Consider the following 110,455-nt stretch of genomic DNA (forward strand, 5'->3'; position numbering starts at 1 on the left):
GCCAAGCTGGCAACCGGGCGCTACTACATGGCGCGCGAGCTGCCGGCGACGGGCACGCACCTGCGCCGCATCGAGTCCGGCGCGGACCCGGTGATGGAACTGGACGCGGCGCAGTTCTGATCCGAGGGTGGGCAGATTGCCCACCCTGCGAAAGGTCCCGCCATGCCGAAGCGCTTCCGCCTCACTCGCCGATTTCCCGTCGCGATGACGGAGGACAGCTATCGCAGATTGAAGCGGTTCGCGCATGAGGCGGGGCTCGACGAGGGCGAGGCGCTGTCGTTCCTGTTCGAGCATTTCGACAGCGTCACCGACGACGAGGCGCTGTCGCACAGGCTGCGCCTGTTCAACGCCGAGCTCGACGCGCGCAAACGGTGACCAGAATGCCGGAGGATGCGTGACTCATTCGTGGCGAAACGTCGGGGTACGCGCCATAGCGTCGAAGCTGTACCTGGCGGCGCCGTACGGACGCCTCCGGCGGGAGTATTTTGAACGAGAAGAAGGACCGGACATCGGGCCCTTGAATGGCAGCGCGGGCGGCAGCCGGTCCACCCCGCCAGCCGGCCCGGTTCATTCCTGGAACAGCGGCGGGCCGGCGGGGCTTCTCCTCGTGCGGTCATCGGCTCTCCAGCCTGTACCGCCGCGCCAGCTTGGGGGCATCAAGCTTAACGCGAGGTTTACAGAGCAGCGCCCCTGCTTCTTCTCGTCGAAAATACTCCCGCCGGAGGCATCCGACCGCGCCTCCTGGCACACCGCAAAGGACATCGCATGACGATCAAGCTGCACTGCTTCGGTGAATCGGGACATTCCTACAAGGCCGCGCTGGCGCTCGAGATGGCCGGGCTGGAATGGAAGCCCGTCTTCATCGACTTTTTCGAGGGCGAGACCCGAGGCGACGCCTACCGGCGCGATGTCAACGAGATGGGCGAGGCGCCCGTGCTCGTCGATGGCGACACGCGGCTCAGCCAGTCCGCCGTCATCCAGGGTTACCTATCGGAAAAAACCGGCCGGTTCGGCGGGAGGGACGCCGCAGAAGCGCGCGAGATCCTGCGCTGGCAGTTCTGGGACAATCACAAGCTCAGCTCGCAGGCCGGGATGCTGCGCTTCCTGATGAACTTCCTGCCCGAAGAGAAACGCCCGGCGGAGGTGATCGACTTCACGAAGAACAGGCTGACAGCCGCCTACAACGTGCTCGACGCGCATCTCGCGGGCCGCGACTGGATCGTCGGCGAAGCGCCGAGCAACGCCGACCTGACCTGCTGCGGCTATCTCTACTATCCCGAGCCCTTCGGCTTCGACCGGGCCGAGTGGCCCAATATCGACGCCTGGCTCACGCGCCTGTCCGATCAGCCGCGCTGGAAATCCCCCTACGACCTCATGCCCCGCGCCTGGCGCGCGGCCGATTGAAGGAGCCTTCGCATGACCGATGCCTATATCTACGACGCGATCCGCACGCCGCGCGGCAAGGGCCGCAAGGACGGCGCGCTGCACGAGGTGACCTCCGCGCGGCTTTCGGCGCAGGTGCTCGACGGGCTCGCCTCCCGCAACCATCTGGACGGCTACGACGTCGAGGACGTGATCTGGGGCAATGCCACGCAGGTCGGCGAACAGGGCGGGTGCCTGGCGCGCACCGCCGTCCTGGCCTCGATGCTCGACGAGCGCATTCCGGGCCTGTCGATCAACCGCTTCTGCGCCTCCGGCATGGAGGCGGTGAACCTCGCCGCGAACCAGGTGCGGGCCGGCGCCGGCGCCGCCTACATCGCCGGCGGGGTGGAGATGATGGGCCGCGTCGCGATGGGCTCTGACGGCGCCGCCGTGGCGGTCGATCCGTCCGTCGCCATCGACAGCTATTTCGTCCCGCAGGGCATCTCCGCCGACATCATCGCGACGGAATACGGCATCAGCCGCGACGACGCCGACGCCTTCGCCGTCGAAAGCCAGAAACGCGCCGCGAAGGCGTGGGAGGAAGGCCGGTTCGACAAGTCGATCCACACCGTACGCGACGTGAACGGCCTGCCGATCCTCGAGCGTGACGAGTACATGCGGCCCGGCACCGACATGCAGTCGCTCGGCAGCCTCAACCCGTCCTTCAAGGACATGGGCGAGACCATGCCCGGCTTCGACAACGTGGCGATCCTCAAGTACCCGCACCTGGCGAAGATCAACCACATCCACCACGCCGGCAATTCCAGCGGCATCGTCGACGGTGCCGCGGGCGTTCTGGTGGCCTCGAAGGAATGGGGCGAAGCCCATGGCCTGACGCCCCGCGCGCGCATCAAGGCGACCGCGAAGATCGGCACCGATCCGACCATCATGCTCACCGGCCCGGTCCCGGCGACCGAGAAGATCCTGCGCGAGAGCGGCATGTCGATCTCCGACATCGACCTTTTCGAGGTGAACGAGGCATTCTCCTCGGTGGTGCTGCGCTTCATGCAGGCCTTCGACGTCGACCACGGCAAGCTCAACGTGAACGGCGGCGCCATCGCCATGGGCCATCCGCTGGGCGCCTCGGGCGCGATCATCATCGGCACGCTGCTGGACGAGATGGAGCGCACCGACCAGGGCACCGGCCTTGCCACGCTTTGCGTCGCGTCCGGCATGGGCGCCGCCACCATCATCGAGCGCGTGTGAGCGCGCGGAGGGAGACCGAGAGAATGACCGATTTCACCATGGAGAAAGACGCGGGCGGCGTCGCGGTGATCACCTGGGACTGCCCCGGAAAGTCGATGAACGTGCTGTCGATCGAGGCCGGCGGGCACCTCGAGACGCTGATCGAGGACGCGCTGGCCGACGACGCGGTCAAGGGCATCGTGATCACCTCGGCCAAGGACAGCTTCGCGGCGGGCATGGACCTCAACGCCATCGCGGCGATGAAGGACGCCGCCGGCGACAACCCGGCGCAGGGTCTCTTCGACGGCGTCATGGGCCTGCACCGCATGCTGCGCCGGATCGAGCTTGCGGGGATGGACCCCAAGACTCAGAAAGGCGGCAAGCCGATCGCCGCCGCCCTGCCCGGCACCGCGCTCGGCATCGGGCTGGAGCTGCCGCTGGCCTGCCACCGCATCTTCGTCACGCCCGATCCGAAGGCCAGGATCGGCCTGCCCGAGATCATGGTCGGCATCTTCCCCGGCGCCGGCGGCACCACCCGGCTGGTGCGCAAGATGGGCGCTATGGCGGCCTCACCCTTCCTGCTGGAAGGCAAGACGCAGGACCCGGTGCGCGCGCAGAAGGCCGGGCTCGTGGACGAAGTCGTGGCCGACCCGCTCGCCGCGGCGAAGGAATGGGTGCTGAACGCCAAGGACGCAGACCTCGTCAAGCCGTGGGACGCGAAGGGCTACAAGATGCCCGGCGGCGCGCCCTACCACCCGGCGGGCTTCATGACCTTCGTCGGCGCCTCGGCGATGGTTCACGGCAAGACCCAAGGTGTCTATCCCGCCGCCAAGGCTCTGCTCTCTGCGGTCTACGAAGGCGCGCTCGTGCCCTTCGACACCGCGCTCAAGATCGAGGCGCGCTGGTTCACCAACGTGCTGATGAACCCGTCCTCGGGCGCGATGATCCGGTCGCTCTTCATCAACAAGGGCGCTCTGGAGAAGGGCGCGAACCGCCCCGACGTGGCCGACGAGACGGTCAAGCGCGTGGGCGTTCTCGGCGCCGGCATGATGGGCGCGGGCATCTCGCTTGTCGCCGCGCAGGCAGGGATCGAGGTGATGCTGCTCGACCGCGACACCGAGGCGGCGGAAAAGGGCAAGGCCTATACCGCGTCCTACATGGACGAGGGCATCAAGAAGAAGAAGGCGACGGAGGACAAGAAGGAGAAGGTCCTGTCGCTCATCACCCCGACCGATGACGTAGAGGACCTCAAGGGCTGCGACCTGATCGTGGAGGCCGTGTTCGAGGATCCCAAGGTCAAGGCCGAGATGACGCAGAAGGTGGAGGCGGTGCTGGGCGAGGACGCGATCTTCGCCACCAACACCTCGACCCTGCCTATCACGGATCTTGCGAAGGCGTCGAAGCGGCCCGAGCAGTTCATCGGCATTCACTTCTTCTCCCCGGTCGAGAAGATGATGCTGGTGGAGATCATCAAGGGGCGTGACACCGGCGACCGCGCCGTGGCCAAGGCGCTCGATTTCGTGCGGCAGATCAAGAAGACGCCGATCGTGGTGAACGACGCCCGCTTCTTCTACGCCAACCGCTGCATCATCCCCTATATCAATGAGGGGATCCGCATGGTCGGCGAGGGCGTGAACCCGGTGCTGATCGAGAATGCGGCGAAACAGGTCGGCATGCCGCTGGGGCCGCTGCAATTGGTGGACGAGACCTCCATCGACCTCGGGGCGAAGATCGCCCGCGCGACCAAAGCGGCGATGGGCGACGCCTATCCCGACGCGGCCGTGGACGACATCATCTTCTGGATGGAGGGCGAGGGCCGGCTCGGCCGCAAGGCCAATGCGGGCTTTTACGCCTATGACGAGAAGGGCAAGCGCCAGGGCCTCTGGGAGGGTCTCGACGCGAAATTCCCGCGCGCGGAGGACCAGCCGGACCTGATCGAGGTACAGCACCGCCTGCTCTTCGCACAGGCGCTGGAGGCCGTGCGCGCGCTCGAGGAGAACGTCCTGCTCGACATCCGCGAGGGCGATGTCGGCGCGATCCTCGGATGGGGCTTCGCGCCCTGGTCGGGCGGGCCGCTGTCCTGGCTCGACATCCTCGGCGCGCCCTACGCGGCCGAACGCTGCGACCAGCTTGCCGAGGCCCATGGCGACCGCTTCGCCTGCCCCGCGCTCCTGCGCGAGATGGCCGAGAAGGGGCAGAGCTTCTACGGCCGGTTCGGCACGGAAACTGCCGGCGAAGCGGCCTGACAGGGCGGGAGTGGGGGCCAGCCCCCACACCCCCGGAGTATTTGCGCGCCCAAAGAAGCAGGGCGCGCGCCCCGGCTTCTTTGGGCCGCAAATACTCCCGCCGGAGGCGTCCCGCAGGCGCCGCCCGCAAACGGATCAGAAAAGGGAGCCCTGTTCCGGGGCTCTCTTTCTTTGTGCGGGCTTCTTCGGCGCGCTGCCGCCGAGGCGCAGGCGGCCGTCGTGGAACTCGATCTCGAGACCGGAGGCGGCTTCGGCGGCAGGCCGGTTGGTGACCACATGGCCGTCGCCGCGCACGACCGCGTATCCGCGGCGCAGCGTTTCGCGGTAGCCGAGCGTCTCGCGCAGCCGGTCGAGCGCGTCGAGCTTCTGGCGCCGGGCCTGCGTGCCCTCGCGCAGCGCCACGTCGAGCCGGCGCGACAGGGTCGCGAGGCGGTCCTGCTGGTGGGCGATGCGCGCCGCGAAGGGTCGCGGGTCGAGCCGGTCGGCGCGCCGGCCCAGCGCCTCGCGCCGCGCGGCGATCAGCCGAGCAAGCGCGGGATCGGGGCGCGGCGCCAGCGCGGCGATGTTGCGGCGCGCCTCCGCCACGCGGCTGCGCAGGAGCGCGGGCCGCAGCGAGCCCGCGCAATCGGAGAGCGCCACGCGCCGCGTCTGCACCCCGCGCGTCAGGGCCGCCGGAAGCCGGTCGCCGGCGACGTCGAGCCGCTGGCGCGCGGTATCGACCAGCGTTTCGGGCCGCGGCATGGCGCGCGACAGATCGCGCAGGCGCTGGCCGCGCACCTCCAGCCGGTAGCCCGCCGCGCGCGACATGCGCGCGCCCATCTCCGCCGCCCAGGCCATCAGGTCGCGCCGCACCGGCACCGCGATCTCGGCCGCCGCCGTGGGCGTCGGCGCGCGGCGGTCGGCGGCGAAATCGATGAGCGTGGTATCGGTCTCGTGCCCGACCGCAGAGATCAGCGGGATCTCCGAGGCGGCGGCGGCGCGCACAACCGCCTCCTCGTTGAAGCCCCAGAGATCCTCCACCGAGCCGCCGCCGCGCGCGACGATCAGCACGTCGGGCCGGGGCAGCGCGCCACCGCGGCTGAGCGCATTGAACCCGGCGATGGCACGGGCGACCTCGGGCGCGCAGGCCGCGCCCTGCACCGCGACCGGCCAGATCAGCACCTTGCGGGGAAAGCGTTCGCGCAGGCGGTGCAGGATGTCGCGGATCACCGCGCCCGAGGGCGAGGTGACGACGCCGACGATCTCGGGCAGGTAGGGAAGCGGCCGTTTTCGCCCCTCGTCGAAGAGGCCTTCGGCGGCGAGCGCGGCTCGGCGCTTTTCCAGCATCGCCATCAGCGCGCCCTGCCCCGCCGGGCGGATATCCTCGATCACGATCTGGTACTTGGACTGGCCGGGAAAGGTCGTCAGCCGGCCGGTGGCGATGACCTCCAGCCCCTCTTCGGGCTGCGTCTCCTGCCGCGCGGCGACGCCCTTCCACATGACACCGGAAATGACGGAGCGGTCGTCCTTGAGGTCGAGGTAGACATGCCCCGATCGCGGGCGCGAGACGCGCCCGACCTCGCCACGGATGCGCACGTGGCCGAATTCGCCCTCGATCACGCGCTTGACCGCGCCCGAGATCTCGGAGACCGAGAATTCCGGCGTGTTGCCGGGCTCGCTGCCGTCGTCGTCGATCAGGTCCATACTGCCCCTCGCTGTCTCGCCCGGGGCCGACACTAGCGGTCCCTAGCGCGGGAGGGAACGGGGCCTCCATCCCCGCGGACGCTTTTGCGGTGCCCGGGCGCGCCTGTCGCAGCCCGCACTTGTGCGGCGGATGCGGCGCGGCTAGGAGGCGGGCGAACCAGGCAGGGGGCGGCGCATGAACATCCTCATTCTCGGCGGCGGCGGACGCGAGCACGCGCTTGCCTGGGCGGCCTTGCAGAACCCCAAATGCGACAAGCTGATCGTGGCGCCGGGCAATGCCGGGATCGCCGAGATCGCCACCTGCGCCACACTCGACACCGAAGACCCCGGCGCGGTGACGGAATTCGCGGGCGAGCATGCCATCGACCTCGTGATCATCGGCCCCGAGGCTCCGCTGGCCGCCGGCGTGGCGGACCGGCTGCGCGAGGCCGGTCTGCTGGTCTTCGGCCCCTCCGCCGCGGCGGCGCGGCTGGAGGCATCGAAGGCCTTCACCAAGGAGATCTGCGCCGCCGTGGGGGCGCCCACCGCCGCCTACGCCCATTTCACCGACGCCGAAGCGGCGCGGGCGCATGTGCGGGCGGAAGGCGCGCCTATCGTGGTGAAGGCCGACGGGCTCGCCGCCGGCAAGGGCGTGGTCGTGGCCGAGACCGAGGAGGAGGCGCTGGCCGCCATCGACGAGATGTTCGGCGGCGCCTTCGGATCGGCCGGCGCCGAGGTGGTGATCGAGGCGCTTCTGACCGGAGAGGAGGCGTCGTTCTTCGTGCTCGTGGACGGCGAGACCTGCCTGCCCATCGGCACCGCGCAGGACCACAAGCGGATCGGAGAGGGCGACACCGGCCCCAATACCGGCGGCATGGGCGCCTATTCGCCGGCCCCGGTGATGACGTCGGAGGTCGAGGCGCGCGCGCTCGAGGAGATCGTGCGCCCGACGATGGCCGAGATGGCCCGCCGCGGCACGCCCTACCAGGGGGTGCTCTACGTCGGGCTGATGATCGAGGACGGCGCGCCGCGGCTGGTCGAATACAACGCGCGCTTCGGCGATCCCGAGGCGCAGGTGCTGATGATGCGGCTCGGGGCGCAGGCGCTCGACCTCATCCATGCCTGTGCCGAGGGCCGGCTGGACGAGGCGCAGGTGAACTGGGCGGGCGATCACGCGATGACCGTGGTGATGGCCGCCGAGGGCTATCCGGGCGCCTACCGGAAGGGCAGCGTCATCGGCGGACTGGAGGCGCTGCCGGAGGACAGTTTCCGCATGACGTTCCATGCCGGGACGGCGCGCGACGGGCGGCAGGTGGTCGCTGCGGGCGGCCGGGTGCTCAATTGCACCGCGCGCGGCGCGACGCTGGCCGAGGCGCGGGACCGGGCCTACGCGCTGGTCGATGCCGTGGAGTGGCCCGAGGGCGTGTGCCGAAGGGATATCGGCTGGCGCGCGCTGGGATAGACGGCAGGCGGGAGGATGGCGCGCTGCGCCTTCAAGGGAGGCAGCGCAGGTGCCGGGCGCGCGCCGGACCGGGGGCTGGCGCCACACCCTCCGAGGTCATCACTTTATCCCCGCCAAGCCCCTCCAAAATACGAACGGAGCACAAGGGTGACATCGCGCCAGACCGCAGGGACGGTCCGGCGCGCGCCCGGCACCTGCGGTGCTGTTCGGGCGGGTAGGCGCCTGGCTCCTATCGGGCCAGGCAAGCGGCGAAACGACGCTCCCCGCCCCTTCACACCGTCAGAACGGTCGACCCGGTGGTCTTGCGCGCCTCCAGCGCCCGGTGCGCCTCGGCGACCTCCTCCAGCGGGAAGCGCTGGTCGATGCGCAGCTTCACCTCGCCCGCGGCAACCTTGCCCATCAACATCGCCGCCATCTCCTGGCAGGCCGCATGATCGGCGATGTGGGTGAACAGCAGCGGCCGCGTGAGCTTGAGCGAGCCCTTGGCCCCCAGTGTCGCGATCTCGAACGGCGGCACCGGCCCCGAGGCGTTGCCGAATGAGATCATCATGCCCAGCGGCGCGAGGCAGTCGAGAGAGCCCTCGAACGTGTCCGCGCCGACCCCGTCCATCACGGCCGCAACGCCCTTGCCGCCGGTCAGGTCCTGCACCCGCGACACCCAGTCGGCGTCGCGGTAGTCGATGCAGACCTCGGCGCCGTGATCTTCAGCCAGGCGGCACTTCTCCCGCCCGCCGGCGGTGCCGATGAGGCGGATCCCCTCCGACCGCGCCCATTGGCAGGCGATCAGCCCGACACCCCCGGCGGCCGCATGGAACAGCACCGTGTCGCCCGGGCCGAGCGGCGTGGTCCGGTGAAAGAGGTACTGCACCGTCAGGCCCTTCAGCATCATCGCCGCGCCGTCCTCGAAGGCGATCGGCTCGGGCAGCGGGCAGACCTGCGCGGCCGGCATCACCCGCGCCTCGGCATAGGCGCCCGGCGGCACCGCGGCATAGGCGGCGCGGTCGCCCGGCGCGAGGTGCGTCACGCCCTCGCCCACCGCCTCCACAACACCCGCGGCTTCCATGCCCAGCGCGTGCGGCAGGTCCAGCTTGTAGAGGCCCGAGCGCTGGTAGGTGTCGATGTAGTTGAGACCGCAGGCGGCGTGACGGATGCGGATCTCGCCCGGACCGGGTTCTCCCACATCTCGGTCCACGACGCGCAGCACCTCGGGCCCGCCTGTTTCCTTGATGATCACCGTCTTCGCCATGTCCTGTCCTTTCCAAGCGGTGCCCGTAGGGTGGGCGGTCCGCGCACCGGCAGTGCGCGAGTTCGCCCACCGCCCGGTCACACCTTCAGCACGATCTTCCCGATATGGTCCGACGCTTCCATCCGCGCGTGCGCGGCGGCGGCCTCCTCCAGCGGAAACTCCGAATCCATCACCGGCGCGACGATGCCCGCCGACAGCAGCGGCCAGACATCGCGGCGCAGTTCCCCGGCGATGCGCGCCTTGGCCAGGTCGCTTTGTGGGCGGAGGGTGGAGCCGGTGATGGTCAGCCGCCGGGTCATCACCTCCGCGAAGTTCAGGTCCGCCTTCGGCCCCGACAGGAAGGCGATCTGCACCAGCCGTCCCTCGTCGGCGAGCGCCTTGACATTGCGCTTGATGTAGTCGCCGCCGACCATGTCGAGGATCAGGTCCGCGCCGCCCTCCGCACGCAGGACCTCGACGAAATCCTCCTCGCGGTAGTTGATGGCGCGCTCGGCGCCCAGTTCCGTGCAGCGCGCGCATTTGTCGGCCGACCCGGCGGTGGCGAACACGCGGGCGCCGAAATGGCGGGCAAGCTGGATCGCCGTGGTGCCGATACCGGAAGACCCGCCATGGCAAAGGAACCGCTCCCCGGCCTGCAGCCCGCCGCGCTGAAAGACGTTGGACCAGACGGTGAAGAAGGTCTCGGGCAGGCAGGCGGCCTGTTTCAGATCCAGGCCCTCAGGCACCGGCAGGCAATGCGCCGCCGGCGTGACCGCGTATTCGGCGTAGCCGCCGCCGGGCAGAAGCGCGCAGACGGCGTCGCCCACTGCCAGATCGTCCACACCCGGCCCCACGGCCGCGACCTCGCCGGAAGCTTCGAGCCCCGGCAGGTCGCTGGCCTTGAGCGGCGGCGCGTACATGCCCGCGCGCTGGAGCGCGTCCGGGCGGTTCACGCCGGCATAGGCGATCTTGAGCAGGATCTGCCCGTGGCCCGGATGCGGCACATCGCGCTCCGCCGTGCGCAGCACCTCCGGCCCGCCCGGCTCACCGATCTCGATCACCCGCATCATGCTCTCCCGTTCCTGCCGCTGTGACCCGGCAAGATGGGGCGGCGGCGCGGGGGCGTCAATCGAACGGGTGCGCGGCGTGCGTGCCCTGCCGGCTGCCGGGGATGTCGCGGGCATTCCGGGGCGGGCGCACGCGGGTCACCATGCGATTCTGCAGGTCCATCAGCGAGCCCATCAGTGGCAGCTTGCGCACCGCGGCCTTGGCGCTCTCCACCCGCATCACGTCGTCGATGCGGCGGTCGAGGAAGGCCCAGGTCTCCTGCGCGCCGGGCGACTCGTCGCCCAGCCAGTACAGCACGGTGGCCGAGTAGACGCCCGACAGCGTCGCCCGCTTGGTGTACCAGTTGAGATCGTCGGACGTGTCTCCGAGAGCCATCCAGATCGCATCGGCGGTGTTCCACAGGGCCCGCGTGCCATCCGCGGCATAGACCGGCAGCGCGAAGAGCGTCATGCCGCGGCGCACGGCCTCGCGGTCTTCCGAAGCCTCGATGCGCAGACGCACGGCGCGGGCGATCTTGTCGCGCATCCGCAGGCCATCGAGCGATTGCTCGCGCAGACGCGCCGCCATACGCCGGTCGCCCCGGGCATGGAACGCCAGGGCAAGATCCACGGGACCCCGCGGAAAGAGCCCGCGCGCGACGGCGCGGGGCACGTCGGCATCCGCGATGGCGGCTCGGAACGTGGTCTCGGACCAGCCGTCGAAGGGCACGTGCATCAGCGCCGCGTCGATCAGCGCGTCGGTGGGATCGTCGGTGGAAGCATCGGACATCTGGCTCGGTCTCCCTGTCTGGCTCGGGCACTGGACAAGCTAGGAGGCGTTTGCTATATGGCCACCTCCTGCAGTTCCATGCAACTTCAACCCAGAAAGGTGGTGACAACCACATGCAGGTGAGTGTTCGCGACAACAACGTCGATCAGGCGCTCCGCGCCCTGAAGAAGAAGCTCCAGCGCGAAGGCGTCTTCCGCGAAATGAAGCTCCGGCAGCATTTCGAGAAGCCGTCCGAGAAGAAAGCGCGGGAAAAGGCCGAAGCGATCCGCCGTGCGCGCAAGCTGGCGCGCAAGAAGGCACAGCGCGAAGGTCTGCTCTGAGGCAGCACGCTTCCGACACTATTCGGACGAATTGACGACCCCCGAGGCTGCCGCCTTCGGGGGTTTGTCGTTCTCGAGGGTGATGCCGCGTAGCGGCGTATCGGACCCATGTCATCGGAATTTCATGCGGAAACTACCGTTTAACATCAAGCGGTAAGAACGTATGCAATTGAAATTGCCAAGACTTTTGTTGAATTCTGCGCTGCGGCTGCTATTCATCATGTCCGTCGGGGTCCTCGTTTACTGGACCGCAGCCGTCCGACGTTGCCCGAGCCGAAACGCGGCGGGCGTGTAGACCGATCAGTGCCTGACGACGTGGAACCCGGAATCTGGGGCGTCCGCGGTCGGGTAAGCGGCTGTCTGGAGAAAAAGCGTGTCGTTCCGCACCGCCGCAAGGCGCCGGGACGCGTTTGACCGACCGCAGAGCGGTCGCGGGGCCGCCGCGACTGCCCGGGAAAGCTTTGTCCGTGGATCTTCCGCGGCACAGGGAGACATAAGATGACCGAAGCCAAGACAAATTTCGAACTCGAGCTAGAGGATCAGACCTACAGCGAAGATCCTCTGGCCGACCGCGAGACGGACATGTATCGCGCCGAATACGTGATGGCATTCGTAGACAAGTGGGACGAGCTCATCGACTGGCGCGGCCGGGCCGAGAGCGAGGGACAATTCTTCATCGACATCCTGCGCGCGCGCGGGAAGGAAAGCGTGCTCGACGTGGCCGCGGGCACCGGCTTCCATTCCGTCCGGCTGACCGAAGCCGGCTTCAACGTGGTGACCGCCGACGGCTCTGCCGCGATGCTCGCCAAGGCGTTCCAGAACGCCCAGGAGCGTAACATCATCCTCAAGACCGTGCAGGCCGACTGGCGCTGGCTGAACCGCGACATCAACGGCAAGTACGACGCGATCATCTGCCTCGGCAATTCGTTCACGCACCTGCACGAGGAAAAGGACCGCCGCCGCGCGCTGGCCGAATTCTACGCCGCGCTGAAGCATGACGGCATCCTCATCCTCGATCAGCGCAACTACGACGCGATGATCGACCACGGCTATTCGACCAAGCACAAGTTCTACTATTGCGGCGACAAGGTCACGGCAGAGCCCGACCACGTCGACGAAGGCCTGTGCCGGATGCGCTATACCTTCCCGGGCGGCGAGAGCTACACGCTCAACATGTGCCCGATCCGCAAGAACTACATGCGTCGGCTCCTGCAGGAGGCCGGGTTCGCGCGCGTACGCACCTACGGCGACTTCCAGGAAACCTATGCCGAGGACGATCCGGATTTCTTCGTCCATGTCTGCGAGAAGTCGACGATGCACCTAGTGCGCTGGGGCGGCGGCGAGCGCGAGGAAGGCGAGAGCGATGTCCGCGACGTTGCCGAGGATTACTATGACAGCGACGACGCCGACACGTTCTACTCCCTCGTCTGGGGCGGCCAGGACCTGCACGTCGGCTGCTACGACGAGACGCCGGACATCCGCGAGGCGTCCGACGTGACCATCGACCGGATGGTCGAGATGCTGCCCGAGATCAAGCCGGACACGCGCATCCTCGACATCGGCGCGGGCTATGGCGGCGCCATGCGCAAGGTCATCGGCGAGCACGGCGGCACCGCGACCTGCCTCAACATCTCCGAGATCCAGAACGACACCAACCGGCTGCGCAACCGCCAGCAGGGCTTCGTCGAGAAGATCAACGTGATCCACGGCGTGTTCGAGGACATCCCCGAGCCGGCGGCAAGCTACGACATCGTCTGGAGCCAGGACGCGATCCTGCACTCGGATCAGCGCGAGAAGGTGCTGGAGGAAGTCTGGCGCGTGCTGAAGTCGGGCGGCTACTTCATCTTCACCGACCCGCAGCAATCGGACCACGCCGATCCGGCGCAGCTTCAGCCGGTCTATGACCGCCTGCAGCTGACCAATCTCGGCTCCCCGGGCTTCTACCGCCAGGCGGCGGAGAAGATCGGCTTCGAGACGATCGAGCAGCGCGACATGACCAACCAGCTGCGCACCCACTACTTCCGGGTCCGCGAAGAGCTGATGGGCAACTACGACAAGCTGCGCGCCGCGGGCGCCTCGTCGGAATATCTCGACAAGATGTCCTCGGGACTGGAGAACTGGGTGAAGGCGGCCGACGAAGGCAACCTGCACTGGGGCATCCAGCTCTTCCGCAAGCCGGAGTGATCATGGCCGGGCGCGGGGATCACCCCGCGCCCACCCCTTCCGGGCCGGTCAGCAGCCCGGACGGCCGAGAACGAGCGCCCAGTATGGACCGCTCTGCGCGAGGCCGAATTCGCTGACCTCACGGTCCAGCATGTTGCGCCGATGCGGACGCGAGTCTGCCCAGAGCGCCATGGCGTCGTCGACCGAGCCGGCCCCCCAGAGGATATTCTCCGCGATCCGGCAATAGCCGTAGCCGCGTGCGCGGACGCGCGCACCGATCTTGCGCCCGCGCGGCCCGAGATGGGTCATGTCGCCCGTTCGCGCCATGTGCGCCGCCTGCGCCCGGGCCACAGCCTCGAGCGTTGCGGAAGGTCTCAGCGGCGCGCGACCGGCCTCGGAACGATAGGCGTTCAGGTGCCCCTGCCCCTCGATGGCGCTAGCGGAGACCGGCGCAAGAACCAGGGCGGCGGCAAGAACGGCGGATCGAAACGGCATGGAATACACCCTTGGGTTGCGTGACGCCGTCGACCATGTATCCTAGGCGAGCCGGGCCGCCAGCGCGTTCTGTCTCGAAATGATTGTATCGAGGTCCATGGGCAGAAAGATGCCGTCGCGCACCAGCGCCCGACCCTCCACGAAGAGGTGCCGCACCTTCGCCGGCCCGGACAGCAGCAACGCGGCGGGGTCCCAGCTTCCGGCGCTGTCGATTCCGGAGACGTCCCAGAACGCAAGATCCGCCCTGTAGCCCGGCGCGATCACCCCCACGTCATCGCGGCCCAGCACCTCTGCACCGCCGCGCGTGGCGATACGCAGCGCCTCCCGCGCGCTCATCGCCTCGGCGCCGAACCCGACACGCTGAAGCAGCATCGCCATGCGCGCCTCGGCCACGAGGTTGCCCGCGTCGTTTGAGGCCGAGCCATCTACGCCGAGGCCCACGCGCACGCCCGCGTCCCGCATCGCCCTGGCCGGCGCGATGCCCGACCCGAGCCGGCAATTCGAGCAGGGGCAATGGGCGATCCCCGTGCGGCTGCGGGCGAAGAGGTCGATCTCGGCGCCGTCCAGCTTCACGCAATGGGCGTGCCAGACATCCGGGCCGGTCCAGCCCAAGTCCTCGGCGTACTGGCCGGGACGGCAGCCAAAGGTTTCCAGCGAATAGGCGACGTCCTCGTCATTCTCGGCCAAATGCGTATGCAGCATCACGCCCTTGTCACGCGCCAGAAGCGCCGCGTCGCGCATCAGCTCCCGGCTGACCGAAAAGGGCGAACAGGGCGCGACGCCGACCCGCACCATCGCGCCCGGCGCGGGGTCGTGGAACGCGTCGATCACCCGGATGCAATCTTCGAGGATCGCCGCCTCCTCCTCCACCAGCGCGTCGGGCGGCAGGCCGCCCTTGCTCTCGCCGATGGACATGGCGCCGCGGGTGGCGTGGAAGCGCATGCCGATGGCCTCCGCCGCCGCGATCGTATCGTCGAGCCGCGCGCCGTTGGGGTACAGGTAGAGATGATCGGAGGTCAGCGAACATCCCGACAGCGCCAGCTCTGCCAGTCCGGCGAGCGCGGAGACGTGCATCTCCTCCGGCCCGAAGCGCGCCCAGATCGGGTAGAGGGTGCGCAGCCAGCCGAACAACGCAGCATCCTGCGCGCCCGGCACAGCCCGCGTGAGGGTCTGGTAGAGGTGATGGTGGGTGTTCACCAGGCCGGGGGTCACGACGCAGTTCGCGGCGTCCACGATTTCCCCCTCGGTGCGGAGCCCCTGCCCCAGCGCGGCGATGACGCCGCCCCGGATCAGGATGTCGGTATCGGCCGGCTCGCTGCCGGCATCGTCCATGGTGAGCACAATCCGGGCGTTGCGGATCAGGATCTCGGTCATGGGGTCGCCTTTCCGGGCGCCCTTTCGTTGTGGGAAGGCAGCGGCGCGACGGAAAGGGGCAGAAGAACTCGCGACGCCGGCCCAGTTCATAGCGCGGCCGAGTGCGCCTGTCAGCCCGGTTTCACCCGGCCAGCCGCGCCAGTGCGGCCGCGTGCAGCTCCGGCGTCGCGGCGGCGAGCACCTGCCCGCCCTCATTCACCGGCCCGCCCTGCCAATTGGTAACGACGCCGCCCGCCGCCTCGATCACGCCGATCGGCGCCTGGATGTCGTACGCTTGCAATCCCGCCTCTATCACCAGGTCGATCTGGCCGAGCGCGAGCAGAGCGTAGGCGTAGCAGTCGCACCCATAGCGGATAAGCCGCACCTCCGGCGCCACACGGGCGAAGGCCGCGCGCTCAGCCTCCGTGCCGATCTCGGGAAAAGTCGTCATAAGCGTCGCCTCGGCGAGCGTCGTGGTGCCGCGGGCGCGCAAGGAGCCGCCGCCGTGCGGCCCGCTCCAGCGTGCCTCTCCGAGACCGCCAAGAAAGCGTTCGCCGATATAGGGCTGGTCGATGAGACCGAAGCGCACGCCGGCCGCGTCGGACAGCGCGATCAACACGCCCCAGGTCGGTGTGCCCGAGAGAAAGCCGCGCGTCCCGTCGATCGGATCGAGCACCCAGGTCAAGCCCGAGGTGCCGGGGCGCGCTTCCTCTTCCTCACCGAGTATGCCGTCTGCCGGGCGCCGCGCGGCCAGGACCGCGCGCATCGCCGCTTCGGATTCGCGGTCAGCCGCGGTGACCGGATCGAACCCGACCGCCAACTTGTTGTCCACGCCCAGCCCTGCCTGTCGGAAATGCGGCAGGATGGCCGCCCGGGCCGCGTCGGCCAAGGCATGTGCGGTTGCGATGATGTCGGGGATATCGCGTTCTGCGATGGCGCCGCTGTTCATCTCGTCCCCCGTCCGATTGACCGGTTCCGGCTAGACCGGACGGAGACGCGGCGCAAGGTTCGGCGTCAGCCGTCGCGCTTTCAGGCGACGTCCGACAACACGCGCGCCAGCTCGAACAGGCGGCGGCGCTGATGCTCGGGGATGGCGTAGTAGGACCGTACGAGATCGAGCGCTTCCTTGTCGCCAAGGATGTCCCCCGGAACAGTCTCGGCTTCCGGCTCCATCGGCTGGTCGGTGTCGATACCGTTGAAGAAGAACCCGACCGACACATCGAGCGCGTCGGCGATATCCCACAGGCGGGAGGCGCTTACGCGATTGGCACCGGTCTCGTACTTCTGGATCTGCTGGAACTTGATTCCGACCTTCTCGGCCAGCTGCTGCTGGGTCATGCCGACGAGCCAACGGCGGTGCCTGATACGTTTGCCGACATGGACGTCCACGGGATGCGTCATGCGTATTTTCCTTGCGCCAAAATCCATACTTCACGCGCCGGCCCGGAAGCGCCGGAACGAGGCGTTTTGTGTTTACTATCAAGAGCCGAGCACCCCTTCGGCGTGAGACAGGCATACATCAGATCAACGTCACCGAGCAAGAAAAAGCATGCCGACGGCAGCATGTCGATGTTGGCGTGCAAACACCTTCCGCATTGCGTCTTCGGCACTCCAGGCTACGGTGTCGCGCAAGGGAAGCTCCGGATCGCTAATTACTCAGAAACCATGACAAAATTCGGGAGGCCGATGATGTCACAGATGCAGGTCCGCGCCCTGCGCGTGAGCGGCGACAGCGACATGCCGGTTGAAAGTGACGTTGCGTTACCCCTCCCCGGCGAGGGGCAGATCCGGGTCAGGATCGAGGCATGCGGGCTGAACTTCGCGGACCTGCTCATGCTTAACGGCACCTATCAGGACACGCCCGAGCGTCCGTTCACGCTCGGAATGGAGGTCGCGGGCATTGTCGATTCGGCCGGCCCGGGGGCCGGGCATTTCGCGCCCGGCACGCGCGTCGCGGTCTTCGGCGGGCAAGGCGGGCTGGCCGAGGCGGGGATCTTCGACGCGGCCCGCGCGGTGGCGCTGCCCGACGGCATGGACGCGGTCGCCGCCGCCGCCTTCCAGATCGCCTACGGCACCAGCCACGTGGCGCTCGATCACCGCGCGCGGCTCGTACCGGGCGAGACTCTGCTGGTGCTCGGCGCTGCCGGCGGCGTGGGACTGACCGCGGTCGAGATCGGCAAGCGCATGGGCGCCCGCGTCATCGCCTGCGCGCGCGGCGCGGACAAGCTCGAGGTCGCGCGCGCCGCGGGGGCCGATCACCTGATCGACGCCGGGACCGCCGACATCCGCGCGGAGGTGAAGGCGCTCGGCGGCGCGGACGTGGTCTATGACCCCGTGGGCGGCGAGCAGTTCACCGCCGCCCTGCGCGCCTGCCGGCCCGAGGCGCGCATCCTCACCATCGGTTTCGCTTCGGGCGAGGTGCCGCAGATCAAGGCCAATCACCTGCTGGTCAAGAACGTCTCCGTCCTCGGGCTCTACTGGGGCGGATACCTCTCTTTCCGCCCCGAGGTCATCACCCGCAGCCTCGCCACCCTCCTCGGTTGGTACGCCGCCGGAGAAATCCGCCCGCATGTCAGCCACGTGCTGCCCTTCGATCGCGCCAAAGAGGGCCTGGAGCTTCTGCGCACCCGGCAGGCCACCGGCAAGGTCGTGATCCGGATACCGGACTGAGCGTCCCGCTCCGGCACGGTCAGGCCGCAGCCACCGTCGCGGGCAGCGCGCCAAACCCGCGGCGGACCAGATCGGCGAGATCGCAGAACGGCGTGTCCTGGCGCCGCCCGAGATGCAGGTTGATCTTGATCGTGCCGAGATCGGGCAGCGAGTCCCCGGTGTCGATCGGCGCCAGCTGCGGCGGCGCGTGCCCTTCCAGCAAGGCCACGAGCCCGAGGTCGGCCGCCACGGTGGCATAACTGGCCCGGTCGCTCCCGGTCTCGATCACCTGGGTCCAGGGAATGCCGACAGCGTCGAGCCGGTCGATGGCCGCCGGCCGGAAGGCGCAGTTGCGGGTCTGGGCGATCGGCACCGGCCGCTGGCGCCAGGCGGTGCCGCCCGGCGCGCCGTGCCAACGCAGGGGCGTCTCGTGCAGCGTCTCCCCGGCGCTGTCGACTTCCGTGGCGAGCGACAGGTCGATTTCGGCGTCCGCCAGCATTCCGAGAAGCTCGATGGTCGGCGCCGTGAGCAGCTGCACCCGCATCCGCGGATAGGAGGCGTGGAATGTCTGCAGGACCCGCGGCACCACCGGGTAGAGGATGTCCTCGGGCACGCCGAACACGATCTCGCCCTCGAAATTGTCGGCGGTGAGCCGGGCATAGATCTCGTCGTTGAGCGCGATCATCCGCTTGGCATAGCTCAGAAGCTGTTCGCCCGCCGGCGTGAGCGCGATCGTCCGCCCGGACCGGTCGAGAAGATCGAGACCCAGCATCTCTTCAAGCCGCTTGAGCTGCATGGAGACGGCCGATTGCGTCAGATTGAGCATCCGCGCGGCCCGCGTCACGCCGCCCGTCTCGGCGACTGCGGCAAAGGAGCGCAGCGTGGTGATGTCGAGATTTCGCATCGTTCAATTCCCGTGATGGCCGACTTCAGAAACATTCGTTTTCAATATGACCAAGCTGCACGATATCAATCGCCGAAACAGATGCGAAGACCTCGAAACATCACATCTCGTGAAGGAGATCATCATGCTGCGTGCGTTCCGCCTCGCCCTCCCGGGACCCTCCGGGCGCGGTTTTCTGTCCCGGATGCGCCGGATCGGCGCCATCCGCCGCGAACGCGCCGCTTTGGGGCGCCTCGATGACGCACAATTGCACGACATCGGGGTGACACGCGCGGAGGCCACCGCCGAGGCACGTCGCCCCGCCTGGGACGCGCCCGAACGCTGGTATCGCTGAGCCCGCGACACAGCGTTCCCGCCGGCCGGATATGCTTGAAATACGGCCCTCGCCTGCCGATATTCGTAGCAGAGTCCGGGCGCGCGTCCGCGCCCCGGGGAGGGTACACACGGAGGCATGAATGGCTGACTACAACACGGCCCGGGCTGGTATCGGCACGGGCACGCGATCGGCACAGATCGACGAGGGCCTGCGCGCCCACATGAACAAGGTCTACGGCACCATGTCGGTCGGAACGTTCATCACGTTCCTGGCGGCTTGGGCCATTTCGGGTCTGGCGACCACGGCCGATCCCTCGGCCGGCGTCGCGCAGATCTCCTCGGGCCAGTACCTGACCGGTCTCGGCCAGACGCTCTACATGTCGCCGCTGAAATGGCTGATCATGTTCGCGCCGCTGATCTTCGTCTTCGGCTTTTCGGCCGGCATCAACCGCATGTCCGCGGCCACCGCACAGACCGTGTTCTACGTCTTCGCGGCGGTCATGGGCCTGTCGATCAGTTCCATCTTCCTGGTCTTCACCGGCTATTCGATCATCCAGGTCTTCCTCGTGACCTCGATCGCCTTCGCCGGCCTGTCGCTCTGGGGCTACACCACGAAGAAGGACATCTCCGGCTGGGGATCGTTCCTCATCATGGGCGTGATCGGCCTGATCGTCGCGTCGATCATCAACATCTTCCTGGGCTCGCCGGCGATCGCCTTCGCGATCTCGGTACTGGGCGTACTGATCTTCGCCGGTCTGACCGCCTACGACACCCAGCAGATCAAGAACGAGTATCTCGAGCACGCCCAGCACGGCGACAGCGAGTGGCTCGGCAAGTCGGCGATCATGGGCGCGCTGCGTCTCTATCTCGACTTCATCAACATGTTCATGTTCCTTCTGCAACTTCTCGGCAATCGAGAATAAGCGCAGCATGACCTGATCGCACGGACGGGCCGGCCCTTCGGGGCCGGCCTTTTTCGTGCCGGGCCGGAGCTTTGCGGATCAGAGCGGCCGGCGCATCAGCACCGCTGGAAACCCGATCCCGCGCGGCAGTTCGATGCTGATCGGCCCGACCTCCTCGAAGCCCATGGCGCGATAGAACGGCACGGCGGTGAGCGTCGACTGGCAGCGCAGTTCGACCACGCCGGCCCGGGCCGCGTCCCGCATCACGTAGCTGACAAGCGCGCACCCTATTCCCTGGCGCGTGCGCCGGTGATCTGTCACCACGTGACGCAGATGCCCGACGCTGCGGCGCACGCCGCGCGCGTTGCCCTGCGCCGCCTCGGTCCAGCCGCCCGCGCCGACCACCCGGCCCTCGCGCTCTGCCAGGAAGAAAGTACCGGATTCCAGCAGCGCCGGCTGTGCGCGCGAGATGATCGGGATCGACGTCACGTAGACCGATGGCGGATAATCCGGGCGGAGGAGCGCCGGATAGGATCGCTGGAACAGCGCGTCCACGGCCCCGAGATCGTCGGGCGTGGCGGTGCGGATGCTGAGCGCTTCGAGGTCTGACATGACGGATCTCCTCCATCACAGTTCTAGCGCTGAATGGTCGCTCGGGCGAGACAAATGACAAAACCGCCGCGGGATTGCTCCGGCGCGGCGGTTTCGCTGTCCCTCGTCTTACGCGAGGCGGAAGGCTTACTTGATCTTTCCTTCCTTGTATTCGACGTGCTTGCGCGCGACCGGATCGTACTTCTTGATCGTCATCTTTTCGGTCATCGTGCGGGCGTTCTTCTTCGTCACGTAGAAGTGGCCCGTGCCTGCGGTGGAATTCAGGCGGATCTTGATCGTGGTGGGCTTCGCCATCGCTTCGTCTCCTTCGGGCGGCCTCGCGCGCGGGCGCCCGGGCCGTGAAATCTGTCAAAGCCGCCTTCTACCCGGTGCGCCCCGAGAGTCAACCGCTCTTGCGACATTTCCGCAGGCGCCGCTGCGTCCCGGCGAGGAAAGCCCGCAAGGGCTTGAGGAGCTGCGCGCGGAGGGCCTGTAAGCCGGATTCTGTCTGCACCCGCGAAGGGCGGAGATGACCATTCCTCTGGGCCGCCGGTTGCCCGGCGGCTCGAGCTGCCAACCCGGATCTCTCGGGCTGAAGCGGCCCTGCGAGGACAAAGCCCCGCGCGAGATCCCTATTTGGCATTGCTCCCGGTGGGGCTTGCCATGCGGGCGCCGTTGCCGGCCCCCCGGTGGGCTCTTACCCCACCGTTTCACCCTGACCGCGGAAAGCCCGCGGCGGTCTGTTTTCTGTGGCGCTGTCCGTCAGGTTGCCCTGCCCGGGCGTTACCCGGCACCGTCGCTTCAGGGAGTCCGGACTTTCCTCGGACCGATACCGGCCCGCGGCCATCCGGCCCTCCGCGCAGCTTCGCACATATGCGCCGCCGCCGCGGCGGTCAACGCGTGAGCGCCGGGGCCGAGAGCCAGTCCGACAGCGCATCGGTCACCGCGTCAGGCGCCTCGACACTGGGCAGATGCCCCGCCTCGTCGATCACCGTCAGCCCCGCCTGCGCGATCAGTTCGGCCATGAAGCTCTGCCGCTTCACCGGGTAAAGCGTATCGTGCGCCCCGCACAGCACCAGCACCGGCACCTTGCACTTGCGCAGCACCGCCTGCTGGTCCTTGCGCCGCTGCATCGCCCGCACCTGCCTCTGGTAGGCATCCGCCCCGAGATCGCGGGCCATCGCCTTGACCAGCGCTATGTGCCGCACCCGTTCCGGCCCCGGGGCGAGCGCCGAACCCGGCACCTCCTCGGCGATCACGTCGTCGAAGCGCCCGGCGCGCGCGGCAATGATCCGCGGCTCGCGCGCCGCCGCCTCGCCCGGCGTATCCGCCAGCGGCGTGGTCGACATGAGCGCCAGCCGCAGCACCCGGTCGGGCGCGCGGCGCAGGATCTCCATCGCCACCATGCCGCCGTAGCCATGGCCGGCCAGCGCGAACTTCGCGGGCAGGTGCGGCAGCGCCGCGCTCGCCACCTCCTCGATCCGCTCACCGCGGGCGGAGGGCAGCACGGTCACCGGCACGCGCCGCGACAGCACCTCGATCTGCGGCTGGAAAAGGCGCGCATCGCTGACGAGGCCGGGAATGAGCACAAGCGGGTCTGACATGGAACGGTCCAGGGCACGAAGGCGGACCGGATCGGGCCGCGCATCCCGCATCCTTATCAGAGCATGCGGCACGCGAAAGCGCCCCCTGCCCTTGCGCGCGGCGCTCCGCCGTGCTGAAGGCCTGCGGCGATGCAGGTGGGAACGCTGATCCTCGGCGCCGGTGCGGCCGGCATGATGTGCGCGGCGCAGATCGGCAACGACTGCCTGGTGATCGACCATGCCCGCGCACCGGGAGAGAAGATCCGCATCTCGGGCGGCGGCCGCTGCAACTTCACCAATCTCGGCTGCGAGCCCGACCGCTTCCTCGGCGAGAATCCGCATTTCCACAAATCCGCCCTCGCCCGCTACACCCAGTGGGATTTCATCGACCTCGTCTCGCGCCACGGCATCGCCTGGCACGAAAAGACGTTGGGCCAGCTCTTCTGCGACCACAGCGCGCGCGAGATTATCGCCATGCTCCGGGCGGAGATGGGCGCGGCAGACCTCTGGCTCGAGACCGCCTTGCGCGATCTGCGCCACGACGGCACCTTCGTCGCCACACTCGACCGACAGGGCCAAAGGGTGGAGATCCGGGCCAAGCGCCTCGTTGTGGCGACCGGCGGCAAGTCGATCCCGAAGATGGGCGCAAGCGGGCTCGCCTACGACATCGCACGGCAGTTCGGCCACCGGGTGACCGACACCCGCCCCGGGCTCGTGCCGCTTACCTTCCCGGACGGCCGCTTCCGCGCGATATCCGGCGTGTCGGTCCCGTCGGTGGTGCGCGCCGGCGACGCCGCCTTCGAGGAGGCGCTCCTCTTTACCCATCGCGGTCTTTCTGGGCCGTCCGTGCTGCAGGCCTCCTCCTACTGGCGCGAAGGCGCGCCGATCGAGGTGGACCTGTTGCCCGGCTCCGACCTTGCGGGCAGCCTGCGCACGCGGCGCAAGGAGGCCGGCAGGCGCGCCCTCGCCACGGAACTCGCCCGGCATCTTCCCCAGAAGCTCGTTGCGCACCTCGCCGACGAATTCGATCTCTCCGGCCGCCTCGGGGACCTCTCGGACAATCGCATCGACGAGATCGAATTGGCCCTGCGCACCTGGACGCTTCGACCGGCGGGGTCAGAGGGCTACCGCACAGCAGAGGTCACACTGGGTGGCATCGGCACCGAGGGGCTGTCCTCGAAGACGATGGAATCGCGGCACATGCCGGGCCTGCACTTCGTCGGCGAAGCGGTCGACGTCACCGGCTGGCTCGGCGGTTACAATTTTCAGTGGGCCTGGTCGTCCGGCTGGGCGGCCGGGCAGGCGATCGCGGCCGCGGCCTGAGCGACGGCGCGCTTACAACAATTTCGTGAAGCTCGAAGCGCGGCGCATTCCCAATCGTCATTTCGTTGTTACATTCTCGGCCCGTGATTCTCTTCCGGCCCGGTGTGCAATATGTCCCAGCCTGCCGCCACGACCCCTTCGGCCCATCAGCCCCGCACCAGACTGGTGCGCATGTTGCAGGCGGGTGTGCCGCAGAAATCCTTGCGCGATCTGGGCAACCGCCTGCGTTACGGTCGCAATGCACCGCTTTCGGACGAATGCGTCTGGATCGACCCGCGTGAGGCATCGCATGCCTACAAGCGTCCCAAGTCCGGACCGGTCTATTTGCGCCGGCACAGCGGAACCGTGGCCGACGGCGACTGGGATCTCGGCCGCCGCGAGGTCGACCGTATGCCCAAGATTTCGGCCTGCTTCCGTCACTTCGTCGACGGTGAGAGCTGGGAAGAGACCGGCATCATCGACGAGATGCTCGCACGGATCGACAAGCACGGCCTGTTTGACGGCTGCCGCAACCGCGCCGACGTGATCGCGCGGTACGAGGGCATCGACCGGATGTTCGACAATGTCGCCCGCACGCGGCGGCTCGAACCCGTGGCGAGCCGGCCCGAACGATTTCGCCGCGAGCATGGCGGCGTCCTGGTGCATATCGACCGCGACGGCCGTCCGATGCTGGCCGGCAACGGAAATCACCGCTTGGCCATCGCCCGCATCCTGGGGCTGGAGCGGATTCCGGCCCAACTCGGCGCGCTTCACCGCCGCGCGTGGGACGCCGGCGTCATGGAGGAACTGCGCCGACCCGGCTGACACCCGCACCCGGCCTCTGCCCTGTCTGCGCAGGGTAGGCATTCTGCCCCCCGAGCCGCGCGAGGCCCTACGCGCGCCCGCCTTCGGACGACAGCGACAAGGCTTCCACGCCCATGGAGGCCAGCGCCGCCCGCCATTTCTGCCCGTTGGGTGTCCCGAAGACCAGCGCGTGGGTTGCGTCGCAGGCCAGCCAGCCATTTGCCGCGAACTCCGACTCGAGTTGCCCCGGCCCCCAGCCGGCATAGCCCAGGCACATGATGCGGTTCGCCGGCCCCTCGCCGCGGCCGATCTCCTCGAGGATGTCGAGCGTCGCGGTCATGTGAAAGGTGTCCGTCACCTCCAGCGTCGTCACCACAGAGGTATAATCCGGCGAATGCAGCACGAAACCACGCCCGGTCTCCACCGGGCCCCCGAAATGCACGGGCTCGTCGGTCACGTCCTCCACCGCCTCGATGGAGAGCTGGTCCAGCAGCATGCCGAAGTCGATCTCGGGCGTCGGCTTGTTCACGATCAATCCCATCGCTCCGTCGCCCGAATGGGCGCAGACGAACACCACGCTGTTCTGGAACCGCTGGTCGCCCATGCCCGGCATGGCGATCAGCAGTTTTCCGGTGAGATCCGTCTCTGACACGGTCTCGGGCATCGCACCTCCGGTCGGGCTGAACTGTACGGCAGAGCATGACCGCTCCCCCCGGCAGGCGCAAGGGCGGTGCGGCGGCGCGGCATGCCGGCGCCCTGTCGCGGGCAAGACACGGAAATTCCCGCGTCGCCGGAACGTGACTTTTCATTTCCCGCCGGCTCGGCCAATCGTCGTTGCATGATCAGAGTCCTGGCCCTCGCCCTCGCCCTTCTCGCCCCCCTGCCGGCCGCGGCAGAGCGGATTTCCGGCGTGGTGTCGGCAACGCTGCGCCCCGGATGGCGGCAGGCCGACGGAACCCATGTCGCCGCGCTGCATCTCAAGCTCGCCCCGGGCTGGAAGACCTACTGGCGCGCGCCCGGCGATGCCGGCATCCCGCCGGAATTCGACTGGTCCGGCTCGCGCAACCTCGGCTCCGTCGCCGTGACCTGGCCCGTGCCGCGGATCTTCCACCAGTCCGGCATGCGCTCTGTCGGCTACAAGGAAGAGGTCGTGCTGCCGCTCACCGTTCGCTCCACCGGCAGCGGCGACGTGCGCCTGTCGGGAGACGTCCATATCGGCGTGTGCGACGACGTGTGCCTGCCGGCGACGCTGCGGGTCGACGGCGTGCTGCCGTCGTCCGCGGGCACCGTCGATCCGGCCATTGCCGCCGCGCTGGCTGACCGCCCGTTCTCCGGGGCCGAGGCGGGGGTTGGCGCGGTGCGCTGCACCGTCGCCCAAGGCACGGGCGGCGCGCTGACACTTCGGGCAGAGATAGAGATGCCCGAGATCGGAGAGCGCGAGAGCGTGGTGATCGAGACCGCCAACCCCGCCATCTGGGTCGCCGAACCCGACGCCAGCCGCGCCGGCAACCGCCTGATCGCCGAGACCGAGCTGATGCACGTGGACAAACGTGCCTTCGCGGTCGACCGCTCCGGCCTGCGTTTCACGATCCTGGGCGCCGGCAAGGCGGTGGATATCCTCGGCTGCACCGGCTGAGCGAGTCCGGACGGGGCGCACGGGCCCCCGCCTCTCTTCACGCAATTGCAGTATCCGCGCCGCAAGAGGCGCCTGGCCTCCGATACAGGCGGCTCAGGCCGACCGGCGCACCCCGCGGGCACCGCTTGCCCAGTCCCTTGTGGCTTCGCCGAACGCGGCAAAGAGCGGGCGCGACACCGGGTCCTCGGCAGCGCGATACTCGGGGTGCCATTGCACAGCCAGCGTGAAGCCCGGCGCGCCCTCGACGTAGAGCGCCTCTGGCGTGCCGTCCTCGGCCCGGCCGTCGATGACGATGCGGCCGCCGGCGGTCTTGATGCCCTGCCCGTGCAACGTGTTGGTGAGAACCTCGCGCGCGCCCATCAGCCGGTGGAACGGCCCGCCCTCGTTGAAGGTGACGGTGTGCCGCAGCGCAAATTTCTCGGCGATGGTCCCGTCCGGCGGCATGCGGTGGTTCATCCGCCCCGGCAATTCGCGGATCTCGGGATAGAGCGTGCCGCCCATGGCCACGTTGACCTCCTGGAATCCGCGGCAGACCCCCAGAAACGGCTGCCCCCGCTCGATACAGGCCCGCACCAGCGGCAGGACCACCGCGTCGCGGCCCCGGTCGAAGGTGCCATGCGCCTCGGTCGGCTCCTCGCCGTATTCCTCGGGATGCACGTTCGGACGCCCGCCGGGCAGCAGGAAGCCGTCGCAGGTCTCCAGGAGATCGCCAAGCGCCACGTGCCCGGGATCGGCCGGGATCAGCAGCGGCAGCGCGTCCGAAACTTCGGCAACAGCTTCCGACAGCATCGTGCCGCCGGCATGGGCGGGATACTGATCGTTGATCAGGTGTGAATTGGTAACGATGCCGACGACCGGGCGGGCCATGTCTCTCCTCGTGCGGACGCGTCCGTCAAGCTGCGGACAAGTCACATATAATCCCCAGGCCCGCCCGGATAAAGCGTGCTCAGACCTCGGCGGCCAGCCCGGCGGCCTCGATGCCCGCTTTCGCGGCAGCCGCGTCGTTGTCCGACGCATCGCCCGACACGCCGACCGCGCCCAGCACCACGCCCTTGGAATCCTTGACCAGAACGCCGCCCGGCACCGGCACGAGGCCGCCCCCCAACGCGCCGTTGGCGCAGGCGATGAAATAGGCCTGTGCCTCAGCGCGCGCCATCTGTGCGGAGCCGGGCATCCCCAGCATCACCGCGCCGTAGGCCTTGGCCCGCGCGATGTCGAAGCGCCCGGGGCTCGCTCCGTCCTCGCGCTCGAAGGCGATCGGGTTGCCGCCCGCATCCAGGACCACCGCCGCCATCGGCTTCAGCTCCTCCCCGCGCGCGTGTTCGAATGCCTTGCGGATCATCGTCCGCGCCCGTCTCAGCGAAATGACCGCCATGAAGCGCCCTCCTCCTGCTTCTTCTCGTCGAAAATACTCCGGGGGGAGTGCGAGGGGGGCAGCGCCCCTCTCGCTCCCGCACGTGGTCTCAGCCCGCCGCCTTGAGCTCCAGGCGCCGCCGGTGCAGCACCGGCTCGGTATAGCCCGACGGCTGCTCGCGCCCCTGGAAGACCAGGTCGCACGCCGCCTGGAACGCCACACCATCGAAGCCCGGCGCCATCGGCCGGTACGCCGGGTCGTCCGCGTTCTGGCGATCCACCACCTCGGCCATCCGGCGCATGATCTCCATCACCTCCTCGCGGCTGACCACGCCGTGATGCAGCCAGTTGGCGATGTGCTGGGCCGAGATCCGGCAGGTCGCGCGGTCTTCCATCAGGCCGACATCGTTGATGTCCGGCACCTTGGAGCAGCCGACCCCCTGGTCGATCCAGCGCACCACGTAGCCGAGGATGCCCTGCGCGTTGTTCTCCACCTCGCGGGTGATCTGCTCGGGCCGCCACTTGCGGAACGCGGCGAGCGGGATGTCGAGCAGCGCGTCGACATGCGCGCGCCGCCCGCCGGCGCGCAGCTTCTCCTGCACCGCCATCACGTCGACCTGGTGGTAGTGCAGCGCGTGCAGCGTCGCCGCCGTCGGCGACGGCACCCAGGCGGTGTTGGCCCCGGCCTGCGGATGCCCGATCTTGTTCTGCAGCATCGCCGCCATCATGTCGGGCATCGCCCACATGCCCTTGCCGATCTGCGCGCGCCCCGACAGGCCGCATTCCAGCCCGATATCGACGTTGCGGTTCTCGTAGGCGGTGATCCAGGCCTTGTCGCGGATGAAGCTCTTGCGGCTGAACGGCCCCGCCTCCATCGAGGTATGGATCTCGTCGCCGGTGCGGTCGAGAAAGCCGGTATTGATGAAGGCGCAGCGGTGCTTCGCCGCCCGGATGCATTCCTTGAGGTTGACCGAGGTGCGCCGCTCCTCGTCCATGATGCCGAGCTTGACGGTGTAGCGCGGCAGGCCCAGCACCTCCTCGACGAAGGTGAACGTTTCGTCGGCGAGGGCGGTCTCGTCCGGGCCGTGCAGCTTCGGCTTGACGACGTAGACCGAGCCATGGAGCGAATTGCCGCCGTCCCGTTTCAGATCGTGCAGCGCGATGAGCGTGGTGACCATCGCGTCCATCAGCGCCTCGTTGATCTCCGAGCCGTCGCGCAGCAGGATCGCCGGATTGCTCATCAGCGGGCCGACATTGCGCACCAGCATCAGCGTGCGGCCCTTGAGCACGACCTCACCCGTCCCGTCCGGCGCGGTCAGGCGCAGGTCCGGCGCGAGCGCGCGGCTCACCGTCTCACCGCCCTTGTCGAAGCTGGTCGTCAGGTCGCCGCGCATGAGGCCGAGCCAGTTGCGGTAGGCCAGCGCCTTGTCCTCGGCATCGACGCAGGCGACCGAATCCTCGCAATCCATGATCGTGGTGATGGCGCTCTCGATCCGCATGTCCGCCAGCCCGCACTGGTCGCGCGCGCCGATCCGGTGGGTGCGGTCGAAGACCAGCTCCACGTGCAGGCCGTTGTTGCGCAGCACAACCGTCTCGGGCGCCCGGGGATGGCCGGTATAGCCGACGAACTGCGACGGATCGACCAGCGGCATGTCGTCGATCAGGAGCTGGCCGTCATTGACGTGGTAGCGCCGCGCATCGGCATGCGACGTGCCGGCCACCGGCACCGCTTGGTCGAGGAAGACCCGCGCCCGCGCCACGACGCGGGCGCCCCGGCCCTTGTCGTAGCCTCCGGGCGGCGGGGCAGAGCCCATCGCGTCGGTGCCGTAGAACGCATCGTAGAGCGAGCCCCAGCGCGCGTTCGCCGCGTTCAACGCGTAGCGCGCGTTGGTCACCGGAACGACGAGCTGCGGTCCCGGAACGGTGGCGATCTCGGGGTCGATATTGGAGGTGTCGATCTCGAAATCCTCGCCCTCGGGGACGAGATAGCCGATCTCTTCGAGGAAGGCCTTGTAGGCCTCGTGATCGTGCGGCTTGTCGCGGTGCTTCAGGTGCCATTCGTCGATCTGGCCCTGCAGGCGCTCGCGCACTTCCAGAAGCTCGGCGTTGCGCGGACCGAAATCGTGGGCAAGCGACGACAGGCCCCGCCAGAACGTGTCCGCCTCGATGCCGGTGCCGGGCAGCGCCTCGGTCTCGATGAAGTCGAACAGCCGGGGATCGATCTGTAGATCGAATCGGGCGATGCGGTCGGACATGGGGCGCCTCCTCACTCTGCGGTGTTGATCCGCAGATGACACGGGTTTCCGATCGGCAACAAGGGGGGCGGACGCGGCACGCCGCGTCAAGGGAGGCGCGAGGGAAAAAGTGCGGCAGATGGCAGATATCTCGTTCGCCCTGCCGCGCTGGCGGCGAAGCGGTGGGCTGAAGCCCGCCTTACGGCTCTGCCCCTCGGAAACAAGAACGCCCCGGCCAGGGGCCGGGGCGGTCAAGACGTGCGGCGCGTGGCCGGGTCTCAGGCTTCGGCAGCCTCTTCGGCCTCGACGCGCTCGCGGTCGGCCTTGCCCTTCGCTTCGGCGTCGCGGTCGACGAATTCGATGATCGCCATTGGCGCCATGTCGCCGTAGCGGAAGCCGGCCTTCACGATGCGCAGGTAGCCGCCCTGGCGCTCCGCGTAACGCGGGCCCAGAATCTCGAAGAGCTTGGCGACGTGGATATCCTGCTTGAGCTGCGCCGCGGCAAGGCGGCGGGCATGCAGATCACCGCGCTTGGCGAGGGTGACGAGCTTTTCGACGACCGGGCGCAGTTCCTTGGCCTTGGGCAGCGTCGTCTTGATCTGTTCGTGTTCGATGAGCGAGCCGGCCATGTTCGCCCAGAGCGCCTTGCGGTGCTCGTGGGTGCGGTTCAGCTTGCGGTAGCCTTTCGAGTGACGCATTTGGGTACTCCTGAGATTTTGCTTTGTCCGGCGGACGCTTGCGTTTGCGGCCGCTCTCCTTGGGGCGGGGTTGCCCTTGGTGAGGTGATGGTGGGCGGATCGCCCACCCTACACGGCGGCCCGACGGGTGAGCAAGCTGCCCACCCCCGGACCTGCGTGGCTTCAGAACGAGTCTTCCATCTTCTTGGACAGATCCTCGATGTTGTCGGGCGGCCAGTCCTCGACGTCCATGCCGAGATGCAGGCCCATGCCCGAGAGCACTTCCTTGATCTCGTTCAGCGACTTGCGGCCGAAGTTCGGGGTGCGCAGCATCTCCGCCTCGGTCTTCTGGATCAGGTCACCGATATAGACGATATTGTCGTTCTTCAGGCAGTTGGCCGAACGCACCGACAGTTCCAGCTCGTCGACCTTCTTGAGAAGGAGCGGGTTGAACTCCAGCCCGTCGTCGCCGTCGTCGCGGCTCGCGCTCTCCGGTTCGTCGAAGTTGACGAAGATCGACAGCTGGTCCTGAAGGATGCGCGCTGCATAGGCCACGGCGTCCTCGGGCGTGACCGCGCCGTTGGTCTCCACCTTCATGGTCAGCTTGTCGTAGTCCAGCACCTGGCCCTCGCGGGTGGGCTGCACGTCGTAGGCGACCTTCTTGACCGGCGAATAGATTGCGTCGATCGGGATCATGCCGATCGGCGCGTCCTCGGGCTTGTTCTTGTCGGCCGAGACATAGCCCTTGCCGGTGTTCACGGTCAGTTCCATGAACAGGTCGGCGCCGTCGTCGAGGTGGCAGATCACGTGATCCTTGTTGAGGATCTCGATGCCGTTCGATTCCGAGATATCGCCGGCGGTCACGACGCCCGGCCCCTTGGCCGAGATCGACAACCGCTTCGGCCCCTCGACCTCCATGCGGAGCGAGACGCCCTTGAGGTTCAGCACGATGTCTGTCACGTCTTCGCGGACGCCGGCGACGGACGAAAACTCGTGCAGGACGTTGTCGATCTGCACGGAGGTGATCGCCGCACCCTGGAGCGACGACAGCAGAACGCGGCGCAGCGCGTTGCCCAGCGTCAGGCCGAAGCCCCGTTCCAGCGGTTCGGCCACACAGGTCGCCATCCGCGTGGGATCGTTGCCGGGCTTGATCTCGAGCTGCGTGGGCTTGATCAGCTCGGCCCAATTCTTATGGATCATGTAAGACCTCCATTCCTGTCCCGGCCCCATGTCCGAAAGGCCGTGGACGCCCGAGGTGAAAGCGGCAGCGCGGGGCCGCGCATCCATGCACGGCCCCGGCTTGAAATCGGTTTCGGATCAGACCCGGCGACGCTTGGGCGGGCGGCAGCCGTTGTGCGAGATCGGGGTGACATCGCGGATCGCGGTGATGTTGAAGCCGACCGCAGCGAGCGCGCGCAGCGCCGATTCGCGGCCCGAACCGGGGCCCTGCACCTCGACCTCGAGCGTCTTCATGCCATGCTCCTGCGCCTTCTTGCCGGCATCCTCGGCGGCGAGCTGCGCGGCATAGGGCGTCGATTTGCGCGAGCCCTTGAAGCCCATCGTGCCGGCCGACGACCAGGAGATCGCATTGCCCTGCACGTCCGAGATCAGGATCTTGGTGTTGTTGAAGCTGGAGTTCACATGCGCGACGCCAGCTGCAATGTTCTTGGAGACCTTCTTCTTGGTGCCTCCGCGACGGGGATCACGTGCCATTTGCCTGTCTCTCCCTTACTTCTTCTTGCCAGCGATCGGCTTTGCCGGGCCCTTGCGGGTGCGGGCATTCGTGTGCGTGCGCTGACCGCGCACGGGGAGATTGCGGCGATGGCGCAGGCCGCGGTAGCAGCCAAGGTCCATCAGGCGCTTGATGTTGACCTGGTTCTCGCGGCGCAGGTCGCCCTCGACGGTGTAGTTGGCGTCGATGTGCTCGCGCATGGCGACGACTTCGGCGTCGCTGAGCTCGTTGACGCGGCGTGCCTGGTCGATGCTGACCGCTTCGCAGATGTCGCGGGCGGCGGACGGACCGATGCCGTGGATATAGGTCAGCGCGACGGGAACGCGCTTCGCGGTGGGGATGTTGACGCCGGCAATGCGTGCCAAGTGGGTATTCCTCTTCGTTGCGGTTCCGTAGCTCCAGAACCTTTTTTCACAACATATGGCCCTTGGGCGGAGACGCCCTCGGACCCTAGGTCGATCAGGTGATCTGCGGCGCGCCGGTGGCACCGCAAACGCGATTCTCCGGTAGAGATGGCGGTGGGTAGTCGGATTCACCCCGGGCGTCAAGTGTGCACGAAACAGCTTGCGCGGGACCTTGCCCCGCGTCAGCCAGAGGAGGGCCTCGGCGCCGCCTGCCGGCGGTTCGGCGGGTCCCTGGCTCAGCTTGTGCTCTTCGCGCGCATCCAGGCGACGAACAGACCGACGGCGCCCACGAGGGCGATGAAATAGCCCACCGGTGCGAGCCATTCGGGAAACACGCCGGGCGCGTCGGCATTGTCGATCGGAGCGCCGGCGAGGATCGGCTGGAGCGCGACCACGGCGATCCCGATCAGCAGGACGGCGGCAAAGGCGATCATTGTACGCATCACGAGGCTCCGGATCTCACACCCGGATCAACGCCTCGGTTGCGGTTTGGTTCACGCCTTCGCGGTCAACCGCCCAGCTGGGTCTCGAGCGCCTTCTGCACCTCGTCGATATCGGCGAGGCCGTCGACGCGGGCGTACTTGCCCTTCACGTAGTAATAGCCGACCAGCGGAGAGGTCTGCTTGTAATACTCGATCAGGCGCTTCTTGAGGCTCTCGGCGTTGTCGTCTGCGCGGCGCTTGAACTCCGTGCCGCCACAGACAGCGCACTGGCCGTCCACCGGGATCGGCTTGGAGATGTCGTTGTAGACCTCGCCGCAATTGGCGCAGGTCGACCGGGCGGTGATGCGCTCTACCAGCGCGTCGTCGTCGACGCGCAGCTCGATCACGTGATCCAGCGGCTGGCCCATCTCCGCCAGCAGCTCTTCCAGCGCATCGGCCTGCTTGAGCGTGCGCGGAAAGCCGTCGAAGATGAAGCCGGCGGCGTTCTCGGTCTGCAGCTTCTCGCGGATCAGGCCGATGACGACATCGTCGGTGACGAGATCGCCGCGCGCCATGATCGCCGCGACCTTCTCGCCCATCTCCGAGCCGCTGTCCTTCGCCTCGCGCAGCATGTCCCCGGTGGAGAGCTGTTTCATCCCGCGCGCCTCTTCCAGTCGGCGCGCCTGCGTTCCCTTGCCGGCCCCCGGGGGCCCCAGAAGTATGATGTTCATCGCCGAGCCGGCCCCCCCTTCTTGCGCCCTTTCCCCTTGCCGCGCAGTTGCGACTTCTGGATCAGGCCTTCGTACTGATGTGCCAGCAGATGGCTCTGGACCTGCTGGATCGTGTCCATGGTCACGCTCACCACGATCAGCACCGACGTGCCGCCGAAATAGAACGGAATGGCGAACTGGTTGCGCAGGATCTCGGGCAGAAGGCAGACCGCCGCGAGGTAGGCCGACCCCAGCACCAGCACGCGGTTCACAACGTATTCAAGATACTCCGAGGTGCGCTTGCCCGGCCGGATACCCGGTACGAAGCCGTTCTGGTTCTTGAGGTTGTCGGCCACGTCGTCCGGCTTGAACGACACGTTGAACGTGTAGAAGTAGGCGAAGAACACGATCATTGCCGCGAAGAACAGCAGGTAGAGCGGCTGGCCCGGACCGAAATAGGCCAGGATCGTCGACATGACCGGCCCCGTCGATCCCTCGCCCGAGAAGGTCGAGATCGTCGTCGGCAGCAGCAGCAGCGAGGAGGCGAAGATCGCCGGGATCACGCCCGCCGGGTTCACCTTGACCGGCAGATGGCTGTTCTGCGCCTCGGTCATCTTCATGCCGACCTGGCGGCGCGGGTACTGGATGGTGATCTTCCGGAGCGCCCGCTCCATGAACACCACAAACATGATCACCGCGACGATCATCACGATCACGCCGATGATCACCGCCGGGCTGATCGCGCCGGAGCGGCCGGAGGCGAAGAACTGCGCCAGCGCCGCCGGAACCTCGGCGATGATGCCCACGAAGATGATCAGCGAGATACCGTTGCCGACGCCGCGCTGGGTGATCTGCTCGCCAAGCCACATCAGGAACATGGTGCCGCCGACCAGCGTGATGACGGTGGAGGCACGGAAGAACCAGCCCGGATCGGTCACGAGATCCCCGGCTTCCAACGACACGGCAAGCCCGTAGGCCTGGAAGGTCGCCAGCAGCACGGTGCCGTAGCGGGTGTACTGGTTGATCTTCTTGCGGCCCTGCTCGCCTTCTTTCTTGAGCTGTTCGAGCTTCGGCACCATCGAGGCCAGAAGCTGCACGATGATCGATGCCGAGATGTAGGGCATGATGCCGAGGGCGAAGATGCCCATGCGCCCCAGGGCGCCGCCGGTGAACATCGTCAGGATGCCGCCGATCCCCGCCGCCGCGCCTTCCATGAAGTCGCGCAGGGCCACGCCGTCGATCCCCGGAACGGGAATGAACGTGCCGAGCCGGAAGATGCACAGCAGCGCCAGCGTGTAGATGATGCGGTTGCGGAGGTCGGTGGCCTTGCCGAGCGCCGCCCAGCTCGTGTTGGCGGCCATCTGTTCGACTGCGGATGCCATGGAGCGCCCTTCTTGTTCAGACGAACGCCGCCCCGATCCGTTTTCGGGCTCGGGGCGGCGCCGGAAAACTCGTGGGGAGATGTAGAGGGCGGCGCCGCCGCCCACAACTCCTTATTCGGCCGCTTGAGCGCCCGTGAGCTTGAGCGACCCGCCGGCCTTCTCGACCGCCTCGACCGCCGATTTCGACGCGCCGGTCACTTCGAGGTTCACCGGCTTCGCCAGCTCGCCCTTGGCAAGGACGCGCACGCCGTCGAGCTTGCGGCGCACGAGACCCGACTGCACCAGCACCTCTTCGGTGACCGGGGCACCGGCGTCGATCTTGCCGGCCTCGACGAACTTGGCGATCATGCCGAGGTTCACGATGGCGTAGGACTTGCGGTTGGGCTTGTTGAAGCCGCGCTTGGGCAGACGCTGGTAGAGCGGCATCTGGCCACCCTCGTAGCCGTTGATGGCCACACCCGAGCGGGACTTCTGACCCTTGATGCCGCGACCGCCCATCTTGCCCTTGCCGGAGCCGGGGCCGCGCGCGATGCGCTTGGGTTTCTTCGCGGCGCCGGGATTGTCGCGCAGTTCGTTCAGTTTCATGTCGCTTCTCCTTGCCGGATGCGGGCCCCGAAGCGAGATGGGCCGCCCACGGCGTTCGTGTGAGTGTGATCGAGGGTCCCCGGACGGGACCACCGGGGGCGTATAGACCCGGCCCGCCCCGCGATCAAGGGCGAGTTCGCCGTGCCGCGGGGCCGATCAGGGCCGGGATCGCTCAGACCGCCACGGGCGCGCGGATCGCCGGGTCGGGATCGTAGCCCTCGAACGCGAAATCGTCGTAGCGGAAATCGAAGATGTCGCGCACATCGCGCGTGAGACGAAGGGTTGGCAGCGGCTTGGGGGTCCGCGACAGCTGCAGCTTCACCTGCTCCATGTGGTTGTCGTAGATATGCGCGTCCCCCATCGTATGCACGAAATCGCCGGCCTCGTAGCCGGTGACATGCGCCAGCATCGACTGCAAAAGCGCATAGGACGCGATGTTGAACGGCACGCCGAGGAACATGTCCGCCGAGCGCTGGTAGAGCTGCAGATGAAGCCGACCGTTCAGCACGCGCACCTGCCACATCGTGTGGCACGGCGGCAGCGCCATGTCGGGCACGTCGGCCGGGTTCCAGGCGGACACGATAAGCCTGCGGCTGTCGGGCGTTTTGCGGATCGCCTCCACCAGCCCGGCGATCTGGTCGATGTGCCGCGCGAAGAAGAGCGGCCGCCCCCCCTCCGTCCGCCCCGAGGGTTCGAGCGCGGGGAACGCCCGCCACTGGCGCCCGTAGACCGGGCCGAGATCGCCGTGCTCGTCGGCCCATTCGTCCCAGATTCTGACGCCGTTGTCCTTGAGATAGCGGATGTTGGTGTCACCCGACAGGAACCACAGCAGCTCGTGCACGATGGAGCGCAGGTGCAGCTTCTTGGTCGTCACCAGCGGGAAGCCGTCGGCAAGCCGGTAGCGCGATTGCAGGCCGAACGCGGACAAGGTGCCGGTGCCGGTGCGGTCGGTGGACGGCTCGCCCGTCTCGAGGATCGTCCGCAAAGCGTCGTGATATTGCTGCATGTCCCTGCCCTGTCGTTCCCGGTCGCACGCGCCCGCCGCGGCGGGCCTGCGACGCCCTGTCCACCAGATGAGTCGACCCCCACCATATCTTGACCAAGCCCGGAGCGAAAACCGCTATATGGAGTGTAGGCAAATCCGCCGCACCTTCCGGGTTTTTCCGGCACCGTCCCCGGCGCGTAGATTGACTTGTGCCCGTATGTCGCGACAATCGCCGAAAAAATACAGATACGGGCACAATCGAGGCAGTGACACCATGACGCGCATCGTGGCGATGATTTTTGCGCTGGCGCTTCTGAGCGCGTGCGGCGCCGAAGGCAATGACGGCGACAACCCGCTGGACCCGGAGCCCGGGGAATCGGACGGCGAGGGTGACGGTGGCGGCGGTGACGACGGCGAGGACGGCGGCGACGACGAGACCCCGATCGAGAGCGACCGCGAGCTGCCCCCCGGCACCGCGCAGCCGACGCCCGAAACCTCGATCGTGCGCTACGAGCCGCAGAACGGCGAAGGCGGCGGCTATGCCCGCAACATCCGCTACAACAGGGCCGACGACACGTTCGAGGTCGACAACCTCGCCTTCGACGGGGACAACGTCTACCAGCGCGGCGGGCAGCCCTCCTCGCAGAACTCGGTCGGCCAGCTCGGCCCGTTCGCGGTCTACGAATCCGACGTGAACGCGGTCGACCCGGTGACCGGCAACGTGGTCGACAACCTCGCCTACCGGGCGATCTACGGGGTCTCGAACAGCGGTCAGACGGAATTCGCCATCGTCCGCTCGGGCGACTATGCCGATTACGGCTTCGGCGGCTTCGTGTACCAGCGCAATTCGCGCGACGCGAACGGCGACGCGACCTCCCTGATCCTGCCGACCGAAGGCGATGCCGCCTACGAGGGCGACTATGCCGGCACCCGCATCTTCCAAGGAGCGGGCGGGCTCGAATACGTCAGCGGCGACGCGGCGATGCAGATCGACTTCAAGGATTTCAACGACAACCGCGCCGGCGTGCAGCTGCGGATCACAAACCGGCGGCTCTTCGACATCGACGGCAACGACATCACCGACGAGTACATCGCCGCGTTGCAGGAGAGCAATCCGAACCTCAACGTGCCGCGCGATGCCGAGGGTAACGCCGTCCTGCCCGAGATCCTGCCGACGATCGCGCCCGACGTGGCCGACCGGAACGGCGAGATCGTGCAGGAGGTGTTCGCCAATCTCGAGATGAACGACGGCACCGTCGCGACCGCAGCAGAGGGCCAGTATTACGCGATCATGTCCGGCGAGAATGCCGAGGAGATCGTCGGCGTGATGGTCGTCGACGGCACCGACCCGCGGCGCGATGTCTCGTTCCGCGAAACCGGCGGCTTCATCGTCTACCGGCAATGACCGAGGCCGGCGCGGCAGGTACGCGCCCCCGCCGATGGCGCCGGGCGCTGGTGGCGACGCTGACCCTTTTGGCCGGCGCGGCGGCGGCGCAGGACTCGCTCTCGCCCGACCAGATGCGCGTCCTGGCCGGGCGTGCCGCGGCCGCGGGCGAGGCGCAGCTGGCGCGCGAGGCGGCGCAGGCGCTGCTCGCCCGCGATCCCGGCGACACGCAGGCGCTGCTGGCGCTGTCGCGGGCCGAGCGGGACATGCAGGATTTCGACGCAGCGCGGGATGCGGCGCGCGCCGCCTGGCGCGAGGCTGGCACCGAGGACGAACGCTATGCCGCGGCGCTGGCGATGGCGCAGGCGCACTCCTCGGCCGGGGCGCGGACACGCTCCCAGCTCTGGCTGCGCCGCGCGATGCAGGTCGCCCCGGGCGAGGCGCAACGCGCCCAGGCGGAGCGCGATTTCCGCTACGTGCGGATGCGCAACCCCTGGTCGACGCGGCTGACCTTCGCGCTGACGCCGTCGTCGAACGTCAACGGCGGCACCACCTCGGACCGCTTCGATCTCTTCATCGATCAGGGGTCGAACTTCTACTACTATTTCCCCGACTCGGTCCCCCGGAACGCCACCCGCGCCCTGTCGGGGCTCGAGATCCTCACCGGTGTGTCGACCTCACTGCGGCTCGGCCAGAGCGAGACGACACGCAGCTTCCTCGATTTCGGACTGACGCATCGGACCTACGCTCTGTCGCCGGATGCCAGGGACATCGCGCCAGACGTCGAGGGCAGCGATTTCGCCCGCACCACCCTGTCGGCCGGGCTGCGCCACGACATGACGACGGCGTCGAAGCGGCTCGGCCTCAGCTTCGGCGCCAACGTGCAGCACGACTGGTATGCCGGCGAGGATCTGTCACGCACCTGGACCCTGTCGACGTCGGCCCGCTACGCGCTGACGCCGAAGCTGATGGCGCAGGTGGGGCTATCGGGCGACCACGAGGAAGGCTTCGACGCGCGCTCGGACGTGAACGGCTGGCGGGCCTCTCTCGGCGCGGTGCGGGTGCTGGAGGGCGGCCACCGGCTCAGCCTCGCCGTCGCGCACCGCGAGACCGACAGCGATGCCGGCACGCTCGACTACACCGAGCGTGAGGCGAAGGTGGCGCTGAATTTCGGCCGCCCGGTCTTCGGCACGGACCTGTCCTTGGGCCTGAGCGCGGCCGAGCGCGAGCACGACGAACACCTCTATTCCCTCGACGGGCGCCGGGACCACCGCTTCGGCGCCTGGGCGACGGTGACGTTCGACCGGTTCGACTATTACGGCTTCGTGCCCGACGTGACGTTCAAGACGAACCGGACGGAGTCCGATCTCGGACTCTACGACAGCGAGGAATTCGGCGTCTCGGTGGGGATCCGGTCGAAGTTCTGAGCTCGCCTCTCGGGCCGACCGGCGCCGGGACCGGGGCGCCTTGTCCGACCATACATGCGCTAGACAAGCGGGCGCGCACACCTACCCTACGGTCGCAATCCACCCCAACGATTGAGGGACCGCATGTCGATCGAATATCTCCACACCATGGTCCGCGTGAAGGATCTCGACAAGTCCATCGCCTTCTACGAGATGCTCGGCCTGAAGGAACGTCGCCGCATGGACAACGACAAGGGCCGCTTCACGCTGGTCTTCATGTGCCCGCCGGGCCAGGAGGACGGCCACAACGACGTGGAGCTGACCTACAACTGGGACGGCGACGACCAGCTGCCCGACGACAGCCGTCATTTCGGCCACCTCGCCTACCGCGTCGATGACCTTTACGGCCTGTGCCAGAAGCTGATGGACAACGGCGTGACCATCAACCGGCCGCCGCGCGACGGGCACATGGCCTTCGTCCGCTCGCCCGACAACGTGTCGGTTGAGCTTCTGCAGAAAGGCGACGCGCTGGAGCCGCGGGAACCCTGGGCCAGCATGGAAAACACCGGGCATTGGTAAGGCGGGGCGCCCTCGCCGCGCTCTGCGCCCTGGTCTGCGCCGTCCCGGCGGCGGCGCAGACGGAGAGCTGCCGGCTGGCGCTCCTGCTCGCGCTCGACGTGTCCTCGTCCGTGGACGACGCCGAATACGTGCTCCAGCGCGACGGGCTCGCCGCGGCGCTGGACGATCCCGACATTCGGGCGGCCCTGCTGCTCGGCCCCGGCACGGTGGCGCTGTCGGCCTATGAATGGAGCGGGCGGCGCCAGTCGGCGCTGGTGGTGGACTGGACCACGATAGGCCGCGAGGCCGACATCGACGCGGTGGTCGCGCGCCTGCGCGGCACGCCGCGCAGCCAGACCCGGTTTCCGACCGCGATGGGCTTCGCTCTCGGCTACGGGGCGACGCATCTGGCGCGGGGGCCCGACTGCACCCGCCGGGTGATCGACGTGTCGGGTGACGGCGTGACCAATGACGGCTTCGGTCCTGGCCTGGCCTACCAGCACTTCCCGTTTCAGGGCGTGACGGTCAACGGCCTCGCCGTGCTCGGCGCGGACCCGGAGGTCGATGCCTATTACCACGAGGTCGTGCGTCATGGCCCCGGCGCCTTCGTGGAATATGCCGACGGCTACGAAGGCTTCCGGCGGGCGATGACCCGCAAGCTCTTGCGCGAGATCGGGGGCTTCGTGGTCGGTGCGCGGGCGCGCCCGCATCCCGAAGCTGGCTGAGCGCGGCTCAGCGCAGGCGCGGCGGCCGGTCGGGATCGCTGCCCGGCGCACCGGGTGCGCTCGCCGGCGCGGTCTCGGGCTCAGGCAGGTCGAAGCGCAGGGCCACGCGCGCCAGGCGCGCTGCAAGCGGGTCGAACGTGTCGAGAAACGCGACATCGAGCGCGCCGGCCTCGAGCCCCGAGAACACCAGCGCCTCGTTCACCGCGCGGGCCAGCGTGGGCTGCGCCGCCGCCGCCGCGCCGGTGATGGCCAGAAGATGCCCGCGCGAGCCGTCCTCGTAGCCGACCGCGGCGAGGTAGGCATGCCGGGCGAGCCCCGCGGCGCGCGCGAGCTTGGCGTCGAGCGCCGAGAGCAGGGCCTCGGGCAGTCCATTCGGCGCCTCGACGCTCTCGGGTCGCGCCAGCGCCTCGTCCGGGGCGTGCGACAGGATCCCGTCCAACCAGCCGATCGCCTCCGGCGAGACCAGCGCGGAATGGTCCGGGTCGTCCAGATTGAGCGCGATGCCCACCCCCTGCCCGGCCAGCATCCCCGTCAGCGTCCGCCCCGGCAACGCAGCATAGGGGGCCGGCGCCCCTGCGAAAGCGGCCAACGACTCCTCGCGCTCGAAGCAGAGCACGAAGCGTCCGTCCTCGGTGTCGAAGACTTCGGGTGCGAGGCTGTCCCCCTCCGCCTCATCGCCGAGCATCAGACAAAGCTCCGTTTCGGCAAGGCGCGCGTAGAAGGCCATGCGCAGGGTGTCGTCCTCCGGCTCGGCCTCCATCGCCGCGCGGGCGGCGTCGAGCGGGGTCTGGTCGGACATCGCGCTTCCCTCCGGCTGTGGCACCGGGGAAGGCTCAACTTTCTTGCCACATTTTGCAAGGGGTTGCCGGAAAAGTACGCGCACACGAGGTATTTGTGCATGACGCAGGATATAGAGACGCTCAAGGATTCCATCCGGGGCTGCCGGATCTGCGCGGATCGATTTGCGGCCACGAAGACCGCGCACGCACCGCGCCCCTGCGTGTGGTTCGACGCAGGCGCGCGGGTCCTGGTCTGCGGGCAGGCGCCGGGCCTGCGGGTGCACGAGGCCGGCAAACCGTTCTTCGACCGCTCCGGCGACCGGCTGCGCGACTGGATGGGCGTGTCGGAGGAGGTGTTCTACGACACTTCGCGCGTCGCCGTCCTGCCGACCGCGTTTTGTTTTCCCGGCTACGACGCCAAGGGATCGGACCTGCCGCCCCCGCCAATCTGCTGGGAAACCTGGCACGCCCGCGCGCTGGAGGCGATCGGCCCGGTCCGGGTGCGCCTTCTGATCGGCGGCTATTCATTCCGCCGACACCTGAACGACAAGCGCCCCGTGCGCGAGGTGGTGATGGACTGGCGGCGCCAGGCGCCGGGCACCTTCGTTCTGCCGCACCCGTCCTGGCGCAACACCGCGTTCCTGCGCCGCAATCCGTGGTTCGAGGCCGAGGTCCTGCCGGAACTCAAGCTTGCCGTCGCCGCCGCGCTGTCGGAGTGACCCCGCCGAAATTCCCGCATTCTGTGAGAACACAAGGCGAACGGCGCTTTATCTCGCACCGCTTCGGCGCTATCTTCGCGCCATGAGCAGTTTCGACGACATGGACGCCTTCGAGGCCGCGTCGCTTTCGGCGCGGGCAATGCAGGCGCGACCCGCCCCGTATCTCGACGGTCTCAACCCCGCCCAACGCGAGGCGGTGGAAACGCTCGACGGGCCGGTCCTGATGCTCGCCGGCGCCGGCACCGGCAAGACCAAGGCTCTGACCGCGCGGATCGTGCACCTTCTGAACCAGGGCAAGGCGCGGCCGAACGAGATCCTTGCCGTGACCTTCACCAACAAGGCCGCGCGCGAGATGAAGAACCGCGTGGGCCAGATGCTCGGCCAGACAATCGAGGGGATGCCGTGGCTCGGCACCTTCCACGCGATCTGCGTGAAGCTTCTGCGCCGGCACGCCGAGCTTGTGGGCCTCAAGTCGAACTTCACCATACTCGACACCGACGACCAGCTTCGGCTTCTGAAACAGCTCGTCCAGGCGTCGAACATCGACGACAAGCGCTGGCCGCCGCGGCAGCTGGCCAACATCATCGACGGCTGGAAGAACCGCGCGATCACGCCCGCGAAGGTGCCCGCCGCCGAGGCCGGCGCCTACAACCACGAAGGCCCGCGCCTCTACGCCGAATACCAGGCGCGCCTGAAGGAGCTGAACGCCGTCGATTTCGGCGACCTGCTTCTGCACGTCGTGACGATCTTCCAGACCCACGAGGACGTGCTGGCGCAGTACCAGCGCTGGTTCCGCTACATCCTCGTGGACGAGTATCAGGACACCAACGTCGCGCAGTACATGTGGCTGCGCCTGCTGGCCGGCGGGCACAGGAACATCTGCTGCGTCGGCGACGACGACCAGTCGATCTACGGCTGGCGCGGCGCCGAGGTCGGCAACATCCTGCGGTTCGAGAAGGACTTTCCCGGCGCCCACGTGGTGCGGCTGGAACAGAACTACCGCTCGACGCCGCATATCCTCGCCGCCGCGTCCTCGGTCATCGCGGGAAACGCGGGCCGGCTGGGCAAGACCCTCTGGACCGAGGCCGAGGCCGGCGAGAAGGTCCGCCTGATCGGCCACTGGGACGGCGACGAGGAAGCCCGCTGGGTCGGCGAGGAACTGGAGGCGATGCAGCAGGGCACGCGCGGGATGCGGCCCTTCAGCCTCGACGATTGCGCGATACTCGTGCGCGCCTCGCATCAGATGCGCGCCTTCGAGGACCGGTTCCTGACCATCGGCCTGCCCTACCGCGTGATCGGCGGCCCCCGCTTCTACGAGCGGATGGAGATCCGCGACGCGATGGCCTATTTCCGGCTGGTCGTGTCGGCCGAGGACGATCTGGCGTTCGAGCGTATCGTGAACACGCCCAAGCGGGGCCTCGGCGACAAGGCGCAGCAGACGATCCAGCGCACCGCGCGCGACCGGGGCGTGTCGCTGGTGGAAGGTGCGCGCATCGCCGTGGCCGAAGAGGCGATCCGCGGCAAGGGCGGCGCGGCGCTGCGGGTGCTGGTGGACGATCTCGACCGCTGGGGGCGGCTTGTCGGCAATGCCGAGCTCACGCATATGGAGCTGGCCGAGCAGATCCTCGACGAATCCGGCTACACGGCGATGTGGCAGAACGACAAGACGCCCGAGGCGCCGGGCCGGCTGGAGAACCTCAAGGAACTGGTCAAGGCGCTGGAAGGGTTCGAGAACCTGCAGGGCTTTCTCGAGCATGTCAGCCTCGTGATGGACAACGAAAGCGACGACGGCGGCGCCAAGGTGTCGATCATGACGCTGCACGCCGCCAAGGGGCTGGAGTTTCCGGCGGTGTTCCTGCCGGGCTGGGAGGACGGGCTCTTCCCCTCGCAGCGCTCCATGGACGAATCCGGCGTGAAGGGCCTCGAGGAGGAACGCCGGCTCGCCTATGTGGGCATCACGCGGGCCGAGGAAGTGTGCACCATCTCCTTTGCGGGCAACCGCCGGGTCTTCGGGCAATGGCAGAGCCAGATGCCCTCGCGCTTCATCGACGAGCTGGCCGAGGCGCATGTGGAGGTGCTGACGCCGCCGGGCCTTTATGGCGGCGGCTACGGCGCGGCCGGTATGGCGGCGAGCGCCTCGCCCGACATCATGGCGCGGCAGCAATCGAACATCGACGACCGGGCGCAAAGGGCCGACGTCTACAATTCGCCGGGCTGGAAGCGATTGCAGTCGCGGTCGGGCGAACGGCCGATGAGCCAGCCGCGCGAGACGCGCAACCAGGTGATCGACATGACCGCCGTCGCCGCCTACGAGATCGGCGAGCGGGTCTTCCACCAGAAATTCGGCTACGGCGCGGTCACCGGCATAGAGGGCGACAAGGTCGAGGTCGCCTTCGAGAAGGCGGGCACCAAGAAGGTGGTGTCGCGCTTCATCTGCGCCGCCGACGACGTACCGTTCTGACGCGGCGATGGGCAGATTGCCCGCCCTGCCGGCGCCCCGCCCCGCTCAGTCGTCGAGGCTGCCGTGAATGGCGATCTGCGACAGGTCCGCCTCGGCCGCGTCGATGGCGCGGAACGCTTCGCGGACCCCGCCCTCCGTCAGTTCCCGCGACACGGTCAGCAGCGTGTTCGGCGCGAAATCCTCGCAGAGTTCCGCCATGTCGTCGATCTCGCCCGCCGCCACGTCGCGGGCGGCCTCGCGGCTCGGCGCGCCGTAGATGTCGACGAAGTGCTGCGCCAACTGCTCCACCAGGCGCTCGCGCTCCGCCGGCTCGCAGACCGTGACGGCGACGAAGGTGACGCGACCGAAGGTCTCGGCCCCGAGCCAACCGTTGGCGAAGGCCTGTCGCGCCTTGCCGGCAAGATCGCCCTCGGTCCAGTTGGAGAACTCGAATCCGCCCGCGATACACCATTCGCCGGTCCGCGCCGGCTTGGCGAAGACCCGCGTGTCGCTTTCGTCGAAATGGATCGCCCGGGCGAGCTTCATCGCACCTCCAGCAGTTCGGTAAGCGGCAGCGCCTCGGTGGCGCCCGCCTCGGTCTTCAGCAGGAGCCCGAGCCGTTCGTCCAGGCCCAGGAATGTGCCCGTGCGGCCGGCCACCTCGATCGGCTCGCCCATGCCGCGGGCGAGGCCCGACCATTCGCGGTGGAGCGGCGCGACGCCGTCCTCCTCCCAGCCGTGTATCCAGAGAAGTGCGTGACGCGCCCAGGACTCGGTGAGGTCCATCGGCGTGAGATCGCCGCAACCTTCGGCATGGAGCGCGGTCTCCTCGGGGGCCTCGCCGCCGTCGCCCACCGGCCGGAAGCGCAGCTCCGCCCCGAGGACGAGCCAGTCGGGTGCCGCGCCGGGCGACGTTTCCGGCACCGCCGCGCGCACGCGGCCGCAGCGCCCGCCATTGACGTAGACGGTGCCGTCCCAGCCCAGATGCACCGGCAGCTCCGCAGGGCCGAGCGCGCCCAGCGCGTTCTGCAGCGCCACACCGGCGAGCGGCAGCATCACCGCGCTGTCCTCGATCGGCACCTCGGGCACCAGCACCAGCGAGACGGCGAGGTCCGCCGCCGACGGATCGTACAGGACGAGCCCCGCCTCCGCGCCGGTGGCGGCGGCGCGGATCGCGGCATCGAAGGGCGGCTCGGGCACCGCCCTGCCATCGAGCATCGGGGGGAAGCTTGGCTCGAAACTCATGCCTGCCCCGCTTCGACCAGCCGCCGGGCGATGTCGCGGAAGGCCGTCGCCTGCGGGCTGTCGGGTTTCGACACAACGATCGGCGCGCCGCCGTCCGAGCTCGTGCGGATGTCGAGGTGCAGCGGGATTTCGGCAAGAAGCGGCACGCCCATCGACTCCGCCTCCGCCGCGACGCCGCCATGACCGAAGATGTGCTCCTCGTGACCGCAATTGGAGCAGATATGCGTCGACATGTTCTCGATCAGCCCGTAGATCGGCGTGCCGAGTTTCTCGAACATGTTCATGCCCTTGCGCGCATCGAGCAGCGCCACGTCCTGCGGCGTTGAGACCACGAGCGCGCCGTCCAGCGCGTATTTCTGCGCCAGCGTCATCGCCACGTCGCCGGTGCCCGGCGGCAGGTCGACGATCAGCACGTCGAGCGCCCCCCACTGGACCTGGCCCATCATCTGCTGCAGCGCACCCATCAGCATCGGCCCGCGCCAGACGACCGCCTCGCGTTCGTTGGTCATCAGGCCGATCGACATCATGGTGACGCCGTGGTTGCGCAGCGGCAGGATGGTCTTGCCGTCCGGGCTGGCCGGCCGGCCCGACACGCCCAGCATCCGCGGCTGCGAGGGGCCGTAGACGTCCGCATCGAGAAGCCCGACGCGCCGGCCTTCGGCCGCGAGGGCGCAGGCCAGGTTGACCGAGACGGTGGACTTGCCGACGCCGCCCTTGCCCGAGGCGACGGCGATGATCCGGTCGATGCCGGCCACCTTCTGCGGCCCTTGCGGCTGCTGCGCGGCCTTCTGCGCCTTCAGGTCCGGCGGCGGCTTCGGCGCGGAATGCGCGGTCAGCACCGCCGACACCGTCTCCACCCCATCCAGCGCCTTGACCGCCGCCTCGCAGGCGTCGCGCACGGGGTTGTAGGTTTCGGCCTTGGCCGGGTCGATCTCGAGCACGAAACGCACGGTTCCGCCCTCGACGTTGAGCGCACGGATGATCCCGGCGGCGACCACGTCGCTCCCCGAGACCGGGTCCGAGATATCCTTGAGCGCGGTCAGTACCGCATCGCGAGTCAGAGCCACACTCACCCCTTGATCGTGCCGGTGACAACGTGCTCGACGTCGAGCCCCTCGACCGTCACGACGGCCTTGGCGTTGTAGACCTTGCCCTCGGGACCGCCTGCCTCGCGCACCGCTTCCTCGATCGCCTGCTGGGAGGTGACCCCAAGCTGCTTGAGGAACTTGCGCATGGACATATTGAAGTCGTCGCTCATCTCGGCCCTCCTTCGGGTGCCAGTCTGTGAAGCATTGACGGGTGTAGGACACCCCCCATAGGCTTGCAAGTCACGACCGGGGAGGAGAGTTCCGATGCGCCGGGCGATGATCCTCGCGGCCGCGCTCTCTTGCGGGTCGGCCGGGGCACAGGAAGACAGCGACAGGCGCTTCCGGCTCGCGGTGCCCGAGGCCCTGGTCGACAGCGGACTGATCGACTACCTCGCGCCGCGATTTTCGCTAAAGACGGCAACGCAGGTGGTGCGCGTGGCGCCGGGCGCGGCGGCCGACGCGCGCTTCGGCGCCGAGGGCGCGGTGGTGTTCGAGGGGCCCGAGCGGGCCTGGCATCTCGACACCGGCGACGATCCCGACGCGGCCGCCTTCGCGGACTGGCTGCGCTCGGACATCGGGCGGCGCACGGTAGAGAGCTACGAGGTCGCCGGCCGCACCCCGTTCTCGGCCGAGACGCGACCCGCGAAGGCCGAGACCGGCCCGGTGCCCGATGGGGATGCGTCCGAAGGTGCTACGCTCGCAAAGCTGCATTGCGGGCGCTGCCACGTGGTCGACGACGCGGACCGGATGGGCGCCATCGGCTCCACCCCGTCCTTCTCGGTCCTGCGGACCTTCCCGGACTGGGCGGAGCGGTTTGCCGCGTTCTACGCGCTCAACCCGCATCCCGCCTTTACGCAGATCGACGAGGTCACCGCACCCTTCGCCGCGCACCAGCCCTCCCCCATCGTGCCGCTGGAGATGACCCTGGACGAGCTCGACGACATCGTCGCCTATGTGGGCGCGATCCCGCCCGCCGACCTCGGAGCGCCGATCGAGGCGCGCTGAGGCGCCGCGCCTCAGTGGTCGCGACGCTTCGACGGGCCGGTGTCGAGGTAATCCTGCGTGGTGCGCGGGCGCGGCCGCTCGCCTGCGGCGAAGGGGTTGTTGCTGGCGTGGTACTGCGCCCGCACGCGGCAATCGTCGCACATGCGGATCATCCGGGCGGCGCCCTCGCTGGCGAACATCTCATGCTTGCCGGCAAGCTGCGCCACGATCCTGTCGATGGTCGACTGCACCCCGAAGAGCGCGCCGCATTCGATGCAGGCCGCCGGCTCCTCCTCGTGCAGGACCTGCTGCGACAGCGCCTCGGGCGCGAGATTCATGCGCGGCTCCAGCGTGATCGCGTTCTCCGGGCAGGCCGAGGCGCAAATGCCGCATTGCAGGCAGGCATCCTCCTGGAACAGCAGCTGCGGCCGGTCCGGGTTGTCGCCAAGCGCCCCCGACGGGCAGAGCGACACGCAGGCCAGGCACAGCGTGCAGGCATCCGTGTCGCACAGCACCGCGCCGTAGGGCGCGCCCTCGGGCAGGTTCACCACGCCGCCACCCGGTTGGAGCGTCTGCGCCGCGAGCCGCGCCACCTGCCGGCGGGTGCCGAGCGACAGCGACGGCTCCGCCACCGCCTCTGCCTTGTCGGCCTCGTAGAGCGCCTCTTCCAGCGCGTCGGGATCTGCAGAGTCGAGAAGGCGCACCTTCTCGGCCCCCGCCAGCGCGTTGGCGAGCGCCGCCTCGCCCTCGGGTGTCGGCCGTTCAGTCCGGGGCGAGAGCAGGATGTCGACGCCCGCGAAGCCGGCCGAGAGCGCGGCCAGCGCCTCTGCATGGCCAAAGGCGGCGATGGCATCCTCTTCGAACGGGATCACGTCCGCGGGCAGGCCGCGGCCGAACCGCGCCGAGAGGCGGATCATCTCGCCGCCATGCGCGGCGTCGTGCACCAGCAGGCGCGGCGCCGACCCGCCCGCCTTGCGGAAGGTGCGCGCCAGCGTCTCGAGCCGCCGGAACACCGCCGAGGGCGGCGGCATGTCGTAGGTGATCGCGCCCGAGGGGCAGAGCGAAGCGCAGGCGCCGCAGCCGGCGCAGATCATCGGATCCACGCGGACGTGGTCGCCGTCCGGCGCGATCGCCCCCGTGGGGCAGATGTCGAGGCACTTGGTACAGCCGGTCTGCCGCGCCCGCGAATGGGCGCAGAGCGCCGGTTCGGTGCGCAGGTAGAGCGGTTTCTCGAACGTGCCGATCATCTCGCGCGCGGCGGCGCAGGTCTCGGCCAGCGCGCCGGGGCGGCGCGGATCGGCGCGCAGGTAGCCCTCGCGCTTCTCGGGGGCCGGAAAGAGCGCCGTGCCGCCCGTGACGTCAACGATCACGTCGCACTGGGAGCGCGCGCCGTCCTGTGCCTGCGAGAACCCGAAGGCGCCGCGCCCGCCCGGCACGAGTTCCTGGAAGGCGTCGATGCGCAGTTCGAACCCGCCGAGCGCGCCGGCGGCGCGGGCCAGCCGTCCGCGCACGATGTCGAAACGGCGGTCGGCCGGCGGATCCTCCGCGTCAGTCTGCAGCACCGTGACGGCGAGCGCATCGCAAAGCCGCGCGGCGGCCTCGAACGCCGCCTCGCCCGGCCCGACCACGAGGCAGGTGCCCTCCGACACGACGTCGAGCGTGCGCGGCGCCTGCTGCGCCACCAGCGCCTCTGCCGCAAGCGCGGCCTGTTTCGCGCCGGCGCCCGCGCCGTCCGCCGTCCAGCCCGCGCGGTCGCGCAGGTCGACGCGCGGCGGGGCGTCGATGCCGAGTTCCTCGGCCAGCATGTCGAAGAAGGCGCCCTCCTGCCCGCAGGCGACCAGCGCCTCGCCGTCGCCGATCTCGCGCGCGGCGGCCGCGGCCTCGGCCATGCACAGGGCGGTGTGCACTCGGGTGGCCTCCAGCCCCGTCGCCGCGGCGATCGCGGCAGGGTCGAGCGACTGGCTGCCGAGGCAGTCGCACAGAAGGATGCGTTTGGGCATGTGGAGCCTCCCCCGGGGATGCGTCGCAGAGCCCGGCCGGGCGGCCGGCACGTCGCGAAGACCCGGTTCACGATATACGGAATTGCTCGCAGATTCGTAGCGGCTGCGCTTGCCTGCCGCAAGGTGCGCTCGCTAAGGTGATCAAATATCAGGAACCGGCTTGCGGAGGACACCTTGCCCGACACAGTTCGCGCCGCGGACACCCGCCGCAGCACCTCCATGCCGGTCGGCGTTGTGGTCCGACGCCAGCCCGGCGTGACCCGGTGGGCGGCGTGGTCCTGGCGGCCGGTCGCGATCCTTCCGGGCGCGGAGGCGGCCGACTGGCAGATCCTGCGCGAGGACGGCGAAGCGACGGAGTATCACGCCGCGACCGTTCCCCTGACGCTCTACCGCGGAGAGACGGAGGCCTATCGCGTCGCGCTCTCGGATACCAAGCCGTGCGTCTACGTCATCCTGCGCGCGGCGGCGCGGGGCGCCACGATGCCGTGGTCGGTGCATCTCGTCACCGCCTCCCCGCACGAGGCCGCGCTGTTCGAGACGAGCGGCGAGGAAATCGTCGAGAAGGTGCCGATGCCGCAGGGTGTCGCCGCCTGGGTCGGCACCTGGGTCGCCTCCCACCACGTCGAGGAGCCGTTCGTGAAGCGCCAGCGCACCGGTTGGACGGAGCGCCGGCAAGACGGCATCGGCGATCCGCGCATCGCGCAGGCCAGCGACGTCTACCGCGCGCCGACCGGGCCGCGCGGAGAGGGGGGCACATGAAGGGCAATTTCTGGTCCCGCCGCCGCGCCGCCGTCGCCGCCGAAGAGGCCGCCGAGGCCCGCGCCGAGGAGGATCGCGCCACCGAGGCGCGCGCCGAGGCGGTCGCCGAGAAGACCGACGAGGAGATCCTGGCCGAGTTCGGCCTGCCGGACCCGGACGACCTGCGCCCCGGGGACCGCGTCGTCGGCTTCATGCGCCGCGAGATCCCCGAACGGCTGCGCCGCCGGGCGCTGCGCAAGCTCTGGGGTTCGAACCCGGTGCTGGCCTGCGTCGACGGGCTGAACGACTACGACGACGACTACACCAACGCCGTCACCGACGCCCCGGGGGTGAAGACCGCCTACCAGGTCGGGCGCGGCCTGCGCGCCCATGTGGAGGCGCTCGCGAAGGACGCCGGGCCCGCCGATCCGCAGCCGGGTCAGAGTGTCGCGGAGGGCGACGATTTACCGGAAGAAATACCGGACACGGAAGAACTCGCAGAGGAATGCAGCGATACACAAGAGGCCAGCCATGCCGCGCCTGCATCTACGACCAAAGTGGCAGTAGGTTCGGAAGGCTCTGAGGGGACACAACAATATGACGAGGCGCGGCCCCTGCCCCCAAGGCGCATGCGGTTCCGCTTCGATCAGGGGATGGAATGACACACGCCGCCACACACCACGAGGTGAGCGCCGAGGACAGGCTTCGCGCCGACCTCTACAATTACCTGGGCCTGATGCTCGCGCGTCCGCCCGAGGCATCGCTTCTGGACCAGACCGCCACGCTCGAGGGGGACGACGACACCGATCTCGGCCGCGCCATCGCGGCACTTGCGGCGCGGGCGGCCGAGACTGACGAGATATCGGCGCGGCGCGAGTTCAACGCGCTCTTCATCGGCCTCGGCCGGGGGGAGCTTCTGCCCTACGCGAGCTATTACCTCACCGGGTTTCTGAACGAGAAGCCGCTGGCGACGCTGCGCCGCGACATGCGCGCCCGCGCCATCGCCCGCGCGCCCAACGTGTTCGAACCCGAGGACAACATCGCCACGCTGCTGGAGGTGATGGGCGGGTTGATCGTCGGCCGCTTCGGCGTGCCGGCCTCGCTCGACGATCAGCGCACCTTCTTCAACCGGCACGTGGCCCCCTGGGCGGGCCACTTCTTCGCCGATCTCGAAAAGGCCAAGGGCGCCGACCTCTACGCACCGCTCGGCACCGCCGGCCGCGCCTTTGTCGAGATCGAGCGCGAGGCATTCCGACTGACGCCCGGCTAAGCCCGGCACGTGCGGGCCGGTCGGCCCGCGAAGACGACCTGCGGCAGGGCCGCCGCGGGACACGCAGCCACCCCGGAGACCGCGCCAGAGGCGCCCCGGGCAAGCGACGAAAGGGAGGATGACCCATGTCCGACACCGACAAGGCCGATACCGGCCGCCGCAGCTTCCTCAAACTTGCCGGCACCGCCGCGCCTGCGGCGCTCGCCGCCGCCGCCGTGTCGGGCACCGAGACCGAGGCCGCCGAAGCAGCCGGGCCGCACAAGGGCCTCGCCGATACCGCGCATACCCGCGCCTATTACGACACCGCCCGCTTCTGAGCGGCGGCGCCGCACCCCGATAAGGGCCAGGGGCGCGCGCCGCCCCGGCAGCCAAGCCCCCGCCGCCACCGGCGTCCGCAGGGGTCAGCCATGGAGGGAACCATGCTTCGCAAGAAATCCAACGGTGTCGCCCGTCGCACCCGGCCCGCGGGCCTTCTGTCCGAGGTGGCCGGCAGCGCCGTCGACCGCCGCGCCTTCCTGCGCGGCTCCGGCCTTGCCGTCGGCGGGCTTGCCGCCATCGCCGCCACGGGCGGATCGGTGACGAAGGCCACCGCCCAGACCGCCGCGCAGGGCGCGGTCGAGACGGTCAAATCGGTCTGCACCCACTGCTCCGTCGGCTGCACGGTCATCGCAGAGGTGCAGGACGGCGTGTGGACCGGCCAGGAGCCCGGCTGGGACAGCCCGTTCAACCTCGGTGCCCATTGCGCCAAGGGCGCGTCGGTGCGCGAGCACACGCACGGGGAGCGGCGCCTCAAGTACCCGATGAAGAAGGAAGGCGGCGAGTGGGTCCGCATCTCCTGGGAGCAGGCGATCGACGAGATCGGCGACCGGATGATGTCGATCCGCGAGGAAAGCGGCCCGGATTCGGTCTACTGGCTCGGCTCCGCGAAGCACAACAACGAACAGGCGTATCTCTTCCGCAAGTTCGCCGCCTACTGGGGCACCAACAACGTCGACCACCAGGCGCGGATCTGCCATTCGACCACTGTTGCGGGCGTTGCGAACACATGGGGCTACGGCGCCATGACGAACTCCTACAACGACATCCACAATTCCCGCGCGATCTTCGTGATCGGCGGCAACCCGGCCGAGGCGCACCCGGTGTCGCTGCTGCACCTTCTCAAGGCGAAGGAGCAGAACAACGCGCCGCTGATCGTGTGCGACCCGCGTTTCACGCGTACCGCCGCACATGCGGACGAATACGTGCGCTTCCGCCCGGGCACGGACGTGGCGCTCGTCTGGGGCATCCTGTGGCACATCTTCGAGAATGGCTGGGAGGACCAGGAGTTCATCCGCACCCGCGTCTGGGGCATGGACGAGATCCGCGAAGAGGTCGCCCGCTGGACCCCCGAAGAGGTCGAGCGCGTGACCGGCACGCCCGGATCGCAGCTTGAGCGGGTGGCGCGCACGCTGGCCAACAACCGCCCCGGCACGGTGATCTGGTGCATGGGCGGCACCCAGCACACCAACGGCAACAACAACACCCGCGCCTACTGCATCCTGCAGCTCGCGCTCGGCAACATGGGCGCCGCGGGCGGCGGCACCAACATCTTCCGCGGCCACGACAACGTGCAGGGCGCGACCGACCTTGGCGTTCTGGCCGACACGCTGCCGGGCTATTACGGTCTGTCGGAAGGCGCCTATTCGCACTGGGCGCGCGTCTGGGAAGAGGATCTCGACTGGCTCAAGGGCCGCTTCAGCCAGGAGACCGCCTCGGACGGCGGCAAAGACAACGTGCCGATGATGAACGTCACCGGCATCCCGGTGTCGCGCTGGATCGACGGCGTGCTGGAGGACGCGGAGAACATCGCGCAGCCCAACAAGACCCGCGCGATGGTGTTCTGGGGTCATGCGCCGAACTCGCAGACCCGCCTGCCCGAGATGAAGACGGCGATGGAGGCGCTCGACCTGCTGGTCGTGGTGGACCCCTACCCGACCGTGACGGCGGTGATGCAGGACCGCACCGACGGGCTCTACCTTCTGCCCGCCGCGACGCAGTTCGAGACCTACGGCTCCGTGACCGCGTCGAACCGGTCGCTGCAATGGCGCGAGAAGGTCGTCGACCCGATCTTCGAATCGAAGACCGACCACACGATCATGAAGCTCTTCGCCGACAAGTTCGGCTTCACCGACCGGCTCTTCCGGAACATCGAGGTGAACGGCGACGAGCCGCTGATCGAGGACATCACCCGCGAGTTCAACCGCGGCATGTGGACCATCGGCTATACCGGCCAGTCGCCGGAGCGGATGCGCACGCACATGCAGAACCAGCACACCTTCGACCGCACCACGCTCAAGGCCATGGGCGGTCCGGCGGACGGCGATTATTACGGCCTGCCGTGGCCGAGCTGGGGCACCCCCGAGATGAACCATCCCGGCTCTCCGAACCTTTACGACATCTCCAAGCCGGTGTCGGACGGCGGCATGGGCTTCCGCGCCCGCTTCGGCGTGGAGCGTGACGGCGACAACCTTCTGGCCGAAGGTGTCGCGCCGGTCGGCTCGGAGATCGAGGACGGCTATCCCGAGTTCACCATGCAGATGCTCGTCGATCTCGGATGGGACGGCGACCTCACCGACGAAGAGCGCGGCGTGATCGAGCGGATTGCCGGCTACGAGGGCGAACGCCCAGACGGATCGAGCCAGTCCGGTCAGCCGAACGACCAGCAGAACGCATCGAACAATTCGTCCAACAGCGACGACGTGGGCGAGCAGTCGCAATCCGGCCCGGTGCAGTCCGACTACAACAACGCCGTCGGCGGCGTGAACTGGAAGACCGACCTTTCGGGCGGCATCCAGCGGGTCGCCATCGCCCATGGCTGCGCGCCCTACGGCAACGCCAAGGCCCGCGCCGTGGTCTGGACCTTCCCCGACCCGGTGCCGATCCACCGCGAGCCGCTCTACACGCCGCGCTACGATCTCGTGGCCGACTACCCGACCTACGAGGACAAGAAGTTCTGGCGCCTGCCGACCATGTACCGCTCGATCCAGGAGACGGATTTCAGCGGCGACTACCCGATCACGCTGACCTCCGGCCGGCTGGTCGAGTACGAGGGCGGCGGCGACGAGACGCGGTCGAACCCGTGGCTCGCCGAGCTGCAGCAGGACATGTTCGTGGAGATCAACACCCGCGACGCCAACAACCTCGGCATCCGCGACGGGTCGATGGTCTGGGTCGAGGGCCCCGAGGGCGGGCGCGTGCGCGTCATGGCCATGGTCACCGAGCGCGTGGGCGAAGGCGTGGCCTTCATGCCCTTCCACTTCGGCGGCTTCTGGCAGGGCGAGGATCTGCGATCCAAGTACCCGGAAGGTGCCGATCCCTATGTCCTGGGCGAGAGCTGCAACACAGCGCAGACCTACGGTTACGACAGCGTCACCCAGATGCAGGAAACCAAGGCCACCCTCTGCAAGATCGTGGCAGCGTAAGGAGTTAGATCAATGGCACGAGCGAAGTTTCTCTGCGACGCCGAACGCTGCATCGAGTGCAACGCCTGCGTCACAGCCTGCAAGAACGAGCACGAGGTCCCCTGGGGCATCAACCGCCGCCGCGTGGTGACGATCCAGGACGGCCAGCCGGGCGAGCGGTCGATCTCGGTCGCCTGCATGCACTGCTCGGACGCGCCCTGCATGGCCGTCTGCCCGGTGGATTGCTTCTACCAGACCTCGGACGGCGTGGTCCTGCACTCCAAGGACCTGTGCATCGGCTGCGGCTACTGCTTCTACGCCTGCCCGTTCGGCGCGCCGCAATACCCGCAGGCCGGAAATTTCGGCAGCCGCGGCAAGATGGACAAATGCACCTTCTGCGCCGGCGGACCCGAGGACGACATGTCGCAGGCGGAGTTCCAGAAATACGGCCGCAACCGCATCGCCGAAGGAAAATTGCCGATCTGCGCCGAGATGTGCTCCACCAAGGCTCTGCTGGCAGGCGACGGCGACATTGTCGCAAACGTCTACCGCGAACGCGTGGTCGCCCGCGGCTTCGGCTCCGGTGCATGGGGCTGGGGGACGGCGTACGACCAGAAAGGCGGATGACCTCGGTACGCTATCTGGTATAATGATCGGATTGCCCGTCCCGCGACGATTGTAGCGGGGCGGCTTTCTGTAATTCTGGCTCGAGCACGGGCCGGCATATCGCGTCAGTCGCTCACCATCGGTCCCGCCGGGCCGAGCGCCCGACCGGCCCGACATGTGGAAGGCATAAGTGAGGGAATATGAGTGACCCGATGCGCACCGAATGGATCCGACCGGTACTTGAGGACATCCGGGATTTCCTGCGGGAGTGCGAACACCCCGAGATGGCGCATGACATCGACAAGTTGATCGAACGTTACAAACACACGCTGGACACACGGAGCGCCAACGAGGATGCGCTGCCGGGCAACGCCATTCCACTCGATCTCTACAGGCCCAGACGCTGATCATGACAACACCGTCCTGGAAGGTCGACAGGCAGGACGGCGCCACCGCGCCGACCGCCTCGCCGGTCCATGCCGGGCTCATCAACCGGCAGGCCTGGGCCGTCCGCTGGGAAGACCGCAAGCAGAGCACAGATCTGGCCCGCGAGGTGCTCAGCCTGCGCCTGCCGCAGGGCAGACAGGGGCCGAGCGTCGGACTCGCCTGCCGCACGCTGGCCTGGCAGGCGCAATGGAGCGGTGAACTCGACGAGGCCGCCGACTTCGCCGCCGAAGCGCTGGAGATCCTGAAGGACGCGCCGCGCATGAGCGTCGCGGTCGGCGACGTTCAGGCGGTCTTTGCCAACATCTATTACGCGCGCAGCCGGCGCGACCTTGCACGCGCATCGATCGAGGCGGGATTCGAGGCGATCGGCGCGGACGAGGCGGTGGCCACCCGGATCGACCTGCTGTGCGCGCAGGCCGCGGTCCTGCGCCAGGGCCGGCACATGAAACCGGCAGCGGAGACGCTGCTCAAGGCCATGTCGATCGCGGAGGGCCCGGAGGTCGCGCGCGTGCACCACGATCTGGCGCGGCTGTTCGAGGCCGACCAGGCCTTCGAAGAGGCGATGAGCCATGCCATGCGCGCTGTATCGGGCGCCCGGGCGCATTCTAACCGCGTGATCCTGCCCTATGCGCTGGAGGTTCTGGGCGCCTGCCACCGGGTGCGCGGCGCGCATGACCGCGCGCGCACCTATCTCGCGGAGGGCCGTGCCATCGCCGAGGCGGACGGCGACCGCCGCGTGCTCTGCCAGGTGCTGCGCCAGATCGCGCTGCTGGAAGCCGACGGTGGGCAGATGCAGGCCGCGCTGCGCGCCGCCGACCGCGGACTGATGATCGCCCGCGAGATGACGCATCCCCTTCTCGAGCGGCAGTTTCTACGACTAATCGCCGAGTCCTACGAGGCGCTTGGCGACACCGATGCAGCTTTGCATGCCTACAAAAGACTCTATCATTTACTCGAAGCCGACTACGAATAACCGGCAGCCGATCGGCCCGGCCGATCACAGCCACCTGGAGGGTCCGAACATGTTGCGCGCGCTTGTCCTGCTTGCACTTCTTGCCTTGGCGCCGACCGCGCCCGCCCTTGCGCAGGCGGTCGATGCGCCCGGCAGCGTGGAGCCTGCTACCGAAGGCAGCACCCCGACACTCGAGGACATCCTGCGCCGCCAGGAGGGCCAGCAGGTCGACCAGGAGGGCCGCCGCGCGATGACCGGCGAAGGCGTTGCCCCGGGCGCATCCGACGACCCGCTCGGCACGCTCGGCGGATCGTCCGACGCCGACCTCTGGCGCGCCTTCCGCTTCGACAACCGCGAAATCACCACCCAGGCCCGCGGCCCGGCCGCCGATGTCATCATGCAGGACCGCGGCATGCAGTGGCTGCAATGGCGCGAGGGGCCGCTGATCACCTGGGGCGGATGGCTGCTGCTGGGCACGATCGCTCTTCTGGCGTTGTTCTACCTGGTCAAGGGCCGCATCCGCATCGACGGGCAGAAGACCGGCCGCCGCATCCTGCGCTTCACCGGGTGGGAACGCTTCGGCCACTGGCTGCTGGCGAGTTCGTTCATCCTGCTCGGCATCACCGGGCTCCTGACGCTGATGGGGCGCAAGTTTCTGATCCCCGCCTTCGGGCACGAGGCGTTCGCGACCCTCGCCATCGCGTCGAAGTGGATCCACAACAACGTCTCCTGGGCGTTCATGCTGGCGCTCGTGTGGATCTTCGTCGCCTGGGTCTGGCACAACATCCCCGACAAGACCGACGCCAAGTGGATCGCCAAGGGCGGCGGCCTGCTGGTGAAGGGGCACCCGCCGGCCAAGAAGTTCAACGCGGGCCAGAAGATGATCTTCTGGTCGGTGGTGATCCTCGGCGCGTCGATCTCCGCTTCGGGTCTGTCGCTGCTCTTCCCGTTCGAGTTGCCGATGTTCGCGCCCACGTTCGAGAAGATCAACGCGCTCGGCGTGCCCGGGTGGTTCGGCTTCGATCCGCTGCCGGTCGCGCTGTCGCCCCACGCGGAGATGCAGTATGCGCAGCTTTGGCACGCCATCGTCGGCTTCGTCCTCATGGCCATCGTGCTGGCGCATATCTACATCGGCTCGATCGGGATGGAGGGCGCCTGGGACGCCATGGGCAAGGGCGACGTGGAAGAGCAATGGGCCGCTGAGCACCATTCCATCTGGTACGAGGAGAAGCGCCAGGAGGGTGAGGTCGCGCCCAAGGGTGCGACACCGGCGGAGTGATGCGGCCGCTCGGCATCGCGCTCGCCGCAGCGCTCTGCGGTCCGGCCGCCGCGGAGACGCTGACCGGCCACGGCGGCCCCGTCATGGGCATCGACGTCGATGCGGGCGGCCAGGTCGCGACGGCGAGCTTCGACAACTCGGTCGGCCTCTGGCAGGAGGGCGAACCCCACTGGCTGGAGGCCCACGAGGCGGCGGTGAACGTGGTGCGCTTCGCCGGCGACGACACTCTCCTGTCGGGCGCCGACGATTTCGACGTGATCCGCTGGAACCTGCCGGAGGGCACGGTCGAGCGGTTGAGCGGCCACCAGGGCAAGGTCATGGGACTCTCGGCCGCCGGCGACATCATCGCTTCGGCCAGCTGGGACGGAACCGTGCGGCTCTGGTCCGGGGGGAAGGCCCGCGTGCTGACCGGCCATGACGGGCCGGTGAACGACGTGACATTCGCGGAAGGCGGCGCGCGGCTCCTGTCCGCTTCGGCCGACGGGACGGTGCGCGTCTGGGACGTGGCCGAGGGCACCGAGATCCGTACATTGGTGAACCACGGCTTCGGCATCAACGAGATCGTGCTCGACGAAGCGGCAGGCTGGCTCGCCTACGGCGCCGTGGACGGCGCCACCCGCATCGTCTCGCCCGAGACCGGGGAGGAGATCGCCGACCTCTCCGCCGGGCGCCGGCCGATCCTCGCGCTCGCCGCCACCCCGGACGGGGAGGCGCTGGCGGTGGGCGACGGCGAGGGCTTCATCCTCGTCGCCGGCACCGCCGACTGGTCCGTCGCGCACGATTTCCGCGCCACGCAGCACGGGCCGATCTGGGCGCTCGCCTTCGCGCCGGACGGGGGCACGCTCTATGCCGCCGGGCTCGACAAGGCCGTCCACACCTGGCCGCTCGCCGCGCTCGGGGAGGCCGAAGCAATGCCGACCGGGAACGAAAGCTTCCTGCGCGCGCCCGAAACCATGTCCAACGGCGAACGACAGTTCCAGCGCAAGTGCTCCATCTGCCACACGCTGACCGGCGACGGCGGCCGCCGCGCCGGCCCGCCGCTGGCCGGGCTCTTCGGGCGCGAGGCGGGCGGCGTGCCGGGCTACCGCTATTCCGATGCGCTCGAGGACAGCCGCCTCCTCTGGACCGCGGAGACCATTGACGCGCTCTTCGATGTCGGGCCGGACCATTACCTGCCGGGCACCAAGATGCCGATGCAGCGGATCGCCCGGCCCGAGGACCGCGCCGACCTCGTGGACTTTCTGGCCCGCGCCACCGCGACCGACACGCCCCCCAAGGAGACCGACGAATGAAAGCGATGCTTCTGGCCTTTGCCGCGACCGCGGTGATCACCGTGGGCGCCTGGTATACCCTCACCCATATCGTCGACTGGAGCGCGGCCGACCGCGCCGCCAGCGGCGAGGCGGTGCGCCTCGGCGGGTCCGGCCCCGACGACGAGGACGAATGACCGCACCGGACGGGCTGACCGGGCGCGTGCTGGAGGCGCTCGGCCTCTCCCCGTCGGGCATCGAGGTCGCGGGCGACGGCGCCCTGCCCTCCGCCTTCCGGACGACAGACCTCCTGGCGGCGTCGCAGGCGGCGCTCGGCGCGGCGCTGCGGGACCTTGTCGGCGGAACGGCCCCGGTGCGCGTGGACCAGCGGCTCGCCTCGCTCTGGGCGGCGCGGTCGATCCAGCCCGAGGGCTGGGCGCTGCCGCCGGTCTGGGACCCTCTCGCCGGCGATTACGCCACGCGCGGCGGCGGCTGGATCCGCCTGCACACCAACGCGCCGCATCACCGCGACGCCGCGCTGCGCGCTCTTGGCGTCGCGGCCGAACGGAACGCGGTGGCCGGCGCCGTCGCCGACTGGGACGCCGACGCGCTGGAGACCGCGGTCGTGGCCGAAGGCGGCGCCGCGGCCGCGATGCGCAGCGCGGCGGAATGGGCCGCCCACCCGCAGGGCGCCGCCGTGACGGCCGAGCCGCTCGTCGCCTTCGAGGGCGCGGCGCACCCACCGCCGACGCTCGGCCCGGAGGCGCGCCCGCTGGCCGGTCTCAAGGTGCTGGACCTCACGCGCGTGCTCGCCGGGCCGGTGGGCACCCGAGCGCTGGCCGGTTACGGGGCGCGCGTGCTGCGCATCGACCCGCCCGGGTTCGACGAGGCGAACGTCGTGCCGGACGTCACGCTCGGCAAGGCCTGCGCACGGCTCGACTTGGCCACCACCGAAGACCGCGCCTTGTTCGAGCGGCGCCTGGCCGAGGCGGACCTCCTGGTGCACGGCTACCGGCCCGGCGCGCTGGACGGGCTCGGCTACGGGGCCGAGACGCGCGCCGCGCTGAACCCCGCTCTGCGCGAGGTCACGCTCTGCGCCTATGGCTGGACCGGGCCCTGGACCGGGCGGCGCGGCTTCGATTCGCTCGTGCAGATGAGCAGCGGCATCGCCGAGGCGGGCATGGGCTGGGCCGGCGCCGACAGGCCCACGCCGCTGCCGGTACAAGCTCTCGACCACGCGACCGGCTACCTGATCGCTGCGGCGGCGCTGAAGCTGCTGAACGGCCGGGCGCGGGTCGCGCGGCTGTCGCTGGCCCGGACGGCGGAGCAGTTGAAGGCCCACCGGCAGGACGACCCCGGCACGCTCGGCACGGCGCCGGAGCCGGGCGACCTCGCAAGCGCTCAGGAGTACACGGCCTGGGGCCCGGCGCGGCGCCTGCGTCCGGCGCTCGAGATGGACGGGATACCGATGCGCTGGTCGCGCCCGGCGGAACCCCTCGGCGCATCCGCGCCCGACTGGCCGAACGCCGCCTGACGGCCCGGTTCGTCAGGTGTTGAAGAGAAAGTGCAGAACGTCGCCGTCCTTCACCCGGTAGGCCTTGCCCTCCGCGCGCATCTTGCCCGCGTCCTTGGCCCCCTGCTCGCCGCCCAGTTCCACGAAATCGTCGTAGGCGATGGTCTCGGCCCGGATGAAGCCCTTCTCGAAATCGCCGTGGATCACGCCCGCCGCCTGCGGCGCCAGCGTGCCTATCGGGATCGTCCAGGCGCGCGCTTCCTTGGGACCGACGGTGAAGTAGGTCTCGAGGCGCAGCAGCCCGTAGCCCGCCTTGATCAGCCGGTCGAGCCCCGCCTCCTTCAGGCCGAGCTCCTCCAGGAACATCTCCGCCGCTTCGGCGTCGAGCTGGCTGATTTCCTCCTCGATCTTGGCGGAAATGACCACATGCGCATTGCCCTGCTCCGCCGCCATCGCCGCGACGCGCTCGGATTGCGCGTTACCCGTGGCCGCCTCGTCCTCGGGCACGTTGCACACGTAAAGCACTGGTTTCTGCGTCAGAAGTTGCAGCATCCGCCAGGCCTTGAGGTCGTCCTCGGCCACCTCGACGGTACGAACCGGCCGGCCGTCCTCCAGCGCGGCGAGCGCATCCTTCAGAAGGCGCTCGTGCTGCACCGCCTCCTTGTCGCCGCCGCGCACCTTGCGGACGATGTTCTGCAGCCGCTTCTCGATCGACTCCATGTCGGCGATCATCAGCTCGGTCTCGATGGTCTCGGCGTCCGCGACCGGATCGACGCGGCCCTCGACATGCGTGACGTCGCCATCCTCGAAACAGCGCAGGACATGGGCGATGGCATCCACCTCGCGGATATTGGCGAGGAACTGGTTGCCGAGCCCCTCGCCCTTAGAGGCGCCCTTCACCAGCCCGGCGATATCCACGAAGGTCAGGCGGGTCGGAATGACCGAGCGCGACTTGGCGATCTCGGCCAGCGTGTCGAGGCGGCGGTCGGGGACCGCGACCTCGCCGACGTTGGGCTCGATGGTGCAGAACGGAAAGTTCGCCGCCTGCGCCGCGGCGGTCCGGGTCAGCGCGTTGAAGAGCGTCGATTTGCCCACGTTCGGCAAGCCGACGATGCCCATGCGAAAGCCCATGATCCGTTCTCCACGCCTCGTGTGATGTATCGGCGCGTGTCTAGGCGCGCCGCGCGGCACGTGCAAGCGGGACGGCGCGCCCCCGCCAGACCACCCGGCCCGATGCCGCAGCGCTCGCATGACCGCCCGCCGGCCCCTTCCGCGCCGCCCGCATATTCATCTGCCCGAAAATATCCCGGGGGAGTCGCCGCAGGCGACGGGGGCAGAGCCCCCTCTTCCCTCCTCCACCCGCGTCAGGCGGCTCGGACCGTACCCACCAGCCCCGGCACGATCTGCCGCCAGAACCGCAGCAGCAGCATCACCGCCGCCGCGCTGAGGCCAACCACCAGCCCGAACCACACGCCCGGCCCGCCCCAACCGAACACGAAGCCGCAGACCCACGCAGCCGGCATACCGACGCCCCAATAGGCCAAAGCCGCCATGAGCATCGGAACGCGCGTATCCTGAACCCCGCGCAAGAGTCCCAGCGCCACCACCTGCGCGCCGTCCACCAGCTGAAACAGTGCCGCGACTGCGAGAAGCACGACGCCCGAAGCCACGATCTCCGCCCGGTCGGGGTCGGCAGGGTCGAGGAAGGCGCCCACCAGCGGCTCGGGCAGGCCGAGAAGCAGCGCGACGGTCAGGAGCGACGCCACCGCCGACATCGCCAGCACCGTCCAGGCACCGCGCGCCAGGTGCGCCGCGTCGCGGCGGCCGAAGGCGTTGCCTGCCCGCACCGTCGCCGCGTTCGACAGGCCGACATGGATCATGAACGCCGCCGTGGCGAGCTGCACCGCGATCCCGTGCGCGGCCAGCGGCACGGTTCCCAACCAGCCCATCATGAGCGCCGAGGCCGCGAAGAGCCCGATCTCCGACAGGTTGGTCAGGCCGATCGGCCAGCCCAGGCGGAAGACCTCGAAGAACATCTCCCAGTCGGCGCGCCAGAACCGGGCGAAGAGATCGTGCTCGGGCAGTTTCGCCTTGGCATAGACGACGACTCCGACCAGGCTCACCCCGTGCGTCAGGACCGAAGCGATGGCGGCGCCGCGGATGCCGAGCTCGGGCATCCCCAGATTGCCGAAGATCAGCACGTAGTTGAACGCGACGTTCAGCACCGCCGCGAGGCAGGTGATCCAGAACACGATCCGCGTGTGCTCGAGCCCGGCGAGGTAGCTCTTGAGCACCAGCACGCCCAGCGCCGGCGCCATGCCCCAGAGCGCGATGCGCAGGTAGACCTGCGCGTTCGCGGCCACGCTCTCGGCCTGCCCCAGCGCGCGCAGCAGCGGGTCGGAGAACCACAGGAGCGGCCCGGCCGCGAGGCAGAAGAGCAGCGACAGCCAGAGGCCCATGCGCGTCGCGCGCCGGATCCGCATCTGGTCGTCCTGCGCGGCGTAGCTTGCGACCATCGGCATCACCGCCCAGGCCACCCCCGCGCCCAGCAGGAACAGCGTGATGAAGGCGGTATGCGCGAGCGTCAGCGCCGCAAGTTCTTCCGCCCCGTACCAGCCGATCATCACCGTGTCGGTCAGCCCGATGGCGAACTGCGCCAGGTGCCCGCCGACAAGCGGCAGGCCCAGCGTCAGCACCGCGCGGACGTGCTGGGGATAGGGCATCTGGGCGGACATGGCCGCGCTCTACGCTGCGCCTCTTTCGGCGGCAAGACGGCTCAGACCGCCCGCAAAAGAAGCTGCAGCGCCAGGAGAGCGACGATACTCCCCGCCATCGCCTCGATTCCCGCCAGAATCCGCGCAGCGCCGGGGCCGGCCGCGATTCGCGCAACGGCGCCTTCGCGGAAGGCGACGGCGGCGATGGCAACGCCCACGGTGATCGCGGCGGTGCCCAGCCCCATCGCGAAGGTCGCGAGGATGCCGGCGCCGGCGATCTCCATGCGCCAGGTCAGGATCAGCAGGAACAGCGCGCCGGTGCAGGGCCGGATCGCCACCGCCGCAATCAGCGCCGCCGCCTCCCGGAGCGAGCCGACGCGCGCCGCCTCTTCGGCGGTCGGCGCGTGGCGGTGGCCGCAGGAGGGGCAGACACCGTCGTCGTGATGGTGGTGATCGGCATGGTCGTCGTGCGCATGGCCGGCATCGTGATCGTGCCCGTGACGGTCGCCGGCCGCATCCGCCGCGCGATGGACGTGCCCATGCTCGTGCGCGGAGGCATGAGGGTGGACGTGGCCGCCGGCATGCGCGCCCGCCGCGACCGGCGCGACGGCAAAGCGCGGCGAAAGCGCCAGTAACCGCCGCAAGCCCCTGACCAGAAGGTAGAGTCCGATCAGCCCGATGGCGATGTAGCTTGCCGGGGCGAACCAGCGCTCGGCGGCGGCGGTCATCTCCGTCCGGCCCCAGCCCAGGAGCCACAGGCCGCCATAGACCAGCGCAACTGCCGCCGCCGCCTGCGCCAGGCTGGACGCGAGCGCCAGGCCCGACAGTTTCAGGAGCGCCACGCGGCGCCCGACCCCGTAGCCGCCGATCAGCACCTTGCCGTGGCCCGGCCCCGCGGCGTGAAAGACCCCGTAGGTGAAGGCCAGACCGCAGAGCGCCGCCAACGCCCCCGGCTCGCCTGCGCGCAGGCTGCGCAGCGCGCCGGCCATGGCCCTCTGCGCCTCGGCCTGCCCGGACGCGGCCCGCGCGGCCACCAGATCCGCGCCGCCGAATCCCCAGAGCCAGACCGCGAGCGCCGCCACGGCGGCCGACAGGATCAGGAGGAGTGCGCGCATGTCAGCGTGATGTCGTCGGCGTAGTGGATGCCGAGCTCGAGCACCTCGAACTGGTCCTCGCTGTAATCGGTGAGCGCCTCCGCAAGGGCTTCCTCGCCCGCGTCGGGATCGGGGGGCGTGACATCCGCGCGGCACGCTCCGTCGACCCTGACCTCGTCCAGCGTGTAGGCGACGTAGTAGGTCGGATCGTATTGCCGGAAGGTCGCACCCTCTGCCGGAGCGTCCGGCACGGTGCGTGTGTGGGTGGAGACGATCTTGCCGTCAACCACGTCGATCCCGGTGGAGACGGGACGCCCCAGCGCCACCTTCTCTCCGTCGGCGTGAAGGTAGAGATCGCCCTCGAACCCTTCCGGCCAGACCTCGAAGTCGAAGCCCATCAGCTCCGCCTTCTCGGCCTCCGTCAGCACACCGTCGGCATCGGCGTCGAGTCCCATGTCCTCCAGGATCAGGAGAGTGAAGAATTCGTCGTAGGTCCAGGTCATCTCGGTGCCGGTGATCCGGCCGTCCTCGTCCACCTTTATCGTCAGCTCGGTGTCGACGAAGACATGAGGATGCGCGGCGAGCGGGAGCGGAAGAGCGGCGCAGAGCGCGATGAGTGCGGGTCGGATCATGTTCTCCGGATACAGCGGAGCGGCGGGGTCTGACAAGATCGCCGGTGAGCGGACGACCGCTTGCGGCGGGTCCGCGCGCGCACCGAAACGAAGATGCGCGAGCCGGTTTCTTCCCTCGAAATCAATCCCTTGCGCACGACGACAGGACTCCGCGGCCGTGCCGCGGCGGAGCCGATCACGCGGAGTTCAGCGGACCGAGCCCCGAGGCGGTCACGGCCGCTCCATCCCCAGCGCGTCGCGCCAGGAATGTTTCGGCGCGAAGCCGAGAAGGCGCCGCGCCTTTTCGATGTCGTAGAACGTTTCCCATTCGCCCATCTCGCGGCGGCGCCGCACGCCGGGATAGAAGCGCTCCGCCACTTCGGCCGACGGGATGCCGACCGAACTGTCGGGGTTGGCGACGTTGAACACCTCGTAACCCAGACCGTCGCTGTTCAGGCAGCATTCCACCATGTGCCCCAGGTCGCGGGCGTCGATATAGGCAAAGATATTGCGGCGCCGCATCTCGGGGTGCTGCAGGTATGTGGGGAAGTCGGTGGCGTATTCGTGCGGTTCGATCACGTTGTTGATGCGCAGCCCGTAGATGTCGACGCCGCTGCGCGCCTGGAAGCTGCGCGCCGTGACCTCGTTGGCGACCTTCGACATGGCGTAGCTGTCGTGCGGGATCGTCGGATGCGCCTCGTCCACCGGGATGTAGTCCGGCGCCTTGTCGCCGGGGGCGAAGCAGATGCCGTAGGTCGTCTCGGACGAGGCGAAGATCACCTTGCGGATGCCCAGTTTCACCGCCGCCTCGATCACGTTGTAGGTCGACAGAACGTTTGTGCGGTAGGTCTCCCCGTCCGGGGCGATGAGGATGCGCGGCAGGGCGGCGAAATGCACGACCGCGTCGAAGCGGTCGCGGGCGGCGGGATCGTCGAGCTCACCGATATTGCCGAGCTGGGTGAGCGCGCCCCAGACCTGCCCGCTGTCGGTCAGATCGACGCGCAGGTCGTCGACGCCGGTCTCGCCGAGGGGATGCAGATCGGCGTTGACGATGGTGTGCCCGAGATCGCGGAGGTACGGCACGACATGGCGGCCGGCCTTGCCGGTGCCGCCGGTGAAGAGGATGCGCATGAGAACGTCTCCCTGGAGTTACCAGCAGGCGCGGTAGACCTGCAGCGCCGGCCCCGCCTCGGGCGCCGTCACCGAGGCGCCCGAGGACAGGCTGAAGGTCACCGGGTCGGACGCGGCCGCGAGCACCTGGCGCGAGGGATCGTTCGGCGCGACCGAGCCGACCCAGAGCCCGCCGGAGCCGTCGTCGTCCGCCTGCCCGGTCATGGAGACCGTCGCCTGCAACCCGCCTGCGGCGATGGTCAGCACCTCGCCGGTCCCGGGGCGCGCGGGCGCGTCGTAGGTCCAGGCGACAACGCGGGCACCGGCCGGCGTGGCGCGGCAGGCGACCGAGACCTCCGCCCGTCCGCCCACCGGGCCGAAGGCCGCCGAGACCGGATCGCTCTGGACGGTCCAACCGTAGCCCTGGGTCGGGGCGGGTCCGTCCGCGCCCGGGCCCATGCCGGTATCGCAGGCGGCAAGAAGGAGGGCGGCGGGCAGGACGAGAAGCGGGGCGGATTTCATTCGGTCGATGTCCTTCGGGTTCTGTCGCGTTGCACGCCAGCATAGCGCCCCACGCGGCGCTGCACAGGGGGGCGAGCGGCGATGCGGCAGCGCGGCGCGCAATCGCCATTGATTTCCGCGCCCGGCGCTGGCACGTCGATCGGCGACATTTGAGGGAGGGATCGTCCATGACGCGGATCGACAGGCGCTTCGCGGCGCTGAAGGCCGAGGGCCGCAAGGCGTTCGTGGCCTACATCATGGCCGGCGATCCGGACGTGGAACGCTCTCTCGCGGTGATGAAGGGCCTGCCGGAGGCCGGCGTCGACGTGATCGAGCTGGGCGTGCCCTTCACCGATCCGATGGCCGACGGCCCGACGATCCAGGCGGCGGGCCAGCGGGCGCTCGCCGGGCACATGACGCTCGACAAGACGCTGGAGATGGTGCGCGACTTCCGCGCCGGGGACGCGGAGACGCCGATCGTGCTGATGGGGTACTACAACCCGATCTATTCGCGCGGCGTGGACCGTTTCCTCGCCGAGGCGCAGGCGGCCGGGATCGACGGGCTGATCGTCGTCGACCTGCCCCCCGAGGAGGATGACGAGCTGTGCATCCCGGCGCAGAAGGCCGGGATCGACTTCATCCGCCTCGCCACGCCGACGACGGACGACAAGCGCCTGCCGAAGGTGCTCGAGAACACGTCGGGCTTCGTCTACTATGTGTCGATCACCGGGATCACCGGCGCCGCGGCGGCCGAGGCGACCGAGGTCGGCCCGGAAGTGTCGCGCATCAAGGCGAAGACCGACCTGCCGGTGATCGTCGGCTTCGGCATCCGCACCCCCGAGAGCGCGCGCGACATCGCCGGCATCGCGGATGGCTGCGTCGTCGGGTCGGCCATCGTCTCCGAGATCGCGGCGGAGAAACCGGTCGACGAGGTGCTGCGCTTCGTCAGGGGCCTCGCCGACGGGGCGCACTCGGCCTGAGCCGCGGGTGGGCGAATCGCCCACCCTACCAGCGGCGGCGCCCAGAGGACCGGCCTGAAGGCGGCGGGACAGCGCCGGTCCGTGGGTTGGCGCTCGGTACCTTCAAGGTCGGCGCTTTATGGAAGCCAATCCCCTCCGCAATCCGAACGGTGCACGAGGGTGACAAAGCGCCGACCCGCGGGGACGGGCCGGCGCTGGCCCGGCGCCTTCGGCTTGACTTCGGGCCGAGTTGCGCGGGGCTCGGCGGCCAGCTTGCCCGCGGCCTTCGCGCCAAGCCTTCGGCTTACCCTCCCCTCCCATAACCTTGCGCCCCGGCCCTTCGGGCTCTATCTCCCGCCCCGCGGGCGTTAGCCCGTGCGCCCGCGCCGACCTTATGGCCCGACAGCGAGATGCACAGGAGCCGCACCATGCCCGAGACGCCCTATTACCTCATCGACAAGGCGCGCCTCCTGCCGAATCTCGAGAAGATCGCCTGGCTGCGCGAGAACTCCGGCGCCAAGTCGCTGCTGGCGCTGAAATGCTTCGCGACCTGGGGCGTGTTCGACCTGATGCGCGAGTACATGGACGGCACCACCTCCTCCTCGCTCTTCGAGGTCAAGCTCGGCGCGGAGGAGTTCGGCGGCGAAACGCACGCCTATTGCGTCGCCTGGGCCGACCACGAGATCGACGAGGTCATCCGCGTCTCGGACAAGGTGATCTTCAACACAGCCAACCAGCTGCGGCGCTTCGACAGCCAGAGCGCGAACCACACGCGCGGGCTGCGCGTGAACCCCGGCGTGTCGACCTCGGATTTCGACCTCGCCGATCCGGCGCGGCCGTTCTCGCGCCTCGGAGAACACGCGCCCGAGGATATCGAGCCGGTCAAGGACATGATCTCGGGCTTCATGTTCCACAACAATTGCGAGAACGCGAGCTTCGAGCGCTTCGACGCCATGCTCGGCATGATCGAGCAGCGCTTCGGGCACCTCATCCGGCAGATGGACTGGATCAGCCTCGGCGGCGGCATCCACTTCACCGGCGAGGACTATCCGCTCGACAAGCTGGCCGAACGGCTCAAGCGCTTCGGCGGGCAGAACGAGGTGCAGGTCTACCTCGAACCCGGCGAAGCGGCGATCACCAACTCGACGACGCTCGAAGTCACGGTGCTCGACACGCTGTTCAACGGCAAGAACCTCGCCATCGTGGACTCGTCGGTCGAGGCGCACATGCTCGACCTTCTGATCTACCGCGAAAGCGGCCATGTCGCCCCGAACGAGGGGCCCGAGGAATGGATGATCTGCGGCAAGTCCTGCCTGGCCGGCGACATCTTCGGCGAGTTCCGCTTCCCCGAGGCGCTGAGGCCCGGCGACCGGCTGTCGCTTCAGGACGCGGGCGGTTACACGATGGTCAAGAAGAACTGGTTCAACGGCGTCAAGATGCCGGCCATCGCCATCCGCGAGACCGACGGGACGGAGCGCCTCGTGCGCGATTTCGGCTACGACGATTTCAAGGCGGCGCTCGGCTGAGAGCGCCCGAAACCCACCCTGTAGACCAAGGGGGTCCCTCTCCTCATGAAAAAGAACGTCCTGATCATCGGCGCCGGCGGCGTCGCCCAGGTGGTCGCGCACAAATGCGCGCAGAACAACGACATCCTAGGCGATCTGCACATCGCCTCGCGCACGAAGTCGAAATGCGACGCCATCGTCGAAAGCGTGCACGAGAAGAAGGCCATGAAGCAGGACGGCGTGTTCGAGACCCATCAGCTCGACGCGACGAAGCCCGACGATGTGGCCGATCTGATCCGCAAGACAGGCTGCGAGATCGTCATCAACGTCGGTACCGCCTTCGTGAACATGCACGTCCTCGACGGGTGCCTCGCGACCGGCGCGGCCTATATCGACACCGCGATCCACGAAGAGCCCGACAAGATCTGCGAAACCCCGCCGTGGTACGCCAACTACGAGTGGAAGAAGAAGGACGCCTGCACGGAAAAGGGCGTGACCGCGATCCTCGGCGCAGGCTTCGATCCGGGCGTCGTCAACGCCTTCGCGCGGTTTGCCATCGACGAATACATGGACGAGGTGAAATCCATCGACATCGTCGACGTGAACGCCGGCAGCCACGGCAAGTATTTCGCCACGAACTTCGACCCCGAGATCAACTTCCGCGAATTCACCGGCGTCGTCTACTACTGGGAGGACGGCCAGTGGAAGGAAAAGCAGATGTTCGAGACCGGCCACGAATGGGATCTGCCGGTCGTGGGCAAGCAGATGGCCTACCAGTCCGGCCATGACGAGGTGCATTCGCTGGCCACCAACTACCCGCAGGCCGACGTGCGGTTCTGGATGGGCTTCGGTGAGCATTACATCAACGTCTTCACGGTGCTGAAGAACATCGGGCTTCTGTCCGAACACCCCGTCAAGCTGGCCGAGGGCCAGGAGGTGGTGCCGCTGAAGGTGGTGAAGGCCTGCCTGCCCGATCCGTCGAGCCTTGCGCCGAACTATACCGGCAAGACCTGCATAGGCGACCTGGTGAAGGGCACCAGGGACGGCAAGGACACGGAGGTCTTCGTCTACAACGTGGCCGACCACAAGGACGCCTATACCGAGGTCGGATCGCAGGGCATCTCCTACACCGCCGGCGTGCCGCCGGTCGCCGCGGCGATCCTGATCGCCGAAGGCGACTGGGACGCCGGCACCATGAAGAACGTGGAGGAAATGGACCCCAAGCCGTTCTTCACCGTGCTCGACCGGATCGGCCTGCCGACCCGCGTGTCGTTCGAGGGCAAGGACACGGCCTGGAACGCCTGAGCGACCGCGCGGCCCCGGGCGAGCGCAGCCGGGGCCGCGCCGGCGGGCAAATCGGCCCGTCCTCCGAGAAAACACATCCAGCGACAGGGGCAACGTTGCCGGACCGGCCGCCGCTTGCTAGTGCTTCGGCACCGGTTCGGAGGAGTCTGTCATGCCTGTCATAACCGAGATCGAGGATCTCAAGCGCATCTACCGGCGCCGCGTGCCGAAGATGTTCTACGACTACTGCGAATCCGGCAGCTGGACCGAGCAGACCTTCCGCGAGAATTCCTCGGATTTCGACAAGCTCTACCTGCGCCAGCGCGTCGCCAAGAACCTGACCGACCGCAGCACCGCCAGCACCATGCTTGGCAAGGACGTCTCGATGCCGGTGGCGCTCGCCCCGGTGGGCATGACCGGAATGCAGAACGCCGACGGCGAGATCAAGGCGGCCAAGGCGGCCGAAGCCTTCGGTGTGCCCTACACGCTGTCGACCATGTCGATCTGTTCGATCGAGGATGTCGCCGCGAACACCTCGAAACCGTTCTGGCTGCAGGTCTACACACTCAACGACGACGATTACATGCAGCGCCTCTTCGACCGGGCGAAGGCGGCCGAATGCTCTGCGGCGGTGATCACGGTCGATCTGCAGCTCCTCGGACAGCGCCACAAGGACCTCAAGAACGGTCTCTCTGCGCCGCCGAAGCCGACGCTTCGCAACATGGTGGACCTGTCGACGAAGTGGGGCTGGGGCCTGGAAATGCTTCAGACCAAGCGGCGCCAGTTCGGCAACATCGTGGGCCACGTCTCGGGCATCAACGATCCTTCCTCGCTGATCGCCTGGACCCATGCCAAGTTCGACCAGTCGCTCGACTGGGACCGCATCCGGACCTTCCGCGACATGTGGAACGGCCCCCTGATCATCAAGGGCATCATGGAACCCGAGGATGCCCGGCAGGCGGTGAACGTGGGCGCCGACGCGATCATCGTGTCGAACCACGGCGGCCGGCAGCTCGACGGGGCGCTGTCCTCGATCCGCGCGCTCGGCCCGGTGCTGGAAGCTGTGGGCGACAAGGTCGAGGTGCATCTCGATTCGGGCATCCGGTCGGGCCAGGATGTGCTGAAGGCGCTGGCGATGGGCGCGCACGGCGTGCATATCGGCCGCGCCTACATCTACGGGCTGGGCGCGATGGGTCAGGCGGGCGTGACCAAGGCGCTCGAGGTCATCCGCAACGAACTCGACATCTCCATGGCACTGTGCGGAAAGCGGCACGTGACCGACGTGGACCGCGAGATCCTGCTGGTGCCCGAGGGCTTCTCGGGCCGGTGGGAGGATTCGCTACGGAACGGCTGACGACGTGTGCGGGCGAGGCCCGAGAGAGCTCTGCCCCCCGCGCCTGCGGCGACCCCCGGGGGCTATCCGGCAAGAAGAAGACAGGGGGGGCGCGCACCGGACCGGACGTGCATTGCCCGGCGGCAGGCGCGACCCCGGCGGTCACGACGGAGCAGCGCCGGGCGCGCGTTTGCGGTTGAACCTTCCCCCGCGCGGGGAGTAAGCCCGTTCTGCCCTCACCCGCCCCGTGTCGGGCGGACCAATCGCGGACCCGACCTGCCCTGTGAAACGCCTTGCCGCCCCCTTGCTGATCGGCCTTGTCGGCGCCGCCATCCTGGTCGCGCTCGGCACCTGGCAGGTGCAGCGGCTGACCTGGAAACAGGGCATCCTGCATCAGATCGACAGCACCATCTCGGCCGACCCGGTGCCGCTGCCCGCGAGCCCGACCGAGGCCGCGCACGAATACCGGCCGGTGGCGCTTTCGGGCAGCATCGGGCCCGGTGAGCTGCACGTTCTCGTCAGTCGCAAGCGGCTCGGCGCCGGCTACCGGATCGTGGCGCCATTCACCACCGAGGACGGCCGCCGCCTGCTGCTCGACCGCGGCTTCGTGCCCAATGACGCCAAGGACGCGCCGCGCCGGATCGGCGAGACCTCGGTGCGCGCGAACCTGCTGTGGCCCGACGAGCGCGGCGGCTTCACTCCCGAGAACGACGAAGGCGGCAACACCTGGTTCTCCCGCGACCTAGGCGCCATGTCCGAGGCTCTGGGCACCGAGCCGCTGCTGGCCGTTGTGCGGCAGGAGACACCCGCCGCGCCGGGAGTGGAACCCCTGCCGGTGTCCACCCAGGGCATTCCGAACAATCACCTGCAATACGCCATCACCTGGTTCGCGCTGGCCGTGGTCTGGATCCTGATGACCCTGGTCTGGATCCGCCGCCGGGCCTGGCGCATGCCCAGCGAGGACCCCGCTCCATGAACTACGTCTCGACACGGGGCCGCGCCCCCGCCCTTTCGTTCGAGGACACGATGCTGTCGGGCCTCGCCCGCGACGGCGGGCTCTACGTGCCCGAGACGGTGCCGCAGATGCCCGCCGCCGAGATCCGGGCGCTGCATGGTCTGAGCTACGAGGAAACCGCGTTCCGGGTGATGCGGCCCTTCGTGGGGGACACCTTCAGCGACGGGACCTTCGGCGATCTGATTGAAAAGGCCTATGCCGGCTTCGGCCACGGCGCGCGCGCGCCGATGGTTGAGCTCGCGCCCGGCCATTTCCTGCTGGAACTGTTCCACGGACCCACGCTGGCGTTCAAGGACTTCGCGATGCAGCTGATCGGCCAGCTCTTCGAGGAGGCCCTGACGCGCCGCGGCGAGCGGGTGACCATCGTCGGCGCGACCTCGGGCGACACCGGCTCGGCGGCGATCGAAGCATTCCGCGGGCTCGATGCAGTGGATGTGTTCATCCTCTACCCGCACGGGCGGGTGTCGGAGGTGCAGCGCCGGCAGATGACCACCCCGTCCGAGGCCAACGTGCACGCCGTCGCCATCGACGGGCATTTCGACGACGCGCAGGCCCGGCTGAAGGACATGTTCGCCGACGACACCTTCCGCGACGGGGTGCGGCTGGCGGCGGTGAATTCCATCAACTGGGCGCGGGTGCTGGCGCAGGTGGTCTACTACTTCTCGGCGGCGGTGTCGCTGGGGGCGCCCGACCGCAAGGTCAGCTTTACCGTGCCCACCGGCAATTTCGGCGACATCTTCGCCGGCTCCATCGCGAAGTCCATGGGCCTGCCGATCGAGCGGCTGGTGATCGCCACCAACCAGAACGACATCCTCGACCGCGCAATGCGCTCGGGCGATTACCGCACCGAGGGGGTCGCGCCGTCGATCTCTCCATCCATGGACATCCAGGTGTCGTCGAACTTCGAACGCGCGCTCTTCGACGCCTACGGGCGCGACGGCGCTGCGGTGGCGCAGCTCATGGACGAGCTGAAATCCGGCGGCGGCTTCCATGTCAGCCAGGGCGCGCTGGAGGCGCTGCGCGAGCGCTTCGACAGCGGCCGCGCCTCCGAGGAGGAGACCTCGGCCGCGATTGCGCGCGCCCATGCCGAGATGGGCGAGCTCATTTGCCCCCACACCGCAATCGGCGTGAAGGTGGCCGAAGAGCAGCGCGACCCGGCGGTGCCGATGGTCACGCTGGCCACCGCCCATCCCGCGAAATTCCCCGACGCCGTCGAGGCCGCGACCGGCATCCGCCCCGCCCTGCCCGAGCGCATGGCCAACCTCTTCGACCTCGAGGAGCGGATCACCCGCGCGCCCAACGATCTGTCGGCCCTTCAAGACCTCATCCAGGAGCGTATCCGCACTTGACCCTACAGACCACGACCCTGTCCAACGGCTTCCGCGTCGTCACCGAATACATGCCGGGGCTCAGCTCCGCCGCGCTCGGCATCTGGGTGTCGGCCGGCGGCCGGCACGAGCGCCCCGAACAGAACGGCGTGGCGCATTTCCTCGAACACATGGCGTTCAAGGGCACCGCGAGCCGGTCGGCCCTGCGCATCGCCGAGGAGATCGAGGATGTCGGCGGCTACATCAACGCCTACACAAGCCGCGAGGTCACCGCCTATTACGCCCGCGTGCTGGCGGCCGATACCGGCCTCGCGCTCGACGTGATCGCCGACATCCTGCGCAACCCGCTGTTCGATGCCAGGGAGATCGAGACCGAGCGGCACGTGATCCTGCAGGAGATCGGCCAGGCGCTCGACACGCCCGACGACATCATCTTCGACTGGCTGCAGGAGAAGTGCTATCCCGAGCAGCCGATCGGCCGGACGATCCTGGGCGAGACGGAGCGCGTCACGGGCTTCGGCCGCGCCGACCTCGCCGCCTTCGTGGAAGAGCATTACGGCCCCGATCAGCTTATCCTGTCGGCTGCCGGCGCGGTCGATCACGACCGCATCGTCGCGCAGGCAGAGGCGCTGTTCGGCGATATGGTCCCGCGCGGTGCGGCGATCGCCGATCCCGCGCGCTTCCATGGCGGCGAGGTGCGACGCGACAAGACGCTGGAGCAGGCGCATCTCGCGCTCGCCTTCGAGGCGCCGGGCTACCGCGAGCCGGAGTTCTACACCGGGCAGATCTACTCCATGGCGCTCGGCGGCGGCATGTCCTCGCGCCTGTTCCAGGAGATCCGCGAGAACCGGGGCCTGTGCTACACGATCTTTGCCCAGACCGGGGCCTATGCCGACACCGGCACGACGACGATCTATGCCGGCACCAGCGGCGAGGAGATCGGCGCGCTGACCGAGATCACCATCGACGAGATGAAGCGCGCCGCCGAGGATCTGAGCAGCGAAGAGGTCGCCCGCGCCCGCGCGCAGATGAAGGCCGGACTGCTGATGGGGCTGGAAAGCCCCTCGGCCCGCGCCGAGCGCGCCGCGCGCATGGTGCAGATCTGGGGCAAGGTGCCGTCGATCGAGGATACCGTGGCACGGATCGACGCGGTCTCCGACGCCGACGTCCGCGCCTTCGCCGAGAAGACCGCGAGCGAGGCGCGCGCGGCGCTCGCGCTTTACGGGCCGGTGTCGGGTGCGCCCGACCTCGCATCGCTGAACGCGCGCCGGGTCGCGTGATGATCGGCCTGCGTCGGCGGTTCCGGATCGAGACGGAGCGTCTCACCCTGCGCCCGCCGATGCATGCCGATTACGTCGCCTGGAGCCGCCTGCGCGCCGACAGCGAGACGTTCCTGAAGCCCTGGGAGCCGACCTGGGCCAGCGACCACCTCAGCCGCAAGGCCTTCACCAACCGCGTCTACTGGGCCGGCCGGTCGATCGCCGCCGGCACGGCCGTGCCGATCTTCCTGATCCGCCGCGACGATTCGCAGCTCATGGGGGCGCTCACGCTCGACAACATTCGCCGCGGCCCGGCGCAGTCGGGGACCATGGGCTACTGGATCGGCCAGCCCTTCGCGCGCCAGGGCTACATGCGCGAGGCGATCGAGGCGATGGTGCACCAGGCCTTCGAGCGCATGGACATCAGCCGCGTGGAGGCGGCCTGCCTGCCCGAGAACGTCGCTTCGCGCGGGCTGCTGGAGCGGTCCGGGTTCAAGTACGAGGGCGTGGCGCAGAGCTACCTGCAGATCAACGGGCGCTGGCGGACGCATGTGCTCTATGCCGCGCTGCGCATGGACCGGCGCGGGCGCACGCAGGTGGGCTGAACCGGCGGGGCTATTCGGCTGCCGGACGGCGCCGGTGGTGGGAACGGGAGCGGGGGCCAGCCCCCGCACCCCCGGAGTATTTTCCGGCCCAAAGAAGCGGGGCGGCGAGGCGCTGCGGCGGCGTTTCGGGCACGAAGGGCCGCGCGGGCGGGGCGGAAGCGGGTCACACGCGGTTGTGATGGCGTCCCGGCGCGGCGGGCTTGTTAGCCTGCCGGCAAGGAGGCCCGCCCATGATCCGCATCGCCCTTGCCGCTCTTGCCCTGACGCTCGCCCTTCCCGCCACTGCGCAGGAGACGCGGCAGCCGAGTCATTGCATCGCCGTCGCCGACGCCGCGCCCGGCATCCGCTATCTGCACAAGGCCAGTTGGCAGGCTCCGATCGAGGAATACGCCGTGCGCATCCGCTATATCGGCCACGCCTCGTTCCTTATCCGCACCGAGGGCGGGCTGAACGCGGTGACCGACTTCACCGGGTTCATCGGCATGACCGAGATGATCCCCGACGTGGTCACCATGAACCATGCCCATTCCTCGCACTGGACGCCGAACCCGGACCCGGCGATTCCGCACGTGCTGCGCGGCTGGGGCGCGGAGTTCGGGGCCGGCATCGACCATTACGTCGACCTCGGCGAGATGCTGGTGCGCAACGTCTCCACCGATATCCGTTCGGGCTATGGCGAGCGCGAGGAGAGCGGCAATTCGATCTTCGTGTTCGAGACCGCGGGTCTGTGCATCGCCCATCTGGGCCACCTGCACCACGAGCCGAACGACGAGCAATACGCCGCGCTCGGCCGCGCAGACGTGCTGATGGTGCCGGTGGACGGCGGCTACACCATGTCGCGCGAGGCGATGATCCGGGTGGTCGAACGGCTGAAATCGTCCATCGTCATCCCGATGCACTGGTTCTCGGGCTACGCGCTGGAGGATTTCCTGGACGGCGTGTCCGAGCGCTGGGCGATCGAACGGACCGGCACGTCGAGCATCGACGTCTCGCTCGCCACCCTGCCCTCGCGCCGCACGGTGATGGTGCTGGAGCCCGAGCGGCTGAGCGACGACTAGGCCGCCGGTTTGGCAACCGCACGCGGGGAGGATAGGTCAGGGGCGACGCCCGCGACCGGAGCCTGCCCCATGTCCCTTGTTCCCGCCGATTCCGCCTTCCTCGATGCGCTCGCCGCGCAGTTGCCGCCGGACACGTTGCGCGCCGCCGAGCCGCGCCACCTTGAGGAGCCGCGCGGGCGCTGGCAGGGCCACGCGGCCGCCATCGCCCTGCCCCGCAGTGCCGAGGAGGTCGCGACGATCGTCCGCGCCTGCAGCGAAGCGCGCGTCGCGCTCCTGCCCTATGGCGGCGGCACGGGCCTGGTCGGCGGGCAGCTCGTGCCAAAGGACGGCGGCGCGGCGCCGCTGCTGATCTCGCTCGAACGGATGCGTGCGATCCGCGCCGTCCATCCCGAGGAAAACGTGCTGATCGCCGAGGCCGGCGCGATCCTGACGGAGGTACAGGACGCGGCGGCGGAGGCCGGGCGGCTGTTTCCGCTGTCGCTGGCCTCCGAAGGGTCCGCGCGGATCGGCGGGCTGCTGGCGACGAATGCCGGAGGGGTGAATGTGCTGCGCTACGGCAATGCACGCGACCTCTGCCTCGGGCTGGAGGCGGTGCTGCCCTCGGGCGAGGTCTGGCATGGCCTGAGGCGGCTGCGAAAGGACAATACCGGATACGATCTGCGCAACCTGCTGATCGGGGCGGAGGGCACGCTGGGGGTGATCACGGCGGCGAGCCTGCGGCTCTTCGCGCGTCCGGCCGCCACGGGCACCGCGCTTCTGGTGGTAGAGGATCCGGCCGCCGCCTTGTCGCTGCTGGCGCGGGCCCGCGACCGGATGGGCGAGGCCGTGAGCGCCTTCGAGATCATGTCGCGCACCGGCTACGATTTCCTCGCAGAGACGCTCCCGGAGGTGCGCCAGCCCTTCGACACCAAGCCCGAGTGGAGCGTGCTGATCGAGGTCGGCCTGCCGCAGGGGCTCGACCCGGCCACGGCGCTGGAGGAGCTTTTCGCCGAGGCGTTGGAGGCGGGACTCGTCTCCGACGGGCTTATCGCGCAATCGGACGCGCAGGCGCAGGATTTCTGGCAGGTGCGCGAGCGTATTCCCGAGGCGAACCGGATGATCGGGGCGGTATCCTCGCACGACATCTCCGTCCCGCTGGGGGCGATCCCGGAGTTCATTCCCGAGGGCATCGCGCGGCTGAAGCGGATCGGGGAGTTCCGGGTCAACTGCTTCGGCCATGTCGGGGACGGCAACCTGCACTACAACGTCTTTCCCGCCCCGGGCCGCAGCCGCGCCGACCACGACGCCGAACGCGACGACATCAAGCGGGTCCTGCATGACCTCGTGCACGAGATGGGCGGGTCGGTCAGCGCCGAGCACGGGATCGGCCGCCTCAAGGTCGACGACCTCGAACGCTACCAGGACCCTGCGAAACTGGCGGCGATGCGCGCGATCAAGGACGCGCTCGACCCTGGGGGGATCATGAACCCCGGTGCGGTGCTGCGGGCGCGCTGAGCCTCAGAGCCCGTGGAACACGCAGCCGTCCGACAGGAACATCGGCGGCGTCTTGCACAGCCCGCGGGCGGTCTCGAACGCGGCGAGCACCTTGGGCACGTAATCGCGCGTCTCGGCGTAGGGCGGCACGCCGTTGTTGGGCGCGATGGAATTCTCGCCGGCATTGTAACCCGCGAGGACAAGGATCGGATCGCCGTCGAACTTCTTCATCAGGAAGTCCAGGAAGGCGATGCCGCCGCGGATATTTTGCCCGGCATCGAAGCTGTCCGCCACGCCGAAGCGGTCGGCGGTGGCGGGCATGAGCTGCATCAGCCCCTGCGCGCCGGCACCGCTTTCGGCCTTCGCCCGGCCGCCCGATTCGATCGCCATCACCGCGAGGGCCAGCGCCGGCGACACCTCGGTGCCGATGGTCGCAGCGAGGATGTCGCGACCGTGGGCGCGGGCCATGTCCTGCAGGGCCTGAAGGCGTGGGGTCGCCACCCCGGAGCCCGCCGGCGCCTTCTTCAGCTCCCTCAGCGCAGGCTCCAGCCGTCCCGGCCCGGCCCCGTCGAGCCCGACGCCCACCGCGTCCCAGAACCAGCCGTAGCGGCCGGTGCCGTCGGGGCGCCTGGGGGTCACGGCCGCCGCCGTCGCCACGCTCTTTGCCGGTGCCTTCGGCTCGGCGATGACGGGCGGCGGCAGGACCGCCGGATTGGACCGCGGCGCGATCTGCACGGTGATACGCTTGGACGCGCCGGCCTTGGGGGGCGAGACGCGCTTGAAGGTGAAGTCCGCCACCGCCGGGGCGGGAACGGACATGCAAAGCACGACCGCGAGGGCCGCCAGGGTGGATCCGGTGCGCATGGGCTGCTCTGCCTCGTGTCGCTGGACGGTTCTGGACCGCTTTCGCCGCATCTTGCCCGAGGGCGTGCCGCATATGAACCCCACGGGCCGCGAGGCCGCCATCATGGTGGCAAGCTTGCCGCAAACATCCGGCCCGACCGGCCCCCGAGCAGCTTTGAAAATTCGATTGAAGATTAATTATTATTTATTTCAATGCCTTGAAGCGGATCAGGGCAAAAAAGCCGTCAACTGCAAAAAGGACCCGGCTCAGCCAAAATGGTGCCCCATTTCACCGGCTAATTGACGACATGCCGCGACGGAGCGGGGAGATGAGAGACCCCAACGAAGCGCCGGAACCGGTTGAAAGCGAAGAGCAAGATTTCACACGGAGAAAGACGATGATCAAGTTTCTGAACAACTTCCGCAAGGATGAAGCCGGCGCAGTGACCGTTGACTGGGTCGTTCTGACCGCAGCCATCGTGGGCCTCGCCATCGCGGCCTATTCCACGATCGAAGGCAATGCGACCGCACTGGTCGATGGCGCCGGCGCGGCTATGACCGGCGGCACCGAGACCAACTACGGCGGGATCACCGCAGTCACCACGCCGGAGTAATATCCGCCTCGCATTCAAACGGGGGCGCCATCGGCGCCCCCTTTCGTACCAGTGCCGCAAGGCCCGCGCTTCCGATCTGCCCCTGCAGTCGGACGTTTTGCCCGAGGCTCAGGGGTGCACGCGCACAAAGTCCGGCGCAGTTTGATGATGTGACCTGGCGAGGCGATGCGGATGACGCGCTCTCTTCAACTCTTCCTGGCCAACGAGGACGGCGTCGTCACGGTCGAATGGGTCGTACTCGTCGCCGGTGTTGCAACGCTCGCGATTCTGACGGTCCTCGGCATCCGCGCAAGCGCCGTGGACACTGCCGACGTCGCGATCTGGAACGGCATCTCGCAGCTGATCGACTGACCCGGGCGATCAACCGGCAACGCGCACGGGGCGGAAAATCCACTCCCCGCAGCCCTCTCGCCGCAATCCGGCCACAGTATCGATCAGCGCCGGAAAAACGGCGCCGCGGCGCCATTCTTTCGACTCCTTCCGCGCCCATACCCGAGGGATCGGCCCGACCGGCCCGCCACACCGAGGAGGTGCATCCATGCGAATGATTTTCGGACTCGTCCTGGTCGCCGGCCTCGGCCTTGCCGGCTTTGCCGTCTACATGGCCCAGAACTACATCGGCGCCTACGAAGCCGCCCTCGCCGCGGAACGCCGGAAGAACGCCGAGACCGTATCCCTGCCCACCGCCGACATCTGGGTCGCCAACCGCGTGATCCGATACGGTGAGCCGATCGCCGAGGACGATGTGCGCCTCGCCCGCTGGCCGGCAGAGTCCCTGCCCGACGGGTTCTTCGACAAGGAGGCGACGATCGCCGGCGCCGGCATCCGTCCGCGCGTCGCGCTGCGCCAGATCGAGAAGAACGAGGCGCTGATGAAGATCAAGGTCAGCGAACCGGGCGGCGAGGCGAGCCTGACCACCCGGCTCGACCGCGGCCAGCGCGCCTTTGCCATCAAGGTCGACGTCGCCTCCGGTGTCTCGGGCTTCCTGCGGCCCGGCGATCGTGTCGACATCTACTGGACCGGACGCGGCGAAAGCTCCGGCGCCCAGCAGACCCGGGGCGACGTGACTAAGCTGATCGAAACCGGGATCGAGCTGATCGCCATCGACCAGACCGCCACAGTGGACGATTCCACCACGAGCGCGATCATCGCCCGCACCGTGACCGTCGCGGCGAGTCCCCAGCAGGTCGCCGCGCTGGCCCAGGCGCAATCGACCGGCAACCTGTCGCTGTCGCTGATGGCGCCGGACGACGACACCATCGCCGAGGCGATCGAGGTCGACCAGCGCGCCCTGCTCGGGATCGAGGCGACCACCGCCACCAAGACCAAGGCGCCCGAGGTCTGCACCATCCGCACCCGCCGCGGCTCCGAGGTGGTGGAAATCCCGATCCCCTGCACGAACTGACACCGTTTCAATGACTTGCAGGAAGGCGCCCCACGGGGCGCTTTTTTCATTTAAAACCGCAAAATCCCGTCTGTTGCCGCTTGTCCACATAAATACCGCCCGCAAACCCTTTGATTCTTGCAATGATTCTGTTTGTCCCGCACTCTCCCGCAAAATGCGGGCGGCAAGACCTGCATCTGAGGCGTGATCGGAAAGGCAGGTCACATGAACATCGACAGGATCCTGAAGGCGGCCCTGATGGGGCTGGCCCTCGCCGCTGCGCCCTTGGCGGTGCCGGCGCCGGAGGCTCAGAGCCTGCGGGTGGTGCAGGGCAGCGTCGGCCGCACGCTCAACGTGCCGATGAACCGCGCCGTCGTGGTCGAAAGCGAAACCGCCTTTGCCGAGCTGTCCATCGCCAATCCCGCCATCGCCGACATCTCGTCGCTCTCCGACCGCACGATCTACGTTCTCGGCAAGGCGCCCGGCACCACGACGCTGACCATCCTCGACGAGAACGGCCGGCTGATCTCCAATGTCGACGTGCGCGTCGCCGCGGACGTCACCGAGTTCAAGGAACGCCTGCGCCAGATCCTTCCGGGCGAAGAGATCGAGGTGCGCACCGCCAATGACGGCATAGTGCTGTCGGGCACGGTCTCCTCGGTGCAGAAGCTCGACCGCGCGCTTGAACTGGCACAGCGCTACGCACCGGAACGGGTGTCGAACCTGATGACCGTGGGCGGCGTGCAGCAAGTGATGCTGAAGGTCCGGTTCGCGGAGATGCAGCGCTCCGTCTCCAAGGCGCTGCGCTCCTCCCTTTCGATCATCGGCAGCGGATTCGGCGGCGATCTCGGCGTGCGCGCAGGAACCGGAAACCAGGTCGGCAACACGTCGGTGGGGGCCGCAACACCAGGCGGCGACGCGCAGGGGGCCTCTCTCCTCGGCTTCGACGTCGGCGGGCTCGAGGTCGGCATCCTTCTCGAAGCCCTCGAGTCCAAGGGCGTCGTGAGAACCCTCGCGGAACCGAACCTCACCGCCCTGTCGGGGCAGGAGGCACGTTTCCTGGCCGGCGGCGAATACCCCATCCCCGTCGCGCAGGAAGAGGGCGCGATCTCTGTCGAGTTCAAGCCGTTCGGGATCGAGCTCGACTTCGTGCCGCGCGTGGTCGACGGCGACCTGATCAATCTCGAACTCAAGACCGCGGTGTCGGCCATCGATCCCGCGAACGGCATCCAGATCGACGCCTTCTCCATCGACGCGTTCTCGCGCCGCGAGGCGGCGACGACGGTGGAGTTGCGAGACGGCGAAAGCTTTGCCATCGCGGGGCTTCTGCAGGACGATTTCAGCGATCTCAACGGCCAGGTGCCGTGGCTCGGCGACGTGCCGGTCCTGGGCGCCCTCTTCCGCAGCGCCGAATACCAGCGCAGCCAGACCGAGCTGGTAATCATCATCACCCCGCACCTCGTCACGCCCACCCGCGGCGAGGCGATGGCCCTGCCAACCGACCGCATCCGCCCGCCGACGGAGAAGGACCTGTTCCTCTACGGCCGCGTCACCGACGGCACGCGCCGCCCCAGACAGGGCGCCGCGGGCGAGGTTGCGCGGCAGGACTTCAACGGCTCTTATGGCTACGTGATGGATTGACGATGGCGAGGGGGCACAGCATGCGCGGATTTATCATTACCGCCGGGTGCCTCGCCGGGCTGTCCGCCTGCGGCGACGCCGGCCGCGACCCCGTCTATACGCAGTTCCACCGCGAGACCGGCGCGCTGATCGACACCGGCGCCTTCGGCGAGGCCACCCGGGCGAACATGGCCCGGATGAGCGGCGAGGCGCACTACACCTACGACCTCGCGCAGCGCTTCGCCACCGAGGTGATGACCACCGTCAACTTCGCCTTCAATTCGGCGCAGCTCGATGCCGGCGCGCGCGACACGCTGCGCGAACAGGCGCACTGGATCCGTCAGTTTCCCGAGGTCCGATTCCGGGTCTACGGGCACACCGACCTCGTCGGCTCGGACAGCTACAACAAGGCGCTCGGCCTGAAACGCGCGCAGGCGGTGGTCGCCTATCTCGGCCAGCAGGGTGTAAGCCTGTCGCGACTCGAAGCCGTGGTCAGCGAGGGCGAGACCCAACCGCTGATCGTCACCGAGGGGCGCGAACGGCGCAATCGCCGCACGGTGACCGAGGTGTCCGGCTTCGTGCAAGGCCATCCCACCGTCCTCGACGGCAAGTACGCCCAGGTCATCTACCGCGACTACGTGCGCAGCGCGCAGCCGGCAACGACGCTCGCCTCGGGCGATGTCAGCACGATCGGCAGCGGCGGCGGCGGCGGCTGATCGCCCCTGACCAGGCGGCTACCCCCTCCGGACCGTACCTGCGCATCGTACAATCACGATAATTTCGTCCAAATGTTGCCCCCATTCAGGGGCAAGCATCGGGCATGGACGCATGGCCTGCCGAGTTTCCAGAAAGCGGAGACCCGGCCGCCACGCGCCCTGCCCCGCCGCGCGCCACGCCGCCGGCCCGCCCGCTCCCGCAGGCGGCAAGAGAACACGAAGGATGTGAGGCACATGACGCTCAGCACAGCCCAGACTGCCGAGTTCGCTCCGGTCCGCGCCTGCACGGTCAGCCGCGACGTTCAGCTGTTCGACCTGCTGATCGAGGACATGGAGCAGATCCTCGGTGAAGCCTGGGGCGATCTCGGCCTCGCCGAGGCGCTGACCTTCCTTGGCCAGACCGAGGCGGCATCGCTGGAGTTCATCGCGCTGGCCATCGACGACACCGACGAAGAGGATATCGACAGGCTCGACGCGCTGATCGCCGCCGCCAAGCGGCGCGGCATCAAGGTGGTGCTGATCGCCGAGGACGTAACGCCGGCGGCGCTGCACCGGCTGCTCAGGAACGGCGCCGACGAATTCGTGCCCTATCCCCTTCCGGAGGGCGAACTTGCCGCCGCGGTCGAACGGCTGCACCGGCCCGAACCTTCCGTGCTCGCGCAGCCGCAGGACGGGCCCGCGGTGCAATTGACCCAGGGCGGCGACGGCGTACTGGTCGCCGTTCAGGGCATGGCCGGCGGCGTCGGCGCGACGACCTTCGCCGTCAACCTGGCCTGGGAACTCGCCACGGTCGTCAAGGACAGGGAAAAGGCGCCGCGCGTCTGCCTTCTGGATCTCGGCCTGCAATTCGGATCGGCCGCGACGTATCTGGACCTGCCGCGCAAGGAACCGGTGCTGGAGGTCCTGTCGGACATCGACGCGCTCGACGCGGAGACCTTCGCCCAGGCACTCGTCAATTTCGACGACCGCATGCAGGTGCTCACCGCTCCGCCCGACCTCGTCCCGCTCGACCTCGTCGGGCCGGCGGAGGTGCAGAAGCTCATCGATCTCGCCTGCGAGCATTTCGACTTCGTCGTCGTCGATCTGCCGAACGCGGTGGTGCAATGGTCGGAAACCGTGCTGACCACCGCGCAGGTCTACTTCGCGCTGGTCGAACTCGACATGCGCTCGGCCCAGAACACGCTGCGGCTGAAGCGCGCGCTGCAATCGGAGGACCTGCCCTTCGAGAAACTGCGCTTCGTGCTGAACCGGGCGCCGAAATTCACCGACCTGCAAGGCAAGAGCCGCGCCAAGCGCATGGCCGAAAGCCTCGGCATCTCGCTCGACCTGCATCTGCCCGACGGCGGGCGCGTGGTGTCGCAGGCCTGCGATCACGGCCTGCCGCTGGCCAGCCAAGCCGCAAAGAACCCGCTGCGGCGCGAGATCGCAAAGCTCGCGCAATCGCTCTACGCCGTCGGCCAATCCGACGCCGACGCCGCCTGAGGGGATAGGACAGGATGTTTTCGCGCTACAAGAAGACCAAGGACAGCGGCGGGGCGGTCGCTGTAGCCACCACCCCAGACCCGAACGCAGCCCCCCAGGACGGGGCGAAACCCGTCTCCGTGCGCCGCCCCACCCCGGTGCGAGAGGCCCGCGCCGCCCCGCAGGAGCGCGAGAAGAAACGCCGCGAGCGCCTTCAGGACATCAAGCTCGAACTGCACCGGGCGCTTCTGGACAACCTCAACCTCGCCGCGCTCGACACCGCGACGGAGGCGGACCTGCGCGCCGAAATCCAAGCCATCGCGCAGGAGACGTTGCAGGAAAAGGCCATCGTCCTCAATCGCGAGGAACGCCAGACGCTCAACCAGGAGCTCTACGACGAGGTCAAGGGCCTCGGCCCGCTCGAGCCGCTGTTGAAGGACGACAGCGTCTCGGACATCCTGGTGAACGGTCCGCAGCAGATCTTCATCGAACAGAACGGCAAGCTTCTGCTCTCGGACGTGACGTTCAAGGACGAACGCCATCTGATGCGGATCATCGACAAGATTGTCTCCGCAGTCGGCCGGCGCGTCGACGAGTCGAACCCCTACGTGGACGCCCGCCTCGCCGACGGCTCGCGCTTCAACGCGATGGTCCCGCCGATCGCGGTCGACGGCTCGCTCGTGTCGATCCGGAAGTTCAAGAAGGACAAGCTCGGCATCGACGACCTCGTCCGCTTCGGCGCCTTTTCCGAGGAAATGGCCGTCTACCTCCAGGCCGCCGTCGCCTGCCGGCTGAACGTCATCGTCTCGGGCGGTACGGGTTCGGGCAAGACGACCACGCTCAACGCCCTGTCTTCGTTCATCGACGACAGCGAACGTATCCTGACGATCGAGGACACCGCGGAACTCCAGCTCCAGCAGTCCCATGTCGGTCGTATGGAAAGCCGCCCGCCCAACGTCGAGGGCAAGGGCGCCGTCACCCCGCGCGACTGCCTCAAGAACGCGCTCAGGATGCGCCCCGATCGCATCATCGTGGGCGAGACGCGCGGTGAGGAAGTCATCGACATGCTGCAGGCCATGAACACCGGCCACGACGGGTCGATGACGACGATCCACGCCAACTCCGCCCGGGACGGCATCTCGCGCCTCGAGAACATGATCGCCATGGCCGGGATCGAGATGCCGCTGAAGGCGATGCGCTCCCAGATCTCCAGCGCCGTCAACCTCCTGGTGCAGGCCTCGCGCCTGCAGGACGGATCGCGCCGAATGACCTCGATCACCGAGATCACCGGCATGGAGGGCGAGGTGATCTCCATGCAGGAGATCTTCCGCTTCCAGCGCGTCGGCCTGACGCCCGAGAACAAGATCCTCGGCCATTTCACTGCCACCGGCGTGCGCAGCCACTATTCCGAGCGCTTCAAGATGTGGGGCTACGATCTGCCGCCCTCGATCTACGAACCATTCCGCGGGGACTGAGGCCATGAGCGTCGAATTCATCATCTACGGGCTGATCTTCATCGCCGTGCTCGGCCTGGTCGAGGGCATCTACCTCGTCACCTTCGGCAAGTCGATCAGCCTCAATTCCAAGGTCAACCGGCGGCTCGAGATGCTCGATCGCGGCAGCCGCCGCGACGAGGTTCTGGCCACGCTCCGCAAGGAGCTCGACCAGCATCTCGATAGCCGGTCGATCCCGCTCTATTCGCTGCTGTCGGACCGGGCGCAGAAGGCCGCGATCGCCTTCACGCCGAAACAGCTCATCCTGCTGATGGTCGCGGTCAGCGGCCTCGCTTTCGTCGGGCTGACCGTCGGCACGGAGGCGTCGCTGGGCGTGCGCGTGCTCATGGGTGTCGCCTTCGGGGTCGGCGGCGTTTACACGTGGCTCAACCACAAGGCCAACAAGCGCCTCGCGATGATCGAGGAACAGCTGCCCGACGCGGTGGAGCTGATGGTGCGCAGCTTGCGGGTCGGCCACCCCTTCTCCTCGGCCATTTCCATCGTCTCCAAGGAGATCAAGGACCCGCTGGCGACGGAATTCGGCATCATCTCCGACGAAGCCGCCTATGGCCGCGACATGGGCGAGGCGCTCAAGCACATGGCCGAGCGGCTCGACATGCAGGACCTTCGCTTCCTCGCCGTCGCGGTGACGATCCAGCAGCAATCTGGCGGCAACCTGGCCGAGATCCTCGAGGGCCTCGCCAAGGTGATCCGCGCGCGCTTCCGTCTCTTCCGCAAGGTCAAGGCGATCACGGCAGAGGCGAAGTGGTCGGGCAAGTTCCTGTCGGGCTTCCCCCTGGCCGCCTTGGCGCTCATCCAGCTGACCAAGCCGGATTACTACGACGACGTTCTGGACCACCCCTGGTTCATCCCGTGCTGCTTCATTGTCGCCATCATGCTGGTGGTGAACCTTTTCGTGATGCGCATGCTCACCAACATCAAGGTCTGAGAGGCCGCCGGACATGCTCGACCAAATCAATACCCAGATCGTCGACCTTCTCGGCCCGGCCGGTCCGCTGATCGTCGTCGGCGGCCTTGCCTTCGTGTTGCTGCTGGCCTGCATCCCGATGATGCTCTCGGCCAAGCCAGACCCGCTGGACAAGCTGGCCAGCGACAGCCGCAACCGGCTGGAGGCGGAAACGCGGCAGGTGCTGCGCGAGACAGCCAAGAACGACAAGCTCAACAAGTACGCCCAGTTCCTCGAACCCCAGGACGTCAAGGAATACAGCGACATCAAGCTGACACTGTTGCAGGCGGGCTATCGCGGCAAGGAGGCTGTGCGGCTCTACTACTTCCTGCAATTCGCGCTCGGCCTGGGACTGCTGGCCTGCGGACTGGCCTATTACCTGCTGTTCATGGGTCCCGACGCCACGCCCAAGCAGATGGCAATGTACATCCTCGGCCCCGGCTTCGTCGGCTACTACGCTCCGAAATACTGGGTCACCAAACGCGTGCAGGAGCGCCAGCAGACGATCCAGGACGGCTTTCCCGACGCGCTCGACATGATGCTGGTCTGCGTCGAGGCCGGACAGTCCATGGATCAGGCCATCGTGCGCATCTCGAAGGAGCTTCGACCGTCCTATCCGCCGCTCGCCGAGGAATTCCAGCTCGTCAGCTACGAGATGAAGGCCGGCAAGGACAAAGCGGCGGTGCTCAACGACATGTCCGAACGCTGCGGCGTGCAGGACGTGTCCTCCTTTGTCACCGTGCTGAACCAGTCGGCCTCCTTCGGCACCTCTGTCGCCGACGCGCTGCGGGTCTATGCCTCGGAAATGCGTGACAAGCGCGTGATGCGCGCCGAGGAAAAGGCAAACAAGTTGCCAACCAAGATGACATTGACCACGATGATGTTCACGGTGCCGCCGCTGCTGATCATCCTGGTCGGCCCCTCGGCGGTGGGCATCACGGAGATGGGCAATATGGGCAACTGACCGCGTGCGCATGGCACCGACCCTGTCGCTGCTGATCGGACTGGCCGCCTGTTCACCGGGCGGCTTTTCCGAATCCGGCGACCGGCTGTTCGCCCCCACCGCCGACCCGCGCGGGCAGGCCGTGGACGGCCTCCTCGTCGGCCACCGCCTGATGGACGCCAACGAACACGAGCTGGCGCTCGAGGCCTATATCCGTGCCGCCGGGCGGCAGGGACTGACCGGAGAGGTGCTGTCGGGCATCGGCTCGGCCAATCTCGCGCTCGGCCGTCTGAACCAGGCCGAGCGGCAACTGCGCCGTGCGGTGAAGACCGACGCGGCCAACCCGGAGGTCTGGAACAACCTCGGCGTGGTGCTGATCGAGCGCGGCAAGACCTCCGAAGCTTCCGAAATCTTCCGGCGGGCCTACGCACTCGACAATGGCGAAAGTGACGCAATCCGCGACAATCTTCGGCTGGCGCTCGAAAAGCTGGACAAGTCCCGATATGCTTCCGGCGAGGCAGACGACTTCAGGCTCGTGCGGCGCGGTACAGGGGAATACCTCATCCGCAACGCGAGATAGCGGGCCCCGAGCAGCAGCGAAGGACGCAGGAATATGCGCCACCCCATCCTTGCCGCCCTCTGCATCGCAGGGGCGACCGGCCTGTCGGGATGCGAAACGCTCCCCTTCGGTCAGAATTCCGCAGACGAAACGGTGGAACGGGCCTTCCAGGGCGTGAACGCGGTCGACGGCGCGAACCTCAACGAGGTCATGCTGCAATCGGCCGACCCCGAGGAAGCTGTGCGCTACTTTCAGCGCTCCACCGCGCAGGAACCGGGGCGCATCGACTACCAGCGCGGGCTCGCCCGAAGCCTCGTGCGCTCCAAGCGTATCACCGAGGGCGTCGCGGCCTGGGAAAAGGTGTCCGGGCATCCGGACGCGACCGAGGCCGACCGGGTGGAACTGGCTGACGCGTTGATCCGCGGCGGCGAGTGGGAGCGCGCCGAAGCGGCGCTTGGCGCGATCCCCCCGACGCATGAGACCTTCAAGCGCTACCGGCTCGAGGCGATGATCGCCGACTACAACGAGCAATGGGACAAGGCCGACAGCTTCTACGAAATCGCCGTGGGCCTGACCACCACGCCGGCGAGCGTGATGAACAACTGGGGCTATTCCAAGCTGACCCGCGGCGCCCATTCCGAGGCCGAGCGCCTGTTCACCGAGGCGATCCAGCGCGACGGCAGCCTCTTCACGGCAAAGAACAACCTGATGCTGGCCCGGTCGGCCCAGGGCAATTACGCCCTGCCGCCGATCTCCATGACGCAGACCGAACGGGCGGAGCTTCTGCACACGCTGGGACTCGCCGCGATCAAGCGCGGCGACGTGGCCATCGGCAAGGGGCTGCTGGAGGACGCGCTGGAGACCCATCCGCAACATTTCGAGGCCGCATCGCGCGCGCTCGACGCGCTGGGATCGACCGCGACCAACTGACCGGGCCGCCGCCCGCCCGCAAGGGAGAGTTCCGCAATGGACATCACCGCCGCCTCGGCGCTCTGGTTCCTGCCCTTCGTGGCGCCGATCTGCCTGTGGGTCTGCTACACCGACATGAAGTGGATGAAGATCACCAACCGCACGGTCGCCGTGCTGGCGGCGGTCTTCGCACTGGTGGGGCTCGTCGCCCTGCCCCTCGACGTCTACCTCTGGCGCTGGACGCATCTCCTGGCGGTGCTGGTGGCCGGCGTGGCGCTGCACGCGGGCGGCGCGTTCGGCGCCGGGGACGCGAAGTTCGCCGCCGCTGCCGCGCCCTTCATCCATCTCGGCGATCTGCGCCTGTTGCTCGTGCTCTTCGTCGCGACGCTGCTGGCGGCCTTCGTGGCCCATCGCGGCGCGCGGGCCATCGGCCTCAACCGGCTCGCTCCGGACTGGGTCAGCTGGACCAGCGGGTCGCGCTTTCCCATGGGCCTCGCGCTCGGCGGGACGCTGACGCTCTACCTCGCGTTCGGGATCGCCTTCGGACGCTGAGCCTCAGGCGACGTTGCTGGTGACGCTGAGCCGGTAGTCGTGAAAGGCCCGCTCCCGCAGTGGCCGGAGCGCCTTGCGGCCGTCGGACGAGAGCATCGCCTCCACCCTGCCGCGATCGGGAAACTCCAGGACGAGGACGGAGGGCGGCGGATGCCCCTCGCCCTCCCCATGCACGGTGCGGATCGAGAACCGGGTGACCACGCGTCCTCCGGCCCTGTCGACGAGCCGCTGCGCCGCCTCCAGATATTCCGCGAGAGCCTGTGGATCGTCCTCATTCACGCTGAAGACAGAGATTACCTTGACCGACATCGCCCTTGTCCTCGAATCAAACGGGCAGGAGCGCTGCCACGCCCCCGCGAGGGACGCGGCGCGCCCCGTCCTGTCCGTCATCGCGCGGGCGGTCAGACGCCCAACCTCTCCAGCAGGGCCGAAAGCGTCGCGCGCTCAGCATTCGTCTTGCCGGCATGGCGCGCGCGAAACAGCGTCGCCTGGCTGCGCAGCACCGGTTCCTCGTCCAGCACCTTGAGGTGGTTGGCGCGCAGCGTCTCCCCGGTCGAGGTGATGTCCGCGATCGCCTCGGCGGTCAGGTTGGCCACCGTGCCTTCGGTCGCCCCCTGGCTGTCGACCAGTCGGTAATCGGCCACGCCGCCCCGGCGCAGGTAGTCGCGCACCAGCCTGTGATACTTCGTGGCGATCCGCAGCCGCTGGCCGTGCCGTGCGCGGAACGCAGCGGCTGCGGCATCGAGATCGTCGAGCGTGTCGACATCGACCCAGGCCTGCGGCACCGCGACGATCAGGTCCGCGTGCCCGAAGCCGAGCACGGCCAGTTCCTCCACCGTCTGTTCCCACTGGACGAGATGTTCGCGCACGAGGTCCGTGCCTGTCACGCCGAGATGGATGCGCCCCGCCGCCAGCTCGCGCGGGATCTCTCCGGCCGACAGCAGCACCAGCGACACGCCGTCGATCCCCTCCACCGCGCCGGCGTATTCCCGCTCCGACCCCGTGCGCGAGAGGGTCACGCCGCGCGCCGCGAACCAGTCGAAGGTCTTTTCCATCAGCCGGCCCTTGGAGGGCACGCCAAGCTTCACGCTCATGCCCCTTCCTCCCCGATGGCCAGGAGAAGATCGGGCCGGATCACCCCGCCCACCGCCGGAATGCGGGCGCCGCCGCCCAGCCGCGCGGTCAGCGCATCGTAGCGCCCGCCGGTCGCCACAGGCGGCAGGTCCGCCCGTACCGTAGAGGCGAAGCCGAAGACGAACCCGTCGTAATATTCCATCGAGGTGCGCCCGTAGGCGGCTTCGAAGCCCAGCGCATCGACGTCCACGCCGCGCGCGGCCAGGGCGTCGCAGCGCCGCGCGAGCCGCTCCACCGCCGGGCCGATCGACGGCAGGTCGATGGCCAGATCGCGCAGCCGCTCCAGCGCGAAGGGGCAGGTCTCCGACACCTTCAGCAGCGCGTCGAGATGCGCCACCTCCTCGGCCGAGATTGGCGGCTCGGCGGCATCCTCGTGCAGCGCGACGATGCGCTCCCGGATCTCGTCCTCGCCGCGCAGCCCGATCAGCGGCGCCGCCCCCGCCAGCGGATCGGCCGAGGCCAGCAGCGCCGTGCGCGTCGGCGGCACCGGCGTTCGGCCCGCGAAGCGCTCGATCAGCGCCCGGAACCGGCGCGGCCGCCAGAGATGACGCAGCAGCGCCGCGCGTCGCCGCTCCGACGTGCGCAGCCCGGTCACGGCGGCGGTCAGCACGCCGATATCGCCGGTCGCCGCGCGCACCGGGTAATCCTTCAGAAGATCGGCAAAAAGCGCGAAGACCTCTGCGTCCGCCGCCTCCGGATCGGCCCGGTCGAAGACCTCGTAGCCGGCCTGGATATATTCCGAGGCACGCTCGGGATGCTCTTCCTGCCGGCGGAACACCTCTCCGGTGTAGCAATAGCGCGCCGGCTCCGCGCCGCCCCGCATGTGCCGCTCCACCACCGGGACGGTGAAGTCGGGACGCAGCATCAGCTCGCCGCGCGCCGGGTCCTGGGTGACGTAGGCGCGCGCGCGGATCTCCTCGCCGTAAAGGTCGAGCAACGTCTCGGCGGGTTGCAGGATGGCGCAATCGACGGGCATCGCGCCCGCCGCCTCGTACCGCGCGCAGAGCGCCGCGGCGAGGTCGCGCGCCGGGCCATGGGTCATTTGCGCACTCCGGCCAGGATCTCCTGCACCCGCGCGACAAGCTCGCCGCGCGGCGCCTCGAACTGGCTGGGCCGTTCCTTCCATTCCTCGAGCGTCGCGTTCTCGGCGATCTCGGCCCCGAGGATCAGGTCCTTGATCTGCACCACGCCGCGCTCGAACTCCTCGGACCCGGCGATCACGGCGGCCGGCGATCCGCGTCGGTCGGCATATTTGAGCTGGTTGCCGAAGTTCTTGGGATTGCCGAGATAGACCTCCGCCCGGATGCCGGCCTGCCGCAGCTCCGCCACCATCTTCTGGTACTCGGCCATCTTCGCGCGGTCCATCACCGTCACCACGACCGGCCCTTCGGCCTGCCCGCCGACGCGCCCGGTCGCGCGCAGCGCCGCAAGCAGCCGGTCGACCCCGATCGACACGCCCGTCGCCGGCACCGCCTGCCCGGTGAAGCGCTTGACGAGATCGTCGTAGCGCCCGCCCCCGGCGACCGATCCGAACTGCCGCGGCCGCCCCTTCTCATCGGTGATCTCGAAGGTCAGCTCGGCCTCGAACACCGGGCCGGTGTAATAGCCGAGGCCGCGGACCACGGAGGGGTCGATGACGATACGGTCCGGGCCGTAGCCCTGGGCCGCGAGGAGATCCGCGATCTCGCCCAGCTCGTCCACGCCCTCCGCGCCCATGGCAGAGCTGCCGACCGCCGCACGGAGGTTCGCGAGCGTCGCCGCGCTGTCGTCGCCTTTCGATGTCAGGAACGCCACCACCGGTTCGGCCTGATCCGACGCCAGCCCCACCCCGTCGATATAGGCCCCCGACGCATCGAGCCGCCCCTTGCCCAGAAGCTCCCGCACACCCGCCTCGCCGACCTTGTCGAACTTGTCGATGGTGCGCAGGACCGCGTCCTTCTGCGCCTCGTCCTCAAGGCCCATCGCCTCCAGCACGCCGTTCAGAACCTTCCGGTTGTTCACCCGGATGAGGTAGTCGCCGCGCGGGATCCCGACCTCTTCCAGCACATCGGCGAGCATCGCGCAGATCTCCGCGTCGGCGGCCACCGACGGCGCCCCCACCGTATCCGCATCGCATTGATAGAACTGCCGGAACCGCCCCGGCCCCGGCTTCTCGTTGCGCCACACCGGGCCCATCGCGAAGCGCCGATAGGGCGTCGGAAGCTCGTTGCGGTGCTGCGCGTAGACGCGCGCCAGCGGCGCGGTCAGGTCGTAACGCAGCGCCAGCCAGTCGCCGCGGCCCTCCTCGTCGGCCTCCTGCCAGGCGAAGACGCCCTCGTTCGGCCGGTCGACATCGGGCAGGAACTTGCCCAGCGCCTCCACCGTCTCGACGGCGGAGCTTTCCAGCGCCTCGAAACCGTAGCGATGGTAGACCCCGGCGATCGCGTCCAGCATCGCGGCGCGCTCGGTCACCTCGGCGCCGAAATAGTCGCGGAAGCCCTTCGGCGTCTCCGCCTTGGGCCGGGGCTGTTTCTTGACCTTCGCCATGGGGCCGGATCCGTCCTGAGAACTTGCGCCGCCCCTCTAGCCCCTCCGCCCACGGGGGGCAAGCCGCGCCCATTGCGCCGCGCGCCCGATGCGCCTAAGCGCGAGGACATGACCGACACCGAACGCCTCGAATCCTACCTCGCCGACCTCGCCCGCCAGGTGGAGGACCTCTCCGACACCGTCGCGCGCCAGGACGCCGAGATCGCGCGCCTCACCGCCCGCGTGCAGATGCTGCTCACCCGCGAGGCCGAGCGCGAGGCCACCGGCACCGGCGCCCATCTCTACGGAAACGAGACCCCGCCGCACTACTAGGCCCCAAACCGGCCCCCGAAGCGCCCGACCCCTGGTTTCATCTGTCCATAAATATCCCGGGGGTGTGGGGGCAGCGCCCCCACGCAGCTCCCCGCCGACGCTGCCGCTCAGAATTCCTCGACCGCCAGCACCCCGCCGAGCGACTTCACCGCGCCCTTGATCTCCGGCGTGACCGGGAACTCCTCCTCGAGGTCCATCTCCACCTCGCCCGGAAGCCCCGCGTCGTTGAGACACAGCTTCACCGGCCCGCGCCCGGCCTTCGGAAGCTGGTCGGACGCCCGCGACAGGACCGACGCGATATGCGGGATCGCGCCGGTATCCTCCACGAAGATCCGCAGGCCCGCCGTTCCGGCATCTGCCACGACAGTGTCCACCGGCGCCACCGACCGGCCGAGAAGCTTCAACTGGTCGGCCTCCATCGTCGCCTCAACCGTCACCATCACCTTGGAGCCGGTATCGAGGAACTCGCGGCTCTTCTCCAGCGTCTCGGAAAACAGCGTCACCTCGAAGGCGCCCGTCGGGTCCGACAGCTGCGCAAAGGCAAAGCGGTTGCCGCGCGCCGACTTGCGTTCCTGCCGGCCGGCGACGACGCCGGCCATCTTGGCGACCAGCGGCGCGCCCTCGGCCTTGCGCGTGACCTCGTCGAGCGTCAGCACCTGCTTGCGCTTCAGTGCCCCCATGTAATCGTCGAGAGGGTGACCCGAGAGGTAGAAGCCGACCGCCTTGAACTCCTCCGACAGCCGCTCGGCCGGCAGCCAGTCGTTCACCGGCGCCAGCCGCGGCTCCGGCAGGTCGTCGCCGGCCTCGCCGAACAGCGACACCTGGCTGGAATTCTTCTGCTCGTGAATCGCGGCGGAATACTGCACCAGCGCATCGAGGCTCTCGAACACCCGCCGGCGGTTGCGGTCGAGCACGTCGAAGGCGCCGGCGCGCGCCATCATCTCCAGCGGCCGCTTGCCGACGCGCTTGAGATCGACGCGACGGGCGAAATCGAAGAGCGTGGTGAAGGGCTGCTCCTCCGCCGTCGCCGGCGTCCTCGCGCCGCCCTGCGAAGACGCCCGCGAGGGCGGATGAGCGCCCCGCCCTTCCACCACCAGCCGCATCGCGTCGAGCCCGACATTCTTCAGCGCGCCCAGCGCGTAGACGAGCTTGCCGTCCACCACGTCGAAGGTCTCGCGCGAGCGGTTCACGCACGGCGCCACCCACGGCAGCTCCAGCCCCTTCTTCACCTCCTCGAAATAGACGCCCAGCTTGTCGGTGAGATGGATATCGCAGTTCATCACCCCGGCCATGAACTCCACCGGGTGGTTCGCCTTGAGCCACGCGGTCTGGTAGCTGACCACCGCGTAGGCCGCTGCGTGCGACTTGTTGAAGCCGTAATTGGCGAACTTGTCGAGAAGGTTCCAGACCTCCAGCGCCTTGTCGTCGTCCACGCCGTTCTTCTTGGCGCCCTCGATGAATTTCGGCCGCTCGGCGTCCATCGCCTCCTGGATCTTCTTGCCCATCGCGCGGCGCAGAAGGTCCGCGCCGCCGAGGCTGTATCCGGCCATCTCCTGCGCGATCTGCATCACCTGTTCCTGGTAGACGATGATGCCCTGCGTCTCGTCGAGGATGTGATCGATCGACGGATGGATGCCCGCCCGCTCGCGCAGCCCGTTCTTGACCTCGCAATAGACCGGGATGTTCTCCATCGGCCCCGGCCGGTAGAGCGCCACCAGCGCGACGATGTCCTCGATGCAGGTCGGCTTCATGCGCTTGAGCGCATCCATCATGCCGCTGGATTCAACCTGGAACACCGCGACCGTCTTGGCGCGTGTGTAGAGCGAATAGGTCACCGCGTCGTCGAGCGGGATCTGCCCGATATCGTTCTCCGCCCCCGCGAAGGGTTCGTAGATCGTCGTGCCGTCGGCGGCGACGTGCAGATCGCGCCCCGACTTGTGGATGAGGTCCACCGCGTTCTGGATCACCGTCAGCGTCTTCAGGCCGAGAAAGTCGAACTTCACCAGGCCCGCCTGCTCCACCCATTTCATGTTGAACTGGGTCGCCGGCATGTCCGACCGCGGATCCTGGTAGAGCGGCACCAGCGCATCCAGCGGCCGGTCGCCGATCACCACCCCCGCCGCGTGGGTGGAGGCGTTCCGCAAGAGCCCCTCGACCTGCTGGCCGTAGGTCAGAAGCCTGTCGACGACCTCCTCGCTGCGGGCTTCCTCGCGCAGGCGCGGCTCGTCCTTCAGCGCCTTCTCGATCGATACCGGCTTCACGCCCTCGACCGGGATCATCTTCGACAGCCGGTCGACCTGCCCGTAGGGCATCTGCAGCACGCGTCCCACATCGCGCACCGCCGCCTTGGACAGAAGCGCGCCGAAGGTGATGATCTGGCCCACCTTGTCGCGGCCGTACTTGTCCTGGACGTAGCGGATCACCTCTTCGCGGCGGTCCATGCAGAAGTCGATGTCGAAGTCGGGCATCGACACCCGCTCGGGGTTGAGGAACCGTTCGAACAGCAGCGAATAGCGCAGCGGATCGAGGTCGGTGATGGTCAGCGCGTAAGCCACGAGGGAGCCCGCGCCCGACCCCCTTCCCGGCCCGACCGGGATGTCGTGTTCCTTGCCCCACTTGATGAAGTCGGCGACGATCAGGAAGTAGCCGGGAAAGCCCATCCCCTCGATGATGCCGAGCTCGAAATCGAGCCGCGCCTGGTACTCCTCCACGCTCACCGCATGCGGGATCACCGCCAGGCGCTTCTGCAGGCCCTCGTTGGCCTGTCGGCGCAGCTCGTCGACCTCGTCGTCGGCGAAACGCGGCAGGATCGGCGCGCGCTTTTCGGCCATGAAGGCGCAGCGCCGGGCGATTTCCACGGTGTTCTCGATCGCCTCGGGCAGGTCGGCAAACAGCGTCGCCATCTCCTGCGGTGTCTTGAAGTAGTGCTGCGGCGTCAGGCGGCGGCGCGGCTCCTGCTGGTCGACATAGGCGCCGTCGGCGATGCAGATCAGCGCGTCGTGCGCCTCGTACATCTCCGATTTCGGGAAGTAGACGTCGTTCGTGGCGACAAGCGGGATGTCCATGTCATAGGCCATCTCCACGAAGCCGCGCTCGGTCAGCCGCTCGGCCTCGGGCGCGCCGCCGTCGCCGGGATGGCGCTGCAGCTCGACATAGAGCCGGTCTCCGAACGCCGCGTGCAGCCGCCGCATCAGCGCCTCGGCCGGGCCGCGCCCACCTTGGCGCAGCAGCCGGCCCACGGGGCCGTCCGGGCCGCCGCTCAGGCAGATCAGGCCCTCGGCATGGCTCTCCAGCTCTTCGGGTGTGACATGCGCAAGCTCGCCGTCCCCGCGCAGGTAGAGGCAGGTGTTGAGCTTCATCAGGTTCTCGTAGCCCCGCTCGCTCTGCGCCAGCAGGACGACTGGCGCCGGGCGGCGCGGCCGCTCTCCGGGCTGGGGCTGAACGAAGCGCAGGTCGACCTGGCAGCCGACGATGGGCTGGATGCCCGCGCCCGACGCCGTGACGGAGAATTCCAGCGCGGCGAAGAGGTTGTTGGTGTCGGTCACGGCGACCGCGGGCATGTCCATCGCCTCGCACAGGCCCGGCAGCTTCTTCAGCCGCACGGCCCCTTCGAGGAGCGAGTACTCGGTATGGACGCGAAGATGGATGAATCGGGGGGATGCGCTCATGATGCCACGATATGTGGTATGCGCGCGCCGCGAAAGAGCCTGCTCGGGAGGCGGAACGCGATGCCGCAGAGATGCGTTTGTGTAGTGCACACCACCGGCGGGGATATATTGTCATGGGACGTATCATTGGAATCGTGATCGCAGTCGCGATCGTCGTCGCGCTGCTGATCTATTTCGGCTTCATCCAGATCAGCCCCGAGGGCGAAGCCGCGCTTGAGGACGCACAAGACAATGTCGGCGAGGCGGTCGAGAACACCGGCGAAGCCATCCAGGATGAGAACACGGACGGAAACTGATCCACCGATCGGCCGACGGGGTGAAGGCGCGCCGGGACGGCACTTTTTCCTTGCCAACCCGGCGAACACGCTTCTAGCCTTCGCATCTGAGCTTCACCGGCCCGCGCCTTCTACGCCGCATCGAGGGCGCGCGGGACCACGGTCGATCTGTAACGCGGCGGGTCATCTTGCATGGATATCGACTTTCTTCTGAACGGAGAGAGGGTCGAGCTGCGGGGCGTGGGCGCCACGACCACGCTGCTGGACTGGCTGCGCGAGGCGCGCGGCCTCACCGGCACGAAGGAAGGCTGCAACGAAGGCGATTGCGGCGCCTGTTCGGTCATGGTCACCGATGCGGACGGGGCACGGGCGCTCAACGCCTGCATCCTGTTCCTGCCGCAGCTTCACGGCAAGGCGGTGCGCACCGTGGAGGGGATCGCCGGACCGGACGGCGCGCTGCACCCGGTGCAGGACGCGATGATCGCCCGCCACGGCAGCCAGTGCGGCTTCTGCACGCCGGGCTTCATCGTGACGATGGCGGTCGCGCATCTCAACGACGACCGGCGGCACGACGACGCGCTGGCCGGGAACCTCTGCCGCTGCACCGGCTACGCGCCGATCGTTCGCGCCGCGGAGGACGCCGCAGCGGCTCGGGTGCCGGCCTGGATGCACGACGATGCGGTGTCCGCCGCGGCGATTGACGACACCGCGGCCGGTCTGCGGGATCGCCCACCCTACCTGTTGACGCCCGGCCCCGGCTGGGAGGCCCCCGAAACGCTGGACTCGCTTCTGGAGAGCACGGCCGCGCGCCCCGAGGCGACGTTGATCGCCGGCGCCACCGATGTGGGGCTCTGGGTCACGAAGGGGCTTCAGGACCTCGGCGAGGCAATCTTCCTCGGCCGCTGCCGCGAGTTGCAGGAGATCACCGTTGAGGACGACACGATCCGCATCGGCGCGGGCGTGACCATGGACCGGGTGCACCGGCTGATGGCCGGCCACCACCCGTCCTACGCGGAGATGATCCGCCGCTACGGCGGCGGTCAGGTGCGCGCGGCTGCGACGATCGGCGGCAACATCGCCAACGGCTCGCCCATCGGGGACAACCCGCCGCCGCTGATCGCGCTCGGCGCGACGCTGCATCTGGCCCATGCGGCGGGGCGGCGCGAGATGCCGCTGGAGGACTTCTTCCTCGAATACGGCCGGCAGGACCTGCGCCCCGGCGAGATCGTGGAGGCGGTGTCGCTACCCGCCCAGGCGCCGCGCATGAAGGTCTGGAAGATCTCCAAGCGCTTCGACCAGGACATCTCGGCCATCTGCGGCGCCTTCGACATCTCGGTCGCGGACGGGCGCGTCACGGCCACGCGCATCGCCTTCGGCGGCATGGCCGGCGTGCCGAAGCGCGCCGAAGCGGTGGAGCGCGCGCTGATCGGGCAGCGCTGGTCCGGGGACGCGATCGCGGCGGCCTGGGACGCCTTCGCCGCGGATTTCCAGCCGCTGAGCGACATGCGCGCCTCGTCCGACTACCGCTTGATGATCGCGCGCAACCTCCTGGCCCGGTACCTCTTGGAGGACCTCGGCGCAGAAACCGACGTTCTGAAGGTGGCGCCATGAGCGTGTCCAAGCCCCTGCCCCACGACGCCGCGCGGCTGCACGTCACCGGCGCCGCGCGCTACGTCGACGATGTCCCCGCACCGCGGGACTGCCTGTCGCTCGCCTTCGGCCTTTCGCCCATCGCGGCGGGGCGGATCGTGTCGCTCGATCTTGCCCCGGTGCGCGCGGCGCCCGGCGTGGTGACGGTGCTGGAAGCCTCCGACCTGCCATTTGCCAACGACGTCTCGCCCTCGATCCACGACGAACCGCTGCTCTCGGGGCATTCGGTGCACTATCTCGGCCAGCCAGTTTTCCTCGTGGTGGCGACCTCGCACCTCGCGGCACGGAAGGCGGCGCGGCTGGCGAAGATGGAAACGGAGCGGCGCGACGCGCTCCTGACCCTCGAAGAGGCGCTGGAAGCCGACAGCCGTTTCGAGGAAGGCCCGCGGATCTGGCAGAAGGGCGACGCGGGCGAGGCCATCGACGGTGCCGCGCATGTCGTCGAGGGCTCCATCGCCATCGGCGGGCAGGAACATTTCTACCTCGAGGGCCAGGCGGCGCTGGCGCTGCCGCAGGAGGGCGGCGACATGGTCGTTCACGCCTCGACCCAGCACCCGACGGAAATCCAGCACAAGGTCGCCGATGCGCTCGGCCTGCCGATGCATGGCGTGCGCGTGGAGACGCGGCGCATGGGCGGCGGCTTCGGCGGCAAGGAGAGCCAGGGCAACGCGCTCGCCGTCGCCTGCGCGGTGGCGGCGCGGGCGACCGGGCGGCCCTGCCGCATGCGCTACGACCGCGACGACGACATGACGATCACCGGAAAGCGGCACGACCTGCGCATCGACTACCGCGCCGGCTTCGACGCGGACGGCCGGATCGCCGGCGTGGAGTTCGAGCATTACATGCGCTGCGGCTGGGCGCAGGACCTGTCGCTGCCGGTCGCCGACCGGGCGATGCTGCATTCCGACAACGCCTATCACCTGCCCGCCGCGCGGATCGAGAGCCACCGGCTGAAGACCAACACCCAGAGCGCCACCGCCTTCCGCGGCTTCGGCGGCCCGCAGGGGATGCTGGGGATCGAGCGGGTGATGGACCACGCCGCGCACGTGCTGGGGATCGACGCGCTGGAACTGCGGCGGCGGAATTACTACGCGGAGATGGAGGGAGGGGGGCTGTCCGCCCCCCGCGCGCCGGAGGCACGCCCCCCCGAGAGTATTTCGGACGAGAAGAAGCAGGGGGACGGTGCCCCTGTCGGGACGGAAGCGCGGGACGGGCCCGACCTGCCGGAGGATCCCTCGGTCGACGTGGCCTCGCGCGGGGCACTTGGCACGGTGCCGCAGGGTTGCGGCGCGCCGGCACCTGAGGGCGCGCAGACCACGCCCTACGGCATGGCAGTCGAGGATTTCGTGCTGGGCGGGCTTACCGGGCAACTGGCAGAGAGCTGCAGTTACGCGGCGCGACGCCGGGCGGTGACGGAGTGGAACGCAGCGAACCCGATCCTGAAGCGGGGGCTGGCGCTGACGCCGGTGAAGTTCGGGATCTCGTTCACGCTCACGCATCTCAACCAGGCCGGGGCGCTGGTGCATGTCTACCAGGACGGCTCCATCGCGATGAACCATGGCGGCACGGAGATGGGACAGGGCCTGTTCCAGAAGGTCGCGCAGGTGGCCGCCGACCGGTTCGGGGTGGACGTCTGCGCGGTCAAGATCACCGCCACCGATACTGGCAAGGTGCCGAACACCTCGGCCACGGCTGCATCGTCGGGGTCGGACCTCAACGGCATGGCGGTGAAGGCGGCCTGCGACACGATCCGGGACCGCATGGCGGCGCATCTGGCGAAGCGGTATCAGGCCGCGCCTGAGGCGGTTCGTTTCGCGGAGGGCCGGGTGGAGGTCGGCGGCGAGAGCCTCGATTTCGCGCAGGCCGTGAAGCTCTGCTACGAGGGGCGCGTGTCGCTGTCGTCGACCGGCTACTATCGGACCCCGAAGCTCGACTGGGACCGGATCCGGGGCCAGGGACGGCCGTTCTTCTACTTCGCCTACGGGGCGGCCTGCACGGAGGTCGTGGTCGACACGCTGACCGGCGAGTACCGGATGCTGCGCACCGACATCCTGCACGATGCGGGCGCCTCGCTGAACCCGGCCATCGACATCGGCCAGATCGAGGGCGGCTTCGTGCAGGGCGCCGGCTGGCTGACCACCGAGGAGCTGGTTTGGGACGACGACGGCCGATTGCGCACGCACGCGCCGTCGACCTACAAGATCCCCGCCGCCTCGGACGCGCCGCGCGTGTTCAACGTGGCGCTCTGGGACGGGGCGAACCGGGAGGACACGATCTACCGCTCCAAGGCGGTGGGCGAGCCGCCGCTGATGCTGGGGATCTCGGCCTTCATGGCGCTCTCGGACGCGGTCGCGGCCTGCGGGCCGGGCTATCCCGCGCTCGACGCACCGGCGACGCCCGAGCGTGTGCTGACGGCGATCCAGACGGTGCGCGATGGGTTTTGACACCGCCGCCCTGCGGGAGGCCGTGGCGCGACACGGGCGGGTGGCCCGCGTGGTGGTCGCCGAGGTGCATGGATCGGCCCCGCGCGAGGTCGGCGCGGCGATGCTGGTCTGGGACGGCGGACAGGCGGGCACCATCGGCGGCGGCGCGCTGGAATTCGAAGCCGCGCGGGAGGCGTTCGGCCGCGAGGGTCTGCGGCGCTACCCGCTCGGCCCGGCGCTCGGCCAGTGCTGCGGAGGAGCGGTGACGCTGCTGACGGAGGTCTACGACGCGGGCCGCGCGGCGGCGCTCGACGGGCCGGTGATCGCGCGCGGGCCGGGCGAGGCGCCGCTTGCGGTGCGGCGCATCCTCGGCGCGGCGCGGGCGCGCGGCGAGATGCCGGCGCCGCGGCTGATTCGGGACTGGTTCGTGGAGCCGGGGGCGGAGCACGCCGTGCCGCTGTGGATCTGGGGCGCGGGGCATGTCGGGCGGGCGCTCATCGGCGCGCTGGCCCCCTTGCCGGAATTCGAGCTGACCTGGGTGGACACCGCGCCGGAGCGCTTTCCCGACGCGCCCGCCGCCCGCTGCCTGCCGGTGGCCGAGCCGGCCCGCGCCGTCGCCACGGCACCGCAAGAGGCCTGGCACCTGGTGCTGACCTACAGCCACGAGATCGACCTGGCGATCTGCCATGCGCTGCTGTCCCGCGGCTTCGGCTTTGCCGGGCTGATCGGGTCGGACACCAAGTGGGCGCGGTTCCGGTCGCGGCTGGCCGCGCTCGGCCATGCCGACGCCCATATCGCGCGCATCTGCTGCCCGATTGGGCAGAAATCGCTTGGCAAGCACCCGCAGGCCATTGCGCTCGGCGTCGCCGCCGATCTACTGGGCAGAAAACACCACAGGGACGGTGCGCGTTGGACGAGCCACTCCTCAGCCTCCGGGGCCTGACCAAGGCCTATCCCGGCGTCGTTGCCAACGACGACGTGTCCTTCGATATCGGGCACGGCGAGATCCACGCGCTTCTGGGCGAAAACGGCGCGGGCAAGTCGACGCTGGTCAAGATGATCTACGGGCTCGTGCAGCCCGATGCCGGCGAGATGGCGCTGCGCGGGGCGCCGTTCGCCCCGGCCGAGCCCTCCGCCGCCCGGCGCGCGGGTGTGGCGATGGTGTTCCAGCACTTCTCGCTCTTTGATGCGCTGCCGGTGGCCGAGAACGTCGCGCTGGGGATGGAGACGCCGCCGAAGACCCGCGACCTCGCCCGGCAGATCCGCGACGTGTCCGAGGAATACGGCTTGCCGCTCGATCCCTACCGCACGGTCGGCACGCTTTCGGCCGGGGAGCGCCAGCGGGTCGAGATCGTGCGCTGCCTGCTGCAGGAGCCGCAGCTTCTGATCATGGACGAGCCGACGTCGGTGCTGACGCCGCAGGAGGTGGAGATCCTGTTCGCCACGCTGCGCAAGCTGAAGTCCGAGGGGCGGTCGATCCTCTACATCTCGCACAAGCTGGACGAGATCCGGGCGCTCTGCGACACCGCGACGATCCTGCGGCTTGGCAAGCGCGTGGCCACCTGCACGCCGACCGAGACCTCCGCGCGCGAGCTGGCGGAGATGATGGTGGGATCGAGCTTCGCCGCGCCCGAACCGCGCGGCACCGCGCCGGGGGAAGTCGCGCTCGAGGTCGCGGGACTGAGCCTTTCGGCGCCCGGCGCCTTCGGCACGCCCCTGCGCGATGTCGGGTTCGAGCTCAGCCGGGGCGAGGTGCTGGGGATCGGCGGGGTCGCCGGGAACGGACAGGACGAGCTTCTGTCGGCGCTCTCGGGCGAGCGGCTGGCGCCGCGCGGAACGATCTTCCTCATGGGACAGGACGTGAGCCGGCGCAGGCCGGTGGCGCGTCGGGACGCGGGGCTTCTGTCGGCGCCCGAGGAACGGCTCGGCCACGCCGCCGCGCCGGACATGAGCCTGACCGAGAACGGCGTGCTGACCGCGGCGCGGCGCGAGCGTATCGTCCGGCGCGGCTTCATCGACTGGGCGCGAGCGAAGGGCTTTGCCGAGAAGGTCATCGAGAGATTCGACGTGCGCACCCCCGGCCCCGGCACGGCGGCGCGGGCGCTCTCGGGCGGCAACCTGCAGAAATTCGTCATCGGGCGCGAGATCCTGCAGCGGCCCGAGGTACTGGTGGTGAACCAGCCGACCTGGGGCGTCGATGCGGCCGCGGCGGCGGCGATCCGGCAGGCGCTCCTTGACCTCGCCGCGGAGGGCGCGGCGATCCTGGTGATCAGCCAGGACCTCGACGAGCTGATGCAGATCTCCGACCGTTTCGCGGCGCTGAACGAAGGGCGGCTGTCGCCGGCGCGGCCGGTCGCGGGGCTGACGATGGAACGCATCGGCCTGATGATGGGCGGGGCGCACGACATGGAGGTGGCGCATGGAACGGCCTGACCGCGCGCCTGTGGCGGCGCCGGATGTGAGTATTTGGAACGAGAAGAAGCAGGGGCGCGGTCTTCTGCGGCTGCCGCGGCGCGCAGCAGCGGGGGCCCTTGAAGGTCCCCTGGCTTCTTCTCGTCAAAAATACTCGAAATCCGCGGCTGCCGCCCGCGCTACCGGCCGGAGGACGGGCGCATGATCGCGCTGGAGCGCCGCCGCCAGCCCTCGCGGGTGTGGACCTGGGCCGCGCCGCTCGCCGCGGTGGTGCTGACGATGATCCTCGGCGGGGCGATGTTCGCCGCACTCGGGGTGGCGCCGCTGGAGGCGATCAGGACGATCTTCTGGGATCCGCTCTTCAATCCGCAATTCGCCTCCTATTCGCGGCCGCAGCTTCTGGTGAAGGCGGGGCCGCTGATCCTCATCGCCATCGGCCTGTCGCTGGGCTTTCGCGCCGGGATCTGGAACATCGGCGCCGAGGGGCAGTACATCATGGGCGCGATCTGCGGCGCCGGCGCGGGGCTGGCCTTCTATCCCGCCTCGTCGGTGCTGATCTTCCCGATGATGGTGCTGGCCGGGGCGCTCGGCGGCTGGGCCTGGGCGATGATCCCGGCGATCCTGAAGACCCGCTTCGGCACCAACGAGATCCTGGTGTCGCTGATGCTGGTCTACGTGGCCGAGTCGATCCTCGCCTCGGTGTCCTCGGGCCTGTTGCGCAATCCCGACGGCATGGGCTTTCCCGGCTCGCGCAACCTGCGCGAATGGGGGTCGGCCGCGAACAACGAGTTGATCGCCGATACCGGCATGCATTGGGGCGTGGTCGCCGCCTTCGTCGCGGTGATCCTGACCTACGTGCTGCTCACGCGGCACATCCAGGGCTTCAACATCCGCCTGTCGGGCGAGGCGCCGCGCGCGGCGCGCTTTTCCGGCGTCAGCCCGGCGCGGGTGGTGATCTTCTGCCTCGGCACCGCCGGGGCGCTCGCCGGGCTCGCCGGGTTCTTCGAGGTCAGCGGACCGGCCGGGCAGATCTCCATCGACTTCAACTCGGGCTACGGCTTCACCGCGATCATCGTCGCTTTCCTCGGCCGGCTGCATCCGGTGGGCATCCTGCTCGCCGGCCTTCTGATGGCGCTGACCTATATCGGCGGAGAGCTGGCGCAGCTCATGCTTGGGGTGCCGGGCGCGTCGATCCAGCTTTTCCAGGGGATGCTGCTGTTCTGCCTTCTGGGCGTCGACGTGTTCACCAATTACCGCCTGCGCCTGAGCCGGGGAGAGACGGCATGATCCTCGCCAGCCGCCAGGGCCGCGCGCTCGTCGTCTTCCTGCTTGTCGCCACGCTCTCGGCGGCGATCCCGGGCTATGGCATCGCCTTCGCCGCGATGGTCTTCGGGGCGCCCTTCATCGGGCTGCCCGCCCTGGCGGTGCTCTACGCGCTGGCCTGGTGGCTCGACCGGCGGCGCGGCACGCTGGATCTGCGCGCGGCGATCCTCGGCCTGATCGCGGGCGGCTTTATCGCCTTCCTCTTCTGGGCCGCCTCGTTCGATCCCTCGGGAGGGCCGCGGTGATGGAGAGCATCAATCCGATCCTGCTGATCGCCAGCATCATGGTCTCGGCCACGCCGATCCTGCTGGCTGCCATCGGCGAGACGGTGGTGGAGCGATCGGGCGTTCTGAACCTCGGCGTCGAGGGGATGATGATTACCGGCGCCGTCGTCGGCTTCGCCGTCGCCGTGAACAGCGGCAGCCCCGGCGCGGGCTTTGCCGCCGCGGCGCTCGCCTCGGCGGTGCTGTCGCTGAGCTTCGGCGTTCTCACGCAGCTACTGCTGTCGAACCAGGTGGCGACGGGGCTGGGGCTGACGCTGGTCGGGCTGGGTCTCTCGGCGCTGATCGGCAAGCCCTACGAGGGGATGAAGTCCCCCACCCTGCCCAAGCTCGACCTCGGCCCGTTGTCGGACCTGCCGATCCTCGGCCGGATCCTCTTTTCGCACGACATCATGGTCTACCTGTCGATCGCGCTCGTCGCCGCGGTCTGGGCGGTGCTGAAATTCACCCGCGCCGGCCTGATCCTGCGCGCGGTGGGCGAGAACCACGACGCCGCCCACGCGCTCGGCTACAAGGTGGTGCGCATCCGCCTGATGGCGATCTTCTTCGGCGGCGCCTGCGCCGGGCTCGGCGGCGCCTACCTGAGCCTCGTGCGCGTGCCGCAATGGACCGAGGGGATGACGGCCGGCGCCGGCTGGATCGCGCTGGCCATCGTGGTCTTCGCGTCCTGGCGGCCGTGGCGGGTGCTGATCGGCGCCTACCTCTTCGGCGGGGTGACGGTGCTGCAGCTCAACCTGCAGGCCGCGGGCGCGGACGTGCCGGTCGCGATCCTGTCGGCCTCGCCCTACCTCGTGACGATCCTGGTGCTGGTGATCATCTCTGCCCGCGGGGTGCACGGCGCGCCCGGCTCGCTCGGCCGGCCCTTTCACCCGGGCCTTTAGTCCGGGGCCGAGCCTCTTCGCTGGGCTCGCCCGAGGCGTCGCCCTTGGAATCGTTGCCTTTCCGGCCGTCGAGCGCATGTGGGCCTTGCGCAGTGCCATCGAACCCGACGATGATCGGGCCCGAACGACCAAGACCTCAGGGGAGACGACACATGAACCGCAGAACCTTGCTCGCGAGCGCCGCGATCCTCGCCGCCGCGCCGGCCTTCGCCCAGGACGATCCCGTCAAGGCGGGCTTCATCTATGTCGGACCGATCGGCGACGGCGGCTGGACCTACGAGCACAACCAGGCCCGCCTCGCGGTCGAGGAGCATTTCGGCGACGCCGTCGAGACGGTGTACCAGGAGAGCGTCCCCGAGGGCGCCGACGCGGTGCGCGCGATCACCCAGATGGCGCTGTCGGGCGCCGACATCATCTTCACCACCTCGTTCGGCTACATGGATCCGACGATGGAAGTGGCCGCCAAGTTCCCGGACGTGAAGTTCGAACACGCCACCGGCTACAAGACCGCCGACAACGTCTCCACCTACTCGGCGCGCTTCTACGAAGGCCGCGCCATCCAGGGCCACATCGCCGGCTCGATGACCGAAACGAACAAGATCGGCTACATCGCGTCTTTCCCGATCCCCGAGGTCATCCGCGGCATCAACTCCGCCTACCTCCACGCCAGCAAGGTGAACCCCGATGTCGAGTTCTCCGTTGTCTGGGCCTACACTTGGTTCGACCCCGCGAAAGAGGCCGACGCCGCCCGCGCGCTGATCGAGAACGGCAACGACGTGATCCTGCAGCACACGGATTCCACCGCGCCGCAAGCGGCCGCTCAGGAGGCCGGCGACGTCATCACCTTCGGTCAGGCCTCCGACATGGCCGAGTACAAGCCGCAGCCGCGGGTGTCCTCGATCATCGACGACTGGGCGCCCTACTACATCGATCGCGTCCAGGCGGTGATCGACGGCACCTGGGAAAGCCAGCAGGTCTGGCACGGCATCGACGAGGGCATGGTCGAGATCGGAGAGATCACCGACGCCGTTCCCGAAGAGGTGCGCGAGGAAGCTCTCGCACTCAAGGAAGAGATCGCCAGCGGCGAATATCACCCGTTCACCGGACCCATCAACCGGCAGGACGGCTCGGCCTGGCTCGCCGAGGGCGAGACCGCCGACGACGGCACGCTTCTCGGCATGGATTTCTATGTCGAGGGTCTGACCGGCGAGATCCCGAACTGAACCCTAGGCGGCGAGGGCGGATTCATCCGCCGCCCTCGTCGCCAAGGCGCGCCGCGCACCGCAGCTTCGCCCCCGCGCTCGGCACCGCACCGCCCGCAGGCCGCGCCAGGAGCAGCGTCTCACGCCGCGGGAAAAGCGCGCCCCTCCCCTCATCTGGCCGACCGGGCCACGGGGAGCGCGAGCGGGGGCACGCTCGCTCGGCGCGGTCAAGAAGGCGTGCCGCGGCAGGACGAAAAAAAGGCCGGGCACAAAGCCCGGCCAAGTCCAACAGGGAGGTTCGGCACGCGATGTCCCGCACGTGCCAACGGGCTCTGACAGGAACACGGATACCCGCAGCAGGTTCCCGGCGTCCGGTCAGAAATCCAGGACATCAGGACATCAGACGGTAGCCCCCGGATTCGGTCACCAGAAGCCGCGCGTTGGACGGGTCCGGCTCGATCTTCTGGCGCAGCCGGTAGATGTGCGTCTCCAGCGTGTGCGTCGTCACGCCGGCATTGTAACCCCATACCTCGTGCAGGAGCACGTCGCGCGCCACAACGCCCTCCGGCGCGCGGTAGAGGAACTTGAGGATGTTGGTCTCCTTCTCCGTCAGGCGGATCTTCTTGTCCGCCTCGTCCACGAGAAGCTTCATCGCCGGCCGGAACGTGTAGGGTCCGAGCTGGAACACCGCGTCCTCGGATTGCTCGTGCTGGCGCAGCTGCGCACGGATCCGCGCCAGCAGCACCGGGAACTTGAAAGGCTTGGTCACGTAGTCGTTCGCCCCGGCATCGAGCCCCAGGATCGTGTCGGCGTCGCTGTCGTGCCCCGTCAGCATCAGGATCGGCGCCTTCACCCCCTGCTTGCGCATCAACCGGCAGACCTCGCGGCCGTCATTGTCCGGCAGCCCCACGTCGAGGATGATCAGGTCGAAGAGCTGCTCCTTCACGCGCGCCATGGCGACAGCGCCGCTTTCCGCCTCGAAGACCTCGAAGTCCTCGGTCAGAACGAGCTGTTCGGCGAGCGCCTCGCGCAGGTCGTCGTCGTCGTCGACGAGAAGAATGTTCTTCAGCTGGGCCATCTTGCGGTCCTCCGTCATT

General features: G+C 68.6%; 110 protein-coding genes and 1 other RNA gene (1 of these 111 only partly in view). 66 read left to right on the forward strand and 45 right to left on the reverse strand.

The annotated features are described in order from the left end of the window. From F3H57_RS00840 to F3H57_RS00860, 5 genes are all read left to right on the forward strand, one after another. On the forward strand, window positions 1-120 hold the 3' end of the coding sequence (locus tag F3H57_RS00840; protein ID WP_149753979.1) for an acyl-CoA dehydrogenase. It extends 1,662 nt beyond the left edge of the window; only the last 120 of its 1,782 coding nucleotides appear in the window; its start codon lies off the left edge, out of view; the stop codon is at window positions 118-120. A gap of 42 nt (window positions 121-162) precedes the next feature. Further along, window positions 163-375, forward strand: a complete 213-nt coding sequence (locus F3H57_RS00845; RefSeq protein WP_149753980.1) for a hypothetical protein — start codon at window positions 163-165, stop codon at window positions 373-375. A 390-nt stretch (window positions 376-765) separates the two neighbouring features. Next, the gene (locus F3H57_RS00850; protein WP_149753981.1) at window positions 766-1,404 is read left to right on the forward strand and encodes a glutathione S-transferase family protein; all 639 of its coding nucleotides are present in this window, start codon (window positions 766-768) and stop codon (window positions 1,402-1,404) included. 12 nt (window positions 1,405-1,416) lie between these two features. Next, entirely contained in the window at window positions 1,417-2,628 is a 1,212-nt protein-coding gene (locus tag F3H57_RS00855; protein WP_149753982.1) for an acetyl-CoA C-acetyltransferase, read from the forward strand. Window positions 2,629-2,651: 23 nt separating this feature from the next. Further along, window positions 2,652-4,853: a 3-hydroxyacyl-CoA dehydrogenase NAD-binding domain-containing protein gene (locus F3H57_RS00860; protein WP_149753983.1), complete on the forward strand. Its 2,202-nt coding sequence runs from the start codon at window positions 2,652-2,654 to the stop codon at window positions 4,851-4,853. Between the two features lie 135 nt (window positions 4,854-4,988). Here F3H57_RS00860 and xseA read toward each other — a convergent pair whose 3' ends face one another. Further along, window positions 4,989-6,536, reverse strand: coding sequence for an exodeoxyribonuclease VII large subunit (gene xseA, locus F3H57_RS00865; RefSeq protein WP_149753984.1), 1,548 nt, complete (start codon window positions 6,534-6,536; stop codon window positions 4,989-4,991). A gap of 175 nt (window positions 6,537-6,711) precedes the next feature. On the opposite strand from xseA, the gene purD reads away from it, so the two are divergent. Further along, on the forward strand, window positions 6,712-7,977 hold the full coding sequence (purD, locus tag F3H57_RS00870; RefSeq protein ID WP_149753985.1) for a phosphoribosylamine--glycine ligase: 1,266 nt from the start codon (window positions 6,712-6,714) through the stop codon (window positions 7,975-7,977). A gap of 271 nt (window positions 7,978-8,248) precedes the next feature. On the opposite strand, the gene F3H57_RS00875 is transcribed toward purD, so the two are convergent. The 3 genes from F3H57_RS00875 to F3H57_RS00885 form a co-directional block, all read right to left on the reverse strand. Beyond that, the gene (locus F3H57_RS00875) at window positions 8,249-9,223 is read right to left on the reverse strand and encodes a quinone oxidoreductase family protein (RefSeq protein ID WP_149753986.1); all 975 of its coding nucleotides are present in this window, start codon (window positions 9,221-9,223) and stop codon (window positions 8,249-8,251) included. A gap of 77 nt (window positions 9,224-9,300) precedes the next feature. Continuing rightward, complete coding sequence (locus tag F3H57_RS00880) at window positions 9,301-10,272, reverse strand: NAD(P)H-quinone oxidoreductase (RefSeq protein ID WP_149753987.1); 972 nt, start codon at window positions 10,270-10,272, stop codon at window positions 9,301-9,303. Between the two features lie 55 nt (window positions 10,273-10,327). Then, window positions 10,328-11,038 carry a COQ9 family protein gene (locus tag F3H57_RS00885; protein WP_149753988.1) on the reverse strand — a complete coding sequence of 237 codons (711 nt, stop codon included), beginning with the start codon at window positions 11,036-11,038 and terminating at the stop codon, window positions 10,328-10,330. 113 nt (window positions 11,039-11,151) lie between these two features. Between F3H57_RS00885 and rpsU the strand changes: the two genes are divergently transcribed. Together rpsU and F3H57_RS00895 are read left to right on the forward strand one after the other, a co-directional pair. Beyond that, the gene (rpsU, locus tag F3H57_RS00890; protein ID WP_007818122.1) at window positions 11,152-11,358 is read left to right on the forward strand and encodes a 30S ribosomal protein S21; all 207 of its coding nucleotides are present in this window, start codon (window positions 11,152-11,154) and stop codon (window positions 11,356-11,358) included. A 498-nt stretch (window positions 11,359-11,856) separates the two neighbouring features. Further along, window positions 11,857-13,542 carry a glycine/sarcosine N-methyltransferase gene (locus F3H57_RS00895; protein ID WP_149753989.1) on the forward strand — a complete coding sequence of 562 codons (1,686 nt, stop codon included), beginning with the start codon at window positions 11,857-11,859 and terminating at the stop codon, window positions 13,540-13,542. Between the two features lie 48 nt (window positions 13,543-13,590). On the opposite strand, the gene F3H57_RS00900 is transcribed toward F3H57_RS00895, so the two are convergent. From F3H57_RS00900 to F3H57_RS00915, 4 genes are all read right to left on the reverse strand, one after another. Next, entirely contained in the window at window positions 13,591-14,016 is a 426-nt protein-coding gene (locus tag F3H57_RS00900; RefSeq protein ID WP_149753990.1) for a CAP domain-containing protein, read from the reverse strand. A gap of 42 nt (window positions 14,017-14,058) precedes the next feature. Continuing rightward, the gene (locus F3H57_RS00905) at window positions 14,059-15,390 is read right to left on the reverse strand and encodes an 8-oxoguanine deaminase (RefSeq protein ID WP_149753991.1); all 1,332 of its coding nucleotides are present in this window, start codon (window positions 15,388-15,390) and stop codon (window positions 14,059-14,061) included. A gap of 121 nt (window positions 15,391-15,511) precedes the next feature. After that, a complete protein-coding gene (locus tag F3H57_RS00910) occupies window positions 15,512-16,318 on the reverse strand; it encodes an inositol monophosphatase family protein (RefSeq protein WP_149753992.1) in 807 nt (268 codons plus the stop codon). Window positions 16,319-16,398: 80 nt separating this feature from the next. Next, window positions 16,399-16,770 (reverse strand): helix-turn-helix domain-containing protein, encoded by a 372-nt coding sequence (locus tag F3H57_RS00915; protein WP_149753993.1) that lies wholly within the window; start codon window positions 16,768-16,770, stop codon window positions 16,399-16,401. Window positions 16,771-17,106: 336 nt separating this feature from the next. Between F3H57_RS00915 and F3H57_RS00920 the strand changes: the two genes are divergently transcribed. Beyond that, window positions 17,107-18,039, forward strand: a complete 933-nt coding sequence (locus F3H57_RS00920; RefSeq protein WP_223162926.1) for an NADPH:quinone oxidoreductase family protein — start codon at window positions 17,107-17,109, stop codon at window positions 18,037-18,039. A 19-nt stretch (window positions 18,040-18,058) separates the two neighbouring features. Here the strand turns inward: F3H57_RS00920 and F3H57_RS00925 are convergent, their stop codons facing one another. After that, complete coding sequence (locus F3H57_RS00925; RefSeq protein WP_149753995.1) at window positions 18,059-18,922, reverse strand: LysR family transcriptional regulator; 864 nt, start codon at window positions 18,920-18,922, stop codon at window positions 18,059-18,061. Between the two features lie 124 nt (window positions 18,923-19,046). Between F3H57_RS00925 and F3H57_RS00930 the strand changes: the two genes are divergently transcribed. Beyond that, window positions 19,047-19,256: a DUF1127 domain-containing protein gene (locus F3H57_RS00930; RefSeq protein WP_149753996.1), complete on the forward strand. Its 210-nt coding sequence runs from the start codon at window positions 19,047-19,049 to the stop codon at window positions 19,254-19,256. A gap of 121 nt (window positions 19,257-19,377) precedes the next feature. Beyond that, window positions 19,378-20,160, forward strand: coding sequence for a Bax inhibitor-1/YccA family protein (locus F3H57_RS00935; RefSeq protein WP_149753997.1), 783 nt, complete (start codon window positions 19,378-19,380; stop codon window positions 20,158-20,160). A 78-nt stretch (window positions 20,161-20,238) separates the two neighbouring features. On the opposite strand, the gene F3H57_RS00940 is transcribed toward F3H57_RS00935, so the two are convergent. The 4 genes from F3H57_RS00940 to F3H57_RS00955 all read right to left on the reverse strand — a co-directional run bounded on the left by F3H57_RS00940 (window position 20,239) and on the right by F3H57_RS00955 (window position 22,334). Next, a complete protein-coding gene (locus F3H57_RS00940) occupies window positions 20,239-20,751 on the reverse strand; it encodes a GNAT family N-acetyltransferase (RefSeq protein ID WP_149753998.1) in 513 nt (170 codons plus the stop codon). A 126-nt stretch (window positions 20,752-20,877) separates the two neighbouring features. Beyond that, window positions 20,878-21,045 (reverse strand): 50S ribosomal protein L33, encoded by a 168-nt coding sequence (gene rpmG, locus F3H57_RS00945; protein WP_149753999.1) that lies wholly within the window; start codon window positions 21,043-21,045, stop codon window positions 20,878-20,880. A 162-nt stretch (window positions 21,046-21,207) separates the two neighbouring features. Beyond that, window positions 21,208-21,589, reverse strand: an RNA gene (gene rnpB / locus F3H57_RS00950) — RNase P RNA component class A. Window positions 21,590-21,623: 34 nt separating this feature from the next. Continuing rightward, the gene (locus F3H57_RS00955) at window positions 21,624-22,334 is read right to left on the reverse strand and encodes an alpha/beta fold hydrolase (RefSeq protein WP_149754000.1); all 711 of its coding nucleotides are present in this window, start codon (window positions 22,332-22,334) and stop codon (window positions 21,624-21,626) included. A 129-nt stretch (window positions 22,335-22,463) separates the two neighbouring features. Between F3H57_RS00955 and F3H57_RS00960 the strand changes: the two genes are divergently transcribed. After that, window positions 22,464-23,636, forward strand: a complete 1,173-nt coding sequence (locus F3H57_RS00960; RefSeq protein WP_149754001.1) for a BaiN/RdsA family NAD(P)/FAD-dependent oxidoreductase — start codon at window positions 22,464-22,466, stop codon at window positions 23,634-23,636. Between the two features lie 111 nt (window positions 23,637-23,747). Continuing rightward, window positions 23,748-24,440: a hypothetical protein gene (locus F3H57_RS00965; protein ID WP_223162892.1), complete on the forward strand. Its 693-nt coding sequence runs from the start codon at window positions 23,748-23,750 to the stop codon at window positions 24,438-24,440. A 67-nt stretch (window positions 24,441-24,507) separates the two neighbouring features. Here F3H57_RS00965 and F3H57_RS00970 read toward each other — a convergent pair whose 3' ends face one another. Beyond that, window positions 24,508-25,083 (reverse strand): YqgE/AlgH family protein, encoded by a 576-nt coding sequence (locus F3H57_RS00970; RefSeq protein WP_149754002.1) that lies wholly within the window; start codon window positions 25,081-25,083, stop codon window positions 24,508-24,510. Between the two features lie 174 nt (window positions 25,084-25,257). On the opposite strand from F3H57_RS00970, the gene F3H57_RS00975 reads away from it, so the two are divergent. Further along, on the forward strand, window positions 25,258-26,055 hold the full coding sequence (locus F3H57_RS00975; RefSeq protein ID WP_149754003.1) for a protein-disulfide reductase DsbD domain-containing protein: 798 nt from the start codon (window positions 25,258-25,260) through the stop codon (window positions 26,053-26,055). 93 nt (window positions 26,056-26,148) lie between these two features. Here F3H57_RS00975 and F3H57_RS00980 read toward each other — a convergent pair whose 3' ends face one another. The 12 genes from F3H57_RS00980 to F3H57_RS01035 form a co-directional block, all read right to left on the reverse strand. Further along, entirely contained in the window at window positions 26,149-26,922 is a 774-nt protein-coding gene (locus F3H57_RS00980) for a gamma-glutamyl-gamma-aminobutyrate hydrolase family protein (protein WP_149754004.1), read from the reverse strand. Window positions 26,923-27,001: 79 nt separating this feature from the next. Continuing rightward, window positions 27,002-27,430, reverse strand: coding sequence for a GlcG/HbpS family heme-binding protein (locus F3H57_RS00985; RefSeq protein ID WP_149754005.1), 429 nt, complete (start codon window positions 27,428-27,430; stop codon window positions 27,002-27,004). 88 nt (window positions 27,431-27,518) lie between these two features. Further along, the gene (locus F3H57_RS00990; RefSeq protein WP_149754006.1) at window positions 27,519-29,663 is read right to left on the reverse strand and encodes a malate synthase G; all 2,145 of its coding nucleotides are present in this window, start codon (window positions 29,661-29,663) and stop codon (window positions 27,519-27,521) included. 257 nt (window positions 29,664-29,920) lie between these two features. Then, window positions 29,921-30,340, reverse strand: a complete 420-nt coding sequence (gene rplQ / locus F3H57_RS00995; protein WP_149754007.1) for a 50S ribosomal protein L17 — start codon at window positions 30,338-30,340, stop codon at window positions 29,921-29,923. A 162-nt stretch (window positions 30,341-30,502) separates the two neighbouring features. Continuing rightward, window positions 30,503-31,519 (reverse strand): DNA-directed RNA polymerase subunit alpha, encoded by a 1,017-nt coding sequence (locus F3H57_RS01000; RefSeq protein ID WP_149754008.1) that lies wholly within the window; start codon window positions 31,517-31,519, stop codon window positions 30,503-30,505. 117 nt (window positions 31,520-31,636) lie between these two features. Then, window positions 31,637-32,032: a 30S ribosomal protein S11 gene (gene rpsK, locus F3H57_RS01005; RefSeq protein WP_149754009.1), complete on the reverse strand. Its 396-nt coding sequence runs from the start codon at window positions 32,030-32,032 to the stop codon at window positions 31,637-31,639. A gap of 15 nt (window positions 32,033-32,047) precedes the next feature. Further along, window positions 32,048-32,416 carry a 30S ribosomal protein S13 gene (gene rpsM, locus F3H57_RS01010; RefSeq protein WP_149754010.1) on the reverse strand — a complete coding sequence of 123 codons (369 nt, stop codon included), beginning with the start codon at window positions 32,414-32,416 and terminating at the stop codon, window positions 32,048-32,050. Between the two features lie 275 nt (window positions 32,417-32,691). Then, on the reverse strand, window positions 32,692-32,898 hold the full coding sequence (locus tag F3H57_RS01015; protein WP_149754011.1) for a hypothetical protein: 207 nt from the start codon (window positions 32,896-32,898) through the stop codon (window positions 32,692-32,694). A 65-nt stretch (window positions 32,899-32,963) separates the two neighbouring features. Beyond that, window positions 32,964-33,608: an adenylate kinase gene (locus tag F3H57_RS01020; protein WP_149754012.1), complete on the reverse strand. Its 645-nt coding sequence runs from the start codon at window positions 33,606-33,608 to the stop codon at window positions 32,964-32,966. Beyond that, a complete protein-coding gene (secY, locus tag F3H57_RS01025) occupies window positions 33,605-34,969 on the reverse strand; it encodes a preprotein translocase subunit SecY (RefSeq protein WP_149754013.1) in 1,365 nt (454 codons plus the stop codon). The genes F3H57_RS01020 and secY overlap by 4 nt, the downstream gene beginning before the upstream one ends. 111 nt (window positions 34,970-35,080) lie before the next feature. Continuing rightward, complete coding sequence (gene rplO, locus F3H57_RS01030) at window positions 35,081-35,554, reverse strand: 50S ribosomal protein L15 (RefSeq protein WP_149754014.1); 474 nt, start codon at window positions 35,552-35,554, stop codon at window positions 35,081-35,083. 172 nt (window positions 35,555-35,726) lie between these two features. After that, a complete protein-coding gene (locus F3H57_RS01035) occupies window positions 35,727-36,560 on the reverse strand; it encodes a thymidylate synthase (RefSeq protein WP_149754015.1) in 834 nt (277 codons plus the stop codon). A gap of 253 nt (window positions 36,561-36,813) precedes the next feature. On the opposite strand from F3H57_RS01035, the gene F3H57_RS01040 reads away from it, so the two are divergent. From F3H57_RS01040 to F3H57_RS01055, 4 genes are all read left to right on the forward strand, one after another. Beyond that, the gene (locus tag F3H57_RS01040; protein ID WP_149754016.1) at window positions 36,814-37,944 is read left to right on the forward strand and encodes a hypothetical protein; all 1,131 of its coding nucleotides are present in this window, start codon (window positions 36,814-36,816) and stop codon (window positions 37,942-37,944) included. Between the two features lie 50 nt (window positions 37,945-37,994). Further along, window positions 37,995-39,350, forward strand: a complete 1,356-nt coding sequence (locus F3H57_RS01045) for a surface lipoprotein assembly modifier (protein WP_149754017.1) — start codon at window positions 37,995-37,997, stop codon at window positions 39,348-39,350. A gap of 123 nt (window positions 39,351-39,473) precedes the next feature. Then, window positions 39,474-39,908, forward strand: coding sequence for a VOC family protein (locus tag F3H57_RS01050; protein WP_149754018.1), 435 nt, complete (start codon window positions 39,474-39,476; stop codon window positions 39,906-39,908). Further along, window positions 39,902-40,612, forward strand: a complete 711-nt coding sequence (locus tag F3H57_RS01055) for a DUF1194 domain-containing protein (protein WP_223162893.1) — start codon at window positions 39,902-39,904, stop codon at window positions 40,610-40,612. The genes F3H57_RS01050 and F3H57_RS01055 overlap by 7 nt, the downstream gene beginning before the upstream one ends. 7 nt (window positions 40,613-40,619) lie before the next feature. On the opposite strand, the gene F3H57_RS01060 is transcribed toward F3H57_RS01055, so the two are convergent. Continuing rightward, the gene (locus F3H57_RS01060) at window positions 40,620-41,411 is read right to left on the reverse strand and encodes an SseB family protein (RefSeq protein WP_149754020.1); all 792 of its coding nucleotides are present in this window, start codon (window positions 41,409-41,411) and stop codon (window positions 40,620-40,622) included. 99 nt (window positions 41,412-41,510) lie between these two features. On the opposite strand from F3H57_RS01060, the gene F3H57_RS01065 reads away from it, so the two are divergent. Continuing rightward, window positions 41,511-42,110: a uracil-DNA glycosylase family protein gene (locus F3H57_RS01065; protein ID WP_149754021.1), complete on the forward strand. Its 600-nt coding sequence runs from the start codon at window positions 41,511-41,513 to the stop codon at window positions 42,108-42,110. An 82-nt stretch (window positions 42,111-42,192) separates the two neighbouring features. Further along, on the forward strand, window positions 42,193-44,571 hold the full coding sequence (locus F3H57_RS01070; protein WP_149754022.1) for an ATP-dependent helicase: 2,379 nt from the start codon (window positions 42,193-42,195) through the stop codon (window positions 44,569-44,571). A 45-nt stretch (window positions 44,572-44,616) separates the two neighbouring features. Here the strand turns inward: F3H57_RS01070 and F3H57_RS01075 are convergent, their stop codons facing one another. The 4 genes from F3H57_RS01075 to F3H57_RS01090 are packed head-to-tail and all read right to left on the reverse strand — an operon-like array spanning window position 44,617 to window position 47,052. Next, entirely contained in the window at window positions 44,617-45,096 is a 480-nt protein-coding gene (locus F3H57_RS01075) for a DUF6505 family protein (RefSeq protein ID WP_149754023.1), read from the reverse strand. Then, a complete protein-coding gene (locus tag F3H57_RS01080; protein ID WP_149754024.1) occupies window positions 45,093-45,794 on the reverse strand; it encodes a biotin/lipoate--protein ligase family protein in 702 nt (233 codons plus the stop codon). Before F3H57_RS01080 ends, F3H57_RS01075 begins: the two co-directional genes overlap by 4 nt. Beyond that, window positions 45,791-46,861, reverse strand: coding sequence for an Mrp/NBP35 family ATP-binding protein (locus F3H57_RS01085; RefSeq protein WP_149754025.1), 1,071 nt, complete (start codon window positions 46,859-46,861; stop codon window positions 45,791-45,793). The genes F3H57_RS01080 and F3H57_RS01085 overlap by 4 nt, the downstream gene beginning before the upstream one ends. Window positions 46,862-46,863: 2 nt before the next feature. Continuing rightward, window positions 46,864-47,052: a DUF6494 family protein gene (locus F3H57_RS01090; RefSeq protein ID WP_149754026.1), complete on the reverse strand. Its 189-nt coding sequence runs from the start codon at window positions 47,050-47,052 to the stop codon at window positions 46,864-46,866. Window positions 47,053-47,146: 94 nt separating this feature from the next. Between F3H57_RS01090 and F3H57_RS01095 the strand changes: the two genes are divergently transcribed. Continuing rightward, the gene (locus F3H57_RS01095) at window positions 47,147-47,887 is read left to right on the forward strand and encodes a c-type cytochrome (RefSeq protein ID WP_149754027.1); all 741 of its coding nucleotides are present in this window, start codon (window positions 47,147-47,149) and stop codon (window positions 47,885-47,887) included. An 11-nt stretch (window positions 47,888-47,898) separates the two neighbouring features. Here the strand turns inward: F3H57_RS01095 and F3H57_RS01100 are convergent, their stop codons facing one another. Then, window positions 47,899-49,866 (reverse strand): 4Fe-4S binding protein, encoded by a 1,968-nt coding sequence (locus F3H57_RS01100; RefSeq protein ID WP_149754028.1) that lies wholly within the window; start codon window positions 49,864-49,866, stop codon window positions 47,899-47,901. Window positions 49,867-50,040: 174 nt separating this feature from the next. Here F3H57_RS01100 and F3H57_RS01105 point away from each other — a divergent pair, with 174 nt between their 5' ends. From F3H57_RS01105 to F3H57_RS01155, 12 genes are all read left to right on the forward strand, one after another. Beyond that, window positions 50,041-50,625 carry a DUF3305 domain-containing protein gene (locus F3H57_RS01105; protein WP_316632241.1) on the forward strand — a complete coding sequence of 195 codons (585 nt, stop codon included), beginning with the start codon at window positions 50,041-50,043 and terminating at the stop codon, window positions 50,623-50,625. Further along, entirely contained in the window at window positions 50,622-51,266 is a 645-nt protein-coding gene (locus tag F3H57_RS01110; protein WP_149754029.1) for a DUF3306 domain-containing protein, read from the forward strand. The genes F3H57_RS01105 and F3H57_RS01110 overlap by 4 nt, the downstream gene beginning before the upstream one ends. Further along, window positions 51,263-51,874, forward strand: a complete 612-nt coding sequence (locus F3H57_RS01115) for a TorD/DmsD family molecular chaperone (protein WP_149754030.1) — start codon at window positions 51,263-51,265, stop codon at window positions 51,872-51,874. Before F3H57_RS01110 ends, F3H57_RS01115 begins: the two co-directional genes overlap by 4 nt. 125 nt (window positions 51,875-51,999) lie before the next feature. After that, a complete protein-coding gene (locus F3H57_RS01120; protein ID WP_149754031.1) occupies window positions 52,000-52,191 on the forward strand; it encodes a twin-arginine translocation pathway signal protein in 192 nt (63 codons plus the stop codon). Window positions 52,192-52,293: 102 nt separating this feature from the next. Then, window positions 52,294-55,335: a formate dehydrogenase subunit alpha gene (locus F3H57_RS01125; RefSeq protein WP_149754032.1), complete on the forward strand. Its 3,042-nt coding sequence runs from the start codon at window positions 52,294-52,296 to the stop codon at window positions 55,333-55,335. A gap of 12 nt (window positions 55,336-55,347) precedes the next feature. Beyond that, window positions 55,348-55,941, forward strand: a complete 594-nt coding sequence (fdh3B, locus tag F3H57_RS01130; RefSeq protein WP_149754033.1) for a formate dehydrogenase FDH3 subunit beta — start codon at window positions 55,348-55,350, stop codon at window positions 55,939-55,941. A 179-nt stretch (window positions 55,942-56,120) separates the two neighbouring features. After that, window positions 56,121-56,327, forward strand: a complete 207-nt coding sequence (locus tag F3H57_RS01135) for a hypothetical protein (protein ID WP_149754034.1) — start codon at window positions 56,121-56,123, stop codon at window positions 56,325-56,327. A gap of 2 nt (window positions 56,328-56,329) precedes the next feature. Next, window positions 56,330-57,340, forward strand: a complete 1,011-nt coding sequence (locus F3H57_RS01140; protein ID WP_149754035.1) for a tetratricopeptide repeat protein — start codon at window positions 56,330-56,332, stop codon at window positions 57,338-57,340. Window positions 57,341-57,389: 49 nt separating this feature from the next. Beyond that, window positions 57,390-58,598 carry a formate dehydrogenase subunit gamma gene (locus tag F3H57_RS01145; RefSeq protein WP_149754036.1) on the forward strand — a complete coding sequence of 403 codons (1,209 nt, stop codon included), beginning with the start codon at window positions 57,390-57,392 and terminating at the stop codon, window positions 58,596-58,598. Next, on the forward strand, window positions 58,598-59,890 hold the full coding sequence (locus tag F3H57_RS01150; RefSeq protein ID WP_149754037.1) for a c-type cytochrome: 1,293 nt from the start codon (window positions 58,598-58,600) through the stop codon (window positions 59,888-59,890). Before F3H57_RS01145 ends, F3H57_RS01150 begins: the two co-directional genes overlap by 1 nt. Beyond that, window positions 59,887-60,045, forward strand: coding sequence for a hypothetical protein (locus F3H57_RS22055; protein WP_188129568.1), 159 nt, complete (start codon window positions 59,887-59,889; stop codon window positions 60,043-60,045). Before F3H57_RS01150 ends, F3H57_RS22055 begins: the two co-directional genes overlap by 4 nt. Beyond that, on the forward strand, window positions 60,042-61,382 hold the full coding sequence (locus F3H57_RS01155; RefSeq protein WP_149754038.1) for a CoA transferase: 1,341 nt from the start codon (window positions 60,042-60,044) through the stop codon (window positions 61,380-61,382). The genes F3H57_RS22055 and F3H57_RS01155 overlap by 4 nt, the downstream gene beginning before the upstream one ends. Before the next feature lie 12 nt (window positions 61,383-61,394). Here the strand turns inward: F3H57_RS01155 and ychF are convergent, their stop codons facing one another. The 6 genes from ychF to F3H57_RS01185 form a co-directional block, all read right to left on the reverse strand. Next, window positions 61,395-62,492, reverse strand: coding sequence for a redox-regulated ATPase YchF (gene ychF, locus F3H57_RS01160; protein ID WP_149754039.1), 1,098 nt, complete (start codon window positions 62,490-62,492; stop codon window positions 61,395-61,397). Between the two features lie 233 nt (window positions 62,493-62,725). Next, window positions 62,726-64,096, reverse strand: coding sequence for an MATE family efflux transporter (locus tag F3H57_RS01165; protein WP_149754040.1), 1,371 nt, complete (start codon window positions 64,094-64,096; stop codon window positions 62,726-62,728). A gap of 41 nt (window positions 64,097-64,137) precedes the next feature. Continuing rightward, on the reverse strand, window positions 64,138-65,190 hold the full coding sequence (locus F3H57_RS01170; protein WP_149754041.1) for a nickel/cobalt transporter: 1,053 nt from the start codon (window positions 65,188-65,190) through the stop codon (window positions 64,138-64,140). After that, on the reverse strand, window positions 65,172-65,801 hold the full coding sequence (locus F3H57_RS01175; RefSeq protein ID WP_149754042.1) for a DUF1007 family protein: 630 nt from the start codon (window positions 65,799-65,801) through the stop codon (window positions 65,172-65,174). Before F3H57_RS01175 ends, F3H57_RS01170 begins: the two co-directional genes overlap by 19 nt. Window positions 65,802-66,011: 210 nt before the next feature. After that, complete coding sequence (locus F3H57_RS01180) at window positions 66,012-66,911, reverse strand: NAD-dependent epimerase/dehydratase family protein (RefSeq protein ID WP_149754043.1); 900 nt, start codon at window positions 66,909-66,911, stop codon at window positions 66,012-66,014. A gap of 18 nt (window positions 66,912-66,929) precedes the next feature. Continuing rightward, on the reverse strand, window positions 66,930-67,412 hold the full coding sequence (locus F3H57_RS01185) for a hypothetical protein (protein ID WP_149754044.1): 483 nt from the start codon (window positions 67,410-67,412) through the stop codon (window positions 66,930-66,932). Between the two features lie 167 nt (window positions 67,413-67,579). Here F3H57_RS01185 and trpA point away from each other — a divergent pair, with 167 nt between their 5' ends. From trpA to F3H57_RS01235, 10 genes are all read left to right on the forward strand, one after another. Then, entirely contained in the window at window positions 67,580-68,371 is a 792-nt protein-coding gene (gene trpA, locus F3H57_RS01190; RefSeq protein WP_149754045.1) for a tryptophan synthase subunit alpha, read from the forward strand. Between the two features lie 407 nt (window positions 68,372-68,778). Beyond that, entirely contained in the window at window positions 68,779-69,876 is a 1,098-nt protein-coding gene (locus F3H57_RS01195) for a carboxynorspermidine decarboxylase (RefSeq protein ID WP_149754046.1), read from the forward strand. Between the two features lie 45 nt (window positions 69,877-69,921). Further along, entirely contained in the window at window positions 69,922-71,160 is a 1,239-nt protein-coding gene (locus tag F3H57_RS01200) for a saccharopine dehydrogenase family protein (protein WP_149754047.1), read from the forward strand. Window positions 71,161-71,311: 151 nt separating this feature from the next. Continuing rightward, entirely contained in the window at window positions 71,312-72,493 is a 1,182-nt protein-coding gene (locus F3H57_RS01205; RefSeq protein ID WP_149754048.1) for an alpha-hydroxy acid oxidase, read from the forward strand. 262 nt (window positions 72,494-72,755) lie between these two features. Further along, complete coding sequence (locus F3H57_RS01210; RefSeq protein ID WP_149754049.1) at window positions 72,756-73,448, forward strand: SURF1 family protein; 693 nt, start codon at window positions 72,756-72,758, stop codon at window positions 73,446-73,448. Continuing rightward, window positions 73,445-74,836 (forward strand): threonine synthase, encoded by a 1,392-nt coding sequence (thrC, locus tag F3H57_RS01215; RefSeq protein WP_149754050.1) that lies wholly within the window; start codon window positions 73,445-73,447, stop codon window positions 74,834-74,836. Before F3H57_RS01210 ends, thrC begins: the two co-directional genes overlap by 4 nt. Next, window positions 74,833-76,095 (forward strand): M16 family metallopeptidase, encoded by a 1,263-nt coding sequence (locus F3H57_RS01220; RefSeq protein ID WP_149754051.1) that lies wholly within the window; start codon window positions 74,833-74,835, stop codon window positions 76,093-76,095. Before thrC ends, F3H57_RS01220 begins: the two co-directional genes overlap by 4 nt. Further along, complete coding sequence (locus tag F3H57_RS01225; RefSeq protein WP_149754052.1) at window positions 76,095-76,679, forward strand: GNAT family N-acetyltransferase; 585 nt, start codon at window positions 76,095-76,097, stop codon at window positions 76,677-76,679. The genes F3H57_RS01220 and F3H57_RS01225 overlap by 1 nt, the downstream gene beginning before the upstream one ends. A 230-nt stretch (window positions 76,680-76,909) precedes the next feature. Continuing rightward, the gene (locus F3H57_RS01230) at window positions 76,910-77,737 is read left to right on the forward strand and encodes an MBL fold metallo-hydrolase (RefSeq protein WP_149754053.1); all 828 of its coding nucleotides are present in this window, start codon (window positions 76,910-76,912) and stop codon (window positions 77,735-77,737) included. A gap of 69 nt (window positions 77,738-77,806) precedes the next feature. Then, window positions 77,807-79,231 carry an FAD-binding oxidoreductase gene (locus F3H57_RS01235; protein ID WP_149754054.1) on the forward strand — a complete coding sequence of 475 codons (1,425 nt, stop codon included), beginning with the start codon at window positions 77,807-77,809 and terminating at the stop codon, window positions 79,229-79,231. A gap of 3 nt (window positions 79,232-79,234) precedes the next feature. On the opposite strand, the gene F3H57_RS01240 is transcribed toward F3H57_RS01235, so the two are convergent. Next, window positions 79,235-80,074, reverse strand: coding sequence for a lytic transglycosylase domain-containing protein (locus tag F3H57_RS01240; protein ID WP_149754055.1), 840 nt, complete (start codon window positions 80,072-80,074; stop codon window positions 79,235-79,237). Between F3H57_RS01240 and F3H57_RS01245 the strand changes: the two genes are divergently transcribed. From F3H57_RS01245 to F3H57_RS01305, 13 genes are all read left to right on the forward strand, one after another. Then, window positions 80,028-80,357: a hypothetical protein gene (locus F3H57_RS01245; RefSeq protein ID WP_188129581.1), complete on the forward strand. Its 330-nt coding sequence runs from the start codon at window positions 80,028-80,030 to the stop codon at window positions 80,355-80,357. The two genes, F3H57_RS01240 and F3H57_RS01245, sit on opposite strands and share 47 nt — an antisense overlap. 94 nt (window positions 80,358-80,451) lie before the next feature. Continuing rightward, complete coding sequence (locus F3H57_RS01250) at window positions 80,452-80,667, forward strand: Flp family type IVb pilin (RefSeq protein WP_149754057.1); 216 nt, start codon at window positions 80,452-80,454, stop codon at window positions 80,665-80,667. Window positions 80,668-80,838: 171 nt separating this feature from the next. Beyond that, entirely contained in the window at window positions 80,839-81,018 is a 180-nt protein-coding gene (locus tag F3H57_RS01255; protein ID WP_149754058.1) for a hypothetical protein, read from the forward strand. A 187-nt stretch (window positions 81,019-81,205) separates the two neighbouring features. Further along, window positions 81,206-82,072 carry a Flp pilus assembly protein CpaB gene (gene cpaB, locus F3H57_RS01260; protein ID WP_149754059.1) on the forward strand — a complete coding sequence of 289 codons (867 nt, stop codon included), beginning with the start codon at window positions 81,206-81,208 and terminating at the stop codon, window positions 82,070-82,072. 204 nt (window positions 82,073-82,276) lie between these two features. Continuing rightward, on the forward strand, window positions 82,277-83,692 hold the full coding sequence (locus F3H57_RS01265) for a type II and III secretion system protein family protein (protein ID WP_149754060.1): 1,416 nt from the start codon (window positions 82,277-82,279) through the stop codon (window positions 83,690-83,692). A gap of 20 nt (window positions 83,693-83,712) precedes the next feature. Next, the gene (locus F3H57_RS01270) at window positions 83,713-84,387 is read left to right on the forward strand and encodes an OmpA family protein (protein ID WP_149754061.1); all 675 of its coding nucleotides are present in this window, start codon (window positions 83,713-83,715) and stop codon (window positions 84,385-84,387) included. Between the two features lie 234 nt (window positions 84,388-84,621). Next, complete coding sequence (locus F3H57_RS01275) at window positions 84,622-85,869, forward strand: AAA family ATPase (protein ID WP_149754062.1); 1,248 nt, start codon at window positions 84,622-84,624, stop codon at window positions 85,867-85,869. Between the two features lie 14 nt (window positions 85,870-85,883). Beyond that, a complete protein-coding gene (locus F3H57_RS01280) occupies window positions 85,884-87,323 on the forward strand; it encodes a CpaF family protein (RefSeq protein WP_149754063.1) in 1,440 nt (479 codons plus the stop codon). Window positions 87,324-87,327: 4 nt separating this feature from the next. After that, the gene (locus F3H57_RS01285; RefSeq protein ID WP_149754064.1) at window positions 87,328-88,290 is read left to right on the forward strand and encodes a type II secretion system F family protein; all 963 of its coding nucleotides are present in this window, start codon (window positions 87,328-87,330) and stop codon (window positions 88,288-88,290) included. A gap of 13 nt (window positions 88,291-88,303) precedes the next feature. Beyond that, window positions 88,304-89,272 carry a type II secretion system F family protein gene (locus F3H57_RS01290; protein WP_149754065.1) on the forward strand — a complete coding sequence of 323 codons (969 nt, stop codon included), beginning with the start codon at window positions 88,304-88,306 and terminating at the stop codon, window positions 89,270-89,272. Window positions 89,273-89,282: 10 nt separating this feature from the next. Next, complete coding sequence (locus F3H57_RS01295; RefSeq protein ID WP_149754066.1) at window positions 89,283-89,831, forward strand: tetratricopeptide repeat protein; 549 nt, start codon at window positions 89,283-89,285, stop codon at window positions 89,829-89,831. Window positions 89,832-89,864: 33 nt separating this feature from the next. Continuing rightward, the gene (locus F3H57_RS01300) at window positions 89,865-90,740 is read left to right on the forward strand and encodes a tetratricopeptide repeat protein (RefSeq protein ID WP_149754067.1); all 876 of its coding nucleotides are present in this window, start codon (window positions 89,865-89,867) and stop codon (window positions 90,738-90,740) included. Window positions 90,741-90,776: 36 nt separating this feature from the next. After that, the gene (locus tag F3H57_RS01305) at window positions 90,777-91,271 is read left to right on the forward strand and encodes a prepilin peptidase (protein ID WP_149754068.1); all 495 of its coding nucleotides are present in this window, start codon (window positions 90,777-90,779) and stop codon (window positions 91,269-91,271) included. A 3-nt stretch (window positions 91,272-91,274) separates the two neighbouring features. Here the strand turns inward: F3H57_RS01305 and F3H57_RS01310 are convergent, their stop codons facing one another. The 4 genes from F3H57_RS01310 to hisS form a co-directional block, all read right to left on the reverse strand. Next, the gene (locus F3H57_RS01310) at window positions 91,275-91,580 is read right to left on the reverse strand and encodes a DUF1330 domain-containing protein (protein WP_188129569.1); all 306 of its coding nucleotides are present in this window, start codon (window positions 91,578-91,580) and stop codon (window positions 91,275-91,277) included. 92 nt (window positions 91,581-91,672) lie between these two features. After that, complete coding sequence (gene hisG / locus F3H57_RS01315) at window positions 91,673-92,365, reverse strand: ATP phosphoribosyltransferase (RefSeq protein WP_149754070.1); 693 nt, start codon at window positions 92,363-92,365, stop codon at window positions 91,673-91,675. After that, complete coding sequence (locus F3H57_RS01320; protein WP_149754071.1) at window positions 92,362-93,447, reverse strand: ATP phosphoribosyltransferase regulatory subunit; 1,086 nt, start codon at window positions 93,445-93,447, stop codon at window positions 92,362-92,364. Before F3H57_RS01320 ends, hisG begins: the two co-directional genes overlap by 4 nt. Next, a complete protein-coding gene (hisS, locus tag F3H57_RS01325) occupies window positions 93,444-94,931 on the reverse strand; it encodes a histidine--tRNA ligase (RefSeq protein WP_149754072.1) in 1,488 nt (495 codons plus the stop codon). Before hisS ends, F3H57_RS01320 begins: the two co-directional genes overlap by 4 nt. A 108-nt stretch (window positions 94,932-95,039) precedes the next feature. Here hisS and F3H57_RS01330 point away from each other — a divergent pair, with 108 nt between their 5' ends. Then, the gene (locus tag F3H57_RS01330; protein WP_149754073.1) at window positions 95,040-95,243 is read left to right on the forward strand and encodes a SlyX family protein; all 204 of its coding nucleotides are present in this window, start codon (window positions 95,040-95,042) and stop codon (window positions 95,241-95,243) included. 107 nt (window positions 95,244-95,350) lie between these two features. On the opposite strand, the gene dnaE is transcribed toward F3H57_RS01330, so the two are convergent. Beyond that, window positions 95,351-98,911, reverse strand: a complete 3,561-nt coding sequence (gene dnaE / locus F3H57_RS01335; protein ID WP_149754074.1) for a DNA polymerase III subunit alpha — start codon at window positions 98,909-98,911, stop codon at window positions 95,351-95,353. A 113-nt stretch (window positions 98,912-99,024) separates the two neighbouring features. On the opposite strand from dnaE, the gene F3H57_RS01340 reads away from it, so the two are divergent. The 9 genes from F3H57_RS01340 to F3H57_RS01380 all read left to right on the forward strand — a co-directional run bounded on the left by F3H57_RS01340 (window position 99,025) and on the right by F3H57_RS01380 (window position 109,379). Continuing rightward, window positions 99,025-99,207 carry a hypothetical protein gene (locus F3H57_RS01340; protein ID WP_149754075.1) on the forward strand — a complete coding sequence of 61 codons (183 nt, stop codon included), beginning with the start codon at window positions 99,025-99,027 and terminating at the stop codon, window positions 99,205-99,207. A gap of 171 nt (window positions 99,208-99,378) precedes the next feature. Then, window positions 99,379-100,797 carry a xanthine dehydrogenase small subunit gene (xdhA, locus tag F3H57_RS01345; RefSeq protein WP_149754076.1) on the forward strand — a complete coding sequence of 473 codons (1,419 nt, stop codon included), beginning with the start codon at window positions 99,379-99,381 and terminating at the stop codon, window positions 100,795-100,797. Further along, window positions 100,794-103,280 (forward strand): xanthine dehydrogenase molybdopterin binding subunit, encoded by a 2,487-nt coding sequence (locus F3H57_RS01350; protein WP_149754077.1) that lies wholly within the window; start codon window positions 100,794-100,796, stop codon window positions 103,278-103,280. Before xdhA ends, F3H57_RS01350 begins: the two co-directional genes overlap by 4 nt. After that, window positions 103,270-104,202, forward strand: a complete 933-nt coding sequence (xdhC, locus tag F3H57_RS01355) for a xanthine dehydrogenase accessory protein XdhC (protein ID WP_149754078.1) — start codon at window positions 103,270-103,272, stop codon at window positions 104,200-104,202. Before F3H57_RS01350 ends, xdhC begins: the two co-directional genes overlap by 11 nt. Next, entirely contained in the window at window positions 104,169-105,692 is a 1,524-nt protein-coding gene (locus tag F3H57_RS01360; protein WP_149754079.1) for an ABC transporter ATP-binding protein, read from the forward strand. Before xdhC ends, F3H57_RS01360 begins: the two co-directional genes overlap by 34 nt. 180 nt (window positions 105,693-105,872) lie before the next feature. Beyond that, a complete protein-coding gene (locus F3H57_RS01365; protein WP_149754080.1) occupies window positions 105,873-106,958 on the forward strand; it encodes an ABC transporter permease in 1,086 nt (361 codons plus the stop codon). Then, entirely contained in the window at window positions 106,955-107,239 is a 285-nt protein-coding gene (locus F3H57_RS01370) for a hypothetical protein (RefSeq protein ID WP_149754081.1), read from the forward strand. The genes F3H57_RS01365 and F3H57_RS01370 overlap by 4 nt, the downstream gene beginning before the upstream one ends. Then, on the forward strand, window positions 107,239-108,156 hold the full coding sequence (locus tag F3H57_RS01375) for an ABC transporter permease (protein WP_188129570.1): 918 nt from the start codon (window positions 107,239-107,241) through the stop codon (window positions 108,154-108,156). The genes F3H57_RS01370 and F3H57_RS01375 overlap by 1 nt, the downstream gene beginning before the upstream one ends. Window positions 108,157-108,308: 152 nt before the next feature. Further along, window positions 108,309-109,379 (forward strand): BMP family ABC transporter substrate-binding protein, encoded by a 1,071-nt coding sequence (locus F3H57_RS01380; protein ID WP_149754082.1) that lies wholly within the window; start codon window positions 108,309-108,311, stop codon window positions 109,377-109,379. A gap of 370 nt (window positions 109,380-109,749) precedes the next feature. Here F3H57_RS01380 and F3H57_RS01385 read toward each other — a convergent pair whose 3' ends face one another. Then, window positions 109,750-110,436, reverse strand: a complete 687-nt coding sequence (locus tag F3H57_RS01385) for a response regulator transcription factor (protein WP_149754083.1) — start codon at window positions 110,434-110,436, stop codon at window positions 109,750-109,752. Between the last annotated feature and the right edge of the window lie 19 nt (window positions 110,437-110,455).

It is taken from the genome of Roseivivax sediminis (genome assembly GCF_900112685.1).
Taxonomy (GTDB): domain Bacteria; phylum Pseudomonadota; class Alphaproteobacteria; order Rhodobacterales; family Rhodobacteraceae; genus Roseivivax; species Roseivivax sediminis.

What these genes read in the sequence shown, in the direction of transcription:
- F3H57_RS01265 (WP_149754060.1), top strand. Translation starts at nt 82,277, where the DNA reads ATGAACATCGACAGGATCCTGAAGGCGGCCCTGATGGGGCTGGCCCTC.
- F3H57_RS01290 (WP_149754065.1), top strand. Translation starts at nt 88,304, where the DNA reads ATGCTCGACCAAATCAATACCCAGATCGTCGACCTTCTCGGCCCGGCC.
- F3H57_RS01250 (WP_149754057.1), top strand. Translation starts at nt 80,452, where the DNA reads ATGATCAAGTTTCTGAACAACTTCCGCAAGGATGAAGCCGGCGCAGTG.
- secY (WP_149754013.1), bottom strand. Translation starts at nt 34,969, where the DNA reads ATGGCATCCGCAGTCGAACAGATGGCCGCCAACACGAGCTGGGCGGCG.
- F3H57_RS01070 (WP_149754022.1), top strand. Translation starts at nt 42,193, where the DNA reads ATGAGCAGTTTCGACGACATGGACGCCTTCGAGGCCGCGTCGCTTTCG.
- F3H57_RS01000 (WP_149754008.1), bottom strand. Translation starts at nt 31,519, where the DNA reads ATGATCCATAAGAATTGGGCCGAGCTGATCAAGCCCACGCAGCTCGAG.
- F3H57_RS01330 (WP_149754073.1), top strand. Translation starts at nt 95,040, where the DNA reads ATGACCGACACCGAACGCCTCGAATCCTACCTCGCCGACCTCGCCCGC.
- F3H57_RS01180 (WP_149754043.1), bottom strand. Translation starts at nt 66,911, where the DNA reads ATGCGCATCCTCTTCACCGGCGGCACCGGCAAGGCCGGCCGCCATGTC.
- F3H57_RS01200 (WP_149754047.1), top strand. Translation starts at nt 69,922, where the DNA reads ATGAAAAAGAACGTCCTGATCATCGGCGCCGGCGGCGTCGCCCAGGTG.
- F3H57_RS00960 (WP_149754001.1), top strand. Translation starts at nt 22,464, where the DNA reads ATGCAGGTGGGAACGCTGATCCTCGGCGCCGGTGCGGCCGGCATGATG.
- F3H57_RS01275 (WP_149754062.1), top strand. Translation starts at nt 84,622, where the DNA reads ATGACGCTCAGCACAGCCCAGACTGCCGAGTTCGCTCCGGTCCGCGCC.
- trpA (WP_149754045.1), top strand. Translation starts at nt 67,580, where the DNA reads ATGACGCGGATCGACAGGCGCTTCGCGGCGCTGAAGGCCGAGGGCCGC.
- F3H57_RS00875 (WP_149753986.1), bottom strand. Translation starts at nt 9,223, where the DNA reads ATGGCGAAGACGGTGATCATCAAGGAAACAGGCGGGCCCGAGGTGCTG.
- F3H57_RS01255 (WP_149754058.1), top strand. Translation starts at nt 80,839, where the DNA reads ATGACGCGCTCTCTTCAACTCTTCCTGGCCAACGAGGACGGCGTCGTC.
- F3H57_RS01120 (WP_149754031.1), top strand. Translation starts at nt 52,000, where the DNA reads ATGTCCGACACCGACAAGGCCGATACCGGCCGCCGCAGCTTCCTCAAA.
- hisS (WP_149754072.1), bottom strand. Translation starts at nt 94,931, where the DNA reads ATGGCGAAGGTCAAGAAACAGCCCCGGCCCAAGGCGGAGACGCCGAAG.
- F3H57_RS00910 (WP_149753992.1), bottom strand. Translation starts at nt 16,318, where the DNA reads ATGAACAGCGGCGCCATCGCAGAACGCGATATCCCCGACATCATCGCA.
- hisG (WP_149754070.1), bottom strand. Translation starts at nt 92,365, where the DNA reads ATGAGCGTGAAGCTTGGCGTGCCCTCCAAGGGCCGGCTGATGGAAAAG.
- F3H57_RS01065 (WP_149754021.1), top strand. Translation starts at nt 41,511, where the DNA reads ATGACGCAGGATATAGAGACGCTCAAGGATTCCATCCGGGGCTGCCGG.
- F3H57_RS00930 (WP_149753996.1), top strand. Translation starts at nt 19,047, where the DNA reads ATGCTGCGTGCGTTCCGCCTCGCCCTCCCGGGACCCTCCGGGCGCGGT.
- F3H57_RS01310 (WP_188129569.1), bottom strand. Translation starts at nt 91,580, where the DNA reads ATGTCGGTCAAGGTAATCTCTGTCTTCAGCGTGAATGAGGACGATCCA.
- F3H57_RS00915 (WP_149753993.1), bottom strand. Translation starts at nt 16,770, where the DNA reads ATGACGCATCCCGTGGACGTCCATGTCGGCAAACGTATCAGGCACCGC.
- fdh3B (WP_149754033.1), top strand. Translation starts at nt 55,348, where the DNA reads ATGGCACGAGCGAAGTTTCTCTGCGACGCCGAACGCTGCATCGAGTGC.
- thrC (WP_149754050.1), top strand. Translation starts at nt 73,445, where the DNA reads ATGAACTACGTCTCGACACGGGGCCGCGCCCCCGCCCTTTCGTTCGAG.
- F3H57_RS00955 (WP_149754000.1), bottom strand. Translation starts at nt 22,334, where the DNA reads ATGTCAGACCCGCTTGTGCTCATTCCCGGCCTCGTCAGCGATGCGCGC.
- F3H57_RS01135 (WP_149754034.1), top strand. Translation starts at nt 56,121, where the DNA reads ATGAGTGACCCGATGCGCACCGAATGGATCCGACCGGTACTTGAGGAC.
- dnaE (WP_149754074.1), bottom strand. Translation starts at nt 98,911, where the DNA reads ATGAGCGCATCCCCCCGATTCATCCATCTTCGCGTCCATACCGAGTAC.
- F3H57_RS00860 (WP_149753983.1), top strand. Translation starts at nt 2,652, where the DNA reads ATGACCGATTTCACCATGGAGAAAGACGCGGGCGGCGTCGCGGTGATC.
- F3H57_RS01320 (WP_149754071.1), bottom strand. Translation starts at nt 93,447, where the DNA reads ATGACCCATGGCCCGGCGCGCGACCTCGCCGCGGCGCTCTGCGCGCGG.
- F3H57_RS01150 (WP_149754037.1), top strand. Translation starts at nt 58,598, where the DNA reads ATGCGGCCGCTCGGCATCGCGCTCGCCGCAGCGCTCTGCGGTCCGGCC.
- F3H57_RS01170 (WP_149754041.1), bottom strand. Translation starts at nt 65,190, where the DNA reads ATGCGCGCACTCCTCCTGATCCTGTCGGCCGCCGTGGCGGCGCTCGCG.
- F3H57_RS01365 (WP_149754080.1), top strand. Translation starts at nt 105,873, where the DNA reads ATGATCGCGCTGGAGCGCCGCCGCCAGCCCTCGCGGGTGTGGACCTGG.
- F3H57_RS01235 (WP_149754054.1), top strand. Translation starts at nt 77,807, where the DNA reads ATGTCCCTTGTTCCCGCCGATTCCGCCTTCCTCGATGCGCTCGCCGCG.
- rpmG (WP_149753999.1), bottom strand. Translation starts at nt 21,045, where the DNA reads ATGGCGAAGCCCACCACGATCAAGATCCGCCTGAATTCCACCGCAGGC.
- F3H57_RS01350 (WP_149754077.1), top strand. Translation starts at nt 100,794, where the DNA reads ATGAGCGTGTCCAAGCCCCTGCCCCACGACGCCGCGCGGCTGCACGTC.
- F3H57_RS01245 (WP_188129581.1), top strand. Translation starts at nt 80,028, where the DNA reads ATGCAAAGCACGACCGCGAGGGCCGCCAGGGTGGATCCGGTGCGCATG.
- F3H57_RS01175 (WP_149754042.1), bottom strand. Translation starts at nt 65,801, where the DNA reads ATGATCCGACCCGCACTCATCGCGCTCTGCGCCGCTCTTCCGCTCCCG.
- F3H57_RS01300 (WP_149754067.1), top strand. Translation starts at nt 89,865, where the DNA reads ATGCGCCACCCCATCCTTGCCGCCCTCTGCATCGCAGGGGCGACCGGC.
- F3H57_RS00935 (WP_149753997.1), top strand. Translation starts at nt 19,378, where the DNA reads ATGGCTGACTACAACACGGCCCGGGCTGGTATCGGCACGGGCACGCGA.
- F3H57_RS01280 (WP_149754063.1), top strand. Translation starts at nt 85,884, where the DNA reads ATGTTTTCGCGCTACAAGAAGACCAAGGACAGCGGCGGGGCGGTCGCT.
- F3H57_RS00855 (WP_149753982.1), top strand. Translation starts at nt 1,417, where the DNA reads ATGACCGATGCCTATATCTACGACGCGATCCGCACGCCGCGCGGCAAG.
- F3H57_RS00980 (WP_149754004.1), bottom strand. Translation starts at nt 26,922, where the DNA reads ATGGCCCGCCCGGTCGTCGGCATCGTTACCAATTCACACCTGATCAAC.
- F3H57_RS01020 (WP_149754012.1), bottom strand. Translation starts at nt 33,608, where the DNA reads ATGAACATCATACTTCTGGGGCCCCCGGGGGCCGGCAAGGGAACGCAG.
- F3H57_RS01295 (WP_149754066.1), top strand. Translation starts at nt 89,283, where the DNA reads ATGGCACCGACCCTGTCGCTGCTGATCGGACTGGCCGCCTGTTCACCG.
- F3H57_RS00895 (WP_149753989.1), top strand. Translation starts at nt 11,857, where the DNA reads ATGACCGAAGCCAAGACAAATTTCGAACTCGAGCTAGAGGATCAGACC.
- F3H57_RS00850 (WP_149753981.1), top strand. Translation starts at nt 766, where the DNA reads ATGACGATCAAGCTGCACTGCTTCGGTGAATCGGGACATTCCTACAAG.
- F3H57_RS01205 (WP_149754048.1), top strand. Translation starts at nt 71,312, where the DNA reads ATGCCTGTCATAACCGAGATCGAGGATCTCAAGCGCATCTACCGGCGC.
- rpsK (WP_149754009.1), bottom strand. Translation starts at nt 32,032, where the DNA reads ATGGCACGTGATCCCCGTCGCGGAGGCACCAAGAAGAAGGTCTCCAAG.
- cpaB (WP_149754059.1), top strand. Translation starts at nt 81,206, where the DNA reads ATGCGAATGATTTTCGGACTCGTCCTGGTCGCCGGCCTCGGCCTTGCC.
- rplQ (WP_149754007.1), bottom strand. Translation starts at nt 30,340, where the DNA reads ATGCGTCACTCGAAAGGCTACCGCAAGCTGAACCGCACCCACGAGCAC.
- F3H57_RS01035 (WP_149754015.1), bottom strand. Translation starts at nt 36,560, where the DNA reads ATGCAGCAATATCACGACGCTTTGCGGACGATCCTCGAGACGGGCGAG.
- xseA (WP_149753984.1), bottom strand. Translation starts at nt 6,536, where the DNA reads ATGGACCTGATCGACGACGACGGCAGCGAGCCCGGCAACACGCCGGAA.
- F3H57_RS01165 (WP_149754040.1), bottom strand. Translation starts at nt 64,096, where the DNA reads ATGTCCGCCCAGATGCCCTATCCCCAGCACGTCCGCGCGGTGCTGACG.
- F3H57_RS01240 (WP_149754055.1), bottom strand. Translation starts at nt 80,074, where the DNA reads ATGCGCACCGGATCCACCCTGGCGGCCCTCGCGGTCGTGCTTTGCATG.
- F3H57_RS01285 (WP_149754064.1), top strand. Translation starts at nt 87,328, where the DNA reads ATGAGCGTCGAATTCATCATCTACGGGCTGATCTTCATCGCCGTGCTC.
- F3H57_RS01115 (WP_149754030.1), top strand. Translation starts at nt 51,263, where the DNA reads ATGACACACGCCGCCACACACCACGAGGTGAGCGCCGAGGACAGGCTT.
- F3H57_RS00985 (WP_149754005.1), bottom strand. Translation starts at nt 27,430, where the DNA reads ATGGCGGTCATTTCGCTGAGACGGGCGCGGACGATGATCCGCAAGGCA.
- F3H57_RS01340 (WP_149754075.1), top strand. Translation starts at nt 99,025, where the DNA reads ATGGGACGTATCATTGGAATCGTGATCGCAGTCGCGATCGTCGTCGCG.
- F3H57_RS01380 (WP_149754082.1), top strand. Translation starts at nt 108,309, where the DNA reads ATGAACCGCAGAACCTTGCTCGCGAGCGCCGCGATCCTCGCCGCCGCG.
- F3H57_RS00920 (WP_223162926.1), top strand. Translation starts at nt 17,107, where the DNA reads ATGCCGGTTGAAAGTGACGTTGCGTTACCCCTCCCCGGCGAGGGGCAG.
- F3H57_RS01305 (WP_149754068.1), top strand. Translation starts at nt 90,777, where the DNA reads ATGGACATCACCGCCGCCTCGGCGCTCTGGTTCCTGCCCTTCGTGGCG.
- F3H57_RS01080 (WP_149754024.1), bottom strand. Translation starts at nt 45,794, where the DNA reads ATGAGTTTCGAGCCAAGCTTCCCCCCGATGCTCGATGGCAGGGCGGTG.
- xdhA (WP_149754076.1), top strand. Translation starts at nt 99,379, where the DNA reads ATGGATATCGACTTTCTTCTGAACGGAGAGAGGGTCGAGCTGCGGGGC.
- F3H57_RS01225 (WP_149754052.1), top strand. Translation starts at nt 76,095, where the DNA reads ATGATCGGCCTGCGTCGGCGGTTCCGGATCGAGACGGAGCGTCTCACC.
- F3H57_RS01050 (WP_149754018.1), top strand. Translation starts at nt 39,474, where the DNA reads ATGTCGATCGAATATCTCCACACCATGGTCCGCGTGAAGGATCTCGAC.
- xdhC (WP_149754078.1), top strand. Translation starts at nt 103,270, where the DNA reads ATGGGTTTTGACACCGCCGCCCTGCGGGAGGCCGTGGCGCGACACGGG.
- F3H57_RS00990 (WP_149754006.1), bottom strand. Translation starts at nt 29,663, where the DNA reads ATGTCCGACCGCATCGCCCGATTCGATCTACAGATCGATCCCCGGCTG.
- F3H57_RS00905 (WP_149753991.1), bottom strand. Translation starts at nt 15,390, where the DNA reads ATGACCGAGATCCTGATCCGCAACGCCCGGATTGTGCTCACCATGGAC.
- F3H57_RS01145 (WP_149754036.1), top strand. Translation starts at nt 57,390, where the DNA reads ATGTTGCGCGCGCTTGTCCTGCTTGCACTTCTTGCCTTGGCGCCGACC.
- F3H57_RS01060 (WP_149754020.1), bottom strand. Translation starts at nt 41,411, where the DNA reads ATGTCCGACCAGACCCCGCTCGACGCCGCCCGCGCGGCGATGGAGGCC.
- F3H57_RS01185 (WP_149754044.1), bottom strand. Translation starts at nt 67,412, where the DNA reads ATGAAATCCGCCCCGCTTCTCGTCCTGCCCGCCGCCCTCCTTCTTGCC.
- F3H57_RS01075 (WP_149754023.1), bottom strand. Translation starts at nt 45,096, where the DNA reads ATGAAGCTCGCCCGGGCGATCCATTTCGACGAAAGCGACACGCGGGTC.
- F3H57_RS01140 (WP_149754035.1), top strand. Translation starts at nt 56,330, where the DNA reads ATGACAACACCGTCCTGGAAGGTCGACAGGCAGGACGGCGCCACCGCG.
- F3H57_RS00885 (WP_149753988.1), bottom strand. Translation starts at nt 11,038, where the DNA reads ATGTCCGATGCTTCCACCGACGATCCCACCGACGCGCTGATCGACGCG.
- F3H57_RS00975 (WP_149754003.1), top strand. Translation starts at nt 25,258, where the DNA reads ATGATCAGAGTCCTGGCCCTCGCCCTCGCCCTTCTCGCCCCCCTGCCG.
- F3H57_RS00900 (WP_149753990.1), bottom strand. Translation starts at nt 14,016, where the DNA reads ATGCCGTTTCGATCCGCCGTTCTTGCCGCCGCCCTGGTTCTTGCGCCG.
- rpsU (WP_007818122.1), top strand. Translation starts at nt 11,152, where the DNA reads ATGCAGGTGAGTGTTCGCGACAACAACGTCGATCAGGCGCTCCGCGCC.
- F3H57_RS01195 (WP_149754046.1), top strand. Translation starts at nt 68,779, where the DNA reads ATGCCCGAGACGCCCTATTACCTCATCGACAAGGCGCGCCTCCTGCCG.
- F3H57_RS01125 (WP_149754032.1), top strand. Translation starts at nt 52,294, where the DNA reads ATGCTTCGCAAGAAATCCAACGGTGTCGCCCGTCGCACCCGGCCCGCG.
- F3H57_RS01015 (WP_149754011.1), bottom strand. Translation starts at nt 32,898, where the DNA reads ATGCGTACAATGATCGCCTTTGCCGCCGTCCTGCTGATCGGGATCGCC.
- F3H57_RS01155 (WP_149754038.1), top strand. Translation starts at nt 60,042, where the DNA reads ATGACCGCACCGGACGGGCTGACCGGGCGCGTGCTGGAGGCGCTCGGC.
- F3H57_RS01095 (WP_149754027.1), top strand. Translation starts at nt 47,147, where the DNA reads ATGCGCCGGGCGATGATCCTCGCGGCCGCGCTCTCTTGCGGGTCGGCC.
- F3H57_RS00965 (WP_223162892.1), top strand. Translation starts at nt 23,748, where the DNA reads ATGTCCCAGCCTGCCGCCACGACCCCTTCGGCCCATCAGCCCCGCACC.
- F3H57_RS01100 (WP_149754028.1), bottom strand. Translation starts at nt 49,866, where the DNA reads ATGCCCAAACGCATCCTTCTGTGCGACTGCCTCGGCAGCCAGTCGCTC.
- F3H57_RS22055 (WP_188129568.1), top strand. Translation starts at nt 59,887, where the DNA reads ATGAAAGCGATGCTTCTGGCCTTTGCCGCGACCGCGGTGATCACCGTG.
- rplO (WP_149754014.1), bottom strand. Translation starts at nt 35,554, where the DNA reads ATGAAACTGAACGAACTGCGCGACAATCCCGGCGCCGCGAAGAAACCC.
- F3H57_RS00845 (WP_149753980.1), top strand. Translation starts at nt 163, where the DNA reads ATGCCGAAGCGCTTCCGCCTCACTCGCCGATTTCCCGTCGCGATGACG.
- F3H57_RS01230 (WP_149754053.1), top strand. Translation starts at nt 76,910, where the DNA reads ATGATCCGCATCGCCCTTGCCGCTCTTGCCCTGACGCTCGCCCTTCCC.
- F3H57_RS01385 (WP_149754083.1), bottom strand. Translation starts at nt 110,436, where the DNA reads ATGGCCCAGCTGAAGAACATTCTTCTCGTCGACGACGACGACGACCTG.
- F3H57_RS01110 (WP_149754029.1), top strand. Translation starts at nt 50,622, where the DNA reads ATGAAGGGCAATTTCTGGTCCCGCCGCCGCGCCGCCGTCGCCGCCGAA.
- F3H57_RS00880 (WP_149753987.1), bottom strand. Translation starts at nt 10,272, where the DNA reads ATGATGCGGGTGATCGAGATCGGTGAGCCGGGCGGGCCGGAGGTGCTG.
- purD (WP_149753985.1), top strand. Translation starts at nt 6,712, where the DNA reads ATGAACATCCTCATTCTCGGCGGCGGCGGACGCGAGCACGCGCTTGCC.
- F3H57_RS01375 (WP_188129570.1), top strand. Translation starts at nt 107,239, where the DNA reads ATGGAGAGCATCAATCCGATCCTGCTGATCGCCAGCATCATGGTCTCG.
- F3H57_RS01270 (WP_149754061.1), top strand. Translation starts at nt 83,713, where the DNA reads ATGCGCGGATTTATCATTACCGCCGGGTGCCTCGCCGGGCTGTCCGCC.
- F3H57_RS01370 (WP_149754081.1), top strand. Translation starts at nt 106,955, where the DNA reads ATGATCCTCGCCAGCCGCCAGGGCCGCGCGCTCGTCGTCTTCCTGCTT.
- F3H57_RS00940 (WP_149753998.1), bottom strand. Translation starts at nt 20,751, where the DNA reads ATGTCAGACCTCGAAGCGCTCAGCATCCGCACCGCCACGCCCGACGAT.
- F3H57_RS00925 (WP_149753995.1), bottom strand. Translation starts at nt 18,922, where the DNA reads ATGCGAAATCTCGACATCACCACGCTGCGCTCCTTTGCCGCAGTCGCC.
- F3H57_RS00970 (WP_149754002.1), bottom strand. Translation starts at nt 25,083, where the DNA reads ATGCCCGAGACCGTGTCAGAGACGGATCTCACCGGAAAACTGCTGATC.
- F3H57_RS01090 (WP_149754026.1), bottom strand. Translation starts at nt 47,052, where the DNA reads ATGAGCGACGACTTCAATATGTCCATGCGCAAGTTCCTCAAGCAGCTT.
- ychF (WP_149754039.1), bottom strand. Translation starts at nt 62,492, where the DNA reads ATGGGCTTTCGCATGGGCATCGTCGGCTTGCCGAACGTGGGCAAATCG.
- F3H57_RS01040 (WP_149754016.1), top strand. Translation starts at nt 36,814, where the DNA reads ATGACGCGCATCGTGGCGATGATTTTTGCGCTGGCGCTTCTGAGCGCG.